The organism is Planococcus sp. SSTMD024 (genome assembly GCF_041320495.1).
Classification (GTDB): Bacteria; Bacillota; Bacilli; order Bacillales_A; family Planococcaceae; genus Planococcus.
On record NZ_JBGGNS010000021.1, the window covers coordinates 288,358 to 378,466 of the forward strand.

At 51.3% G+C, this 90,109-nt stretch carries 79 protein-coding genes, 1 tRNA gene, 1 rRNA gene and 3 riboswitches (1 of these 84 cut by a window edge); of the genes, 22 read left to right on the forward strand and 59 right to left on the reverse strand.

Translation table 11 applies throughout. The features are described 5' to 3' along the window. Positions 1 to 1,171, forward strand: the 3' portion of a protein-coding gene (locus AB9R92_RS08445) for an MFS transporter (RefSeq protein ID WP_370669020.1). The gene continues 14 nt to the left of window position 1, outside the view; 1,171 of the gene's 1,185 nt are visible here — the last part of the coding sequence; its start codon lies off the left edge, out of view; its stop codon occupies positions 1,169 to 1,171. A 260-nt stretch (positions 1,172 to 1,431) separates the two neighbouring features. On the opposite strand, the gene AB9R92_RS08450 is transcribed toward AB9R92_RS08445, so the two are convergent. Continuing rightward, positions 1,432 to 2,376: an Abi family protein gene (locus tag AB9R92_RS08450; protein WP_370669021.1), complete on the reverse strand. Its 945-nt coding sequence runs from the start codon at positions 2,374 to 2,376 to the stop codon at positions 1,432 to 1,434. A 16-nt stretch (positions 2,377 to 2,392) separates the two neighbouring features. Continuing rightward, positions 2,393 to 4,381: a penicillin-binding transpeptidase domain-containing protein gene (locus AB9R92_RS08455; RefSeq protein WP_370669022.1), complete on the reverse strand. Its 1,989-nt coding sequence runs from the start codon at positions 4,379 to 4,381 to the stop codon at positions 2,393 to 2,395. Positions 4,382 to 4,620: 239 nt separating this feature from the next. Here AB9R92_RS08455 and AB9R92_RS08460 point away from each other — a divergent pair, with 239 nt between their 5' ends. The 3 genes from AB9R92_RS08460 (at position 4,621) to AB9R92_RS08470 (ending at position 6,689) form a co-directional block, all read left to right on the forward strand. After that, a complete protein-coding gene (locus tag AB9R92_RS08460) occupies positions 4,621 to 5,475 on the forward strand; it encodes a CPBP family intramembrane glutamic endopeptidase (RefSeq protein WP_370669023.1) in 855 nt (284 codons plus the stop codon). 167 nt (positions 5,476 to 5,642) lie between these two features. After that, positions 5,643 to 6,032: a hypothetical protein gene (locus tag AB9R92_RS08465; RefSeq protein ID WP_370669102.1), complete on the forward strand. Its 390-nt coding sequence runs from the start codon at positions 5,643 to 5,645 to the stop codon at positions 6,030 to 6,032. Between the two features lie 99 nt (positions 6,033 to 6,131). Further along, positions 6,132 to 6,689 carry a hypothetical protein gene (locus AB9R92_RS08470; protein WP_370669024.1) on the forward strand — a complete coding sequence of 186 codons (558 nt, stop codon included), beginning with the start codon at positions 6,132 to 6,134 and terminating at the stop codon, positions 6,687 to 6,689. 728 nt (positions 6,690 to 7,417) lie between these two features. Here AB9R92_RS08470 and AB9R92_RS08475 read toward each other — a convergent pair. After that, positions 7,418 to 8,158 carry a nucleotidyltransferase domain-containing protein gene (locus AB9R92_RS08475; protein ID WP_370669025.1) on the reverse strand — a complete coding sequence of 247 codons (741 nt, stop codon included), beginning with the start codon at positions 8,156 to 8,158 and terminating at the stop codon, positions 7,418 to 7,420. 105 nt (positions 8,159 to 8,263) lie between these two features. Further along, positions 8,264 to 9,148 carry a TIGR01777 family oxidoreductase gene (locus tag AB9R92_RS08480; RefSeq protein ID WP_370669026.1) on the reverse strand — a complete coding sequence of 295 codons (885 nt, stop codon included), beginning with the start codon at positions 9,146 to 9,148 and terminating at the stop codon, positions 8,264 to 8,266. Positions 9,149 to 9,318: 170 nt separating this feature from the next. Between AB9R92_RS08480 and AB9R92_RS08485 the strand changes: the two genes are divergently transcribed. Continuing rightward, on the forward strand, positions 9,319 to 10,587 hold the full coding sequence (locus tag AB9R92_RS08485) for a dicarboxylate/amino acid:cation symporter (protein ID WP_370669027.1): 1,269 nt from the start codon (positions 9,319 to 9,321) through the stop codon (positions 10,585 to 10,587). Positions 10,588 to 11,087: 500 nt separating this feature from the next. Here the strand turns inward: AB9R92_RS08485 and AB9R92_RS08490 are convergent, their stop codons facing one another. From AB9R92_RS08490 to AB9R92_RS08525, 8 genes are all read right to left on the reverse strand, one after another. Beyond that, positions 11,088 to 11,852, reverse strand: coding sequence for an SDR family NAD(P)-dependent oxidoreductase (locus AB9R92_RS08490; protein WP_370669028.1), 765 nt, complete (start codon positions 11,850 to 11,852; stop codon positions 11,088 to 11,090). Position 11,853: 1 nt separating this feature from the next. After that, a complete protein-coding gene (locus AB9R92_RS08495) occupies positions 11,854 to 12,792 on the reverse strand; it encodes a 3-hydroxyacyl-CoA dehydrogenase family protein (protein ID WP_370669029.1) in 939 nt (312 codons plus the stop codon). 82 nt (positions 12,793 to 12,874) lie between these two features. After that, positions 12,875 to 14,191, reverse strand: a complete 1,317-nt coding sequence (locus AB9R92_RS08500; RefSeq protein ID WP_370669030.1) for a GntP family permease — start codon at positions 14,189 to 14,191, stop codon at positions 12,875 to 12,877. Between the two features lie 31 nt (positions 14,192 to 14,222). Further along, complete coding sequence (gene hisD, locus AB9R92_RS08505; RefSeq protein ID WP_370669031.1) at positions 14,223 to 15,503, reverse strand: histidinol dehydrogenase; 1,281 nt, start codon at positions 15,501 to 15,503, stop codon at positions 14,223 to 14,225. A 129-nt stretch (positions 15,504 to 15,632) separates the two neighbouring features. After that, entirely contained in the window at positions 15,633 to 16,619 is a 987-nt protein-coding gene (locus AB9R92_RS08510) for a LacI family DNA-binding transcriptional regulator (protein WP_370669032.1), read from the reverse strand. Positions 16,620 to 17,611: 992 nt separating this feature from the next. Beyond that, entirely contained in the window at positions 17,612 to 17,971 is a 360-nt protein-coding gene (locus tag AB9R92_RS08515) for a hypothetical protein (protein ID WP_370669033.1), read from the reverse strand. A gap of 70 nt (positions 17,972 to 18,041) precedes the next feature. Further along, positions 18,042 to 18,488, reverse strand: coding sequence for a DUF4385 domain-containing protein (locus AB9R92_RS08520; RefSeq protein ID WP_370669034.1), 447 nt, complete (start codon positions 18,486 to 18,488; stop codon positions 18,042 to 18,044). An 85-nt stretch (positions 18,489 to 18,573) separates the two neighbouring features. Then, positions 18,574 to 19,239 carry an alpha/beta family hydrolase gene (locus AB9R92_RS08525; protein ID WP_370669035.1) on the reverse strand — a complete coding sequence of 222 codons (666 nt, stop codon included), beginning with the start codon at positions 19,237 to 19,239 and terminating at the stop codon, positions 18,574 to 18,576. A gap of 138 nt (positions 19,240 to 19,377) precedes the next feature. Here AB9R92_RS08525 and AB9R92_RS08530 point away from each other — a divergent pair, with 138 nt between their 5' ends. From AB9R92_RS08530 to AB9R92_RS08545, 4 genes are all read left to right on the forward strand, one after another. Next, positions 19,378 to 19,632, forward strand: a complete 255-nt coding sequence (locus tag AB9R92_RS08530; protein ID WP_370669036.1) for a hypothetical protein — start codon at positions 19,378 to 19,380, stop codon at positions 19,630 to 19,632. 24 nt (positions 19,633 to 19,656) lie between these two features. Further along, positions 19,657 to 20,211 (forward strand): maltose acetyltransferase domain-containing protein, encoded by a 555-nt coding sequence (locus tag AB9R92_RS08535; RefSeq protein WP_370669037.1) that lies wholly within the window; start codon positions 19,657 to 19,659, stop codon positions 20,209 to 20,211. Positions 20,212 to 20,287: 76 nt separating this feature from the next. Then, on the forward strand, positions 20,288 to 21,370 hold the full coding sequence (locus AB9R92_RS08540; RefSeq protein WP_370669038.1) for an AI-2E family transporter: 1,083 nt from the start codon (positions 20,288 to 20,290) through the stop codon (positions 21,368 to 21,370). Positions 21,371 to 21,811: 441 nt separating this feature from the next. Next, on the forward strand, positions 21,812 to 24,208 hold the full coding sequence (locus AB9R92_RS08545) for a sensor domain-containing protein (RefSeq protein ID WP_370669039.1): 2,397 nt from the start codon (positions 21,812 to 21,814) through the stop codon (positions 24,206 to 24,208). A 132-nt stretch (positions 24,209 to 24,340) separates the two neighbouring features. On the opposite strand, the gene AB9R92_RS08550 is transcribed toward AB9R92_RS08545, so the two are convergent. Continuing rightward, positions 24,341 to 24,940, reverse strand: a complete 600-nt coding sequence (locus AB9R92_RS08550) for a DUF2812 domain-containing protein (protein ID WP_370669040.1) — start codon at positions 24,938 to 24,940, stop codon at positions 24,341 to 24,343. Further along, complete coding sequence (locus AB9R92_RS08555; protein ID WP_370669041.1) at positions 24,927 to 25,250, reverse strand: PadR family transcriptional regulator; 324 nt, start codon at positions 25,248 to 25,250, stop codon at positions 24,927 to 24,929. The genes AB9R92_RS08550 and AB9R92_RS08555 overlap by 14 nt, the downstream gene beginning before the upstream one ends. A gap of 222 nt (positions 25,251 to 25,472) precedes the next feature. On the opposite strand from AB9R92_RS08555, the gene AB9R92_RS08560 reads away from it, so the two are divergent. Next, the gene (locus AB9R92_RS08560; RefSeq protein ID WP_370669042.1) at positions 25,473 to 26,324 is read left to right on the forward strand and encodes an SDR family oxidoreductase; all 852 of its coding nucleotides are present in this window, start codon (positions 25,473 to 25,475) and stop codon (positions 26,322 to 26,324) included. Between the two features lie 133 nt (positions 26,325 to 26,457). Here the strand turns inward: AB9R92_RS08560 and AB9R92_RS08565 are convergent, their stop codons facing one another. Next, a complete protein-coding gene (locus AB9R92_RS08565) occupies positions 26,458 to 27,474 on the reverse strand; it encodes a hypothetical protein (protein ID WP_370669043.1) in 1,017 nt (338 codons plus the stop codon). A 403-nt stretch (positions 27,475 to 27,877) separates the two neighbouring features. On the opposite strand from AB9R92_RS08565, the gene AB9R92_RS08570 reads away from it, so the two are divergent. Beyond that, on the forward strand, positions 27,878 to 28,234 hold the full coding sequence (locus AB9R92_RS08570) for a hypothetical protein (protein ID WP_370669044.1): 357 nt from the start codon (positions 27,878 to 27,880) through the stop codon (positions 28,232 to 28,234). Positions 28,235 to 28,395: 161 nt separating this feature from the next. Here the strand turns inward: AB9R92_RS08570 and AB9R92_RS08575 are convergent, their stop codons facing one another. Both AB9R92_RS08575 and AB9R92_RS08580 read right to left on the reverse strand, forming a co-directional pair. Continuing rightward, positions 28,396 to 29,379 (reverse strand): ornithine cyclodeaminase family protein, encoded by a 984-nt coding sequence (locus AB9R92_RS08575; protein WP_370669045.1) that lies wholly within the window; start codon positions 29,377 to 29,379, stop codon positions 28,396 to 28,398. 26 nt (positions 29,380 to 29,405) lie between these two features. Then, the gene (locus tag AB9R92_RS08580; RefSeq protein WP_370669046.1) at positions 29,406 to 30,716 is read right to left on the reverse strand and encodes an MFS transporter; all 1,311 of its coding nucleotides are present in this window, start codon (positions 30,714 to 30,716) and stop codon (positions 29,406 to 29,408) included. Positions 30,717 to 30,898: 182 nt separating this feature from the next. On the opposite strand from AB9R92_RS08580, the gene AB9R92_RS08585 reads away from it, so the two are divergent. The 3 genes from AB9R92_RS08585 (at position 30,899) to AB9R92_RS08595 (ending at position 33,387) form a co-directional block, all read left to right on the forward strand. Beyond that, entirely contained in the window at positions 30,899 to 31,414 is a 516-nt protein-coding gene (locus tag AB9R92_RS08585) for a helix-turn-helix domain-containing protein (protein ID WP_370669047.1), read from the forward strand. A 90-nt stretch (positions 31,415 to 31,504) separates the two neighbouring features. Beyond that, positions 31,505 to 32,635, forward strand: a complete 1,131-nt coding sequence (locus AB9R92_RS08590; RefSeq protein WP_370669048.1) for a YibE/F family protein — start codon at positions 31,505 to 31,507, stop codon at positions 32,633 to 32,635. After that, positions 32,632 to 33,387: a YibE/F family protein gene (locus AB9R92_RS08595; RefSeq protein ID WP_370669049.1), complete on the forward strand. Its 756-nt coding sequence runs from the start codon at positions 32,632 to 32,634 to the stop codon at positions 33,385 to 33,387. The genes AB9R92_RS08590 and AB9R92_RS08595 overlap by 4 nt, the downstream gene beginning before the upstream one ends. Positions 33,388 to 33,455: 68 nt before the next feature. Here the strand turns inward: AB9R92_RS08595 and AB9R92_RS08600 are convergent, their stop codons facing one another. The 4 genes from AB9R92_RS08600 to AB9R92_RS08615 all read right to left on the reverse strand — a co-directional run bounded on the left by AB9R92_RS08600 (position 33,456) and on the right by AB9R92_RS08615 (position 36,132). Next, complete coding sequence (locus AB9R92_RS08600) at positions 33,456 to 33,953, reverse strand: GerW family sporulation protein (protein ID WP_370669050.1); 498 nt, start codon at positions 33,951 to 33,953, stop codon at positions 33,456 to 33,458. Positions 33,954 to 34,149: 196 nt separating this feature from the next. After that, entirely contained in the window at positions 34,150 to 34,908 is a 759-nt protein-coding gene (locus AB9R92_RS08605; RefSeq protein WP_370669051.1) for a class I SAM-dependent methyltransferase, read from the reverse strand. A gap of 18 nt (positions 34,909 to 34,926) precedes the next feature. Next, positions 34,927 to 35,217 (reverse strand): DUF5316 family protein, encoded by a 291-nt coding sequence (locus AB9R92_RS08610; protein WP_370669052.1) that lies wholly within the window; start codon positions 35,215 to 35,217, stop codon positions 34,927 to 34,929. A 360-nt stretch (positions 35,218 to 35,577) separates the two neighbouring features. Continuing rightward, positions 35,578 to 36,132 carry a GNAT family N-acetyltransferase gene (locus AB9R92_RS08615; protein ID WP_370669053.1) on the reverse strand — a complete coding sequence of 185 codons (555 nt, stop codon included), beginning with the start codon at positions 36,130 to 36,132 and terminating at the stop codon, positions 35,578 to 35,580. Between the two features lie 143 nt (positions 36,133 to 36,275). Between AB9R92_RS08615 and AB9R92_RS08620 the strand changes: the two genes are divergently transcribed. The 3 genes from AB9R92_RS08620 to AB9R92_RS08630 all read left to right on the forward strand — a co-directional run bounded on the left by AB9R92_RS08620 (position 36,276) and on the right by AB9R92_RS08630 (position 38,456). After that, on the forward strand, positions 36,276 to 36,497 hold the full coding sequence (locus AB9R92_RS08620) for an SHOCT domain-containing protein (protein ID WP_370669054.1): 222 nt from the start codon (positions 36,276 to 36,278) through the stop codon (positions 36,495 to 36,497). Between the two features lie 88 nt (positions 36,498 to 36,585). Beyond that, positions 36,586 to 36,915, forward strand: coding sequence for a four-helix bundle copper-binding protein (locus AB9R92_RS08625; protein ID WP_370669055.1), 330 nt, complete (start codon positions 36,586 to 36,588; stop codon positions 36,913 to 36,915). A 59-nt stretch (positions 36,916 to 36,974) separates the two neighbouring features. Further along, positions 36,975 to 38,456, forward strand: coding sequence for a phytoene desaturase family protein (locus tag AB9R92_RS08630; protein ID WP_370669056.1), 1,482 nt, complete (start codon positions 36,975 to 36,977; stop codon positions 38,454 to 38,456). Between the two features lie 78 nt (positions 38,457 to 38,534). Here the strand turns inward: AB9R92_RS08630 and AB9R92_RS08635 are convergent, their stop codons facing one another. Next, entirely contained in the window at positions 38,535 to 39,518 is a 984-nt protein-coding gene (locus tag AB9R92_RS08635; protein WP_370669057.1) for a F510_1955 family glycosylhydrolase, read from the reverse strand. 163 nt (positions 39,519 to 39,681) lie between these two features. On the opposite strand from AB9R92_RS08635, the gene AB9R92_RS08640 reads away from it, so the two are divergent. Further along, positions 39,682 to 40,308 carry a YdhK family protein gene (locus AB9R92_RS08640; protein ID WP_370669058.1) on the forward strand — a complete coding sequence of 209 codons (627 nt, stop codon included), beginning with the start codon at positions 39,682 to 39,684 and terminating at the stop codon, positions 40,306 to 40,308. A 35-nt stretch (positions 40,309 to 40,343) separates the two neighbouring features. Here AB9R92_RS08640 and nagA read toward each other — a convergent pair whose 3' ends face one another. From nagA to AB9R92_RS08745, 21 genes are all read right to left on the reverse strand, one after another. Further along, entirely contained in the window at positions 40,344 to 41,483 is a 1,140-nt protein-coding gene (gene nagA / locus AB9R92_RS08645; RefSeq protein ID WP_370669059.1) for an N-acetylglucosamine-6-phosphate deacetylase, read from the reverse strand. 832 nt (positions 41,484 to 42,315) lie between these two features. After that, a complete protein-coding gene (locus tag AB9R92_RS08650) occupies positions 42,316 to 44,370 on the reverse strand; it encodes a TRAP transporter permease (RefSeq protein WP_370669060.1) in 2,055 nt (684 codons plus the stop codon). After that, complete coding sequence (locus AB9R92_RS08655) at positions 44,340 to 44,765, reverse strand: DUF1850 domain-containing protein (RefSeq protein ID WP_370669061.1); 426 nt, start codon at positions 44,763 to 44,765, stop codon at positions 44,340 to 44,342. The genes AB9R92_RS08650 and AB9R92_RS08655 overlap by 31 nt, the downstream gene beginning before the upstream one ends. 31 nt (positions 44,766 to 44,796) lie before the next feature. Next, complete coding sequence (locus tag AB9R92_RS08660) at positions 44,797 to 45,777, reverse strand: TAXI family TRAP transporter solute-binding subunit (protein WP_370669062.1); 981 nt, start codon at positions 45,775 to 45,777, stop codon at positions 44,797 to 44,799. Positions 45,778 to 45,950: 173 nt separating this feature from the next. After that, positions 45,951 to 46,952, reverse strand: coding sequence for an LLM class flavin-dependent oxidoreductase (locus AB9R92_RS08665; protein WP_370669063.1), 1,002 nt, complete (start codon positions 46,950 to 46,952; stop codon positions 45,951 to 45,953). A 432-nt stretch (positions 46,953 to 47,384) separates the two neighbouring features. After that, on the reverse strand, positions 47,385 to 50,822 hold the full coding sequence (metH, locus tag AB9R92_RS08670; protein ID WP_370669064.1) for a methionine synthase: 3,438 nt from the start codon (positions 50,820 to 50,822) through the stop codon (positions 47,385 to 47,387). Further along, entirely contained in the window at positions 50,815 to 52,662 is a 1,848-nt protein-coding gene (locus tag AB9R92_RS08675; protein WP_370669103.1) for a bifunctional homocysteine S-methyltransferase/methylenetetrahydrofolate reductase, read from the reverse strand. The genes metH and AB9R92_RS08675 overlap by 8 nt, the downstream gene beginning before the upstream one ends. A gap of 104 nt (positions 52,663 to 52,766) precedes the next feature. Continuing rightward, positions 52,767 to 52,869: riboswitch (SAM riboswitch) on the reverse strand. A gap of 104 nt (positions 52,870 to 52,973) precedes the next feature. Beyond that, positions 52,974 to 53,807, reverse strand: coding sequence for a DUF6920 family protein (locus AB9R92_RS08680; protein WP_370669065.1), 834 nt, complete (start codon positions 53,805 to 53,807; stop codon positions 52,974 to 52,976). Positions 53,808 to 53,957: 150 nt separating this feature from the next. Next, positions 53,958 to 55,946, reverse strand: coding sequence for an acyltransferase family protein (locus AB9R92_RS08685; RefSeq protein WP_370669066.1), 1,989 nt, complete (start codon positions 55,944 to 55,946; stop codon positions 53,958 to 53,960). A 224-nt stretch (positions 55,947 to 56,170) separates the two neighbouring features. Continuing rightward, complete coding sequence (locus AB9R92_RS08690; RefSeq protein WP_370669067.1) at positions 56,171 to 57,232, reverse strand: copper resistance D family protein; 1,062 nt, start codon at positions 57,230 to 57,232, stop codon at positions 56,171 to 56,173. After that, positions 57,229 to 57,792 (reverse strand): copper resistance protein CopC, encoded by a 564-nt coding sequence (locus AB9R92_RS08695; protein ID WP_370669068.1) that lies wholly within the window; start codon positions 57,790 to 57,792, stop codon positions 57,229 to 57,231. The genes AB9R92_RS08690 and AB9R92_RS08695 overlap by 4 nt, the downstream gene beginning before the upstream one ends. A 167-nt stretch (positions 57,793 to 57,959) precedes the next feature. Further along, on the reverse strand, positions 57,960 to 59,474 hold the full coding sequence (locus AB9R92_RS08700; protein ID WP_370669069.1) for a sodium:solute symporter family transporter: 1,515 nt from the start codon (positions 59,472 to 59,474) through the stop codon (positions 57,960 to 57,962). A 117-nt stretch (positions 59,475 to 59,591) separates the two neighbouring features. After that, positions 59,592 to 60,983 carry an LLM class flavin-dependent oxidoreductase gene (locus AB9R92_RS08705; RefSeq protein WP_370669070.1) on the reverse strand — a complete coding sequence of 464 codons (1,392 nt, stop codon included), beginning with the start codon at positions 60,981 to 60,983 and terminating at the stop codon, positions 59,592 to 59,594. A 114-nt stretch (positions 60,984 to 61,097) separates the two neighbouring features. Continuing rightward, positions 61,098 to 61,206, reverse strand: a riboswitch (SAM riboswitch). Between the two features lie 244 nt (positions 61,207 to 61,450). Continuing rightward, a complete protein-coding gene (gene xylF / locus AB9R92_RS08710; protein WP_370669071.1) occupies positions 61,451 to 62,479 on the reverse strand; it encodes a D-xylose ABC transporter substrate-binding protein in 1,029 nt (342 codons plus the stop codon). A 26-nt stretch (positions 62,480 to 62,505) separates the two neighbouring features. Continuing rightward, entirely contained in the window at positions 62,506 to 64,059 is a 1,554-nt protein-coding gene (locus AB9R92_RS08715) for a response regulator transcription factor (RefSeq protein WP_370669072.1), read from the reverse strand. Then, positions 64,052 to 65,500, reverse strand: coding sequence for a sensor histidine kinase (locus tag AB9R92_RS08720; protein WP_370669073.1), 1,449 nt, complete (start codon positions 65,498 to 65,500; stop codon positions 64,052 to 64,054). The genes AB9R92_RS08715 and AB9R92_RS08720 overlap by 8 nt, the downstream gene beginning before the upstream one ends. Further along, a complete protein-coding gene (locus AB9R92_RS08725; protein ID WP_370669074.1) occupies positions 65,497 to 66,477 on the reverse strand; it encodes a sugar ABC transporter substrate-binding protein in 981 nt (326 codons plus the stop codon). Before AB9R92_RS08725 ends, AB9R92_RS08720 begins: the two co-directional genes overlap by 4 nt. Before the next feature lie 367 nt (positions 66,478 to 66,844). Next, entirely contained in the window at positions 66,845 to 68,020 is a 1,176-nt protein-coding gene (locus AB9R92_RS08730; protein WP_370669075.1) for a sugar ABC transporter permease, read from the reverse strand. 13 nt (positions 68,021 to 68,033) lie between these two features. Further along, a complete protein-coding gene (locus tag AB9R92_RS08735; RefSeq protein WP_370669076.1) occupies positions 68,034 to 69,554 on the reverse strand; it encodes an ATP-binding cassette domain-containing protein in 1,521 nt (506 codons plus the stop codon). Positions 69,555 to 69,636: 82 nt separating this feature from the next. Further along, the gene (locus AB9R92_RS08740; protein WP_370669077.1) at positions 69,637 to 70,767 is read right to left on the reverse strand and encodes a sugar ABC transporter substrate-binding protein; all 1,131 of its coding nucleotides are present in this window, start codon (positions 70,765 to 70,767) and stop codon (positions 69,637 to 69,639) included. A gap of 212 nt (positions 70,768 to 70,979) precedes the next feature. Further along, positions 70,980 to 71,201: a hypothetical protein gene (locus AB9R92_RS08745; protein WP_058381746.1), complete on the reverse strand. Its 222-nt coding sequence runs from the start codon at positions 71,199 to 71,201 to the stop codon at positions 70,980 to 70,982. A gap of 248 nt (positions 71,202 to 71,449) precedes the next feature. On the opposite strand from AB9R92_RS08745, the gene AB9R92_RS08750 reads away from it, so the two are divergent. Then, positions 71,450 to 72,244 (forward strand): hypothetical protein, encoded by a 795-nt coding sequence (locus AB9R92_RS08750; protein ID WP_370669078.1) that lies wholly within the window; start codon positions 71,450 to 71,452, stop codon positions 72,242 to 72,244. Between the two features lie 43 nt (positions 72,245 to 72,287). On the opposite strand, the gene AB9R92_RS08755 is transcribed toward AB9R92_RS08750, so the two are convergent. The 5 genes from AB9R92_RS08755 to AB9R92_RS08775 form a co-directional block, all read right to left on the reverse strand. Further along, positions 72,288 to 73,277: a tRNA dihydrouridine synthase gene (locus AB9R92_RS08755; RefSeq protein WP_370669079.1), complete on the reverse strand. Its 990-nt coding sequence runs from the start codon at positions 73,275 to 73,277 to the stop codon at positions 72,288 to 72,290. A 212-nt stretch (positions 73,278 to 73,489) separates the two neighbouring features. Next, on the reverse strand, positions 73,490 to 74,437 hold the full coding sequence (locus AB9R92_RS08760; protein WP_370669080.1) for a sensor domain-containing diguanylate cyclase: 948 nt from the start codon (positions 74,435 to 74,437) through the stop codon (positions 73,490 to 73,492). A gap of 207 nt (positions 74,438 to 74,644) precedes the next feature. After that, positions 74,645 to 75,490: a DegV family protein gene (locus tag AB9R92_RS08765; RefSeq protein WP_370669081.1), complete on the reverse strand. Its 846-nt coding sequence runs from the start codon at positions 75,488 to 75,490 to the stop codon at positions 74,645 to 74,647. Between the two features lie 210 nt (positions 75,491 to 75,700). After that, positions 75,701 to 76,873, reverse strand: coding sequence for an acyl-CoA dehydrogenase family protein (locus AB9R92_RS08770; RefSeq protein ID WP_370669104.1), 1,173 nt, complete (start codon positions 76,871 to 76,873; stop codon positions 75,701 to 75,703). Positions 76,874 to 76,893: 20 nt separating this feature from the next. Further along, positions 76,894 to 77,724, reverse strand: a complete 831-nt coding sequence (locus AB9R92_RS08775; RefSeq protein WP_370669082.1) for a MetQ/NlpA family ABC transporter substrate-binding protein — start codon at positions 77,722 to 77,724, stop codon at positions 76,894 to 76,896. A gap of 109 nt (positions 77,725 to 77,833) precedes the next feature. Next, positions 77,834 to 77,952: riboswitch (SAM riboswitch) on the reverse strand. A gap of 688 nt (positions 77,953 to 78,640) precedes the next feature. Here AB9R92_RS08775 and AB9R92_RS08780 point away from each other — a divergent pair. Beyond that, entirely contained in the window at positions 78,641 to 79,396 is a 756-nt protein-coding gene (locus AB9R92_RS08780; protein ID WP_370669083.1) for an SDR family NAD(P)-dependent oxidoreductase, read from the forward strand. Positions 79,397 to 79,474: 78 nt separating this feature from the next. Here AB9R92_RS08780 and groL read toward each other — a convergent pair whose 3' ends face one another. Next, on the reverse strand, positions 79,475 to 81,106 hold the full coding sequence (groL, locus tag AB9R92_RS08785) for a chaperonin GroEL (protein ID WP_370669084.1): 1,632 nt from the start codon (positions 81,104 to 81,106) through the stop codon (positions 79,475 to 79,477). A 37-nt stretch (positions 81,107 to 81,143) separates the two neighbouring features. Then, a complete protein-coding gene (gene groES / locus AB9R92_RS08790; RefSeq protein ID WP_058381756.1) occupies positions 81,144 to 81,428 on the reverse strand; it encodes a co-chaperone GroES in 285 nt (94 codons plus the stop codon). A gap of 196 nt (positions 81,429 to 81,624) precedes the next feature. Here groES and AB9R92_RS08795 point away from each other — a divergent pair, with 196 nt between their 5' ends. Continuing rightward, positions 81,625 to 82,395 carry a CPBP family intramembrane glutamic endopeptidase gene (locus AB9R92_RS08795; RefSeq protein WP_370669085.1) on the forward strand — a complete coding sequence of 257 codons (771 nt, stop codon included), beginning with the start codon at positions 81,625 to 81,627 and terminating at the stop codon, positions 82,393 to 82,395. Between the two features lie 532 nt (positions 82,396 to 82,927). On the opposite strand, the gene tatC is transcribed toward AB9R92_RS08795, so the two are convergent. The 3 genes from tatC to AB9R92_RS08810 all read right to left on the reverse strand — a co-directional run bounded on the left by tatC (position 82,928) and on the right by AB9R92_RS08810 (position 84,645). Beyond that, positions 82,928 to 83,701, reverse strand: coding sequence for a twin-arginine translocase subunit TatC (gene tatC / locus AB9R92_RS08800; RefSeq protein WP_370669086.1), 774 nt, complete (start codon positions 83,699 to 83,701; stop codon positions 82,928 to 82,930). Between the two features lie 20 nt (positions 83,702 to 83,721). Next, the gene (locus AB9R92_RS08805) at positions 83,722 to 83,922 is read right to left on the reverse strand and encodes a twin-arginine translocase TatA/TatE family subunit (RefSeq protein ID WP_274842345.1); all 201 of its coding nucleotides are present in this window, start codon (positions 83,920 to 83,922) and stop codon (positions 83,722 to 83,724) included. A gap of 90 nt (positions 83,923 to 84,012) precedes the next feature. Next, a complete protein-coding gene (locus AB9R92_RS08810; protein WP_370669087.1) occupies positions 84,013 to 84,645 on the reverse strand; it encodes a redox-sensing transcriptional repressor Rex in 633 nt (210 codons plus the stop codon). A gap of 130 nt (positions 84,646 to 84,775) precedes the next feature. Between AB9R92_RS08810 and AB9R92_RS08815 the strand changes: the two genes are divergently transcribed. Further along, positions 84,776 to 86,719: an ABC-F family ATP-binding cassette domain-containing protein gene (locus tag AB9R92_RS08815; protein ID WP_370669088.1), complete on the forward strand. Its 1,944-nt coding sequence runs from the start codon at positions 84,776 to 84,778 to the stop codon at positions 86,717 to 86,719. A 363-nt stretch (positions 86,720 to 87,082) separates the two neighbouring features. Here the strand turns inward: AB9R92_RS08815 and tsaD are convergent, their stop codons facing one another. The 6 genes from tsaD to rrf form a co-directional block, all read right to left on the reverse strand. Beyond that, positions 87,083 to 88,102 carry a tRNA (adenosine(37)-N6)-threonylcarbamoyltransferase complex transferase subunit TsaD gene (gene tsaD / locus AB9R92_RS08820; protein WP_370669089.1) on the reverse strand — a complete coding sequence of 340 codons (1,020 nt, stop codon included), beginning with the start codon at positions 88,100 to 88,102 and terminating at the stop codon, positions 87,083 to 87,085. After that, on the reverse strand, positions 88,095 to 88,550 hold the full coding sequence (gene rimI, locus AB9R92_RS08825; RefSeq protein WP_370669090.1) for a ribosomal protein S18-alanine N-acetyltransferase: 456 nt from the start codon (positions 88,548 to 88,550) through the stop codon (positions 88,095 to 88,097). Before rimI ends, tsaD begins: the two co-directional genes overlap by 8 nt. Further along, on the reverse strand, positions 88,547 to 89,239 hold the full coding sequence (gene tsaB / locus AB9R92_RS08830) for a tRNA (adenosine(37)-N6)-threonylcarbamoyltransferase complex dimerization subunit type 1 TsaB (protein WP_370669091.1): 693 nt from the start codon (positions 89,237 to 89,239) through the stop codon (positions 88,547 to 88,549). The genes rimI and tsaB overlap by 4 nt, the downstream gene beginning before the upstream one ends. Next, positions 89,236 to 89,688: a tRNA (adenosine(37)-N6)-threonylcarbamoyltransferase complex ATPase subunit type 1 TsaE gene (gene tsaE, locus AB9R92_RS08835; RefSeq protein WP_370669092.1), complete on the reverse strand. Its 453-nt coding sequence runs from the start codon at positions 89,686 to 89,688 to the stop codon at positions 89,236 to 89,238. Before tsaE ends, tsaB begins: the two co-directional genes overlap by 4 nt. Positions 89,689 to 89,807: 119 nt before the next feature. Beyond that, positions 89,808 to 89,880: transfer RNA gene (locus AB9R92_RS08840), tRNA-Asp, on the reverse strand. Positions 89,881 to 89,889: 9 nt separating this feature from the next. Then, positions 89,890 to 90,005, reverse strand: a 5S ribosomal RNA gene (rrf, locus tag AB9R92_RS08845). Positions 90,006 to 90,109: the final 104 nt, after the last annotated feature.

A 90,109-nucleotide genomic window follows, 5' to 3' on the forward strand; every position in this document is an offset into this window, starting at 1 on the left:
TTATATTTTAGCCTTGGCCACGGTGGCGGTCGGGCTTGTCGAACTGATCGTCGGCGGCATCTTGCCGACCATTGCCGAAGAGTTTGATGTATCGGTGAGCGCTGCCGGCCAATTGATCACCTTGTTCGCCTTGATTTACGCCGTCGCCGGTCCGGTGCTATTGATTGCAACGAGCCGCTTCGAGCGCAAGAAAGTGTATTTGATTTCCATGTTCATCTTTTTCCTTGGAAACATCATGACTTTCTTCAGCCCGGACTTCACGTGGATGGTCATCGCGCGCGTCATCACCGCGGCGAGTACGGCGCTCATCGTCGTCTTGTCCCTCACGATTGCCGCGAAAATCGTTGAGCCGCCTTACCGCGCGAAAGCGATCGGCCTGATCTTCATGGGGATCAGCTCGTCGCTCGTGCTCGGCGTTCCGCTTGGCATCTTGATTGCCGATGCGTTCGGCTGGCGTGTCATTTTCCTTGCGATCGCTGCCCTGTCGCTCGGTTCGATGGCGTTGATCGCGCTTTACATCCAGCCAATTCCTGGAGGCACGGCGATTCCGCTCAAGCAGCAATTAAAAGCGGTCGCAAGTGCGAAAATCGGCACCGCCCACCTTGCGACGCTGTTCATGCTCGCCGGGCATTACACGGTGTATGCGTACTTCACGCCGTTTTTGGAAACGACGATGCAACTCAGCCCGTTCTGGGTCAGCGCCTGTTATTTGATTTTCGGCATCGCGGCAGTGAGCGGCGGCGCAATCGGCGGCACCTTGTCCGATTCGATCGGCTCGAAAAAGAGCATCCTGATCGTCATCTCGGCGTTCGCCGTCAGCTTGTTTGTGCTTCCGTTCACGACGTTCTCGCTGGTCATCTTCTTGCCGGTGATGGTCATTTGGGCTGCGCTCAGCTGGGCGCTTGCCCCGCCGCAGCAAAGCTATTTGATCGAAACCGACCCGGCCACATCCGACATCCAGCAGAGCTTCAATAACTCGGCGCTGCAAGTCGGCATCGCGCTCGGATCTGCAGTCGGCGGACTTACTTTGACGCAAACCGGCTCAGTCACGAGCACCGCGTGGGTCGGCGCCGTGATCGTCCTGGTGGCGCTTGGCTGTGCAGTATTCTCGATTACACGTCCAGCGATTGAACGCAGTATACGTAGCTACCAAAAATCGCAAAGCCTATAAACTAAAATATAGATCTGCCACGATATCTATTAAAGATACATGTAACTTTTAAAAATCCATTTCCCACCAGTTGCTGGGAATGTAAGCGGCGACTCCGGGAGGATTAGCGAGACAATTGAGACCCTGCAGGAGCGCTAGCGACGAAGCGGCTCAATGCGAGCCCTCCGGAAAGCGTCCGCTGAAATGTACAGCAACACAACTGATATAAATGCCAAAAGACTGTCCCTATAAGTCATCACGATGACTTGGGGACAGTCTTTTTATTCCCGGAATCCCGCCTCTTTCATAATCCACACATACGGCCTTTCCGGCAAAGCTTCTTCCAACTCACGGATCAACTCTAACAGTTCCCGCGTGAACACTTCATACTCATCCGGCGGCGACACCACTTTCAATAACTTAATCAGCGAAGCCGTCGTGCCGCGTGTGATATAGCCTTTTTCCTGGTGCAGCTGCGCTTCGAGCTGTGTGAGTTCAAGCGGAGACCTTAACCGGAAAGAATACAGCACTTCTTCGTGCGCCGCCTTATTGCGGAACGGGAACGCGATTGACAGAATTTCGTCGAGTTCCACTGCGCTCAGCTGGATGCCCTGGTCTCCTGCGTCGTCTATGAAATCCTGCGCAATGCGCGTGCGCAAACTTTGGTCGATGACCGTATAGAAATTGGTGATTTGGCCGAGCGACAGGAAATTGACGAGAACCCAAAGCGGCAAGTTCTTATGCTTTTCGTAAAACTCGCGGAGCTCCGGATAGCGCACGCGGTGGCGTTTCCGGTGGCTTTCGATCAGGTTATTGAGTGTCGCCGTGATGCGGTCGCGTTCATGGAAATGGATATCGTCCGGGCTGTAATTCGCGCTGTCGAGAAAGCTGTCGACTTCGGGAAAGCGTTCGGAAAACCGGTACGCGATCTTGGATTTGATGCTGCGCTCGAACTTCAATAATTCCCCGAGCAGCAACATGCGCAGCTTGCGGTCGAACTGATACAGCGCCAGGACGTGATTGAACGTCGTGCCGGCTTCGTACATTTCCTCGCCGTATGGGTTTTTCGTTTCATCGCGCTCAAGGAACGGTTCTTTGTAGCCGTCGATGAGCGCGTAATAATTATCGCGCGACAGCACGCGTCTTGCGGCCGCTTCGTCTTCAACCACGAGTCCGCGGCTTTTCAAGATCGCGAGCTGTTCGTCGTGCGTCGCAAAGCTTTTCATGTCCACCTCTCCCTGTTTAGTCATCGCTGAACAACGCGCCAGCGATAGCCGCTGCGTCTTCCTCATCTTCCATCATGACCGCGGCTGATAGATTGCCGACGTTCGGGTCGTAGCCGGCGAACCAGCCCATATCGCCGTCGTCGGTTTTGATGACAGCGGCCTTGCCGGCAAGGCCGTGGCCATCTTCGTCACCGGCTTGGGCGAGCGCCGCACGGACCAATTCCGCTTGCTCGGCACTGAGGAGCTCTTGCTGCAGGCTTTCTTCTCCTGCGTCTCCTAAAAGAATCGGCTTTTTCATTTCGCCGTCTGCTAAAAATGTGCCATACATGAGCGCCGCATGGAGAATGTTGACGCGCACTTGGCTCTCGCCGGATGCGGAACTCGCGAGTTGGCCTTCTGAGCCGAATGTTCCGTTTTCCGAGATTTGCGAGGCCGCAAGCGGCACCGGATAATCGAACGCCTGGCCGAAGCCGAATTCATTCAAGCCCTCCAGGAAGCTGTCGTCCGGCATATTGCCCGCCTGAATCGCGAAATAAATGCTGTCCGAATGAACGAGCGCTTTTTCCAGATCAATCGGGTTCGAAACGCCCGGATTCGGACGGGTGATGCGGAAATCATTCCAGGACGGGAATTTCTGCCACGTCTCCCCGTCGATCTCAATGCCTTCCGCCGGATCCAGTGCGCCTTGCTTCATGGCAACGGCCGCAGTGACCGGCTGCATCACATAAGACGGTGGGTACGATGCGGCTGCCCGGTTAAAGAAGGGCTGGTCCGGATCGTTGGTGAGCTGGCGGAAGCGGGTTTCCTTAATTCCAGGAATGAAATCATTCGGGTCATAAGCCGGCGAACTGACCAGTACATGCGTCTCGCCGGTATACGGGTCGACCGCAGCGGCCGTGCCCGGTTGCCCGCCCATTTCTTTGTAGACTTCCTGCTGCAATTCGGCGTCGATCGTCAGTGTGATCGTCTCGCCGGCTGCTGAGGAATTGTCGACGGCGGTGATCGTTTCGTTTTGTGCGGTCTTTTCAATCAAGATCTTGCCGCCGCGTTTTCCGCGCAGTTCGGTTTCGAAAATTTCTTCCAAGCCTTCACGGCCGACGATATCGCCTTGGCCATACCCTTGCCCGCTGCGCTCTTCCAGCTGTTCAGCGGTGATCGGCGCAATGTAGCCGGTCAAATGTGCCATCGATTTGCCGTACGGATAATGGCGCATCGTCACTTTCGTGCGTTTCGTGCCGGGAACCGCAAACAGCCGGTTCAATTTCTCCCGGTCCGGCCCGACAGTTCCAAGCGGCACGTAATGATGCGGCTCGACCCACGGCTTTTCGAGTTCTGCGTCAATGTCTTCGACGGACAAATCCAAAAGCCCGGCGAGCCGCTCCGTGTAATCGTCGCGGTCAAAATTCCCCGGCACGACGCCGATTTCGTACGCATCCGTATTGCCGGCGATAACCTTGCCGTTGCGGTCGACGATTTCGCCGCGCTCGGTATCGCTGATCTGCACCGAGACATTATCGCCTTCAGACAGGTTCGGCAAAATGAAAGATGGATCCCATTCTGCGTACCACTCACCTTCTGCGTGTTCTTCCATCTCCTCATACACAAAGCTCAGCGTCTTGTTGAATTCAATCTCGCCAATGACGCTGTCCATTGAAATCGTCAACGGGAGATCTGCAGGCTCGTTTTTCAGCCACGGCTCTTCGCCCAATTCCCAATCGATTTCGCGCTCCGATAAGGACAATTGCTCCTCGAGTTCCACTTGCCACTCAATGAAGGTTTCCTCGCCGAATGCTTCTTTGGCACGCTCCGTCAAAAATTCTTCGTACAGCGTTTCGTATTCGCCCGCTTGCCACAATTCCACGAATTGCTCTGCCCGCGGCTCCGGCGATGCGACCGTCTCCGGTTCCGCCTCTTCCGGCGCCGGCGCTTCCGCTTCCTCGTCCGAACACGCCGCAAGCACAAGCGCCGCGCCAACTCCGATTATCCACAGCTTCCCTTTCCCCATTGCTACCCCTCCGTCTCCTTAGCCTTTTCTACCATCTTACCCTGAAAACGCTCGCTTCAATACGGAAATTTTTGGATGAGGAGTTTGAAAGTTCGAAATTTCTCCAGGCGGACGCTTTCCGTTGTTTCAACTATTTTTATAAAAACATTGAGAAATCCGCTTAAAAACGAAGAATCTCATTCATTATGAAACAAACCGCCCCATCTTCCGTATAATTAAGGAAGAAAAGGAGGCCATTTATGTTCGCTGAAATGAAATCGCGTTATTTGATTCTCTTCACCATCCTCGGCGTCCTCGCGACTTTAATCATCTTCATGCTGATTGGCGCGGATCCCGTCACAACCGAAGTCGCGGTGCAAATTGCCTTTTATATTGTCGTCCCGTACTTTTTCTTTCATTATTATTGGGGCAAGAACCCCGATTGGTCGTTCGGTGAAGTGTTGACCACCAAAGGCATTAAGCCATGGCTTCCTGTCATTACCGGCATGGTGTTTGTGTCGATTGCGTTCTCGCTGACGATGTTCTGGCTGCAGCTCGCGATTCTCTACCCGGCGTTTCCGTGGCTGGCGGAATTATTGCTGGCGCCGGTCGAGATGCCGGGCGGTATTGGGTATGAATATTTCATGCTGGTAACGCTCGTGATCTTGGCACCGATCGTCGAGGAATTCGTCTTTCGCGGCGTGTTCTTGACACGGATTGCGGCAAAAACTTCGATGTGGGGCGGCATCTTGATTTCGAGTTTGATGTTCGGCGTGCTGCATCTCGACTTTATCGGCTCGTTCTTGTTCGGCATCATCGCGTCGCTCCTGTATTTGCGCACCGGCAATTTATTGCTGCCGATCCTGTTCCACATGCTCAACAATGCACTGGCGGCTTTATCGATGTATGTGCCGATCGACGAATTTTTCGCAATCGATTGGTTTATCGTCACAACGGCCGCGGATATCGAAGCGAAAGCACTCGCGAATATCATCATCATGATCATCAGCACGCTGCTCACCGCTTGGATCATCTACCGCCTCGCAAAAGGCTTGAAGGACACAACTGCTGCACGCGAAATCGCTGAACCGTTGGCGAAAAATGAAGCACCGTAGAGAAAAATTGTCGATGATCTGTCACGCCCCGTTCATATAGCGTTTATATTCGTGCGGTATGATACAGTCATACGAACTCAGGGACATGCAGCGACCCATTTGCCGCTGTGCCCAAAAGCTATAGGAGGATTTTCATGAACAACACAGCTACACCGCGCAACAATACGTTGGAGAAAAAATGGAGCTTGCGCTTGATCCAATTCTCGGCTATCTTCGGATTTATCGGGACCTATCTCGGGTCGCATATGGCGGGACAGATGGATTACGCGCTGCGCCCAATCCACGCCCACATCCTGCTCGTCGGCTGGCTCTCGGTTTTTGCCTGGGGCGTGTTCTACCGCTTGTATACGGTCAAATACAAAAAGCTCGTCACGATCCATGGATTCCTGGCGATGATCGGCGCAGTCGGACTAACCGCCGGCATGTGGTTTTATAATTTAAACCCGTTCAATATGAACGATACGTTTGTCTTGATCTTCTTCATCGCAGGCGGCACAATCCTGCTGCTCGCGTTCTTATTGTTTGCGGTCATCACGTTCTTGACGGAGAAAGACTGACGAAAACGCCCGGATGAGTCTGGGCGTTTTTTTCATTTCCCTCTGGTCCGTGAAATACCGTATAATGGAAGCATCGTGAAACGGAAGGGGAAATTATGGATGACCCTGAACAATTTGATCCAAAAACGCATGCTCGTGCTGATCGGCCTCGTGCTCGCCGCAGCGCTGATCATTGCGCTCGTGTGGAGTTCGGATACGGCCGATACAGCAGAACAGGCGGTGCGCGACGGCGACGATGATCTCGTCTTGACGCCCGTCTACGAATTGAACGGCCGCGCCCTGTTTTTCTTCATCCGCGGCGATGACAGTTTCGGGGCGGCGACGGCGACGGAATCCTGGTTCGGCTGGCGGCTTGAGACGCGAAGCGAAGGCACCATCCCCTCACTCGACGACCCGGACCGCATCGACAGCTATATGAGCAGCGACGGCTTGCTCTTCGGACTCTTTGACCCGGCAGACGGGCGCCATGTGCAGATCGGCGAAATGCCGGCCGATCAACTCTTGCTGGGCGAACGCTTCCCGATCGAATTATTGGAAAACACAGGCCTTGCCGGAAAAGCGGTCTGGTTTATCGAAAACGCACCAGAAGAGCGCCCCATCCCGCTCCAACTGCTCGATGCAGACGGACAGGAACTGCAGCGTCTGGAAATGTATTAAAAAAACCGCCCAGATCCGTCTGGGCGGTTTTGTTGTGTATTAGTGTTTCTACTATTTGAATAAAGTAGATGGTGAGGGGTTTAGAGTGGAAATTTTTTGATGTTCAATTTTTCTTCTTAATAGTATTCACTGCCCGGCTTTGGGTTGGCCTTTAGCCGCAAGCCAATGAAATGGCGAAAGGAAGTTGAGCCATTTCATTTGCGACGCATCTGCGTAGCAGATGTGGGAGCAAGGTGTTTGATGTGATGCTTGAATAAAATTTGTATCTTCGGCGTCGGCTCACCCTTGGCGCTGGGCAGCTGAGAGACTTCATTGATTCAGGTGCGTTTAATCAAATCTGCTTCTTTAATCAATTGCCGGCTAGTGGGGGAATCGCTTCCCGAAACTAGTATCAAGTACATCAGTGATTGAATCAAAAAGCTTGGAAGTGGACCTGAACTTTTCAACTCCTATGCTATAGCCAAGATGACTGATGCTAAAATGCCTGATGCATTTCTACTTCCCCCGTCGAGTGGATAGTAGAAACGATATACCCCTCTTAAAATAAAGACGGAGTGGAAGGGGCCGACTCCGGGAGGATCAGCGAGACAATTGAGACCCTGCAGGAGCGCAGCGACGAAGCGGCTCAATGCGAGCCCTCCGGAAAGCGTGCCCCTGCAACGCAGTCGAAAAGCGGAAGCTTTTCCTCTCACTTCTTACATGATCCATCTACTTTCAAACTCACAACTTCAAAGCTTTTCCTTCTTCCTCTCAGCTTCCGCTTTGCCGATCGAAAATCCGTCGAATAAGCGGCCGCCATAAGGTTCGAGGACGCTTTCGACGAATTCGATGATGTGTGACGTTTCATCGGTCCGGTAAAAATGCTCGAACGCTTCGACAAAACGGACCGCCAGTTCGTGATTATGCGCTTCGAGTGAACGAATCACCCACTTGGACGAGCCGATCCATTTTTGCTCCGTGCGCAAAATGAATTCGCTCACCAAATCCGAAAGCGTATTGACGCAAAACAGCCGTTCTTTCCGGTCGTCGCTGCCCCGGAGGTCGTCCAGCACATCGGTGATGAAATAGCGTTTCGTGCGGATCGTGTCCGTGCTCCACGCTTCCGGGCCTGCATCCAGCAAGGCTTTTGCTTCTTGCTGGATGACTTCCATGATGCCCGAATCCTTCAGGATGATGCCTTCGCTGACCATGCGCGGCATGCTCGGCTTCGCGGCTTTTCGGTCTTTTTCAAAAAACTCCTTGTACGAACTTAAATTATAAACAAACACTTCGATCGGCCAGCCATAAAAAATCATTGATTCACGGTATGAACTCATCAAAGTTTCATCGAACACGACGATGTCCAGATCCGACGTCGCTGTCTCTTGCCCGCGCACCACACTTCCTGCCAGCAGCGCCCCGCGGCAATGGCGGAAATTCGTTTCGACAAATACTTTGGCTGTGTGAATCGGTTCCCAACGTTGTCTCATTACTTTCCCCCACACTCTCTTTTATTGATCTTTCCCTAGCATACCCTACCTGGTGCAATTGTGCGCATAAAAATACAGACATTCTTTTGAATGCCTGCAAGTCTGTCACTTATTCAAATCAGCCAATGCGCTTCCGACACCCGGGTAGCGGAAGCGAAAGCCCTCGCGCACGAGCCGCTCCGGTACGACCCAGCGGCTTTTCAAAATCAATTCGGTTTCAGTCCGAAGCGTGGCGGCCCCGGTTTCAAGCATCCATTTCGATGCTGGAATCCCGGCACGGCGGTTCAAAGATTGCCGCAATGCTTTCATCCATTCTTTATTCGTCACGGGATTCGGGGCGGAAGCGTTAAAGACGCCCGAAAGTTCATCGCGGTGCTGCATGAAACGGACGGTCCGGTACAAGTCTTCGATATGGATCCAGCTGAACATCTGACGGCCATTGCCTTGTTTTCCGCCGAGGCCGTATTTCACGAGCTTGCGGTACGGTTCCATGACGCCGCCTTCACCGAGCACAATGGCGATGCGCAATGCGACTTGGCGCGTTTTTGGCAGTTGGAATGAAAAGAAGCTGTCTTCCCAGGCTTTTGCGACTTCGACGGAAAAGCCGTGCCCGATCTCACCGCCGCCTTCCGTCATCGGGCGGTCTTCGGCATGGCGGTAAATCGTTGCAGTGCTGGCATTGACCCATAGTTCCGGGGGCGTGCTGCACGCTTCGATCACTCGTCCAAGCGCTTCGGTCGTTTCGGTGCGGGAGTTGAAAATCTCGCGTTTATTCTCTTCGGTGTAGCGGCAATTGACGGATTTCCCTGCCAGGTTGATCACCAGTTTCGCCCCGTCGAGCGCATTTTTCATGCCCTGTGCGTCGTCCCACTGGATATGCTCCGATTGCCTTGAAATGATGTAAACGCGGTAGCCGAGACGTTCGTATTTTTCTTTCAAATACGTTCCGATAAACCCCGTTCCTCCTGCGATGACTGCTTTCTTGACCATATTTTTACCTCTTTTCGCCGTAATTCTATCATGTTAGACGACGGACCTATGGTAATAGTTGCAGTTTTTTAGGGAATCCCTTCCCAAGCTATAAGGTCTGTTGAAACTGTTGCTTTTGTTCCGCTTCGGTTACACTTGTTTTTATGCGTTTCCTTATATGAAGAAAGTTGGTGGATGAATTGAAGAAAAAGAGAGGCTTAACTTTTAAAGTCATCAGTGCTTTGATCTTAGGTGCGATCACGGGACTGCTTTTAAATCTTTTTGCGCCGGAAGTTTTCGCAATACTCAATCCTTACGTCTTCGTGCCGGTCGGGCAGATTTTTCTCGCCCTCATCAGCATGCTCGTCGTGCCGCTCGTGTTCTTGTCGATCGTTCTCGGAACTGCGGGGCTTGGCGATCCGGCGAAGCTTGGCCGCATCGGCATCAAGACGATTTCTTATTTCCTGGTGACGACGACCATCGCCATCACCATCGGACTTGGTTTGTCTGCACTTGTCCAGCCAGGTGCTGCAGGTGATTTCGATATCGACGCGGCGACTTACAGCCCGGACGATGCCCCATCGATCGCCGACACGCTGCTGAATATCATTCCGAAAAACCCGCTTGAAGCCATGACCGAAGGCAATATGCTGCAGATCATCGTCTTCGCGGTCTTTGTCGGTCTTGCCCTGACGGCACTTGGCGACAAGACGAAAGGCATCTTGAATCTTGTCGAACAAGGCAATGACGTGATGATGTACTTGGTCGGCATCGTCATGCGCTTCGCTCCCTACGGCACATTCGGCCTGATCGCTACAGCCATCGGATCGCAAGGCCTCGCCGCGATCCAGGCAATGGGCTCCTATATGCTCGTCGTCATCGGCGCGCTGTTGATCCACGCTGCCTTTACTTACGGCGGCACAGTCTATTTCCTGGCGAAGAAAAGCCCGATCTGGTTCTTCAAAACCTTTATGCCGGCCATGACGGTCGCTTTCAGTACTTCCAGCAGCACAGGCACGCTTCCGGTTTCGATGGAAGTGGCGCAGCGTGACTTGAAGATTCCGAAGTCGGTCAGTTCCTTCGTCCAGCCGCTCGGCGCGACAATCAATATGGACGGCACCGCGATCATGCAAGGGGCCGCGACGATGTTCATCGCACAAGCCTTCATGGTCGACTTGACGCTCGGCCAATTATTGACGGTCGTCTTGACCGCGGTACTTGCGAGTATCGGGACCGCCGGCGTTCCTGGCGTAGGGCTGATCATGCTCGCGATGGTACTGTCGAGCGTCGGGCTTCCAGTCGAAGGCATCGGCCTCGTGCTCGGAATCGACCGCTTGCTTGATATGTCCCGCACAGCAATCAATATCTCCGGTGACGCAGCTTGCGCATTGATGGTTGCTGAATCCGAGAAAAAGCACGGCGTGGAAACAGAAGAAGTCCTGAACCCACAAGAAGCATAATCACCAAAAGCCTCCCGGCGATGTCGGGAGGCTTTTCTGTGGAGAAATGATTGATGCGATACGCATAGAAACGTGAAAGGAGGTGATAGGAAAAGTTTCCGCTTTTCGACTACGTTGCAGGGGGCTGCTTGGGGCTCGCAGGATGCGAGTCATGCAGCTTAGCTGAAAATAAAAGCAAATTAGTTCTAATCCACCATCCAATTTTCAAGGTCGAGTGCAGACGCCACATAACAGGAAGCGATTCCCCCACTAGCCGGCAACACGTATAGAAGCAGATCTGATTAAACGCACTCAACTCAAAGAAATCTCACAGCCGCCGAGCGCCAAGGGTGAAGCGAAGCAGTAAGACAAGTGTTCTTCTTGGCTTACTGTGGGAGCTCAACCCAAAGCAAGGCAGCGACTACCATCATAATCCTCAATTAGCACATCGTAATTTCTCAACACCCAAACCCTCGCTACCTTCATCTACATGCCACCCAAGAAGCATAAAACCACTCTTCTTAAATCGCTGTCCAGCCGCCGTCGACTTTGATCGTCTCGCCGGTGACGAAGTTCGATAAGTGGGACGCCAGATACAACACTGCGCCCGATGTGTCTTTCGGCTGCGACAGGCCGTCCAGCAAAATGCGGCTGTTGACGTCTTCTTTGAACGCCTCGTCTTCAAACATCTTCTCCGTAAACTCGGTCTCGACGAATGTCGGCGCCACAGCGTTGACGCGGATGCCTTGCTTTGCCCATTCGACCGCGAGCGCTTTTGTCATCTGCACCATGCCGCCTTTACTCGAGCAATACGCCGCCCGCTTAATATAGCCGACAAAGGCCATTTGCGACGCGATGTTGATGATGCGTCCGCTGTTTTGCGCGAGCATGTATTTCGCTGCCGCTTGGCTCGCGAAAAAGGCCGATTTTAAGTTCAGATCGAGCACCGTATCCCAATCTTCTTCCGTCACCTCCATTGCCGGCTTCGCGATATTGACGCCGGCGTTATTGACGAGCACGTCGATTGTGCCGAACTCCTCCGCAGCGGTGTCGATCAACTTTTTCACTTCCTGAATATCGCTCAAATCCCCGGCGACCGCGATGCAGTCAGGGTTATGGCTGCGCAGTTCTTCGAGCGCGGCTCCGAGCGCTTCCTCGTTTCTTCCGGAAATCGCGACGTTTGCGCCGAGTTCAGCGAATGTCAGCGCAATGTCTTTGCCGATGCCTTTGCTGCCGCCGGTGACGACGACGGCTTGGCCTTTCAATTCCGAGAAATAGTTCTTCATTTTAGCCCTCCTGTTCCAAATCGTTTTTCAAAAACTGGATCAAGGTCTGTTCTCGTTTGCGGTTAATCCCTTCGGACACTTCGGGCTCCCAATTGTAGAAGCCTTCGCCGGTTTTATCGCCGAGCTTTTGCTGCTCGACCAACTCCGATAAAATTTTGCCGGAGCGCTGATTGTCCGATAACTCTTCGAATAAATAATTCGAAATGGCCGAGAACACGTCGAGACCGCCCATGTCCGCTGTCATCAACGGCCCCGTCACCGGAAGCCGCCGCCCGATGCTGTAAGTGACCGCTGCATCAATGTCTTCCTTGCTGGCAGCGCCTGCATCCAATAAAGCTTGCGCTTCACGAAACAGCGCGTATTGCAGGCGGTTGCCGATGAATCCCGGCAGTTCCTTGTTCAATAAGATCGGCTTTTTATTCATCAATGTCAATAACGCCATCGTACGCTCGGTCGTCTTCGCTTCGGTCCGTTCCCCGTTAACGACTTCGACAAGCGGGATCAAATGTCCTGGATTCCAGAAATGGGCGACGATGAAGCGGCCTGGATGCGCCATCTCCTCAGCGAGCAGCGAAGGCTTGAAACCGGATGTGTTGCTTGCGATGATGACCGACGGATCGACGTGGCTTTCCAATTGCTTGTATAAGTCTCTTTTCAACTGCAGTTTTTCAGGGACGACTTCCAAAATGAATGTCGCCTCTCCTACCGCTTCTTCGAGCGATGTCGTAAAGCGGATTCTCCCGCGGATTTCCTGCGCTTCATTTTCATCAAACAGCCCGTTGTCGGCCATGACGGCGAGTTTTTGCGCCAAGCCTTTGTCGGCATTCGCCAAATCTTGCTCGTTGATGCCGTAAACGATCGGCGTTTGGCCGGACCAGGCGGCGGACAGGGCAATCGAATGCCCCATCGTCCCAGCTCCAAGAATTGTCAGTTTCTCCATATGAATGCACCTCTTCTTTAGATTGGATGATACAAGGAAACCCAACAACTTCCGGATCGGACAGCTGTTGGGCACATAAATCTTATAGACCGATTGAGAACAACACGACAGCGAGTACCGCACCGAGAAGCGGCACGACAACGGACAATGCGCCGAATGCCGGGTAGGCGTCGCGGTGGGTTTCCCCTGCGATCGAGCGGATCGTCGTTACGACGTAACCGCCTTGCGGCAAGGAATCAAGCGAACCGGACGAAATGGCAACTGTCCGGTGCAAGGCTTCCGGATCGACGCCCATATCGAGATAATGCGGTGCTAATAGCGGAAGCGCAATCGCCTGGCCACCGGAAGACGATCCGGTGAGTCCGGCGATGACCGCAACGGCCAGTGCCCCGCCGATCAACGGGCTGCCCGGGATGCCGGTCATGACATCGACGGCTGCTTCAAAGGATGGTGTCGCTTTGACGACGCCTCCGAAACCGACGACCGCAGCGGTGTTGGCAATCGCGATGACCGCCCCCATCGCCCCGTCGCCGAGCGCTTTGCTTAAGTTGCGGATGAATTTAATATTGATCAGGCAAGTCGAGATGATCCCGCCGGTCAAGGCGATGATCAATGCAGACGTGCCGAGTGAATCATGGAAAATATACGAGAAGCCGAGAACGATCAGAAGCGGAACCATGCTGAGGAGCGGGTTCGGCAAGTCCTTGCGCGATTCGTTGTCCGGGTCGGTCGGGCGTGACTCGAACTCTTCGCCTTTCGCTTTCGCTTTGTTGATCATTTTCGTCAGCCACCAGTACCCAAAGACCATCATGAAGACCGCGACGATTGCGCTGACTTCCCAGCCGGCGTACGGTGAGGTGCCAAGAAATTCAATCGGGATCCAGTTCTGGATTTCCGGGGATCCGGCAGACGTCATCGTGAATGTCGTCGACCCGAAAGCAAGTGCCGCCGGAATGAAGCGGCGCGGCAAATTCGCTTGCTTAAAGAGGCTGAGCGCCATCGGGTAGACGGAGAAGGCGACGACGAACAAGCTGACGCCGCCGTATGTAAGAACGGCACAGGCGAGAACAACTGCAAGTGCTGCGCGTTTCATGCCCATCTTGCCGACAATCCAACGCGAGACGCTATCGGCAGCACCCGTGTCTTCCATCACTTTACCAAAGATGGCCCCGGTCAGGAACATCAAATACCAGGACGCGATAAAGCCGGTGAAGCCGTCCATGTAATTCGTCAAATAATTGGCCGCGCCTTCTCCCGCTAGCTGCGGGAATAAAGGCAAGCCGTTCAATACTGCCACAAACAATGCCGTCAGCGGCGCTGCAATCAATAAGTTCATGCCGCGCATCGTCAGGACAATGAGTAAAATCAATCCACCAAACATGCCGATCAAACCGAGCATACGTTATTCCTCCCATACCACCTAAATAGAATTAGTTCTTGCCGTATCTTCTGACGCGGAGGAGTGCCTGCTCGGCATGCCCTGCGAAATTCTCAAGCTGGCATAAGCGCGCCGCATATTCCCCAATATAGGCGCTCGCTTCCGGTGTCGTCACTTTCTGGTACGTAACGGTCTTGATGAACTTCCCGACCCACAGTCCGCCAGTGTAGCGGGCGGCGCCTTTTGTCGGCAAGGTATGGTTCGTGCCGATGACTTTGTCGCCGTATGCGACATTCGTTTCCGGCCCGAGGAACAAGCAGCCGTAATTGGTCATGTGCTCAAGGAAGTAGTCTGGATCTTCCGTCAGGATCTCGACGTGCTCAAATGCCAAACGGTCCGCTTCAATTCGTGCTTCTTCGATCGAATCGACAAGCAGGATCTGGCCGTAATCGTCCCATGAGACGCGCGCGACGTCTGCGGTCGGCAAGATTTCCAATTGGCGTTCGATTTCTTTGACGGTTTCATTCGCTAATTCTTCAGAAGTCGTGATCAATGCACCGGGTGAAGTCGGCCCGTGTTCGCCTTGCCCGAGGATATCCGTTGCGACCATTTCCGCATCTGCCGTGTGATCGGCGACGACCAATGTTTCGGTCGGCCCTGCGAACAAGTCGATGCCGACGCGTCCGTAAAGCTGGCGTTTCGCTTCAGCGACGAACGCATTGCCCGGCCCGACGATCATATCGACCGCTTCGATCGTTTCTGTACCGATCGCCATCGCACCCATTGCCTGGATGCCGCCGAGCAGGTAAATTTCATCCGCCCCGGCAAGGGACATCGCCGCGATTGTCGCATGCGGAATCTCGCCGTTGATCGGCGGCGTGCACGCGATGACGCGTTTAACGCCCGCCACTTTTGCCGTCAAGACGCTCATATGGGCGGAAGCGACCATCGGGTAGCGCCCTCCTGGGATATAGCAGCCGACGCTGTTGACCGGGATATTTTTATGCCCCAGGATCACGCCTGGGATTTGTTCCACTTCCACATCATTCAAGGAATCCAGCTGCGCTTCGGCAAATGCCTTGATGTTCTTTTGTGCGAACTTGATGTCTTCGATGACGCTGTCCGGCACTTTGGAAACGATTTCATTTATTTCCGCATCCGACAAGCGGAACGATTCTGGCGCCCATTTATCGAATTTCTCGGACAGTTCGCGAACCGCCGCATCGCCGCGTGTTTCCACATCTTTCAACGCATCCGCAACAATCTGCGAGACTTTCGAGTCGTTTGCGCTCACTTCTTCTTGTGATTTCCCTGCTTTCAATACTTTGGCCATTATGAAAACCTCCATCTATGATTTATTGCATACGTATTCAAAATGAAATGAAGCGCTTACTTGAATACGTATGCAAACATGTTGTTAAGAACAAGAATATTTTAATTATTGCAGAAAGTCAACCACTGTTTACGTGGTTTTCCTTTCCACAAGGCTGCCTTCCACTTCGACAACCCGCGCCTGGCCTGTGTATTCACCGATTTCCCCGAGCAAATAATTGACCGTTTCATCGACCATCTTTTCGATCGGCTGCTCCCACGTTGTCAGTTCATACGCCGGCCAAGAAGCCATGTCGATATTGTCGAACCCGATCACTTTCACTTGTTCCGGAATCTTGACGCCCTGCTTGCGAAACGCATCCATGACACCGAGTGCCATGATGTCGTTCGCCGCAAATACGGCAGACGGGATTTCGCCTTCTGACAGGATTTTCTGTGCGGTTTCGTAGCCTCCGGTATAGCTGAAATCCGAACTGTATTTTTTGTATGCGATGCCCCGATGCGCCAACACTTCCGCAAATCCCTGTTCGCGCTCGCGGCTCGTCGAGGTGTCTTCGTTTCCGGAAATATATACCATCGGCCCCGCGACGCTGTCCGCCAAGTATTCTGCGATTTTGCGGCTGGCGTTCAAGTTATTGCAGCACACCGAATGGAATTGGCTGCTCGTCAGTTTGCGGTTGAAAAAGACGAGCGGGATGTGGTTCGCCTGGAACGCTTCTGCGACGTTCATCGACATCGACGCATCGGTGATGATGACTCCCGCCACGTTGTAATTGAGCAAGGTGTCGATGTCATCACTTTGGATTTCGTCGTTATTCGTATGGACAAACAACACGCTGTAGCCGTGTTGTTTGAATGACGTGGTGAATTGCTTGAGGACTTGTGGGTAGAAGGGGTTCTGGACGCCTTTCATGACCAGCCCGATGATTTTCGAGCTGTTGGTGATCAGGCTTCTGGCGTATTCGTTCGGGCGGTAACCGAGCTCTTTGGCCGCGGCCAGCACTTTTTGCCGGGTTTTTTCTGTGACTTTCGCCCCGTCGAAAAACACTCTGGACACAGAAGACTGGGAGACCCCTGCGAGCTTTGCGACATCCTTGGCATTGACAGTCGATTTCATATACGTTCATCCTTTTCCGTTGATCTGCTTGGCTTTCAGATTACACCATCCCCATCGATTTTGCATCTGTTTGTTGGGAAATGAAGTGATGAGAAAAGCTTCTACTTTTCGACTACGTTGCAGGGAGCTGCTTGTGGCCCCCAGGATGCGGGTCATGCAGCTGATGCGACAGGACGCCGCGCTTTCAGCTGCCCGTGGATGAGGCGGGTGCCCGGCCAATGTGCCAAAGAGCGCGTCACGTCTGTCTCGCCAGCCCGCGCGGTCCCACAGGCGTCAGCCCCCTTCCACTCCGTCTCTAATTTTGGAGGGGAAGGGTATTTCTTCTGTCCACTCGATAGAAATTGTGGAAATGCGTCATGTTTTGTAGCTCACGTCGAATTTATTGTGAATGGAAGTTAATTAGTTCTGATCCATCAACCAAATTTCTGGTCCAAGCACCAACGTGCCGGGAAGCGATTCCCCCACTAGCCGGCAACTGTGTAAAGAAGCAGATCCAGCGAATCGCACTTCTCACAACGCAATCTTTCAGCCACCGAGCGCCCAGGGTGAGCCGATGCCGAGGATAAAAAGTTAATCCGAGCATCACATCAAGCACTTTGCTCCCACATCTGCTATGCAGATGCGTCGCAAATGAAATGACTCAACTTCCTTTCGCCATTTCATTGGCTTATGGCAAGAGGCCAACCCAAAGCACGGCGGCGAATAGTAAGACGAAACCACAATTGAATGTCGAAACAGTTCAACACACAAACTCTCAATACCTATTCGAAACTTGTCTCGGAAAGCGACTTCTCCACTATCCTCATCTACACACCCCCGAGAAAGCAGAGGCAGCGAATATGCAATCGATAAAATATCACATTATCTTAGTTCCACAAATAAATCGCTCCATTCTACAAACAAACTTCTTCATTCCACAAACAAACCTCTTCATTCCACAAACAACCCTCTCAATTCCACAAAAAAACCGCACCCGATTGGATGCAGCTTCGTTATTCTTGCTCGACACTTTTCCTGAACACGTCCCAGCTGCCGTCTTGCCGTTTGGCGAGGAGCACGTCGGGATCTTCGTTGCTTCTATAAATTTCAGCGCCTTCGGCAAGGAAATTGGAAGAAAAATCTGCGCTCGGCATGACTTCCGGTGCCGTCGATTGGGTGATGGCACCGAGCCTGGTGGACTCGCTGTATTCGCTGCCTTCCAGTTCGCCTTCCCACAAATATTCTTGTCCTCCTACCATGAGGATGCCGGCATAGGAACCGGATTCTTCGCCGTTCGTGAAAGTCTGTTCGCCGCAAGCCCCGAGAAACAGGAGTGCGGCGATCAAGGCGATGGCTTTCCACAACCGATTCATTGGCGTGCTCCCCCTTCCGTCTCCTCTATTCGACGTTTGATGAGCGCCGCCGTTTCACGCCTGGACCGTCTCAGCCGTATTTTTTCTGGTGTTCTTTTTTTCGGCGCAAATAATCTTCGTCTTCGCGGATCTCGTCCCAGCGTTTTTTGAAGATCGCGGCGGATTCAGCTTTTTCATCATCGATTTCGCGGTCTTTGATCGAGCCGTCTTCGTTGTATTTGCGGCCGCCTTTGTAATTCGTATAGCGCCGTGCGCGGGTATAGCCCATTTGGATGAATTTGCGGGCCATGTCCATGCCGACGAAATCATCCTTTTCGCGGTATTCTTCAAACAGCTCGGAAATCTTGTCGCACGATTCCTGGGCGATGTCCGGCGTCTTGAATCGCCAATGGGGAAGGATTTCGCTTTTATACGGTTCCACCATCAACACGCCCTGCTCGCCTTTGCCGACGCGGTACAGTTCGGGGTTTTTCCGCAAGTCCAAATTTTTATAGTCCAGATCGTAATCGAATGCCATGCTGCACCCTCCTTCTGCAGAACCTATACCCCTTCGCACCGCTTGAAAAACAGCACGAAAAAACCGCCTCGCGGGCGGCAGTTCATTACGCGTGTTCGCTGCTTTTTTTCGAGAAGGCCTGGACGTCCGTGATGATGTCTTTCAGGATATCGATCGATTTCAGCGGGTCGCCGATGAAATCCATGCCGTGGTTGACGTCTTTCAATACGTGCGAATCCAGCTGGCTGTTGGCTTGGAGCTCTTCCATCCGGCTTTTGTCGTAATAATGGTCTTTGTCGCCGATAAAGCTGAGCGCCGGATTCGGGCATTGCTTCATGGCCTGGAACACGTCTTCATGTTTGATGAGCGGCGTCAGCCAGACGGTTTTCGCGCCCTTGAATTTCTTGCGCTCGAGTTCGGTGGCAAGAGCGACGGTGCCGAGCGATTTCGCGACGAGGAAGAATTCTTCATAGAGACTCCCCTTCAGCACATGGTCGATCACTTGTTTGACGTCATTTTTCACCGCTTCGTCGATTTCCGCCATCGTGTACTCGTCGTAAAAGGGATTTGTGTAATCGTAGTTGATGCGCAGGATGTCGTATTCCTGTTCCGCGAGCAGCCGCTCCGTGTAATGAAATAACGGGCTTTTCGCTGTATAGCCGATGCCCGGCAGGAAAATCGCGAGTTTTCTCGTTTGGTCTTGGTTCAGGACGAGGCTGTAGTTGATCGCTTGGCCTTTATCCGTTTTGATGGTTCGGTTGATCGTTTTCATTGGTTCCACTCCTTTCCTATATTATAAAGTCTTTCCTGTTAATTGCATGTAAAATTTTCAAAGAATTCGAAAACTTCATGACGGCTCGTTTTTCTATTCTGTTATAATATCCATATCATGAACAATGGAGGCGGTTCTATGTGGAAAGGCATCCGCTGGACTGCGTTTTCGGTCCTGTTGGCCATCAGCATCCTGTTTGCCGTCAAAGGCGTACAAGTGTGGTTGATGCGCCATGCCACGGAACCGGTCGCGATCCAGTTTTATTTCTTTGAACTTGGCGAAGCGGTGGTGCCGGGCAATCTCGTGTCCTATGCCGTGGCATTTTTTGTGGCGGCGTTCATTACCGCGGTCGCGGCATTCGCGTTTATCGCGAGGCGGCTATTCGGATTTTAACTTGATCGGGAAAGAGGGATTTTGATGCATACAGAAAAAGACAAAATGCTCGCCGGGGCACTTTACCGGGCGGACGATCCATTGCTCGTGCGCGAACGCGTCAATGCCAAGCGGCTGTTGCGCTTGTTCAATAAATCGATGGAGACCGACAGCCAGGAGCGCAAGCGCTTCATGAGCCAATTGCTTGGCTCGAACGGCGACCATTTGTATATCGAGCCGAATTTCCGCTGCGATTACGGCTACAACATCCACGTTGGGCATAATTTCTTCGCCAATTTCGACTGCGTCTTCCTCGACGTCTGCGACATCCGCATCGGCGATAATTGCCTGGTGGGGCCTGGCGTCCATATCTATACGGCGACCCATCCTCTCGATATCGAACAGCGGCTTGCCGGCTACGAATATGGCAAAGGGGTGCGCATTGGCCACAACGTCTGGATCGGCGGGCGCGCCGTCATCAATCCAGGCGTCACGATCGGCGACAATGCCGTCATCGCCTCGGGTTCAGTCGTCATCAAAGATGTTCCCGCGAACACCGTCGTCGGCGGCAACCCAGCGGAAGTCATCAAACAGCTCTAAAAGTTTTAAGTTTACTTAATGAACAATGAAGATTATGGGCTGTATGCGAAACAGCCGGAAGCTGGAGGGACCGCTTATGCCGAAGACCAGATGGTTTTTATTTCTTTACAGCGTCGTGCTGATCCTGATCATCATGTACTTGGCCGCCCGGATGCCGTTTCTCCTCTACCCTTTTCGCGTCATTTTCTCGACGGTCGCACCGACCATCATCGTCGGCGGGATCCTCTACTACATCTTCCGCCCGCTTGTCCGCCTGCTGGAGAAACGGACCGGCCGCATCACGGCTATCCTGTCGATTTTCGCTATTTTCACGATCATCCTCTTCTTCCTCGGCAGCTGGCTCGGGCCATTGCTTGCAAACCAGATCATGACCTTGGTCAATAATTTCCCGACCATCGTAGAACGTGTCCAGAACTGGATCGATATGGCACTTGAAAGCGAGTGGTGGCAATACATCGAAGACCAGGACGTCATGCCGTCACTTCAGCCGTCCACCTTGATGGATGATTTCTTCAGTGCTTCGGCTGGATTCGGCACGGGTCTTATGGCGTTTCTCGGCAGTTTGGTGAGCTTCGTCTCCAAACTGGTCATCGTGCCGTTTGTGCTGTTTTTCCTTTTGAAAGACGGCGAGCGCTTGCCCGATAGTTTCCTGAAGATCTTGCCGCAGGATTCACGCGAGGAAGGACGAAAAATCCTGCAGGACATGGACGATAATTTGAGCGCGTATATCCAAGGCCAGGCCATCGTCAGCCTGTTCGTCGGTGTGCTCAGCTTAATCGCCTACATGGTGCTCGGCCTGCAATATGCCGTCATCTTGGCGCTCGTCTCCTTGTTCACCAATTTGATCCCGTTCCTTGGGCCATTCATAGGCGCTGTCCCGGTACTGGTCGTGGCGTTTTTCCAGGAACCGGTCCTCGCGTTCTGGACAGCGATTGCCATCATCATCATCCAGCAATTGGAGAGCAACCTCATCTCGCCGAATGTCATGGGCCATAAACTCGAGGTCCATCCCGTGACCATCATCTTCCTGCTCTATATCGGGGCAAGCTTTGCCGGAATCATCGGCATGATCTTGGTCATCCCGGTATACGCTGTCGGCAAGGCCGTCGTGCAGAATGTCTACCGGCTCGCCCGGCTGAAGTTCCCCGCGCTGCGCTGAATAATCCATTCTTTTGAAAAACCGCCTTCCACAGCGGTTTTTTTTGTTGCCTTCGATCGTTTTGAAATGCTTTTTGGTACGTTCTTTAAGATGCCATTGAGTTTTTTTTTTTTTTGAAAACCATGTTAACTCAAAATATAAAGAATCAAAAAGCTCCAGGAACTTTCCTTTGCAGTATTTGTACAGATGGGACTTTTCATGGCTGCTTCTTGCATTTTTTTGGGATCAAGATTATTAAGATCAAAAAAGTTAATTTATAGTATTAATATGTAATAAAATTCCTATTATTTTATACAAATGTAACAATTCGACTATCTTACTTTGTTTAATTAAAGTAAAATAATGGTACATAGAGATTACTATCGTTTTAAATGAACTTCTTCCATGACAGGCAGTGTGGATGGAAAGCTTATCTTTCTTTATCAAAGGAGCTTGGTTGTGATGACGTACTTTTCTCGAAAAATGGGACAGGACATAATGGGTTCGACAGCTCTTTTCGACTTGGTCCAAGACCCGGTCTTTTTGTTCGAAGACGATCGGGGTTCATTTCGGACTATATACGCCAATCCCCCGGCGCTGGCTTTGCTGCCTGGCCAAGAACTGATCGGCAGCCGGATTGAAGAATTGCTATTGCCGGAGCAAAGCCGCAAAGCTCTCCAATATCTCCATTCGGCGCAATCGAGCCAACACTCCTTAGCGTTTATCGATACGCTAAAGCTCCCGGCCGGGGAATACACGGGAGAAACGACCTTGCAGCCGCTAGTGACTGAAGACGGGCAATGCCATTATGTTTTAGCGACCGTCAAAGAGATGACGTCAAATTCCAGCGAACTCTTTCCCGCGAACATGGAACTCCATAAGCTTGATTCCTTGTTCAGCCATAACGCCGATGCACTGTTTGAAGTGGACATGCAACAAGTGATTGTCCGAGCTAACAAAGCGGCTAGTCGCGTGACGCAACAATCAGAAGCGCAACTGCTCGGGCATTCGTTCTTGTCGTTGGTGGATGGACGCTTTCGCGAACAAGCCCAATCCCATATCGATCAAGTGCTCAGTGGAAGGGCCGTTGAGTTTGAGATGGCCATCGAGAGCGGCGAAGAGCCCGTTGTTGTGCTGACGAACTTGACGCCTATCGTGATCGATCATAGCGTGACGGGCTTCTATGCCCTTGCCAAAATCATCGCCGAACAGAAACAAACGGAGCAGCGCCTGCAACATGATGTGCAGCGCTATAAGTCGCTGTTCGACAACCACCCTCACGGCTTGTTCACTTTCGACCAGACAGGAAAACTGGAAAGCATCACTGCCGCAACAGAAACCATTACCGGCTACACGCTCCAGGAATTGCAGGATGCAGCATTAGAACAACTCGTCCTCCCTGCTGATACCGAAAAAGTACGGCGCCATTTCTATAAAACGATCCATCACCAAAAATCCAAGCGCTTCGAATTGGTGTTCCGCCATAAAGATGGGCAGCTGATCGATCTCCAAGCCATCAATATTCCCATTATCGTGGACGGGAAGCTAACAGGCATACACAGCATCATCACGGATGTGACAGAAGCCAATTGCGCGCAGAAAACCTTGAACGAGACGATTGAAATGCTTGAAATCTTCTGGGAAAACTCGATTGACCCCATTTTTTCCATTGACGCCAAGGGAGATATTTTAAAAGTGAACCCCGCGTTCGAAAAGACGTTCGGCTTTACGGAAGAAGAAATGGTTACCGGAAAAGGGACGATCATTCCGCCCGATATGAGATTCGACCAAAACCAAATTGTGGAGAGGATCTTGAATGGAGAAACGGTCAATTCCCACGATACGCTGCGCATCACCAAATCAGGTGAGCCTTTGAACATCATCTCCTCTTATTCGCTGGTAAGGGATGCGAACAAGCAAATCATCGGCTCGAACATCATCTACAAAAACGTGACGGACCTGAAAAAGGCGGAGCGCGAACTGCAGAAAAGCCAAGAGAAATACAGGCTCATCACGGAAAGTACGTTCGACATCATTACCTTGATCGATCTGTCCGGCTCGATCGAATACGTCTCGCCCGCACACGAAAAGATCCTCGGCTATTCCGGAGACGTTCATATAGGCGGTTCGTATACGGAAAATGTTCATCCTGACGACGCCATCCGGTTGATCGACAGCGTCACCTCATTGATAAATGGCAAAGAACCTGTCACTGTCGAAGTCCGTTTTGTCCATCAGGACGGCCGTTATGTGTGGATGGAAGTTTCGCCTACTCCTGTTATCGCGGGTGACGAAGTCGTCCAATTGTTCACGATTGCCAGAGACATCACAGAGCGCCGGAAGCTGCAGAGCGAAATTGCGAGAATGGCTTTCTATGATCATTTATCGGGCATTCCGAACCGCCGGACGTTTGATGACAAATTAGAGCAAGCAATCCGGCAAGCCGATGCCTCCCAAAAGAAAGTGGGTGTGTTGATGCTCGACGGGCGCAAATTCAAAAAAATCAATGACCAGTTCGGCCACGACGCAGGGGATGCTGTCATCAAGGAAATGGCGCAGCGGCTCGCATCCTGCGTCCGCCCGGTCGATACCCCGGCCCGTCTAGGCGGCGACGAGCTGGGTGTCGTGTTCCCTGAACTCGATTCCATCGAGCTTGCTGAAGAGGCGGCAAAGCGGATTTTGGAAGCGTTTGAAACGCCACTCCTGTTCAATGGCTTTGAAATCCCCATTGGCATCGGAATCGGGCTCGCGATCTATCCCGATCACGCCGATACCGAGAAGCAATTGATCAAATGCGCCGACATGGCGCTGTATAAAGCGAAAGAATCCAATCGCAACGAATATCTGATTTATCGTTGATATACGCAGACCATGATGAAAAACCTGAAAGAGCACCGGCAAGTGGTGTCCTTTCAGGTTTTTATTTATATGCTTCTCACAGCAGCCATATCCCTCAAGAGCAATGTTCCGGTCTTGGGTTTTACGATAGTTCTACCCCGGTTCTTGCCCTTCTTTTATTTTCTTGTGAAATTTCAAATACATCATGACAAAAGCGATGCCAAAGACGAAAAACAGCCATGGCATCCCGAAACGCATCAAGGCAAAAGGCGTCTCGAAAAGAAAAACGAAGACAAAATCACTGCCCTCTTTATCCCATAAGCCGGGTGTGAAATAGGCTTGCTTCAAGCTGGTGTATTGAGCGGAATTGTTAAACAACAAGAATGTCATAAACACCATCGAAAAGCCTAAAGTGCCGTAATACGACAGCAAGCGCTTAAGATAAGCTTTCTCAGAAGAACGGTCTGAAAATAGTTCGTCCATCCCGTCGGCCGGCTTGAGCCAATAATGCAAGTAACTGCCGCCTAAATACTTCCAGCCATAATCTTCATACAACTCGATATAGCGCTCTTTCGCTTCTTTTGACTTGAAGCTTTGGTAATCGATGCGGATGACGTGATCTGATTCTGCTCTTTTTTCAAAATGATAATAGCCGAGAGAACTGACCCGTGTGCACAACCAGCCTTTTTCCGCCATGGCGTTCAACCAGTTCTCTTCTTTTTCGATATCCATGAACACCCTAAACTTCCTCATGATCCCCGCTCCCTTCGTAAAGTGAAAGAATATGCTGAAGCCTTTGTTGTTCCGCTTCTAAAATCTGCAAACCTTCCTCGGTAATCCGGTACACCTTTCTCCGCGGATCTTCCGATGGCAGCAACGCAATCCATCCTGCCTTCAACAAGTTTTCAATTGCCCCGTACAAGGTTCCGGCCGCAATTCTCACTTGCCCATCGCTCATTCGTTCCACCTTCTGCATAATGGCGTATCCATGCAAAGGCTCTCTCACTGCCAATAAGATATAATGCATCGTTTCGGTTAAGGGCAGCAGCTTGTGTCTTTTCATCCAGTCATCTCCTATACAGTTGAACTATATAGTCTTATTATATACAGCTAAACTGTATAGTTTAACTGTACATCAAGATATTCACTAAGCAATTTCGAGAAACTATAGACCTTTCAGTACCGGGCAACACCATTCATACTCGTTTAAGAAAGTGGAGCCCGGGTATGCTATGGAAGTATAAGTAAAAACGACTGCAACAAACAACCTGAGGAGGAATTTAGAATGGCAAACGAAAAAATACTAATTACCGGCGCTGGCACCGGATTCGGCAAAAACATTGCGTTCAGCTTGGCGGAACAGGGCAAATCCGTCATCGCGGGTGTTGAAATCATTTCACAGGTTTCTGCTTTGGAGCAGGAAGCGAAAGAACGCGGCGTATCGATGCAAATCGAGAAATTGGACGTCACGAACCCGAAAGACCGCGAAAAAGCGTGGGGCTGGGACATTGATGTCTTGGTGAACAATGCGGCAGTGTCTGAAGGCGGGTCGCTTGTCGACATCCCGGAAGAAAACCTGCGCCACCAATTCGAGGTCAATGTATTCGGCCCGATCCTCTTGACGAAAGGGTTTGCGCGCCAAATGGTCGAAAAACGCTCCGGCCGCATCGTCTTCGTCTCTTCTGTATCCGGACTCATGGCAGATCCGTTGATGGGGCCTTATTGCGGCACAAAACACGCGACGGAAGCCTTCGCGGATTCCTTGAGCAAAGAGCTGCAGGAATTCAATGTGGAAGTAGCGACCATCAACCCGGGGCCGTATTTGACCGGCTTCAACGACCGCGAGTTTGAAACGTGGAAAAACTGGCAGTCCGATTCGGAAAACACGGTCTTCGACTACGAGAAAGCCGCTTTCCCTTACGAACAATTCGATCCGAAAGAAGTCACCGAACCGTCGGTAAAAGTGATTCTCGGCGAAACGGATCAATACCGCAACGTCATCCCCGAAAAAATGATTCCGCAAGTGAAAGAACGCATGGAAGCCATGTGGAGCAAAACGACCACTGAAGGACTGGGCGAGCGCAACGAAACCGTCCAGAAATCGTACGAGATCGAACCAGGCACTCCAGCTGAATAAAATGAAAAAGCCCAGAGGCATGATCTCTGGGCTTTTTTCCTGGCTGAATGACTTCAAAGTGCCTTCGTCTTTGTTTTTGTAAGAGCGAACAAGAAGCAGGGATTCCTCCAAGCCTTTTCATCTCTATTCATCTTTACTTCACGGCAAACGGGTAGGTGGTGCTTTCTTCTAAAGTTTCGTTTATTAAACGGAGTTCCTCTACGCCAAAGTCAAGGGCTGCCAGTTGCAAGGCTTTTTCAAAGACGATCAGGTCGGGGTCTGTGACTATTTCTTCATCTGAAGTGAAGCGAACTGTGGCCGTATCGTTTTCAAGTGAAGCGTCAACCACGTCCAATCCCTCCACAATGGCTGATGAGTATGTGGCTCCTTCCTGATCGGCTGCCTTCATCGCATTTATCGTATCAGCGAAGGACAACGGCTCCCCGTTCTCATCCGCCACTTGCTCTTCGACTTCTACGCCTGCTAAGAAGTTCGTCTGTTCCAACTCTTTATCGTAGATGGTGTAGTAGCCGCGCGATATCCCTCTTTCTTCTTCAACAATCATGGGCTCGTCCACTAAACGCTGGGCTACGGTGACATTCTCTTCGCCCTCGGGGTTGGTAAACACAATTTCTTCAATGCCATATAGATCACTGATCCCAAACAATGAGCTATAGAAAAAGTTCGTTTGCGCAGAAGTTGTCGACAATGCACTTCCCTCTTCCGTAAATTTCACATCAAGCTTTTGGTTATCCACAGTCAGCTCAGCGAAAGAACCCAGAATCTCTTGTGTGGAAGGGTCATTTTCAATCAGGGACTGCGTTAAGATTTCTTCAAATGTGCCTTCCTCATTTTCATCGCGTTCAATGTTGAACGCTGTAAGATAGCCGGTTTCTGTGACATAGGCATGGGTCTCGATAGAATAGGATGGGCTCGCCTGAGTTTCTTCAAAATCATCTGAAGCATCGTCATCTGCCTGATCGACCGGTTCATCGGACGCTTCTTCATCCTCATTGTCCTGGCTATCTTCGTTATTTTCCTTTGCTTCTACCGTTTCTTCCTCATCCGGTGTAGTTTCACTTGGAGAATCTGTATCCTCTGTGCTCGGTGGTTGATCTTCAGTTTCTTGGCAGCTTGCGAGCAGAAGTGCGGCAAAAGTCATTCCAGCCATTTTGTTTAGATTCCTCACTCATAACGCCTCTTTGTTATTCACGTACCCCCTCTCCCAAGTCCTAAAAGCTTTTAAGTGTATATTTTTCCAGAAAATATATAAAAATGAATATATATGGATACATAACATTTAAAATCTAGTCTCACTAATCTTTTTCGAAAATCATGTGTGTTGTTCAAAGTCAGACAAGTGCTCAGTTTAAAGTATGCCTAAAAACCCCTTTCTTTGTCCTTCCACTTTTCATATGAAATAGCAGGAATTCCCAAATCGCCATCGAAATGATTATACACTCGATCATTTTAAAGGAGGGCTCATCATCTCAACCGAACGTTTATTCACTCCCATCAAACTGGCAATCGTTTCTCTGGCGCTATTGCTGATATGCGCTGGATTTTCGGGCTTCTTGATGTTCTCGCTTGATGACAGCCAAATCGCCCAAAACCGATTAACAGAGCTGTTCCAGAATGACCCGAAAGTACAGCGGGAAATGACGCGTACGGAAGCACAGCTGAATTCGGAAATATTCGCCGCCGATGTAGTGGAAGGCGCAAAACAATTGCTCTTTTATCCCTTCTATTTGCTCGTCGCATCCGCGTTATTGAGTGTTGGCGGTTTAATGACCATCAAGCTGAACCGCTTCGTGCCCGCTGTGCTGTTCTCGCTTGCAGGTGTGCTGTCCTTATTCACCTTGCTGCCTCCAGTCCTGTTGTTTTTCGCCTCGAACCGGCTTTTCACTACGGTTCCTGCAACCAAAGCATAATGGATGACAAAAGATTCCAGACTGCCACCACAAGAAAGTTATCAATCCGTGCGTTTGGGCTGTTCCGTGTTTCAAATGAGCAGGTGCTATGAAATTCCTTAATCAATGCGATTCAAAAAACTGCCCAGAGGCTTGGCCTCTGGGCAGTTTTGTGTCTGAATTTAAAGCTCAACATCGGTGCCAAGCTGGTCGTGCTGCGCTTTCCGGTAGACGCCTTTTGCGACGGCGAGGTCGAAATACGCCGCACCGACGCATTTGAAGAACGTGATCTCCTCTTCCGTCTCGCGTCCTGCATGTTGTCCCGATGAGAGTTCGGTCAGTTCTGCATGGAGCCGGTCGAACGACCAATGGCCGGAATTCGCGGCATGGATCAGCTCGCCTGCCTCTTCCCGGACACCGGCAAGATCGTCTGCGACAATTTTATCCGCCCGCGCAATGGTCGTTTCGTCCATCTCGCGCATATGCGGCAAATAGGAGCCGACGCCGTTGATATGTGTGCCTGGTTTCAAGTCATTGCCGTCAAATACCGGTTCGGTCGAGCGCGTCGCACAGGCGATGATGTCCGCTGCTTCGACGGCTTGTTTGGCGCTCGCTGCGATTTCGATTCCAGCCAGGACGCCGAACGCTTCCAATTGTTCTTTAAAGCGCACGGCTTTTTCTTCTGTGCGGTTAAACAATACAATCGTTTCGATGTCCCGCACTTCCAGCACGCCGAGCACTTGCTCGAACGCCATGGCGCCGGTCCCGATGACTGCGAGCACGCGGCTATTCGTACGTGCGAGATGATCGGTCGCGATGGCACTGAGCGCACCCGTGCGCAGCCGCGTCAAATACGAGGCCGTCATCATCGCGACGTGCTCGCCGTTTGTCGCATCGGACAATAAAATCACCCCTTGCGTCGTCGGCTTGCCTTGTTTCGGGTTGTCCGGGAAAATGGTCACCACTTTGACGCCCGCGAGTTCTTCATGTGTATCGGCACTCGGCATATACAAAGCGGACGCTTGCCGCTCCGGAAAATCGATGACGGTGCGGTGCGGATTGTCGATTTTTCCTTGCTGCTTGGCGTGAAGCAATGCGCTGACGTCTTGGATAGCGTCGTTCATTAGATAGCTGTGTTGGATTTGCTGTTCGTTGATGATTTTCATGAGGACCTCCTAAAAAAAAGAGCCGCTTACGCGCGGCTCTCTTTTGCTATGGTGGCGGCTGGATGCGCCGCTTGTTGTTGTTTCAAGTCTTTGACTGCCCAGATGGAGACGAGTGAAATCAAAGCGGTGAAAATGATGTAGATGGCCACCGGCACATACGAATTGTCGAAGCGCGCCAGAAGCGCCGTCGCAACTAGAGGTGCCGTACCGCCTGCAAGCGCTGCACCGATTTGGTAGCCGAGCGTGACGCCCGTATAGCGCACTTTGGCATCGAAGATTTCAGAGAACATCGTGCCAAGAACGGCGGTGATCGGTGCCCAAATGACGCCGAGGCCGATGATCGTTGCCAGCACAAGCATAAAGACGGAGCCTTGGTGGATCATCCAGAAATACGGGAACGCGAACAGAGCCATCGCTGATGCTCCCGCAATATACAATTTTTTGCGGCCGACTCGGTCAGATAGCGAGCCCATCACCGGAATCAGGATGGTCGTAATGACTGTTGCGACCATGACCGCGCCGAGTGTTGCCGTGCGGGAAAAACCGAGATTGGTCGTGGCGTAGGAAACGATGAACGTTCCGAAAATATAGAACGGTGCCGTTTCGACGACTTTTGCCCCGATGGCGATCAACACTTCACGCCAATGGTATTTCAAGGTTTCGACGATCGGCACTTTCGGGATCTCCCCGGATGCCTGGACCGCTTTGAATTCCGGCGTTTCGTCCACGCCTTTGCGGATCCACAAGCCGAACACGACGAGCAAGGCGCTCAAGATGAACGGCACGCGCCAGCCCCATGTCATGAAGGCGTCGTTTGGAAGCAAAGTCATGACCCACAAAGCGAGTGTCCCGAGAACGAGCCCGATGGTGACGCCCATTTGCGGGATGCTTCCGAACAAGCCGCGTTTTTCAGGCGGTGCGTATTCCGTCGCAAGCAACAGCGCGCCGCCCCATTCGCCGCCGATTCCAAGCCCCTGGACGAGGCGCAGTGTGATCAACAGGATCGGCGCCCAGATGCCGATTGCCTGGTAGGTCGGCAATAAGCCCATGCCGAACGTGGCGATGCCCATTAAGCTGAGCGTGATGACCAATGTTTTCTTGCGGCCGATGCGGTCGCCGATATGGCTGAAGATGATGCCGCCGAACGGGCGGATGAAGAATGCTAACGCAAATGAAGCATACGCCAGCATCAAGCCGACGGTCGGATCATCATTGACGAAAAATAATTGGTTAAAGACGAGTGCAGCCATCGTCCCGTACAGGAAATAATCGAACCATTCGATCGAGCTCCCCACAAGACTCGCCGTCAGGACACGGCGTGTTGTTTTCTTATCCAAACTGATTTCCCCCTTTGAATTTTACAAATTGAAGTGACACTTTAATTTCTCCCTGGGAATAGTTTAGATAACTATCAATTTTCTGTCAATAAGATATTGAAATTAATTGCGGCGGCATTTGCCCCTGTTCTCCAGCCTCCTGTATGATAAAAGGAGCATGTTGAAAAAGTGAGGAATCTGTTATGGCTGATCCATCCATCGGCACGACCTTGAAAAAGCTGCGCAAAGAACGCAAGCTGACATTGAAACAATTGGCGCAAGAGACCGGCGTCTCGATCAGTTTCCTATCCCAAGTGGAGCGCGGCAAATCGAGCGTTACACTGGAATCGCTGCGGAAAATCGCCGATGCGCTCCACGTCGACCCAAGCATCTTTTTTGCTGAACAAGAGGACAGTGACTGGACATCGCGCCTGGAGCGCTTTTATTACAAAGACTTGACGCATGGCGTAAAAGAAGCGAATTTCGTCCCCGTGCTCGTCACTTTGCACCCTGGCGACAGCGAAGGCAATCCCTTCGCCCATAGCGGCTATGAATTCCTGTTCGTCGTCGAAGGGGAATTGACCGTCGAAGTCGCGGGCGAACGCTCGACGCTCGCACCTGGCGACTCGACGATGTTCAATGCCAGCCAAAAGCATTATTGGTTCAATTTGACCGACAGGGAAGTGAAATTTTTGCTGGTCTCATCGAAAACAAGCTGAGCCAAATGCCTGGGAAATTTTCTGTTACAATCAGTGGTAAAAGAGCTCAATCGCCATGAAGGACAGATGGCCGGACGGGAGAATCGCTGCATGAAGCAATTATTCAAAAATACATCTACTATACGGTTTTCCATGTATGCCGTGTTGCTGATCAGTTTTATCGGCTCCCTCTTTTTCGTCAACCATAATCACGCATTCTACAGCCAGCCCATCGCCACCATCACCGAAGCGGTTGTCGAGGACACCGAGGAACTTTCCGATATGTATGGGAATGAAGACGTCTTGTCTTCGCAACAGCTGCTCGGTGTAATCCAGAACGGCGAGTACAAGGGGCGGGCAATCGAACTCGATAATGAATATTCCTTGTCCGGCGCCAACGACCATGAGTACCGGACCGGGCAAGACCTGTTCGTCTTTATCGACGGGGCGGGCGAAAATGATGCGGCGTTGTCCGGGACAATCGATAATGTGAAGCGGGATCATTATGTGCTGGCGATTACGTGGGTTTTCATTTTTGTGCTGCTTGTCATCGGAAGAAAGCAGGGCTTCTACTCGATTGTCAGCCTGGCGCTCAACGCTGCAATCTTGTCCTTCGCTTTGGACATCTACATCCGCACGGAAAATGCCGGCTTGCTGATGATTGCCGGTATCAGCGTCTTATTGTTCACAGTGACGTCTTTGCTGCTCGTCAACGGCTTCAACGAAAAAACTTATGCAGCGATCCTGTCCACGGTTGCCGGCGTTTTCGCCGCGCTGCTGCTCGCTTCCTTTGCGATTTGGACTTCGGGCGGAAACGGCTTGAACTATGAGGAAATGCAGTTCCTGTCACGGCCTTACGAAGTGGTGTTCATGGCCGGCCTGTTCATCGGCTCGCTCGGTGCGGTAATGGATGTCGGCATCACGATGTCTGCTTCAATTTTTACCTTGTATGAAAAAAACCCGGACATTTCCATCGAAGCGATGAAAACCTCCGGCATCGAAATCGGCAAAGACATCATGGGCACGATGGCGAATATTTTATTTTTCGTCTATATTAGCGGATCGATTCCGATGCTGCTGTTGTATTTATCGAATGGCGCCGCTTGGCCGTTTGCGTTCTCGATCACTTTGTCGCTGGAAATCGCCCGTGCGCTTGCAGGCGGTCTTGGCATTGTGCTGACCATCCCGATCGGCATCTACACGTCCATTTTCTTCATTAAGATAAAGAGGGCTGCCCAATGAATGTACTGATACTGTTAGCTTTCATGCTGTGCATGGCCATGGTGATGATCGGCGGGAAAAAAGGGGCGGTCTCATTTCTCAGCTTGTTCGCCAATTTCCTCGTGCTGCTGTTTACCGTCTATATGATGAACGACCCTGGCAACGACCCGATTCTCTGGGTGATCATCGCTTGCGTCCTCATCAGCTGCATCAATTTATTCTTCATCAACGGCATCAACACCACAACCATCGCCGCCTTCCTGTCGACGGTCGCCACGATGATTGTGCTGTTGGTGTTCATCCTGTTCATGACCGACCTGACGATGATCAATGGATTCGGCGAAGAGGAAATCGACGAGCTCAGCTTGCTCTCGCTTTACATCGGTATCAGTTTTGTCGAACTCGCGGCAGCGGTCATCATCATCAGCACGATCGGGGCGATCACCGACATTTCCATTTCGATCAGCTCGCCGATGCGCGAAGTCCACCTGCACAATCCCGGCCTCAGCCGAAGCGAACTGGTCCATGCCGGATTCGCCATCGGCCGAGACCTTCTCGGCACGAGCACCAACACCTTGTTTTTCGCCTTTTTCGGCAGTTACCTGGCGTTATTGATCTGGTTCAAGGACCTGTCCTATTCGCTCGGCGATATCATCAACTCGAAAATCTTCGCCGCCGAAATGATCACCATCCTGTGCGCCGGCATCGGGATTGCGCTCGTCATCCCGATTGCCTCCTGGATCACGGCCTATTTGCTGACGCGGAAAACATGAACTCCATCCACACCACTTTTAAAACTCCCTTGGCCATCATCCGATGCCCAAGGGAGTCTTGTGCTTGTTTAGCCGCTGTATCCCACACCTTTCATCTTCTTGCCCTTTCCTTTCTTATCGCAGCGTTTTCCGGCATGCATGCGGTTTTTCTGTTTGATCCTTTTGCCCTTGTCTTGGCTCGCAGCCATCAGAAACCCGAGACCGGTCATCATAAGCGGCAGCATGACGAGCAGCTCAATCGGGACAATCGGCCGGTAGACGGTTTTTTCCGCGGTCACGTCGTAGATGCCGACGGGTTTGACCGAGAACGAACCGCCTGCCCCTTCCCCGTGGCCGCCTTCGAATTCCTCGAAGCCCGGCGATTCTGCATCTTTGTCTTCACGCTCATAGCCGCCGCCAGCACCCGCTCCGACGCTGTACCGGATTCTTGCGACGGGAATGATGGTCCTGCCCTGCATTTCGATCGGGTCGCCATAGACGAGCGACACATCGCGCGCGGTCGAAAACTTTTCGAAAATCGGTCGTACTGGGGACGATTGGAACGGGATTACTTCTTTTTCATCCATGTTCTACACTCCTTTTTTGACGATGAATTCTCATGGCCAAGGCAGCAGCAATAACAAGCGGCGTTGATCCGCCCGGTGGATTGTTAGTATATACATTCGCCCCGTCCGGCACTAACCCTCTAATTATTTTGTGGATGAACTATATTTGAATGAACACAAAAAACGCCTGGAATGTTCTCCAGGCGTCTGTCTGCATTCAAATATGTGCGATTGCTTCAAAGGTGATGGCATGCTGAGCATTTTTCGGGTACTGCCCGTAGTCATAATTGGACGACACGATGATGTCCTCGAAACCTTGGCTGCCGAGCAGAAGCTTGAATTCCTCGACGCCGTACCAGCGCATCGGGAAACGTTCGAGTTCGGTCTGGATCAACTTGCCGTCTTGCCATTTCTCGTAGCGGTTATGCGAAACGGAACATTGCCTGATCCAATCGACTTCGACGGTCTTGCTCTCGAGGGTGATCACCGCGCCGGCTTTCGTCTGCCAGGTCCGTGTTCTCGGCCGGTCGATCTCGAAGCCTTGCGGAACGTACAGATCGACGAGCAAACGGCCGCCCGGCGCCAAGTGCTTGCGGAAATTCTTCAAGGCTTTGATCGCCTGTTCGCGCCCCGCCAGCAGCTGGAACGTCCCCGCCGGTAAAATGATGGCATCGTATTCGACCTCGATGCGGAAAGTTTCCATATCCGCTTCGAATAGTTTCGGATGCAAGCCGCGTTCTTTGCAATGGGCGCGGCAAATATCGAGCATTTCCGGCGAACTGTCGAAGCCGTCGATGTGCAGGCCATCTTCCAGGAGCGGCACGAGCAAGCGCCCGGTCCCTGTGGCGGGCTCTAAAATACGCCCTTCATTGCCGGCTAGCCGCTCCCTGTAGAACTCGACATCGCCAAACGATTTGCCGATCGGCTTATCGAGGTCATACACTTCTGCGGACAAGGAACTATAATAACTAAGCATGACATCCCCCTCTTTCGTTTAAGAAAGTATGAACAATCCGTAGAGCGCCAACACCAGGTTCGGCAAGGCGAACAGCACCAGGTTTTTCACTTTGGCGTTGCGCGCCTGCTGTGCCCGGCGGCGCTCTGAGCTCGTGTTGAATGAAGATTTCACTTGCTTGCCTGCCGTGATGGACGAAATGACCGCCCAGACAAGCGCGATGACAGCGACTGCGCCCGCGATCGGGAACAATAGCGACCAGTCATCCGCCAGGAAAGCGATAAGTGCGATAAGGCCTGACACGAGAAGGCCGAGTAGAAAGTGCTTCATAATAGTATTCCTCCTGTATTTCTAGTTTCCTTCTTATTTTACTAAATGAGGAAGGCTGTGGGAAACATTGCACAAAAAAAGATGTGTACACTTCATGTGGTTTTTTTGTGTTGTAGAGAAAGTCATAAGCCGTATTTTCCGAAGCTTATCGCACGACTCCGTGGGCTCGCACCCAAGCTTCCTCGCTCACTACGTTCACTGTGGGGTCTCGGTCGTCTCGCTAGTCCACTGGAGTCGAGCAAACGCTTCTCCAAATACTCAGATACAATATTGTTTTTTAAATACAGAAAAGGTGATTCCCTTTTTGATTCATAGCGGATCACAGTCTTCTTCAACACTCTGAAAAAGGAAGCATGAACTTCATTCGCCTTTTTCAGATGGCCATTCCGATTTCAGCATGCCGTAGACGACACTGTCGACGAAATGATCGTATAGCCATTCTCCTTGGCGGATTATGCCTTCTTCTGTAAAGCCGAGGCGGATCGGGATGTTGCGGCTTTTCTCGTTGCCGGCCGCTGCACGGATTTCGACTTTATTGAGCCCGCGTTCGGTTAGCGCATAATCCGTCAGTGCTCCCGCCACCCTGGTCATGATGCCGTTCCCCTGGTATTCGGTGTCGAGCCAATAGCCGATATAGGCGGTTTGCTTCGCTTCATTGATTTCGTTGAAGCCGGCGATTCCTGCCAGTTCGCCGCGGTAGACGATCGCGCAGTTCAAGCTTTTGCCGAGCGCGAAACTTTCAGCGCCCGACTGGATAAAACTTTTCGTATCCTCCACGGTTTTCGTGTGATCGAGCCATGGCAGCCATTCCCTCAAGGCCGCACGGGAATGGTCGGTCAATTCAAAAATCCGCTCTGCGTCTTGCGCCTCGACCAATTTCAACGCCAAGTCCTTATCAATCTTATGTACAAACATCCCGCTTCCCCCTTTTCTGAATTATCCATAAGCGTAGCATATCCTGCACCTGACGCGGATATGTTTTTTACGAATTAAATAGACGCAATTTTCAGTCTAATGGCGTAAACTAAAAGAAAAGAAAGCGAACGGAGTGAACGCTTATGTTCTGGCTCTTTTTTGTTCTCATCGCGTTGGTGGTCGTCCTCCTCATTCTGTGCCTCGTATTGTTTTTCATTCGCCATAAGCCGCATCAACTGCCAGCCCCCCACCACGAAGCGCAGTTATTGAAAGAACGTTTTTCACGCGGGGAGCTGTCGGAAGACGAATTTTGCAAGCGCATAAAGGAGCTTGAACAAAAATCAACACTGCGCAAAAACGGATAGCACCCGCCGCTATTTGTTTACTTTCCTGCCAGTCGGGAAATCCAAGGAATAAGCGAATGACCATAATTCTAATAGGAGGTTTTATGGAATGGTAGAACATGCAAAACACGCAGAACTTTCCCAGACGCTTCATGACTGCATGGTGGCGTGCAACCATTGTTTCGATGCTTGCCTGAAGGAAGACGATGTAAAAATGATGGCCGAGTGCATCCGGCTCGACCGCGAATGCGCCGATATGTGCAGCTATCTCGCACAAGCGATCGAACGCAACTCGCCGTTTGTGTCACAGCTCGCAAAAGTATGCGCGGAGATTTGTGAAGCATGCGGAAACGAATGCAAACAACATGACCATGACCATTGCCAAAAATGCGCGGAAGCGTGCATGAAATGCGCAGAAGCATGCAGACAAGTGGCATAAGAGACATGCGTCCGGCTGATTTGCCGGGCGTTTTTTCATGGGAGAAATGAGGAGATGAAATGACGAAGCGCATATTGGTCGTCGGCGCCGGCATCGGCGGATTGACGGCCGGATCCTTGCTGGCGAAAGAAGGTTATCAGGTGACCGTGCTCGAAGCCGCTGCAGAACTCGGCGGCTGCGCCGGAAAATTCAAACGCCACCGGTATTTATTTCCGGTCGGCGCGACACTCGGCATGGGACTCGAGCCCGGCGGCATTCACGAACGGGTCTTCCGCCACCTCGAAAAGCCGATGGAACTCAAACCGCTGGAGCGCGTGATGGAAATGGTCCACCCGGCAGGCACCTTCGTTTTCCATAAAGGCCGCAGCACGCATGTCCGCGAACTCGCGGCCCATTTTCCGGAGCACAAAACCGCGATTCTGTCGTTCTATGCGGAATTGTACCGGACGGCGCGCATCACCCGCACCTTGATGGGGCCGCTGCCAGCGCTGCCGCCTGCCAACACGCAGGAATGGTCGGCATTAATGAAAGCCTTGCGCCCGGTTCATTTGCGGCTGCTGCCGAAATTCCAGCTGACGCTCGGGCAAGTATTGAAAAAACATGGCCTCCACGAACTCGATGCGTTCCGCCATGTGCTCGATGGGCTGTTGATCGACAGCATGCAGACGACGACGGAAGATGTCTCGTATCTGCTCGCGGCAGTGGCGCTCGATATTTACCACGAAGGTGCGTATTACGTGCCGGGCGGCTTGTATCGTTTCGCGGAATTGATGGCGGACAGCATCAAGGAAAACGGCGGCCAAGTGAAAAAACCGCGCACCGTCCAGACGCTCGAACACAAAGACGGCACCTGGCACGCTGTCGACCAGCGCGGCAATCAATACGAAGCGGATGCGGTCGTCTTCAATGCGCCGATCCAGTTATTGACGGAACTCTTGCCGGCTGATCATCACCGCAGGTTGAAGCGCCCGCTGCAAGAAGGCATCGAAACCGAAACCTGGACGACTTTGACTTTGTACTTGGCAATCGACGCCGACAAACTCACAGAGCCGCTTCCCGAGTTCCGCCAGCTCTCGAGCGGCGCGGCCATGGACGAAGGGCATCATTTCTTCATGTCGGCATCACGCATGGATGACCAGCTGCGCGCGCCCGAAGGCTTCCAGACGGTGACCATTTCGACACACTCGAAGCCCGGCTATTGGCAGACGCAGGAAGAGTATGAAGCGACGCGTACAGAACTCACGGAGCGCATGCTCGGCTTGATCGAACAGCACATCCCCGGCTTCCGCTCGGCGATCGTTCATTTCGAAAGCGGCGCCCCGCTCGCCTGGCAGCATTATACCGGACGGCCGAACGGCTATGTGGGCGGCTTCGCGCAGACTTTGGACGCAGCATTGTTCAAGTCCATCTCGCACCATAGCGGGTTGCCGGGGCTGTATTTGACAGGCGACCACATCTTCCCGGGCGGCGGCACGATCGGCGTTGCAGCGAGCGGCATCCACTGTGCGCGTTCGATTTCCGGAAAAGCCTTGCTCTCGTAAAAAACACCCGCCCTCAGGTTTGAGGGCGGGTGTTTGTCATTTACGATATGCTCTGCGGTGACATCACTAAATCGCCGTTTACTGTACTTGTCCCGCATTCAAGATCTGTGTCCAGTTTTCACCAGCATCCTGCGTCTGCCATGCATGCCCTTTGGCGGTATAAATGGCCAGCTGCTCCGGATTCCCTGGATGCTGCGCAATGTAGACAACACCATCTTCCGTCATCTCCGGCAAGGAAACTTCCTGCTCCTCACCCGACAGACCGCGTTTCACCAGTTTGGCGTCTTCGCTGTACGTGCCGTAATAAAGCGCGTCTTCACTGAAGAATGCAGCGGTTCCGAGTTCGCCTTCTGTGATGCGAGTAAAGCTCTCGCCGCCGTCTTCTGACAAGAAGATGCCCTGGTTCGATGCCGCTGCAATCATCATCGAATCGTCTGGGTGCATCGCAAGATAGGTCACTTTCCCGTCCAGCCCCTCTGCTGCCGTTTGCTGCCAGCTTTCCCCGGCATCGTCGCTCCGGTGGAAGCCGGTGTCCATTTCGGAATTCGGCTGCGGATTAAAGACGAACAGGTTGTTAGTATTGTAGCCGACTGCCATTTCATGGAAATCCGTTTCCCCTTCAAATCCGAGGTCTTCGAATGTTTCTCCTCCGTCATCGCTGCGTTTGATGCCGATTGGGTTTTGCATGCCGGATTGCATATCAGGATGCCCTGAGGACACAAAACCGGTCGCTGTCGCGTTAAAGCCCATGAAATCATGGTACTGGTCTTCTATTTCTGTCCATGCTCCGTTGCGTTGCACTTTCAAGCCGTGATGCGAAGCGAAATACAAGCCGCCATTTTCTTCAATATACCCCATGCCGTGGACGTGATCCATCACGCCGTCAAACGGCACTTCGAGCTCCATCGCCGCACTGTCCACAGCCGAAGCTGTTTCTGTTTCTTCCGCTGATTCAGGTGCGGTTTCCTCTGTCTCGTCAGTTTCCTGTTGGCCCGTTTCTGCGCCGCAAGCTGAAATGAATAGCCCAGCTGCCATCACCGGCCATAACCAGTTCTTTTTCATCGCCCGATCTTCCTCTCTCTTGTGCTGTTTCTATAGTTTCATGGACCGAATGAAAGGTCAACTAATTGCTCAAAATGATGCATCTTTGTCACAAAATACATACTCCGCCGCGTATCGGGTATGTGGCAAGTAGAACCAGATTTTCAGGAAATGAGGGAATTGCATGATCAGGAAAAAACTCATGATGGGCAGCGCATCGCTCGCAGCAGCTCTGACCCTTGCTGCTTGCGGAGGCGAGGAAACGGACAATTCAACCGCCCCCGAAGAGCAATCCGAAACGACGAATGAAGCGGGCGAAGTGCTCGAAGAGATCGACGACCCGGAAGAACGCGAGGATAGCGAGGCCCACGGGGGCATGGACCACTCGAGCGATGGCGAAGTGCCGGATGATTTGATGGAAGCCGATAATCCGACTTATGCCGTCGGGGATACGGCGACGATTCAAGCAGACCACATGCCTGGGATGGATGGTGCAACAGCAACCATCGCCGGCGCTTATGATACCGTTGCCTATAGCGTCAGCTACACGCCGACAGACGGCGGGGCAGCTGTCGAGAACCATAAATGGGTCATTCATGAAGAACTTGAGGATGCACCAGAAACCCCTTACGCTGAAGGCGATGCCGTGACCCTCGACGCTGACCATATGGAAGGCATGGAAGGCGCAAGCGCAGCAGTCGACGCCGCTGAAGAAACGACCGTCTACATGATCGACTTCGAAAATACCGAAACTGGCGAAGAAGTCGTCAACCATAAATGGGTTACGGAAAGCGAATTAACAGCCGAGTAACCAAAAAAACGCCTGGATTTTTCATCCAGGCGTTTTTAGTATGCCGAAAAAGCGATGTTTCCCCGGCATAAAGTCAATTCCACTTCCAACTCATCCGTCAGCAGCACGAGATCGGCATCCATCCCAGGTGCAATCCTGCCTTTCCGCGACAGGCCGAGCGCGGTTGCGGCATTGGCCGAACTCATCCGCACCAGTTCCGGCAAGCTGCATTTGGCCAATTCCCGAACATTGCGGATGGCGCGATCCATCGTCAGCACACTGCCGGCAAGCCGGCCATTTTGAATCCGTGCGCCCGTTTCATCGACCACAACGGCCTGGCCGCCGAGATCATACTTTCCATAACCGAGGCCTTTGGCGCGCATCGCATCAGTAATCAAGATCAAGCGCCCCGCACCGATCTGCCGGTACGCCAGCTCTACCGCCGCTGGATGGCTATGGATCAAATCCGCAATCAATTCAACGTAGAATCGCGCATCGAGCATGGCCGCACCCACCACACCCGGTTCGCGGTGATGAAACGCCGACATTTGATTGAAAAGATGGGTCATGTGATTCGCTTTCGACGCAATCGTTTGTTCATAAGTCGCGGCCGAATGCCCAATGGAGGCAATGCACCCCGATTCAACGAGCGCTTCGATAAATTCTTCCGCTCCTTCAAGCTCCGGCGCCACAGTCACGATGCGGATATTGCCGCCGCTCAATGCTTGCCACTGTTCGAATAAAGCAAGATCGGGCTTCCGGAAATATTCAGGATTTTGCGCCCCGGCTTGTTCCGGAGATAGAAATGGCCCTTCGAGATGAATCCCGAGCAATTGCGCTTCCCCGCTCGCGCTTCTATACTTCCCGGCCGTTTCGACAGCACGGGCGATTTGGTTCTCGGTTTGCGTCATCGTCGTCGCAACAAATGCCGTCACGCCTTCTTTCGGCAAAGCATGCGCCATCCCGGAAAGTGCTGAAGCATCGGCGTCCATCACGTCGAACCCGTTCGCTCCGTGTATATGGATATCGATAAATCCAGGCATCAAGATTTTTCCGCGACCGTCAATTTTTCTGGTGCCCGTTTCGATCGATGCACCCACCTGTTGGATACGCCCGTCCGCGACCAGCACATCCGCCCGCTCTGCACCATCCACATTGACTACTAACACATCCTTGAATACTAACTCTTTGCCCACTTCAAGACCTCCTTCTACGAAAATGATCCTCATCTTTGTTTTCTGCTCCCACATATTACTTGCTGTCTTTATGGCTATTATACAGGATGGCGCTAGTTGTCTTGTCTATTGATGAATGAACCGAATGCGGCTTGTGGAAATATTGGAGATAGCGAGGGTTTTCGTGTCGTATTGTTTCGGGGTTTCAATGGAGCGACATCTTTGTATTCGCCGTCCTGCTTGGGGTTGGCCTCTCGCCATAAGCCTGTCTTACGGCATCGGCTCACCCTTGGCGCTGGACGGCTTGGAGATTTCGTTGTATGCAGCTTGTTTAAATGGATCTGCTTCTTTATGCAGGGCTAGAGGGGTAATCGCTTCCAGGAGGACAGCGTCTGACAAATAGGTGCTTGAACCGAGAAGTTTGCTGGAAGATTAGGAATTAAAGTCGCATTCTCTTCGAACCACATGTATGAGCTACATAACATGACGCATTTCCACATTTCATATTGAACGGATTGAAGAAACTATTCACCACTCTAAAACTAAAGACGGAGTGGAAGGGGGCGACGCCTGGGGGACCGAGCGAGCTGGCGAGACAAAGGTGGCGCTTTTTGCCACCTTGGCTCAACACCCCTCCCCATACCCGGGCAGCTGAAAACGCGACGTCCTGTCGCATCAGCTGCATGACCCGCATCCTGCGGGCCCCAAGCAGCCCCTGTAACGTAGTTGAATAGCGAAAGCTATTCAACTTACTTATTTTTTTAAAAGCTTTGATAACCCTTCGTAAAACATACGATTAAAGCACAAAAAACCGCCAGGAAAATTCCTGGCGGTTTCGGCTTCATTTCATTCTTCAGGCCGTTTTTGGCGACTGATTTTTCTTGCGTGCATTCATGTAATTGAGGGCGAAGATTCCGAGCACGATGATTAAGCCGATCGTATCCGTCAAGGTTTCCGGGAAGATCGTCATCAATGCCCCGGCGCCGAGAAGAATTCTTGTCACGATATTCATGCGTGTCTGGAAATAGCCTTCTGCTGCAGCACTGAGTGCGATGATGCCGATGATCGCCGTCACCGTGATCATGAGTATTTCAAGTATTGGCGGCAATGCGAATTCCGTCGCGTTGACAGCCACATCGGTCGTATCGATCATCAGCATCGCTGGGTTATAGACAAACAGGTACGGAATGATGAACCCGGCGATCGCGAGCTTCAAAGCATTGAAGCCGGTGCGCATCGGATCCCCTCCCGACACCCCGGCCCCCGCAAAGGCGGCCAGTGCAACAGGAGGCGTGATGTTCGCGAAAATCCCGAAGTAGAACACAAACAAATGCGCGACAAGAACCGGGATGCCGAATTCAGCAAGCGCCGGTGCTGTCATCGTCGCTGTAATGATATACGCCGGGATGGACGGCAAGCCCATGCCAAGCACGATCGATGCGAGCATGGTCAGGAACAAGGTCCAGAACAGGGAGCCTGCACCGAACGCCGTGATGGCAGACGTCATGACCGTTCCGAAGCTCGTCAGGCTGACGACGCCGATGATGATCCCGACGACCGCACAGGCGATCATGACGGAAAGCGATTGGCGCGCGCCGTTTTCGAGCGCTTCGAGGATATCGCGAACGCCCATGCGCGTCGATTTGCGGAACGCCGCGACGACAACGGTCAGGACAATCGTATAGAACGCAGCATAAGCGATCGGCATGCCGGTATAGAGCATGAACACAAGCCCCACGATTGGCAACAGCAGATGCCCTTTTTCTTTCAATACTTCTTTGGTGCGCGGCAAGTCGGCTTTCGGGATGCCGCGCAAGCTGTCTTTGCCGGCGCGGAAATGGACTTGCATGATGACCCCGAGGAAATACAGGACCGCCGGCAAGAGTGCAGCGAGTGCAATCGTGCCGTAGGCGATGCCTGTCGTTTCCGCCATGATGAAGGCACTTGCCCCCATGATCGGCGGCAGGATCTGCCCGCCGACTGAGGCACTTGCTTCAACGGCGCCTGCAAAGTTTTTATTGTAGCCGATTTTTTTCATTAACGGGATCGTAAAAGCGCCGGTTCCGACGACGTTTGCAATCGCGGAGCCGTTGATGCTTCCCATGAAGCCGGACGAGATGACCGCGACTTTCGCCGGTCCGCCTTGCTTGGATCCGGCAAGTGCCATCGCCAAGTCATTGAACAATTGGCCCATCCCTGATTTCGCGAGGAACGCGCCAAACAAGATGAACAGGAAGATGAATTGCAAGGAGGCGGAAATCGCCGTCGAGTACAAACCTTCCGTCTTTAAATACAATTGGCCGAAAATATCGCCGAGGTCAAACGGGCGTGTCATGAGCATATCCGGCATCCACAGATTGTGGCTGATGAACGGATAGACGAGGAACACGAGCGCAAGGATCGGCAGGATGATTCCCGTCACGCGGCGCGCCGCCTCAAGTACCAGGACGACGGTCGCGATGGCCATGATGATGTCGAGCGTATTCGGAATCCCGCCGCGCGTCGTCATGATGGCGTCGTATTCGTAAATCAAATACCCAGCGGTCGCCAAGCTGAATAAGAATAAAATCCAGTCATAGAACGGGATGCGCGTCTTGTCCTGCTTTTTGAATGCAGGATAGACCAGGAACACAAGCCCCATCCCGACGGCGACGTGAATCGAGCGCGCCTGGAGTGCAGGCAATGGATTGAATGTCACCCATAGGTGATAAAGGGAATAAGCGATGGCAATCGCCGCGATGGCGAAGACGATATTGCGGCTGCGCAATTTGCGGACTTTGGCGTCCACATCGTATTTCTCCAGCACTTCCTGGTTGACGGATTTGTCGTCGGGATGCGCTGACACGCTCTCGATATCCAAATCCCGGTTGTCTTTGTTCATAATGTCTTCCCTCCTACATAATTCCATAAATGAATATACTCGACCGAAATGCGGAATGTTTCGTAATCATCGGCTAAGGCATGCAGCGGGATTTCCCGGCCGCCTGCACGGATCAATGTCTGGGCATTTTCCGAAACGGTCAAATTCAGTTCTTCGAATTCCCGGTCGATCTGCATATGGACGAATCCGTCATCCGACGGCAAAATCGTGCCATCTGACGGCACCCCTGCCCCGAATGTCTTGAAATGGGTTTCCGTCAACAACAGCGTCTGCCCGTTGCGTTCGTAGTATTCGCGCCATTCTTCTTTTTCAACCGAATGGACCCACGACAATTCGAACGCCTCTTCCTTCAAATAAAACCGCTCGCCATCCGTTTCAAAGGCAATGACCGGCAGTTTTATCAGCAGGAAAAAAAGGAGCACCGCAATGAATGCCCCTCCCCCCAAAAGCTTTTTATTGTTCACTATAGTAGCGTTCAGCGCCTGGGTGCAATGGCGCCACTAGGCCTTCTTGCGCTTCTTCAAGCGTAATGTCGGTTGCTGCCTGGTGGGAATTCCCGAGTGTTTCCAGGTTGTCGAAGAAGGTCTGCGTCAATTTGTAAACATCGTCTTCGCTCATATCCGAACGGACGACCAAGGCGTTCATGATCGCTGCAGTCGGAACCGCTTCTTCGTTTCCATACGTATCTGCAGGGATATCAAGCGCGATGAAATAACTCTTATCCTGTGCAATTTCCTCTACATCGGCAGGGTCGATCGACACCATGCGAATATCGAGCGTTTCAGAAAGCTCAAGAAGTGATGCGTTCGGCAAGCCGCTCGTCAGGAATGCTGCGTCCAATTGGCCTGCACGCAAACCGTCAGCCGCTTCTGCATAGCCGAGGTAATCGACTTGGATATCGTCATATGTGATGCCATGTCCTTCGAGAAGTGTGCGGGCATTGACTTCGACGCCGGAGTTCTGGTCACCGACGGCAATGCGTTTGCCCACAAGGTCATCGAAAGTTTCGATGCCGGAATCCGCTGTTGTCACGACCTGCACGTAGTTCGGATACAATGCCGCGATCTGGCTGATTTTGTCTGTCGGCTCCGTGAAGCTTTCTTCTCCTTCAACGGCCTGGCTGACCACATCGCTCATCGTGAACGCCATTTCGATTTTATCTTCCTTCATTAAGTTAACGTTTTCAACCGATGCGCCGGTCGTCTGGGTCCGGGAGTTGACGCCGTACTCGTTGCTGTACACATCTGCAAGTGTGGAGCCGATGATATTGTAAGGGCCGGATGCGCCGCCCGTTGCAATCGTCACGATGTTCGAGTCAAGGCCTTCTCCTCCGCCCTCGCCGCCGGATCCTTCTTCTTCACCGCCGCCGCATGCAGCAAGCGTCATCGCGCCAGCGACTACAGCCGTGAAAGCGCTTAATTTATATTTGTTCATATGTTCTCCTCCTAATAGCTTTTTCACTATTATAAAGGACAATTTCCTTAAATAAAAGGCAATATTGCATATTCTCAGTTTTTATAAAGTTTTCTGAATACTTATTCACCTAAACTATCCCATTATCAGTAAATACTAAGAAATCCTGACTTATATTGGATTTCTTAAGACATTCACTGCATATTAAATGCTTCAGCCAATAGACGAACGGTGGCCAGGCGGGCTTGATGGCCGGCGATATTCGGAATGATGGTGATCTCGTCGGCCCCGAATTGGCCGGCGATGTCTTCGATTTGCCGCTTGACTTGATCAGCCGTGCCAACAAGCATGCGGCTCCGGTTGCGTTCGACACGTTCTTGTTCCGCTGTGCTGAGGCGCCGCTTTTCAGCGGTCTCGACCGACGGGTAATACGGCGGCTGGAAATCGGATTCGACAAACAACAGCCATAAATCGAATGCCTTGGCGAGTTGTTCGGCTTGTTGTTCCGTCTCGCCGACAATGGCGAAAACGGCGATGGCGACATGCGGCTGTTCACGCAATCCGGACGGGGCGAACGTTTCCCGGTAGCGTCCAATCGCATCGATTCCTGCTTTTTCAGGGCGGGCAAAATGTGCGTAAGCATAAGCCATGCCCCGTTCAGCCGCGAGTTTTGCCGAGCCTTCGCCGGTACCGAGCAGCCACAGTTCCGGCGCTGTCTCTGTGATCGGCGTCGCTTTCAATTTCTGGAAGCGGTGTTCACTGTCCACATCATCGCTGAAATATTTCTCCAGGTCAATGAGCTGCTGGGCATAAGAAACGCGCTTGCCTTTTGATTCATTGAGCGCTTGGTTGACGAGCCGAAAGCTTGGCGACCGCCCGATGCCGAGATCGATTCGGTTGGGGTGCAGCGCTTCAAGCAAACGGAAATTCTCCGCCACTTTATAGGCGCTGTAATGCGGCAGCATGACGCCGCCAGAACCGATACGCAGGCGTTGGGTCAGTGTCGCGAGGTGCATCATGAGCATTTCCGGTGAACTGCCCGCGACCGAAAACACTTGATGGTGTTCCGCGACCCAGTAGCGCTTGTAGCCCAAATGGTCCGCAAGCTGTGCCAGTTCCGCTGTCGAACGAAGCGCAGAAGCCGCCGTTTCGCCTTCATCAATCGGCGAGTAATCCAAAATATTCAAGACGGTCATACGTCCGCACCTCCTTTAACTCTCTACTCTTCATCATACCACTCGAGCTCATAGAAAAAACGAACCGGGCCTTCCTGGTTCGTTTTCATCTTGTCGAGAAAGTGAAGAAGCCGTATTTTCCGAAGCTTATCACTCGCTTTCCGCGGGCGGGAATCGAGCCTCCTCGTCACTAACAACGTTGCTCAACTCTCACTGCGTTTGAGCATCGCAAATGAATGTGCTCAGCGATGCTTCGCTCATTCATTGCCTGCGGGGTCTCTCAAACCCGTCGCTTCGCTGCTCCCGCAGGAGTCGAGTGAACGCTTCTCCAAATACTGAGATAGATTATCGATTTTTAAATCTGGTAACACTAACTGCTCTTATCATAAGTTGCAATAGTTATTACTTCTTTAATAATTTTAAAACGGACCAGGCTTCCCCGGTCCGTTGCCTTTATTCTACGTTGAAATAGCGCGCATCCGGGTGGGCGAAGACAATCGCCGATACCGATGCTTCCGGGTCCATCATGAATTCTTCCGTCAAGTGGACGCCGATGTCTTCCGGTTTGATGAGGCCGAACAGTTTCGACTGGTCCTCCAGATTTGGGCAGGCCGGGTAGCCAAACGAGAAGCGCTGGCCTTGGTATTTTGCCGCGAACCGGTCGCGCATCGAGAAATCCGTCGCGTCCGGGAAGCCCCATTGGTCGCGGATTTCCTGGTGCATGCGTTCCGCGAAACCTTCTGCCAGTTCCAAAGCGGTCGCCTGCAGCGCATGGCTCTCGAGGAAACGCCCCGCTTCTTTCAAGCGCGTCGCTTCCGCACGGACGCCGTGCCCTGCCGTCACTTGCATGAACGCGACATAATCCATCTCGCCGCTTGCCGTTGATTTCAAATAATCGGCCAGGCACAGGAACGGCGCTTTTTGTTGACGCGGGAAGGTGAAGCGTTCGATTTCCTTTTGAGCGTCTTTCGGGTCGTAGATGACGACATCGTCGCCGTCCGATTGCGCCGGGAAGAATTGATACATCCCCGCCGGCTTCAACAAGCCCGATTGAAGAAACTTCGTCGCGAGTTCGTGCAGTTCCACCGCCCTTGCATCGCCTTGCTGCAACAGTTTGTCGCTGTAACCGCGGAGCCCCAAGTGATGGCCGATCAATGTGCGCATATTGACGTATGGATACAGATGCGCCACTGAATACTCTTTCGAGACATGCCGGCGCAAATCGTTCGGTACGTAAACAGGCGCATCTTCGCGCACGGTCTTGACCGGTTTTTCCAAAATGGCGACGGCGCTTTTTTCAGCGCGTGCCGCTTCCTGCGCCTGGCGTTTTTCCTGCTGGGCATCCAGTTCATCCAGCAAGACCGCTTTTCCCGCCCCGCTTTGCAGGCGGTTCGCAAGGTCCAGCCCTTGCATCGCATCTTTTGCGTAAATGACCGGACCGTCGTATTCCGCAGCGATTTTCGTTTCGGTGAAGCGCCGGGACAGGGCCGCGCCGCCAACCAAGATCGGCACATCGATATCCGCTTCGCGGAAATCCTGCGCCGTCAGCACCATCTGCTTGGCGGATTTCACGAGCAGCCCCGACAAGCCGACGATATCCGGCTGTTCTTTGCGGATCACTTCGATCAGTTCCGCCGGCGTCACTTTGATGCCGATGTCGATCACTTTAAAGCCGTTGTTCGACAAGATGATATCGACCAAATTTTTGCCGATGTCGTGGACGTCGCCTTTGACGGTCGCAAGCACCACTTTGCCTTTTCCGCTATCGTCTTCTTTTTTCTCCATGAAGCCTTCGAGATACGACACGGCCGCTTTCATGACGCCTGCTGATTGCAGCACTTCCGCGACGATCAGCTGGTTGTCGTTGAATAAGCGCCCGACTTCGGCCATCCCTTCCATAAGCGGGCCGTTGATGATCTCGAGCGGGTCTTCGTACAGCTCCCGCGCTTTTTCAAGATCGGGAATGAGCCCTTCTTTTGTGCCTTCGAGAATATAATAGGCGAGGCGCTCCGGCACGGTGTCCGGAATATCGTCCTCCGTTTTTTCCTTTTTCTTGTCGCGGTAGAAATCCGTGAAGTCCGCCAGGTTCTGGTCGGTCGTCTCGAACAATAATTCTTCCGCCATCTTCACTTCTTCTTTCGGAATCGACGCAAAACGTTCGAGCTTCTCGGTGTTGACGATCGCATAATCAAGCCCGGCTTGCGTGCAGTGGTACAGATAAACGGCATTGAGCACTTCGCGGCCGACCGGCGGCAAGCCGAACGACACGTTCGAGACGCCGAGAATCGTCAAGGCGCGCGGCAATTTCTCCTTGATGAGGCGGATGCCTTCGACCGTTTCAACCGCCGAGCCGATGTATTGCTCATCACCCGTTCCGACAGGGAACACGAGCGGGTCGAAAATGATGTCTTCGGGGGCGATCCCCCATTTTTCCGTCAGCAATTCGTATGAGCGTTCCGCAATTTCAAGTTTGCGCTCGCGTGTGACCGCCATGCCGATTTCGTCGATCGTGCCGACGACAACCGATGCACCGTATTTTTTTACGAGCGGCATGACCGCATCGAAACGTTCTTCGCCGTCTTCCAAATTGATCGAGTTGATGATCGCTTTGCCTTGGGAGAATTTCAGCGACGCTTCGATGACGTCTTCGTCCGTGGAGTCGATGACGAGTGGCACTTTCACTTTTTTGACGACTTCCTGCATGAATGCCGCCATGTCCTCGAGTTCGTCGCGGTCCGGGTTCGCCAGGCAAATATCGATGACATGCGCCCCGTTCTTCACTTGGGCGCGGGCGATTTCCGCCGCTTCCTCGAATTTTCCTTCAATGATCAGCCGCTTGAATTTGCGCGAGCCGATGACATTCGTGCGTTCGCCGACAAATAACGGGCGCATCGACTCGTCATATTCGAGCACTTCGATGCCGGATACCGCATGGCCATGGCTCGTTTCATTGCGCTCGCGCGGGGCCAGCCCGTCAACCGCTTCGCGCACCGCCGCGATATGCGCTGGCGTCGTGCCGCAACAGCCGCCGACGACGTTAAGCCAGCCTTTTTCAGCGAAGCCGCGCAGTTTTTTTGACAAAGATTCCGGCGTCTCATGGTAATGCCCTTCCTCATCCGGCAGCCCGGCGTTCGGGTAGCAGCTGACATAGCCTGATGACAATTCAGACAATGAACGCAAATGATCGGTCATGAATTCCGGCCCCGTCGCGCAGTTCAAGCCGACCGATAGCGGCTTGATGTGTTCGATCGACACATAAAACGCTTCGATCGTCTGTCCGGCGAGCGTCGTGCCCATCGGTTCAATCGTCCCCGAAATCATCACCGGCAATTCCACGCCGGTTTCTTCGAAGGCGTCGCGTATTGCGATCGTCGCCGCTTTGACGTTGAGCATATCCTGGCTCGTCTCAAGGAGCAATAGATCCGCGCCGCCTTCAATCAAGGCTTTCGCCTGGACCTGGAAGTCAGCTTTCAATTCATCGAATGTGATGCCGCCGGTTACCGACAAAGTTTTCGTCGTCGGCCCGAGAGCACCCGCCACAAAGCGCGGCCATTCCGGGGTCGAATATTTCGCCTGGCTCTTTTTGGCGATTTCGACTGCTTTTTGATTGATTTCCGCGGCGCGATGGCCGAGCCCGTATTCATCGAGGACGACTGGCGTGCCGCCGAAAGTGTTCGTGCAGATGATGTCAGCGCCCGCTTCGAGATAGGCGTCGTGCACTCCTTCGAGCACATCGGGTCGGACAATATTCAAGTATTCGTTGCAGCCGTCGTACTCCTCGCCGCCGAAATCCTCCGCAGACAAGTCCGCGTTTTGGATCATCGTCCCCATCGCGCCGTCAATGATGAGGATGCGTTTTTCGAGCTGCTGTTCAATTAGATGTTTAGGCATAGGCACGATCGCTCGCTTTCTTTAAATCTAGTTGTCGGATGTGGCGGATCAATTCCACCGTCATGTCGTAGCGCACAAATGGCGTGATCAAATAAATGCCGTTGAACAATTCCGCTGCCGTGTCGATCAGCTCTTTGGCAATTTGGATGCCTTCAGCCGTCGCTTTTTCCTTGTCTTCGCCGCAAGCCCGCATGCGGTCAAGTGCCTCTTCGGACAATTTGATGCCCGGCACTTCGTTGTGCAGGAAGTCGGCGCTGCGGATGCTCGTCAGCGGCATGACCCCAAGGAAAATCGGCGTGTCCAGATGCTTCGTTGCTTCGTGGATTTCGATGATTTTCTCTTTTGTATAGACCGGCTGTGAAATGAAGTAATCCGCCCCGGCTTCGATTTTCTTCTCGAGCCGTTGAACCGCCCGTTCCACGACGCGGACGTTCGGGTTGAACGCGGCAGCGACCGAGAAGTTCGCTTTTTTCCGCAGCGGTTTTCCGGAAAATGAAATGCCTTCATTGAGCTTTTTGATGAGCTGGATCAATTCCATGCTCGAGACATCATAGACGCTGGTGGCGCCCGGGAAATCACCGACTTTGGTCGGGTCGCCCGTGACGGCGAGTATGTCGTGGATGCCAAGTGCGTCAAGCCCCATAATATGTGATTGCAGGCCAATCAAATTGCGGTCGCGGCACGTAATATGCGCAAGAGGTCTGACATCCTGCTTATGCTTGATGATCGAACCCATCGCCATATTGCTGATACGCGGCGAGGCGAGTGAATTATCGGCCATCGTGATGGCGTCGATGCCTTCTGCGTCCAATGCTTTTGAACCTTCGAGGAATTTCTCGATATCCAAATGGCGCGGCGTATCCAGTTCGACGATGATCGTCCGCTCGGTTTTTGCTTTTTCGTGCAGCGGCTTGTCTTTTAACGCCTCCGCCTCGCGGATGACGATCGGCTTTTTCTCTTCGACTTTCTTTTCGGTGATCGGCTGCAAATGGCCGATGCGTTTTTTCACCGCTTCGATATGCTTCGGCGTCGTGCCGCAACAACCGCCAATGAGGCGCACGCCTTCTTCGCGCAGCAATAGTGCCGCACGGCCGAAATAATCGGCTTCCGATTCGTAGACGATGCGCCCGTCTTCGATATCCAATAGCGAAGCGTTCGGGTACGCCGACAAAAAGGCTTTTTCCGACAGTTCAACGCCTTCGAATGCCTGGATCGTGTGGTGCGGGCCAAGGCGGCAGTTGACGCCGACAATTTCCGCGCCGAGCGCATCGAGCCGTTTCAGCCCTTCGTTCAAGCTCATGCCGTTTTGCAGGATGCCGGGTTCGTGCATCGACAATTGGGCGATAAGCGGGGCGTCCGTCAGTTTCTTCAAATGCGTGACAGTCGCCGCCAGTTCCTCGAAATCGTAATACGTCTCGAGCAACAAGCCGTCCGGGTCGCCGGACAATAGATGCCGGGCTTGCTGGTCGACCATGGCGACGATCTCATCCAAAGTCGCATCACTTTTGCGGATGCCGCGGATGCCGCCGATTGTGCCGACAACAAACTGCCCGCCATCTTTTGCCGCTTTATTGGCGATGGCGATCGCTGCTTTATTGATCGCTTCGGTCTGTTCTTCGAGCCCGTAGCGCGCCAGTTTATGGGCATTCGCCCCGTAGGTGTTTGTTTGGATGATGTCCGCTCCGGCCGCGATATAGTCGCGGTGGATCTTTTCGATCACTTCCGGGCGCTGGATGTTCAATTCCTCGTTGCAGTATTCGATGCCGTAGGAGTACAACAATGTCCCCATGGCACCGTCCGCCGTCAGCATCCGTTTGTTCAGTTCATCTAATAACATGATTCGTCCTCCTCCGTCTGATTTTGCCGTGCAGCTGCGGACGCATCGATATGAAACAAAAAAAGCCTTCCATGAAAAAGAAGGCTTTACGATATCGGACTCGTTCCTTTTCATCTGCCAGGCGTGTGCCTGCTGGAATTAGCACCTGACCGCAAGCGGCTGGTTGCTGAAGCGTCATCGGGCCAGTCCCTCGACTTCTCTAGATAAGAATTCACTATGCAGTTTTCAGTATTCCCACATGATACCCCCTGCGGTGATTCGGGTCAAGCTGATTTATCAAAAAACAACGAACTTTCTGTTACATTCCTGATCTCTCACCAGGCATCCGGGACGCGCGGATTGAATTTGGCGGCTTCGACGGTGAATTTATACCAAGTGAAGGCTTGGCCGTCGATCATCCAGGTGATGTCGATGCGCCGCGGGATTTCGATGCCTTCGATGTTCTGCCATTCGTGCACTTCCGCAATGCACGGCAAGCGCTTGGCATCTTCCCCGATGTCCTTATAGCGCATCGCACGCGCCCGTTTCATGCGCCCTTTTTCGTCGAACTCGAAGGTCACATTGGCGGTCGATCCGTTATAGGTCATTTCCGCTTCCACGGAGTGATCCGTGCTGTTCAAGAAGCGCACGTACGGGCTGAACACGAGCCCCGGCAGCCACGCCATTTCCATTAAAAAGCGCTGCAAGGTGGATTCATCGAGCTTGCCATCCGGCATCGACCGGTTGATCGGCACCAGCCCCGCGAAACGGATGCGCATACCGGCGCGGCCGTCCCGGAAACTGTCGGACCCCGTCACGAACAGCCCATCCACTTTCATGCGTGCTTTCCAATAAAACGAGGGCGGTTCGACAAAGCTGTATTGCTCAGCGGTCGATTCGCTCCATTCTTCCTGTTCAGGCTTCATTTTCATCCAGCCCACTTGCTTAACATAAACGCCCATCACTTGTTCGCGCCCGATCGCGCCGCTTGCTTCCAGCCATTTGGCGATCGGTTTCGGGAGATTGTCCGTCCTCGCCTTCTCCACTTCCCCGGCATGGCGGACTTCCGGCCACGTCGGTTTGACGAGCCGCGTCATGTCTTTGTATTTTCGGTAAGCTCCGTATGCCCCAAGCGTCGTCAATGCTAAAACCGGCCATATGCGTTTCATGCCTCAGACCCCTTTCCGATTATGCTGCGCTGTTACGTTCAAGCTATCTCCTTGTGTATCTCTTTCGACACGGCAGCTGTTTTCCCTGCCTAGCTCGGCCAATAGAAAACGCCTCCGGAAGAGGGCCATTCCGGAGGCGTTTAAAATTCATCAGTTTAGATTTTCAAGAGCCGGTTCAAGATGTTCTTTCAATGCCGGCCCCATCGTTTGCGAATAAAGCGTCGTCAAATGATGTTCATCGCGGTAGACAAGGACATTGCCAACGACAGGTGGGCACGTATCATCCGTGCAGAAATACTCGGACAAATCGGCGAACGTCACATTGTCCGGAATGCCTTCTGTATTTTCCCACGGCACGACATCAGACAATGCTTTTTCCCTCGGCATGGAACAGTTCGCCTGGCTTAAGTTTTCCAAACACTTTGTCGGATCGACTTTCATGCGCGGATTGTCGCGTACGGCAAAAACAGCAGAGACCCCTTCAAAACGCTGCCATTTGTCGATATATCCGATAGGTACAGTATCCCCTTTTCCGACTGTTGCGGTCGTAAAGATCGTGTCCGGCGGATCTTCCAGCAAATGCTGTTCCAAATTATCGTTCCACTCCATACACGATTCGGTCAGCAATTCGCCGAAATCATCCGCGGTAAAACGGCACGCATCTTTAATATAGACATCGATGCGCATATTCAATTCTTCCGCGATTTCCTCGAGTGCCGGGAACCAATGCCCTGAATGCGAACCGCCGACCAGCGCCACCACATGATCTGGGTTTTCCGTCACGCCGAACGAACACTCTTTAATATCGGTGCTTTTGCCGCCCTTGGTCGTGCAATCATCCTCGCCGTAAAAAGTTGGCAAGTCTTCTTTCGCCGTCAGGAAATCGGGCTGTACATCAGCGCCTTTTGTCGGCTGGATGCCCTGTGAAACGGCGCGTGCGCCTGGATTATCTTCTGTTGTAAAACTGCCGCCTGTGCTTGCCTGTACCAAAACGCTCCATGACAAGCCAACGACTAGCGCCGGCATCATCATCGCTACCAGCACTTTCGACAACCGCCTTTTCGACTGTTTGACCGGCAATTTGCGCACCGGCGCCTCAACGAGACGGATCGTAATGACCGACAACGCAAAAGTCAGCGCCAAGATGCCCAAACCGCCAAATGCGGTAACCGTTTCCGTATTGAAATACGCATAATAGAACACCAGCAACGGCCAATGCCATAAATAAAAGCCGTAGGAAATGCTGCCGAAATATTGGAACGGCTTCGAGCCGAGCAATTTCTGCACGCCGAATGCCTGGCCGTTTTCAGCAGCGATGATGACCAGGATCACCCCGCCGGTCGGCAGCAATGCCGCAAATCCCGGGAACACGGTCGACACCGGCAGCACCATTCCAGTGAACGCGATGATCGCAAGCCCGGCCCAGCCCATGACGAGATGCGCACGGTCCGAAAACCTCAGATACGGCAGCAAGAGCGCAAGCATCCCGCCGAGGCTGAATTCCCAGACGCGCGCGAATGTATCAAAATACGCCCATGGCTGATTGACCGCGGTAATGTACACCGAATAGCTGAGTGAAGCGACGAAAATGACCGACAACACCGCAAGCAAAGTTTTGCGCACCGGCGTCTTCAATAGTTTCGTCGCCAGCAAATAAACAAGCGTGATGAGGACCGGCCATGTCACATAAAACTGGCCTTGAATCGACAGCGCCCAGAAATGCTGGAACGGGCTGGCTTCGTTATTTTGCCCTAAATAATCAACAGCGCTTTTGGCCAACTGCCAATTTTGGAAATAGAACATCGACGCGAACAATTCCGCAATCGTCTGGCGCCACACACTGAGCGGCAATAGAACAATCGACAGAATCGCAGAGACGACCATTACCGTAAACGCCAGTGGAAACAGCCTCTTCGCGAGCCCCAACAGATTTTCCAAATAATTGATGCGGCCATCGCGCACCATCCGTGACAAGAGAGATGTCGTGATCAAATACCCCGAGACGATGAAGAAGACATCGACCCCGCCGGATACCGATCCGACCCAAATATGATAGACTGCCACCAAAAGCGCTGCAACTGCCCGGATTCCTTCTAACTCCGGGCGGAAACGCTTATGAGGCACTCGTAAATCCGTCATTTGTTGTACCTCGCCATTCTTTAATTTTGCGGAAAAGGAATAACCAAAAACTAAAGATCATAAAATCTTTAAGGTTAATATTGAACTGGAAATTTTCGAATTATCAAAACCCATTCCTTGCCATTTGCAAGTGTAACGCAAGCATTTGGCAGTCTCAATAGCTTAGCCGATAGTCGAAATATTCTTTGCAAGAAAAAAACCCGCCATTTCAGGCAAGGTTTTCATTAGAATAAGAAACTGAACATCAATCCGGTGTAAGTCGCCGCAACAAACCCGAGGCCGAACGTAAACGACAGCCATTCGGGCAGCTGTTTGCGATAGCCCAGCCATTGCAAACCGAGGAAGATCAGGCCGATCGCCAGCATCAAGAACGCGTCAATATTCGGTGTCCATACCGCATGCACCGGCAGATACTGCGGCCCGGCGAACCATTCGACAAAAGGCGCGCCGCCTTCCATGCGGAACGTTTCGTTGATATTATGCGGCGGGGCGAGCTTGCTCATGAAGGCGGTGATTAATAACACCAACAGCAACAGCCAGCTCTCGACTTTAAGCCATGCGCGGTTCGGGGCATCGCTTCTGGATAAGACGGCATTGATGAACGCTGCGAGCAACAGCGGCACGATGCTCAAATGCTTCAAGAGCAAGAGCTGCCCGTAAGGCAAAATCCACGAGCTCGCGTAATCTTCCGGCGCCACAAAAAACAACATGAGCCAAATGCCGCTGCCGATCAATAGGATCATCATGGCAACAGAAAACGGCGTAAACCATTTGAGAAATGCGCGCCAATTGCGCCCATCGCCCAAAAACCAGGCAATGTGGATCAATACGCCCGCCCATAATACGAGCGCCAGAAAATGAAGCGCGTGCCCAATAAAGCCTTGCCAGTCCGCAATCGATGCAGCATGGCTCGCATACGCCACATTGAGCACGCTGAGCACGAGCCAAAACGCGCGGAACGCCCACGATCCGTCGCGCCACACCACGATCACCCATGCCACTGCCATCAAGACGCCGAATACGTAGCTTTGGCCGGCGCGAAATTCTGTTGCGACATCCATCAATGCCTGACCCGGCCCAAAACTTTCCGAAAGCAATAAAACCAGCTGGATGACAGGCGGGGCAAGCAATAGCGGAATAAGCGCAAGCGCCATCAAGAGCAGTTTTTTCGGAACCTCAACAAGCGGCTTTTTCTCCGATTTGACGCAGCGCAAGACAACATCCCCTGCCAGAAACACCAACACCACATAAAGAAAAAAATCCGACAGTGCGATCAACCAACTCATCGTTTTCTACGCATTAACACAACGGCAGCGACCAACAGGATAATGGCGAGGCCCGCGATGATCAAGGTCATGCTGGAACCGCCTTCTTCTGAAGGAACTTCCGAACCGCTCGCGGCTGCCTCTTCCATCTCTGCTGCTTCCGTTGTTTCCGTTTCATCAGCTTCCGGTTCAACCGTTTCTTCTTCAGCCGGCTCTTCTTGCGCCGCTTCTTCCTCGCCTGCCTGCAATTCAAAAGCAAGTGACCCTTGGATTGGGTGGCCATCTTCGCTCAGCACGTCATATTCCACGACATACGAACCGTCTTCCAGTTCCTGCGCCGGCGTCCCGACCAATTGGTCTTCCATTACAGCCACTTCACTGAAATCCACAGCGGTACCGTCCATCGTCATCGTCATGCCACTGCCCTGTTCGATGCCGGCGCTGAAATCGAGCACCACTTGTTCAATCGGCTCAGCCACAACCGCGCCTTCTGCCGGAGTGGACGATTCAAGCACCGAATGCGCATGCGCTGTCATCGGCAAAACCAGTAATGCACTTAATAAAACCAAAGTCTTCTTCATAGGTAAGATTCCTTCTTTCTTGTTAGGTCAACTCAATTATTGCAACAACTCTTTTCAGCCTATTTCATTTGCACGCAAGAAACAAGAGCGGCGCATTTGGATTTATGAATTTTCTCTGAAGATTGGCAGCATAGGAAAAAGCCCCGAATGATTTCGAGGCTTTCTCTTTACAATCCACGAACTGCTTCCTGCGAAGTCTTTTCGCGCTTTCTCAAAGTTTCGGCAAGCAGGCTCACCGTGATCATCGACGTGAAGCCGAGGATCGAACTGAAGAACATCGCCTGGAAAACGTGCTCGATGACACCGGTGCCGGTCAAGATCATATAGCAGCCGGCACCGCTGACGACGGAAGCGATGGCGCCGGATTTATTGGCGTGCTTCCAGAAGTAGCCGAGGCTGATCGGGGCTGCAATGCCGCTGATGATCGCGGAGGTCCCGAAGTTCGTCAAAAGCGCCAAGGATTCCGGCCGGTTGATCGACATATAAAGCGACACGAGGCCGATAAAGACCAGCGACACTTTCGACGCTTTCAGCACTTTGGCATCAAGTTCCTGCTCCGTCAAATTCTTGTTTTTATAGAGAACCGGCACTGCCAGCACTTTGAACAAATCGTTGCCGATGCTGTTGGTGATGCCAAGGTACAGGCTGTCGGTCGTTGACAGGATCGCGGAAATCAAGCCCATGACGAGCAGCGCAACGATGACCACCGGGAAAGCTTCCATGATATACGCCGGAATGGCGCTATCAGCCGACGCGAGCCCCGGCAAGATGATGCGCGCGGCGAGTCCGGCGAACACCGAGAAGATCGATAAGGTGAACAAGGAGACGCCGGCGGATAAAGTGAAGGTTCGCAAGTCTTGTTCTTTTTCGACCGTCAGCACTTTATTCATCAAATGAGGCAATAGCACGAATGAAAACAGCAGCCACTGGATGCTCAAGATCGCGAAACCGCTATAGAACGGCCCGCCAGTCGACAGCGGCGAAACAAGTGCCGGGTCGATCGCGCGAAGTTCCGATTGCAGCGTGCCGAACACATTCCATCCGCCGCCGATCGTCCATAATAATGAGATGAATAACAATAGCGACACGACCGCCATCGTTGCCCCTTGGATGCCGTCGCTGACAATTTGCGCGAACGCGCCGCCGAGGCTCACGTAGACGACGGTGATGACGACGCCGATTGCGATGCCCCATAAATACGGAATGCCGATGACCGTCTCGAACATCGTCGCGAGTCCGACGTTCTGCCCGACAATGTAATAAATATTGAACAGCACCAATAAGGCGACGAGGACGCGCAAGGCTTTGCTGTTGTAGCGGTTGCCGAGCCACTGCGGGATCGTCAGGCTGCCGCCATTTTTCTGCCCGTAGCGCCAGAAAGCTTTCGTGAACAACAACAGCCCGAGCCATGTGACCCCAAAGCAGCCGATCGTATACCACAAAGTCGACAAGCCGTATGTATACGCCCAGCCCGGCACGCCGAGAAACAGGTTGGCACTGGCGTAAGAGGCGCCGAAACTCATGCCAACAACCGCCGGATTGACTTTGCCTTTCGCGATCGCAAAGCCTTTCATCGATCCGCTGTGGGCTTTGCCTTTTTTCCCGAGCCATGTCGTCAAGGCGAAATAGCCGACGAGCATCAAAGCAATCAGCGGCAATAGCCAAGTTGTATCATCCCCCATTCTGTTCGCCTCCTTTTGGTTTCGGTTTTGGATAGAGTTTGTTCCATAAAGTCAGCCCCGCGATCCAAAAGACGGCGACGGCGATCCAGTAAGCTGTCAGCATCCTCATTCCCCCTTCTAGTTGTTAACTGTTTCGTGCAATTGCTTGAACGTTCTGCCCGGATGATTGTCTTTCAAGTGCGCTTGGCCTTTGCCGTAGACTTTCTCACGGTATGTGCCGTCTGCGTATTCTTTCTGCACGAGCCCGCGTTCCTGCAAGACCGGAACGACCAGTTCGACAAAGTCTTCGAAGCTTCCGGGTGCGAGCGTATACGCCAAGTTAAAGCCGTCGACTCCGGTTTCATCTCTCCAGCGCTCCACTTCGTCCGCCACTTGCTCCGGCGTGCCGACTGCGACCGGCCCTCTTCCGCCGATGCCGACAAATGTCGCGAGTTCGCCGATCGTCCATTTTCGATCCGGATCGGCGCGCGTGAACACTTCCACCGCCGATTGCATCGCGTTGCTTTGGATGTATTCGAGCGTATCTTCCGGCTCGTATCCGGAAAAGTCGATGCCGGTCCAGCCGCTGAGCAGCGCGAGTGCGCCTTCGTAGCTGACATGGCTTTTCAAGGTTTCGTATTTCTCTTGCGCTTCTTCTTCGGTCTTGCCGACAATCGCGGTGAAGGTTGTGTACACCAACACATCTTCCGGGTTTCGGCCATTCGCTTTGATGCGTTCACGGAGTGCGTCGACGCCTTTTTTCACCACCGGAATCGTTGGCCCTGCCGTAAACACCGATTCGGCGTGCTTCGAGGCGAACTCACGGCCGCGCGGCGAAGCGCCTGCCTGGAACAATACCGGCGTGCGCTGCGGCGACGGTTCGGATAAATGCGCGCCCGGCACTTTGAAGTATTTGCCTTCGTGGCGGATGTCATGGACTTTCGCCGGGTCGGTATAGACTTTCGATTTTTGATCACGGACGACCGCGCCGTCTTCCCAGCTGCCTTCCCATAACTTGTAGCAGACGTCCAAATACTCGGCCGCGAATTCATAGCGTTCGTCGTGGCTCATTTGGTCATCGAGCCCGATATTCACTGCAGCACTTTTCAAATAGGAAGTGACAACGTTCCAGCCGATGCGCCCTTTTGTCAGATGGTCGAGTGTCGACATGCGCCGTGCGAAGGTGTACGGATGTTCGTGGCTGACAGAAGCCGTGACCCCGAAACTCAAATGCTCCGTCACTGATGACATGAGCGGCACGACCAGTAGCGGATCATTGACCGGCGTCTGCACCGCATTGCGTAATGCGGCATCGCGCGTGCCGCCGTAGACATCGTAGGTTCCGAGCACATCGGCCAAAAACACCGCGTCAAATCTGCCTTTTTCCAATAGTTTCGCAAGTTCGATCCAATATTCGCTGTCCTTATACGTATGCGACCGGTCGTCCTCATGCAGCCACAACCCCGGCGACTGGTGCCCGCCTGCGCACACCATCTCAAAAGCGTTCAAATAAATCCGTTTCTTCGTCATCGTCAAATTCCTCCTTTTGAAATCGCAATTTCCGCAGCCCTCTGTAGAAAATAAAAATAGCCCTCTTTTCTCTGAAAACGAGAAAAGAGGGCTATTTGAATGGTCGGGTCCGCTCTCTTATCTCCCAAGGAATCTCTCCTTGCTGGAAGTAGCACCTTCCTGATTGATATCAGGGGTTGCTGAAGCGTCATCGGGCCAGTCCCTCGGCTTCTCTGGATAAGATTATTAAATTAATCCCTATCTTAATACTAGGAAATAGAGAAGTCAACCGAATATTTAAAATTCTTTTTAGATTTTTTCGATCGTCCGGCTTTCGCCACCGAAAAATGCCGCTTCCCATTCAACCGGGTAGCGGCATTTACGCTTGCTCTTACAGATTCAAACAGCTGGTGTCATTCCAGCCCGTCCAGTTCTTCTGCAGAATGAAAATTATCCGCCAAGACGCTGCTGGCAGGCAGTTCCAGTTTTCAGTCTTTGCGGTAAACGTCTTCTGCACGATGAAACCCGTCCGCAATGAGCGTATCTTGAATATTATCGTCGTTGACGGCAACTGGTTCAAGCAACACAGACGGCACTTCGCTTTTTCCGTTGTTGATGCTGACGGTCGGTCCGATTTCGTTCCCTTCCGCCAATTCGACAGCAAGCGCTGCGACACGTTCGGACAATTGCTGGATCGGTTTATAGACGGTCATCGATTGTGTGCCGTCGACAATCCGCTGCACAGCTGCCAGTTCGGCATCCTGCCCTGCGACCGGGACGGACCCGGCAAGCCCTTGTTGCGCAAGCGCCTCGACCGCCCCGCCGGCGGTCGCGTCATTTGCCGCGATAACCGCATCTATTTGGTTGCCGTTGATGTCGAGCGCCTGCGACATATGCGCAAAAGCTTGTTCCGGCGCCCAATCTTCAGTCCACTCATCATAAATGATGTTGATGTCGCCGCGTTCGATTGCCGGCTGCAGCACATCAAACACGCCTTTTTTCAAAAGATGGGCGTTATTGTCTGTCGGGGCGCCGCCGATGTAGACGTAATTGCCTTCTGGAACCAATTCCAGCATTTTCTCGGCTTGCAGCTCCCCCACCTTTTCATTGTCAAAGGAGACGTATAAATCGATTTCCGCATTTTTCACGAGCCGGTCGTAAGCGATGACTTTGATGCCTGCCCCGTGCGCTTTATGGACAATCGCTGCGGTCGCTTCTGCGTTATGCGGCACGATGACGAGTAAGTCGATGCCTTGTTGGATCATCTCTTCGGCTTGGGCGATCTGCAGCGCGTCGTCCCCATTCGCTGCGGCAATCTCCACTTCCAATCCGCGCGATTCAATCGCTTGTTCGAACAATTCTCGGTCTTTCAGCCAGCGCTCTTCTTTCAAGGTGTCCATTGCAAAGCCGATTTTCAGCGGTTCCTCGTCTTGTGCCTTGTCGTCTTCCTTGAACACACTTTTTTCGGGCAGCTTAGCGTCTTCCTGGCACGCTGCCAGCCAAACGCCCGTACTCATCAGCAACAATCCCCTTAGCAACCGCTTCATGTGCTGATTCCTTGCGTGCGGCCTGAATTCAGCAGGTTCAAACGGTATTCAGTCGGGGACTGCTCGTGCATTTTCTTAAACACTTTGCTGAAATAATTGGGTTCGTGGTAACCGACTTCCAGGGCAATCGTTTTCAAGCTGATTTCCGGGTCGGCGAGCAGTTTCTTGGCTTTTCCCATCCGGCATTCCGTCAAAAAGTCGATGTAATTGATGCCGAGTTTTTCTTTGAACAATTTGCTGATATAGATGGGGCTCAAATCCACTTTCTTCGCCAGCACTTCGAGTGAAATGTCTTCATGGGAATGCTCCATGATGAATTGCTTGATTTTATGGATCTTGTCGAATTCCACACGGCTGAAATGCATGGTGTAATGCTGCTTCAAAGCCTTTATCAAATCCGAGGTTTCTAACATCAATTGGCGATAGTCTTGTGCCGGGATCGCATAATAAGGCGCTTCCGTCTCGATTCCGGATTCCTCCATGATCCGGCTGGAAAGCCATAATAATTCAAGCGAACGCTGCTGGGTTCTGAGGACATTTTCGCCTGTCTGCTCCGATTGCCGGATCAATCCGTTTACGATATCTTCGACCGCTTCCCAATCGCCAGTCCGGACACAATCAGCCATTCTCTTTTCCTGCTGCTTGATGAGCGCGGGGTCATGTGTGCGGATAGGTTCTAAGTCTGCCGAATAAAAACGGTAGCGCGAAGGAACCGCTAAATCCATCATGGCGATCAATGATTTCTGGTAGGAATCCCGCACCTGCTCCAAAGAATCGCACACCGGCCCAATCCCGACAAAGCATTGCTCCCGCTTGCCGGATGCTGCCAAAATCCGATTCGCAAGCGTGATCGCCTGGGAGCGGTATGAATGAGCAGGATCGCGGAAGACGATGAGCGGCAATTGCCAGTCATAACAAGGGCCCGCCCAAATATGAGAAGTTTCGCTGATGTCCCGTTTAATATCGCGGCATAGTTGCTCCACGCCTTTTGGGACGGCGATCGTCATGACGAATTTCTCGTTGGATGGCTCGGTTCCTTTCATGTCTACCAGCAAATCGATGTGCATGTCCTGGACTTGATCGAACAATAATTGCGTAACGATATCCATCTCCACGATGGCCATCGCTTTTTGCAAGGCGCTTTGTTGCTGCTCGCGTTGCGCTGATTGCTGTGCTTTCTTTTTCAAATGACTGAACAACTTCTCCGCGATGGCCACGATTTCTGCCGCTTTGCTTGGTTTCAGCAAATAATCTTTCACGCCCAATTTGATCGCTCGCTGGGCGTAGCCAAAAGTATCGAATGCTGTCATCATGACAAATTCGACTTCCGGGTCGGTCCCGCGAATTTGTTCGATCGCCTCCAAGCCCGTCATGACCGGCATCATGATGTCCATGAAGATAATATCCGGCTGCCAGTCAGCTGCAATTTCCACTGCCTGTTTGCCATTTTTCGCTTGCTTGATCTCTATTTCCTCGAATGACCGCTCCAGGATCGCTTTCATCCCTTCACGTTCCATCGGTTCATCGTCTACGAGCAGGAGCTTAAACATAGCTTTCAACCTCCGTTACTTTCGGCAATTTCAAAACGATTTTCGTTCCACACTGCGGCATGCTTTCGATTTTGATGACATCGTCGCTGCCGTAGAACAGCTGCAGCCTTTTCGCGACATTGGCAAAGCCGATGCCCGTTGCATGCCCTTCTTGTGGGTCGATGCCGCCTGTTAATAGCTGTTCGATTTTATGTTCGTCCATGCCTTGGCCGTTGTCTTCAATTTCCACCCGTATGTGCTGGTCTTCTTCTTTGATGCGGAACCAGATTTCGCCGTCGTCTTCTTTCGGCTCAATCCCATGGATTACGGCATTTTCGATGAGCGGCTGAAGCGTCAGGCTCGGCATTTGATATACCAAGGCCGCTGGATCCAAGTCGATGTGAAAGGTCAACCGGTCGCTGAAACGGGCTTTTTGGATGTCCATATATTGCGTCAACACATGCGCTTCTTCTTCAAGTGTCACGGTATGGTCGAGGCGCTTCAGATTATAGCGCAGCAAACCGGCCACGCTGACCAATAAATCACTGGTGTCTTCGGCGCCGTCCAGATAGGCTTTTTTCGATAAGGTGTTCAAGGTGTTGAACAGGAAATGCGGATTGATCTGGCTTTGGAGATGGCGCATCTGGCTTTGCTGCAGCAGCAATTGGCTCTCCTGCAATTCACTCTCCACTTGGGCTTTTTGCTGAATTTCCATGATCAGTTTATTGATGTTCACGCGCATATGGTCAAAGGTTTTCGCCAAAAAGGAAATTTCGTCATTGGAATTCACGCGGATTGGCTGGTCAAAGCGCCCTTTGGCCAATTCGTTGGCCGCTTTCGTCAATTGATGGACCGGCTTGGTGATGCTTAAGGAAAACAAATAGGTAAACAATAACAACAACACGCTTGTCAGGGATAACAGCAAAATGCCCATCGTGTTCAGTTCCTGTGATTGCCGGATAATGTCCCGGTAAAAGCGTTCGTACGTCCTGAGTTCGGAATTGAAAATCGATAAGGTCATTTCGGAGATATAGACGGACATGCGATTCGCTTCCGTGAATTCGCTCGCCGCGATGTCATTCTCGCCTTGTTCGCTGAAAGCAGCGGAACGTTCCACGGTTTCTATAAAACTTTCGATCATATTGCTGTAATTGGTCAAAGAAAATTCATTGTCCGCATTGCGCAATTCCAACAACGACGCCTGGGCGTCCTGCAGCCTTTTTTGGCTGGACGCGAGCGTCGTTGCTGAGCGGGCTGTCGGATTGGATAGATAGTCGTTCAAATTGGTCACCGTTTGCTGGCTGGAGGCGGTCACTTCGTTCATCTGCAAATAGCGCTGCAAGATGTCATTGTATTGGTCCTGCATTTTCTGGTTGTAAAAGGTCAATGCCAGCCAAATCGCGAACATCATGACGATGACGATTCCCGCGAGCATCCAAATCTTCTTTTGGATTGTATTCACGGCAATTCATCCTTTCCTTCCACAATGCGGATATCGGTCACATATCCTTTGGAATCAAGAGGCACGACTTCATTGCGTAACCACTTCATCATCATTTCGACGCTTTTCTCGCCCATCTCTTCCGGCGATTGTTCGATGATGGCATCGAGCTTGCCTTCCGTTAACAGCGCAGAAGCATCCGAACCGTCATCGAATGAATACAGGTAGAACGGCTCGAGTTCGGTGCGGCTGCTGATTTCCTGCATGACCACACGGGCTTGGCGGATATCGAGCAAGATGAACGCATCGACATTCGGATGCTCGTTCAACGCTTGCTGCGCGGCATCTGCCGCTTCTTCATCCGAAGAACCGCTTTCGATATAAGTGGAACGGATCTCCGGGTATCGTGCCAGGCTGTCTTCCATGCCATCCAAGCGCAGGCGTTCGCTGTATTCCAGTTCCGCGTCGCCAAGCAAGACCATTTCCCCCGATGTGCCCATATCGGCGACCAATTGCTCCACCAGCAATTCACCGGCTGCGTAATGGTCCGAGCCGATATAGGTTTTGCGCAAGCTTTTCTCGACCGGCACGTCATTTGCGACGGTGATGATCGGGATGCCATAGGAAGCGGCTTTGATGCGCGCCAATTGCTGGAACTCTTCGGTGTCATGGCCTTGCACGATGACTCCGTCCACTTTCGAATGAAGCGCAATTTCCACTTGTTTGAGGAAATCTTCCTGGTTTTTCCCATAGCTCCCCCATAGTTCAAACCCGACATCTTCCCGTTCCGCTTGTTCGGCAGCGCCTTGTCCCACCAGTTTCCAAAACGGCGTATCCAATTCTTGTGTGATGAGCACGATCCGCTGGCGCTCCTGGTCGCTGCTGACGGCTGAGGGCAGTTCCCATTCGGAGTTCAGGACTTTATTTACCGACAGCACGGTAAAAAAACCGAGCACGGCACATAATGAGCACAGCACAAAGATGACTTTTCTTCTCACGGTTCGTTCCCCTTTTCGCGATGAAACTGTTTTCATCTTACCACCTGTCGGAAAATTCGCAATACTGTCTATATAGAAACAAGCACCTTCGTCTTTGAAGGTGCTTGAAACTCGTATTTTCCGAAGTTTATTGCTCGCTTTCCGTGGGGCGGGAATCGAGCCTCCTCGTCACTTCGTTCCTGTGGGGTCTCTCAAACCCGCTAGTCCCACAGGAGTCGAGCAAACACTTCTCCAAACACTTAGACAGTTCATTGATTTTTGAATGCAGCGAAAAGCATTTCCATTCTAATTTGTAGCAGCTCCTAAGCTTTTTTAACACTCTGGAAACGCATTCCTTCGTCAGCGAAGGTGCTTGTTTGTGATGAAGTTACCCGCGCTGTTTGCGCGTCATGACATCGAAAATGACAGCTGCGGCCAAGACTCCGCCGCGAATCATGTACTGATAGGAAATGCCGACACCGAGCAAGTTCATGCCGCTCGACAAGGACGCCATAACAATCGCACCGATGATCGCACCGGTGACTTTGCCGACGCCGCCGGCTGAAGAAACCCCGCCGACATACGCTGCGGCGATGGCATCGAGCTCAAACAAGGTTCCCGCTGTCGTCGTTGCCGATTGCAGGCGCGCCGTGAACAGGATACCGGACAAGGCGGCGAGCATGCCCATTGAGCCGAAGACGATCATGGTGATTTTCGTGACATTGATGCCGCTCAAATGCGCCGCTTCCGGGTTGCTGCCGACTGCGTAAATATTGCGCCCGAGAACCGTTTTCGTCGATAGGAAATGATAAATCACAACGACGAGCAGCATGATGACGACCGTCCACGAGAATCCGTTGTATCCAGCCAGTACCCACGTAATATAGCCGATGATGAACGACACAAAAACCAGCTTCAAGGTGAAGATCGGCAGTGAAATCACATCGAAACCGTATTTCACTTTATTGCGGCGTGTGGAGATTTCACTGTAAATATAAAGAGCGATGCCAATCACCCCAACGAGCACCGACAGCAAGTGAAGGCCGTTCACTTCCACAAGCGACGGGATGAAGCCATTGCCCAGTGCATTGAACAAATCATCGTTGACGATGATGGTGCCTGTCGATTCCGTGACATTGAGCAAAGCTCCGCGGAAAATGAGCATGCCGGCCAGTGTCGCGACAAACGACGGGATGCCGATTTTCGCGACCAAAAAGCCGTTGAATAAGCCGATGATGATGCCGAACGCCAAGACGATCGGAATGACGAGCCATACGGACATGCCCATCTGCGTCAGGAAAATCGCCGCCACGGCGCCGAGGAATCCGGCGACAAAGCCGACCGATAAATCGATGTGGCGGATGACGATGATGAGCGTCATGCCGACTGCGAGCACCGCGATATAGCCCGCTGAATCGAGCAAGTTGCTGATGTTTCGCGATGACATGAACAAACCGTCTGTCAAAACGGAAAAGGTCAGCATGATGACGAACAATGCGATGTACATGCCGTAATCGCGGATATTGGTTTTGATCAGAAAGCGCGCTTCATTGAAAAAAGTCATGGATACCTACCCCCTATTGCGTTGCCAATTCCATAATGGCTTCTTGTGTCGTGTTTTCTCTCGACAATTCTCCGGTGATCGCGCCTTCTGCCATCACGTAGATGCGGTCGCTCATGCCGATGATTTCGTTCAGTTCCGAAGAAATCATGATGATGCTCATGCCTTGCTTGATCAATTCGTTCATGATCGTGTAGATCTCGAATTTCGCCCCGACGTCAATGCCGCGCGTCGGTTCATCGAGGATCAGGATTTTCGGTCCCGTGAACAGCCATTTGCCGAGCGATACTTTTTGCTGGTTGCCGCCGCTCAGTTTGCCGACTGCCAATTCGAGCGAGCTCGTTTTGATGTGCATCGATTTTCTGTACTCAGAGCCCACTTTCACTTCCTCGTTCAAATTCAGCACGCCGCTTTGCGAGATTCCCTTTAAATGAGCCGCCGTGATATTGTTCTTGATGTCATTGATCAAGAACAAGCCATTGCCTTTGCGGTCTTCGGTCACATAAGCAATTCCCGCCTTGATGGCGTCGCTAGTATGTTTGAATTGCACTTTCCGGCCATTGACCTGCATATCGCCTTCCACTTTGTATTTTTTCGGGTTGCCAAAAATGCTGAGCGCAAGTTCCGTACGCCCCGAGCCCATCAGCCCGGCAATGCCGACGATTTCACCTTGCTTCACTTGGATATTCGCTTTTTTCACGACGTGGCGGCCAAGCTGCGTATCGTATGCCGACCAATCATTCAATTCGAGCACCGTCTCGCCGAATTGATGATCGAGGCGTTTCGGGTAGATGTCGGCGATTTCGCGGCCCACCATGTTTTTGATGATGACGCTCTCCGATATTTCCCCTTTATGGGCATCCAAAGTGACGATCGTTTTGCCGTCCCGTAAAATCGTCGCTTTATCGGCAATCGAAATGACTTCTTTTAATTTATGGGAAATCATGATGCAGGTGATTCCTTGCGACCGCAATTCTTTCAATAGCTCCAATAAATTCTCGCTGTCGTTTTCATTCAAGGCAGCTGTCGGTTCGTCGAGGATCAACAGCTTGACGTCCTTACTCAAGGTCTTGGCGATTTCCACCAATTGCTGCTTGCCGACCCCGAGATCTTTGATTAGAGTTTCCGGATCGACATTCAACTTGACCTTTTTCAGCATCTTAGCCGACTGGACAATCGTTTCGTTCCAATCGACGAACGGGCCTTTGCGGATTTCGTTTCCGGCAAAAATATTTTCGTAAACCGTCAGATCCGGAAACAGCGCCAGCTCCTGATAGATGATGGCGATTCCGGCTTTGACGCTATCGTTGATTTCATTGAAGCGTTGGATTTCCCCTTCGAAGACGATGTCCCCTTCATATGTACCATAGGGATATACGCCACTTAGCACTTTCATGAGAGTGGACTTCCCTGCCCCGTTTTCGCCGATCAAGCAATGGATTTCCCCGCGCTCCACTTTGAAATTGACGTCATCCAGCGCTTTGATTCCGGTAAACTCTTTGGTAATTCCGTTCATTTCCAAAATATAATCTCTCATTTCTCCGCCTCCCTTACAAAAACCTCAAGGAATGGAGAAATAGTGATAGACGGCGCTACCACTATTCCTGTGTCCTATTGTTTTACTCGATGCCTGTAAACTCGCTTGCTTCGTAATATTCCGTATCGATCAATTCGGCTTTTACGTTTTCTTTATCGACTACGATGACGTCTGTCTGCTTCGCTTTCACTTCGCCTGCTCCGTTATCATAAGAACCTGTTGTTTCCGGTTCGTTGCCATCCAACACTTCAACGGCCATGCCCATTGCATCCTGCACCAATGTGCGGACATCTTTGAAGACCGTCATCGATTGTTTCTCGTCGATGATGTACTGGATTGACGCTTTCTCAGCATCCTGGCCAGTGATCGTGTAATCCGTCACAGCGGAATCCGATCCGAACACATCTGCAATCGAGCGGGCAGTGCCATCGTTCGGCGCCAAAATCGCTACATTGCCTTTCATGTCTTCACTTACCGAAGTCAAATGCGTCTGTGCTTTGTTCTTGGATTCGTTTGGATCCCAGTTTGTGGTGACCTGGCCGATGATTTTGCTCAACTGGTCGCGGTCCAATTCTTTCGTATCGGACAAAGCTTCCGCTTCGCTGGAGTTGGCGATCTTGAATGTGCCGTCAGCGATTTTCGGCTGAAGCACTTCCCATGCGCCTTGGAAGAACAAGAAGGCGTTGTTATCTGAAGAAGCTCCTGCGTACAAGTACAACGGGATATCCGAGCCTTCTGCGTTATCGATCAAGTACTGGGCTTGTGCTGCCCCTACTGCCAATGAATCGAATGTCACGTAGTAATCAACTGCATCCGTATCGGTGATCAAACGGTCATATGCAATAACCGTCACGTCATCCGCTTTTGCAGCTTCCACAGCAGCCGCGGCCGCAGCCCCGTCATGCGGCGTGATGATCAAGACTTTGATGCCTTTGTTCAATAACGCTTCGACGTTCTCTTTTTCTTTAGCTGAAGACCCTTGGCTGAAGAGAATTTCTGTCGAGTAGTCTGAATCTGCCAATGCATCTTTGAAGCGCTGCTCATCCTGTACCCAACGCGGCTCATCTTTTGTCGGCAAGACGATTCCGACATCCACCCCAGAGCCAGAACCCGAACCAGAACCTGCTTCCCCTTCGCTATTGCATGCAGCGGCCATTAACGCGAACAACACCAAAATCATCAGCAACAGCAAGCCTTTACCATTCTTTTTCATATTCTTTCCCCTCTCCCTTTGTCAATATAAGTAATTACTTCTTAAGTATAAATTCTGAAAACTTAAATGATAGCGCTTTCACTAGCACTCTTTTAACATCATCTGTACTTTTTTAACTTTTCGCTTCAAAGCTTGTATCATCTCTTCATCCGTCCCTAGTTTCCAGACAATAAAAAAACGCCAATCCTCTATAAATAGGGATTGGCGTTTTCTTATTGTTCCTGCCCGCGTGGTGCTTTAGGTGGTTGGCATGTATCGCATTTGCGCTGGTTGTTCTTGTTGAACTTCGTGAAAGTCTTCTCGAAGTTATTGCCGCATGCGCATTTGAACAAGAGCTTTTGGGAGAATCCGTGGTATTCCGTCGACAATAATTTGCTGTCTGAATTGTTGTTGACGAATGTCCGGATTTTATCGATCGTCCATCGTTTATTCATTCTGTTACACCTCAATTTAGGATTGGCTGGAGGTTTTTGGGCATCCATTGCCTTGGGACAACGCATAGTTGTCTTAAGTCATCTATTATAACACGCTTCGGGCCATTCTGTAGCATTGTTCAAGCCGGACGAAGAAAATGGCTCTTTAGCAAAAGGGTTACTTGTAAAAAAATTGAATCTTTTTTATCTATTCCCACGTATAATTTAAACGATAGCAATATATAATTCTCTATGAAAGGCATGATTCCATGGGCATTGTCACATTGGTCATTTTGATTTTCTTTTTTCCTTACGGATGGTTTCTCTGGACCAGCATCAGCAACAAAACCGGCATGGTGGAGACTTACCGCTGGAAAAAACCGCTGGCTGCCCTCCTGCTCCTCATTCTCATCAGCGCAGTGCTGAATTATTTCTATTCCGACGCATACAATCTCGCATTCTTCCAGAACGGGTTCGAGTTGACGGTTGGATTGATCGTGGCCGGTGCCTTCCTGGTGATTTTCTCGATCATCAATATCATTGTCAGCATCGTCTATAAAGGCGCCCCGAAATCGTTTCATAACCCGAAAGTTGTGTGGGCATTTACGGGTGTCCTCTGCACGACGATCCTGTTTTTCATCGTCTGGGTCTACCCTTTGGCGGAAAAAGCATCCTATATTGTCCGGCTCGATTCAGCAATTGCAGCCGCGAATGAAAAGCAAGACGGCGAGGAAATTACGGTCGTGTTCATGAGTTCCGAAAAAAAATGCGTCCGCCGCCGCACCGAGAATTGCAACTCGAGCGATTACCAAAACGCTTTTTTTGTCCAAAATAATTTGGACGAGACAAAGCAAGTGCAAGTGCAAATACGCGCACTCGATCGCCAACAAAACGAACTGAAATTGGTGGAGTCCAATATCATGACGCTTCAAGCAGGCGAATTGAAATTGGTCGAGACGGAAGAAACCTCTAATAATACGAGTATCTGGAGCAGGTCGACATTTGAAACCGAAGTCCAAACCCGCTTTTACCAGTCAATCTACCGTTACCGAGACGCCAACTAAAAAAATCCCTTCCCGCTTGTATCGCGGGAAGGGATTTTTGATTTTACGCTTCCGAATGTGTGCTGCCTGCAGCAATCAGCTGGAATGCATCCAGCAAAGCGCGCACTTCATCGGTCGTCTCGGTGTGCATCAAATCGTTACGGAGTTCACCGGCACCACGTACGCCACGCACATAAATCTTGAAGAAACGGCGCAGCGGCTTGAAGGCAATCGGCTCGGTTTCTGTCGAGTATTTATCATGGAGGTCCAGGTGCAGACGCAACAAGTCGAACAATTCCTGCGTGCTGTGCTCACGAGGCTCCTCCTCGAATGCGAACGGGTTATGGAAAATCCCGCGCCCGATCATGACGCCGTCAATGCCGTATTTATCCGCCAGTTCCTGGCCGGTCTTGCGGTCCGGGATGTCGCCGTTAATGGTGATCAAAGTATCCGGTGCGATCTCATCGCGCAAAGCCTTGATCTCGGGGATCAATTCCCAATGCGCGGGCACGGCACTCATTTCTTTTTTCGTCCGCAAATGGATCGACAGGTTGGCGATGTCCTGCTCTAAAACATGCGTCAGCCAGCCTTTCCATTCGTCGACACTTGTATAGCCGAGGCGCGTCTTGACGCTGACAGGCAATCCGCCCATTTTCGCGGCCTGGATGATTTCCGCTGCGTTATCGGGATAGTTGATCAAGCCGCTGCCTTTTCCTTTGGCCGCAACGTTTGGCACCGGACAGCCCATATTGATGTCGACGCCTTTAAAGCCCTGCGCCGCCATGCCGATGCTCATCTCGCGGAAATGCTCCGGCTTGTTGCCCCAGATATGGGCGACGATCGGCTGCTCGTCTTCCGTGAATGTCAAACGCCCGCGTACGCTGTGGATGCCTTCCGGATGGCAATAGCTTTCCGTATTCGTAAACTCCGTGAAATATACATCAGGGCTCGCCGCTGCTGCTACGACATGGCGAAACACCACATTCGTTACGTCTTCCATCGGCGCCAATACAAAAAATGGCTTCGGCAATTCACGCCAAAAATTCTCTTTCATAACTCAATTCCAATCCTTTCCTTACGGGATGAAGCACTCCTTCATCCAAAAATTCACTGTCATCTATAATGAAAATCCAAAATGTCCAACTTCACAATGCGCTTATCTTTTCTTAACCTTATATAGTTTACACGATTCACGCAGCTGTGGAAAGTGAGCTGTTTTTAACGCGCATAAAAACGCCGCCCATTAATCGGACGGCGCTCTATTGATCAGGATCCGAAAAAATGATGCCGGTTCTTGCCGGCTTTCTTCGCACAATACAAAGCTTCATCTGCCTGTTTCAGTAAAGTGTTCAACTCGCAATCGGCCCCGTTCACGTAAGACGCAATGCCGATGCTGGTGGAAAGCGCATAATCTGCATCCCACGTGCTCAGACTCTCGAGCAATTGCCCGGCAAGCCTGTCCATTTCCACTTTGCTTAACGGGACGGCGAAATGCACAAAAAACTCATCACCGCCAAGGCGGAATGCCAACGCATCTTTTCGCTGTGCGGTAAACCGCTCAAGCCTTAATGCCACTTCCTTCAACACCAAATCGCCTGCATCATGACCATGCACATCGTTGACTTTCTTGAAGCCGTCCAGGTCCAGAAAAAATGCCGCTCCTCCTGATTCCGGATGCTTATCGAAAAATCGCGCCAGAAAATGCCGATTGTACAGCTTCGTCAGCGAATCCCTGTACGCAAAACGCTCAAGTTCCAAGTAATAGGAAAACATCCGGACAATACGCTGCAATAAAGTGATGCTTTTCGGATCGAACTCGCTTTTCACATCGTTCACTGCGCATAAAGTGCCAAACCGCTCCCCATTGACCAAGGAAATTGGAATTCCCATATACGCGCGCACATTGGCCGCTTCGAGCTTTTCTTCAAACATTCCCAGTGCATGCCCATCTTTGACATCTTCGTAGACCAATGGCTGCTTGTGCTTGAAATCGATACGGCTGCACAGCGAATCCTCCAGGTTGATAACCATGCCTTCTTCGACAGGGATGGTAGTGTCGTTTGGCGAAAGTCTAAGAATCATTTGCTGGTCGTCGCTAATCGAGCTCAAGTAAACCAATTGATCCGGCAAAATTTCTTTCGCCAAACCAATCACATCTTCCGCCAACTCATCGAAATTCTTATACATTTCCAATTCCCGAAATGTCACCATCATTAAGCACCTCAATTATTGTCAGATTGTTATTTTTATTTTTTGGAAAATTAAACCAATATATATACCCAATTTTTAACTATATTTATTAAAGTTTAACATATAATACCTGCCCGTACAGTCATCTTCAATCCCATAAAATTGGAAAAACCTCAGATCGCAGCGCACGACACGCTAGCAATCCAAGGTTTTTGGTGGTTCTCTAATTTTTCAATAGCTGACCCAGCTCAAGCCGGTCGTGCCTTCTCCGGCATGGACACCCACACAAACGCTCAATGGGATGACTTCCACTTTCAGCCCGGAAAACTCCTTCATCAATTCGTTTTTCCATACTTCGGCGCCTGCTTCGTTATTGCAATGAATAACCGCCACTTCCGGCACCATGCCACTCTCCATATCCGCACGCAAGGCCGAATTGACGCTTTCCTTGGCGCGTTTGTTCGAACGCACTTTCTCTTTCATGACCGTGATGCCGTCCACGAAAGTGATGACCACTTTGATGTTCAGTATATTGCTGAGGAATGCCTGCGTCCCAGACACCCGCCCGCTTTTATGCAATTGGTTCAAACTCGACGGAATGAACGATAAATGCGATTTGGCGGTCAATTGATTGATCGTCTCCACCACTTCTTCCGGTTCTTTGCCGGCTGCGAACAATTCATTGCCGATTTCGATCATTTTCCCCATCGGGAACGAACCGATTTTCGAATCGACCGGGTACACCTTGAAATCCGCCATCTCGGCAGCTGATAGCGCGCTGTTATAAGTACCGGACAATCCGCTCGACAAATGAAGCGCCACGGCCAAATCATAACCTTCGGACTGCAATTTCTCGTATAAGGCTGTCATCTCTCCGATGGCCGGCTGTGAAGTTTTCGGCGATACTTTCGCCGCACGTAATTTATCGTAAAATTCTCCTTGTGTCAGGTCGATCGACTCGCGGTACGACCCATCGTCAAATACGACACTAAGGGGCAATACATAGACATTATGCCGTTGAATGAATGCATCATCCAATTGCGCTGCTGTATCCGTGATCCATGCGATTTTTTTCATTCTAAAAATTCCCCTCTAGATGCGAATTCCATATCGGAAGCAGTTGTCTGCTGTAGTTAACGTACAGGAGGCGCGGCCCCAGCGGCTAGTGACAGATGTCACATAAGGAAAAATTAATGTAAGCGCCGACATAATTTGCACTTATATTCGTTATATCTTTCCAATTATAAAAAGGAAAAGCCGCCGATCCCTAAAGATCAGCGGCCTTCCTTATTTAACCGGCTGTTTCGCTTTCTGCTTGCCGATCGCAAAGTCAGCAAGTGCGGGAATAAGCATATCTTCCATCGGCGGGTTGTGAAGCCCTGCCCGCACATCGCGGTAATAGCGCTGCAAAGGCGATTTTTCTGACAGGCTGTGCGCACCCGCGACCCGCATCGCGAGATCCACAATGTCGACCGCCGAATTCGTCACTGCGACTTTCACGGCCCCGAGTTCCGCAGCCATCTGCGCGCGCTGTTCGGCGTCCGAGTCGTCCCATTGTTTCGCGACGGAATAAAGGAAATGCCGCGCCCGCTGCAATTCCAATTCGATTTGGCCGATCTTTTGTTTGACGTTCGGCAACTCAATGATCGGGCCGTTCAAGCTATTCGGCGAATAGTCTCGCGCAAAGCGAATCGCGTAGTCCTGCGCGGCCTGCGCGATTCCGAGGTAGCACGCCGGAATATGGAGCAGCCATCCCGCCGGCTGTTTTTTCCCGGGCACGCTGATTTCGACCAAGGCTTTTTCCTCCACGTGGACATTCGTCAGCACCAAATCATGGCTCCCGGTGCCGGTCATCGCCACGCTATCCCAAGTCTCGTCGATCGCTACGCCAGCCGACGTCCGCGGCACAAGGAAATAGCCGACTTCTCCGGTTTCTTCGATAGATGCGGTCACATTAAAATAATCCAAAACCGGTGCCATTGACGTAAACGACTTGCGCCCATCAATGACCCACGAACCGTCAACTTTTCTCGCTGTGGTCGATGGTTTCCCGCCTCTCGTCGGACTTCCCGTCTGCTTTTCGGTCGCGCAATTATTGATCAACGCACCGCGCGCTTGGATGTCGTCGAATAAAGCCTCGAGCACCGATTCGTCCCATTTACCGGTCTCGCCCAAATCTTGAACGATGCCCATATGCCAGCCGATCGACAACCCGGTCGACCCGTCCGCGCGGCTGATCGCTTCCTGGTAGCGCAGCAGCTCCGACAAGGAAATACCCGCTCCGCCGTATTCTTTCGGAATCGTCAATGCCGGGTAATTGATCGCCTTCAGCTCAATGAAATTCTCAAACGGAAATTTCCGCTCCGAGTCGTTACGCGCAGCCCGTTCTGTAAATGGCGCCACCGTTTCATTCAATATGTCCATGCGTTCTTCAAATGTCTTTGCTTTCGTGATATCCATCATTCTTCACCTTTCTTTAGCTATTGCGCCCATTCCTCTGTCAAAATGAAGCCGTCGTACTGCTCATTCGACTCGATGTATTCCTGGAATTCCTCGGATTCGTAAGCGTCTTTCAAATCTTTCGCCCACTCAGTATCCGCGTTTTCTTCCTCGATCGTCACGACGATCCGGTGCTGCTCCGGCGTGTTCTCAATCTTCAAGGCATCGGTAATCTTGCGGTCCGGCGCATTGGCAATATAATTGCCGTTGACGACGCCAAAGTCAATGTCTTGCAGCGACACCAGGATTTGTGCCGGGTCCAATACTTTCAAGTCCAAGTCGTAATCGGCGCTTTCCACTGTGTTCAAATTAAAGTCCGTCACGCCTGCCTCATCTGACACCGTCACCCACCCGAGCTCCTCCAAGATGCGCACTGCGCGTTCCTGGTTGACCGGATCGTTCGGCAAGCCGATAGTCGAGCCGTCCTTCACTTCATCCAAGGATTGATGATGCTCGGAATACAAGCCTTGAGGCGCGCTCGGCACAAACGCGATGCCTGTCATCTCCATGCCGAGTTCCTCGTTGATTCCTTCCATATACGCCGTGCTCTGGAAAATGCTCGCATCGATCGAGCCTTCTTGCATCGCCGGGTTCAACTGCATGTTCTGGGAAAACGTTGTCGTATCCACTTTATACCCTTTCTCCTCTAAAATAGGCAAGATCCCTTCCTTGAATTGCTGCTCATATGTCCCGACGCCAAAACCGACACGCACTTCTTTCTTGTCTTCCCCGGAAGCTTCCCCGCTATCGCCGCATCCCGCAAGCAACAGCGCACCCGAAATCCCGAGCACTCCAACCCAACGCTTGTTCATCTGCCATCTCTCCTCGTTCTCCATTTTTTTGAATGAAACACTATCAACTCGCGGCTCAATAGAAAAAGCCCCTCTTCATAAAAAAGAAGAGAGGCGCACCGTCCGGCTCTTCTCATCTCTCAAATGCTCACGCACCTGCTGGATTTGGCACAGTTTCAAATTGGACATCCAATCTGTTCCGCTGCCGAAGCTTCAAAGGGCCAGTCCCTCCACTTCTCTGGATAAGAAATTATGTACTCGAAGTTAATGCCGAGTAATTTGATATGATTAATACAATAGCAGAGCTTTGATTTTATGGCAATAGGTCGTTTGGGGATTGCTCCATAAAAACACTCCTTCCCACTAAATCGGCAAGGAGTTTTAGACTGTCGAGAAAGTCAATAAGTCGTATTTTCCGAAGCTTATCGCACGACTCCGTGGGCTCGCGCCCAAGCCTCCTCAGTCGCTTCGAAACCCTTGTGCTCCCACATCTGCATAGCAGATGCGTCGCAAATGAATGCACTCAGCTAAGCTTCGCTCATTCATTCCTTGCGGGGTCTCGGTCGTCTCGCTAATCCAAAGGAGTCGAGCGAACGCTTCTCCAAATACTAAAATACTTCATTGATTTTTGATCGTAGAAAAGGTGATCACCTTTTCGATTTATAGTGGATCACAGAATTCATCCGCCTTTGTAGCATGCCAAATTTGAGGAGTTTCTATCAAATATATAAGTTTTATAAACACTTCGTACACCTGTGCTAGTAAGAGAATAGTGTATAATCTTCATCTAAGAACTCTCATAATTCCAAACACTCTAATATTGAATTTTCCAGTTTATAAAATGCTGTTTCTTTCTCTTCAGGAGCCAGCACATTTTTATGAGAGTTTCATTGTTTCTGTACATTTGCTATCTATTCATTTCAATGGAGGGATTCACATGAAATACACGGTTATCACAGGCGCCAGCTCAGGAATCGGATACGAAGCGGCCATGGCTTTCGCGACACGCGGCAAAAACTTGATTCTTGTCGCAAGAAGGGAAGCCGAGCTCAATAAGCTTAAAGAGAACATTCAAGACATGAACGGGAATCTCGAAGTCGTCATCAAACCCACAGACCTATCCGAAAGCGGGCAAGTCCACGCGCTGTACGAAGCCCTGAAGGAATACGACATCGAAACCTTCGTGAACAACGCCGGCTTCGGAAACAGCGCAACCGTCGCTGAACAGGATGTACATAAAACAGAAAAGATGTTGCGCGTAAATGTAGAAGCACTCACCACGCTTTCCACTCTTTATGCACATGATTATGCTGACCAAGAAGGCGCGCAGCTCATCAACATATCCTCTGACCTAGGTTACCGAATCGTGCCAAATGCCGTGACATACGCTGCAACCAAATTTTACGTGAGTGCATTTACAGAAGGCCTTGCCCAGGAACTGCAGGACAACGGCGCTCGGTTGAAAGTTAAAATACTCGCGCCATCCATGACCGAAACCGAATTCGTGAAAACGGCGCGGGAGCTTGACGATTTCAGCTATGGCGACAATGTGCAAAAGTTCCATACCGCAAAAGAGATGGCACAGTTTATGCTGGAGCTTTATGATAGCGAGCAAGTTCTTGGGAAGGTCAATAGTGAAAGCTATGAGTTTGAGTTGATGGATCCGGTTTTTCAGTATACTTCGAGGAAGTAGGAGCCCCTATAGTTCCAATATTTAAAAAATCCCCTCTCACATGATGTGAGAGAGGATTTTTCTAAATGGGCTGATGACTTACATCATGCCGCCCATGCCGCCCATATCAGGCATGCCGCCGCCAGCTGGTGCTGGTTCCGGGATGTCTGCTACGACTGCTTCAGTTGTCAGGAACATAGCTGCAACAGATGCTGCGTTTTGAAGTGCTGAACGCGTCACTTTCGTTGGGTCTACGATGCCTTGTTCAAGCATGTTGACCCATTCGCCTGTTGCCGCGTTGTAGCCGATGCCGACTTCTTCCGTTTTCAGGCGGTGAACGATGATCGAGCCTTCAAGGCCAGCGTTCGTTGCGATTTGGCGAACCGGCTCTTCAAGTGCACGGAGCACGATGTTGATGCCAGTCGCGACGTCGCCTTCTTGCTCTGTCGCAATTTGCGCCACTTGGTTGTAGACATTGATAAGCGCTGTACCGCCGCCTGCCACGATGCCTTCTTCAACCGCTGCGCGTGTTGCGTTCAATGCGTCTTCGATGCGCAGTTTACGCTCTTTCAGTTCTGTTTCAGTTGCTGCGCCGACTTTGATGACTGCTACGCCGCCAGCAAGTTTCGCGAGGCGCTCCTGCAGTTTTTCGCGGTCGAATTCAGAAGTCGTTTCTTCCAATTGGCTGCGGATTTGCGCCACGCGGGCGATGATTTTTTCGGAATCGCCGTTGCCTTCAACGATCGTCGTGTTGTCTTTAGAGACGACGACTTTCGCTGCGCGTCCAAGTTGTGCGATGTTTGTGGATTTCAGGTCAAGACCGAGGTCTTCTGTGATCACTTCAGCGCCAGTGAGTGCAGCAATGTCTTCGAGCATTGCTTTTCTGCGATCGCCGAAGCCAGGAGCTTTCACAGCCACTGCGTTGAATGTGCCGCGCAATTTGTTCACGACAAGTGTTGCCAACGCTTCGCCTTCCACATCTTCAGAGATGATGAGGAGCGGTTTGCTTTGCTGAACGACTTGCTCCAGCACTGGAAGGATTTCCTGGATGTTGCCGATTTTCTTGTCCGTGACAAGGATGAACGGATTTTCAAGAACCGCTTCCATTTTATCGGAATCCGTCACCATGTAAGGAGACTGGTAGCCGCGGTCGAATTGCATCCCTTCCACCACGTCAAGTTCCGTCGTGAAGCCGCGTGATTCTTCCAATGTGATGACGCCATCGTTGCCGACGCGCTCCATTGCTTCTGCGATCAATTTGCCGACTTCCTCGTCGCCAGAAGAAATCGCCGCTACTTGCGCGATCGATTCTTTGCCTTCGATTTGCTGGGAAATGGATTGCAAGCCAGTGACCGCGCTTTCCACAGCAAGTTCGATGCCGCGGCGTATTCCTACAGGGTTTGCGCCAGCTGTGACATTCTTCAAGCCTTCGCGGATCATCGCTTGTGCAAGAACTGTCGCAGTTGTCGTACCGTCACCTGCGATATCGTTTGTTTTGGAAGCCACTTCCGCCACAAGTTTTGCACCCATGTTTTCAAACGCGTTTTCAAGTTCGATTTCTTTGGCGATCGTTACGCCGTCGTTCGTAATAAGCGGCGTGCCGAATTTCTTCTCAAGCACAACGTTGCGCCCTTTTGGCCCAAGCGTCACTTTGACTGCGTCCGCTAATTTATCTACACCTTGCAGCATCAAGCTGCGTGCATCTTCACTGAACTTAATTTCTTTTGCCATGATTCGGTTCCTCCTATTAAATAGAATTTATGCTTATTTAGCCGACAATCGCAAGGATGTCGTTTTCACGTAAGATTAAGTATTCTTTGCCTTCGTATTTCAATTCTGTTCCCGCATATTTCGAAAAGACGACGCGGTCTCCTTCAGTTACGTCCAGCTCTGTACGCTGTCCGTTTTCACGGATAAGTCCATTCCCTACCGCAATCACTTTGCCTTCCTGCGGCTTTTCCTGCGCCGTTCCTGGCAAGACGATTCCGCTAGATGTCTTTTCTTCCACTTCGACGAGCTCAATGATGACACGATCTCCTAATGGTCTTAACAATTGAAACACCCTCCTCAAATTAAATAGCTTCTAGTCGTTTAGCACTCTCAGACCTCGAGTGCTAACCCATAGATAAGTTTAATAAAATCTTCAGTTAATTGCAAGCAGAAACCTTAGGGCGTTTTGAATTCTTTGCGCCTTTTTCCGTTAAGCCCTACAATAAAAGGAGCACGCGAAAAGAAAGGAATTTGACTACATGACCACAACCGATAAAACCGCCTCTTCTTCGAAAGCGAAAGGGTATAAGCGCAAAAACATGCGCACGCCGCTCCTGGTCCTGCTCGTCTTTGTCGCCGTCCAGCTCATGCCGATCCTCTTTATCGGCCCGACGCTCGGCTATTTCCGCGACCAAGGGCTTGACGATGCCACCGCCCGCGCTTCGACGTCCGGCTGGCTGATTTTCCTGACAATGGGCATCGGCTTCCTCGTGACGATGGCTCTCATCATGCGTGACCGCAACTTCTTCAATATTTGGAAAGGCAAAAAATCGAGCATCCCTGCTGCAATCGGCTGGGGCGTCCTCGGCTTTCTCTTGCTCATCATCGGCCAATCGATCGCTGCCATGATCGAAATGGCAATCGGCATCGACCCGGGGTCCGCCAATACCCAGACGCTCGTCCGAATCGCTGAAGTCGTTCCGTACGCGATCATCGCGGTCGTCCTGTTCGGCCCGATCCTTGAAGAACTCGTCTTCCGCAGAGTCGTCTTCGGTTCCTTGAACCAGACGATGAACTTCTGGATCGCAACAGCCATCTCGGCGCTCGTCTTCGCACTCGTCCATCTCGAGTTCACGCACCTCTTGCTCTACTTTACGACTGGTTTGATCCTCGCAGCCCTCTATCAGCGGACCAAGCGCATCCTCACCCCGATCATCGCGCACATCCTGCTGAACGGCTACGTCATGCTCATCCAGCTCAATATGGACAAAATCGAAACCTTCATCAAACAAATGGAAAACCTGCAATAACTCAAAAACCGCCACTCCCTTGTTGGAGTAGCGGTTTTTTCCATCTCTGTTAAGTCATAGCTGAGTTGAAATATTTGATTGACGAAAGTTCCACATCCATAATCCAGCCACAAAATTCCTTAAGATTGGTTTAAAGATATTTCCCGCTTCGAAATTCTAGTGAAGGGACTTCTTTTCAATCTCAACTTAGAGACGGAGCAAAAGGGGCCGACTCCGGGAGGAGCAGCGTAGCGACGAGACAATTGAGACCCTGCAAGCGAATATGCGAAAAGCATTGAGTATATTCGTTTGCGAAGCTCGAACATCGTGAGAGTTGAGCAGGCGTGGTTTTGCGTAGCGACGAAGCGGCTCAATGAATGAATGAGCGAGGTGAACCGAGTCCATTCATTTGCGACGCATCTGCTTGCAGATGTGGGAGCACAAGGGTTTAGCCCTCCGGAAAGCGTGCCCCTGGAGCGCAGTCATCTATATCCAATACTTTTCATTCTAAAACTCTTTATACGTTTCATTCCAAACAAAAAACCTCCCGCCATCATTTCGGCGGAAGGTCTTCTGTCTGTTCTGCAATTGCCTGCTGCTGTTCTGCCCGCAGGAACTTGCGATAGCCGATGCGCGCAATGACCAAACTGAATTCATACAATAAAATCAGCGGCAATGTCACGATCATATGGGAAATGATATCCGGCGGCGTAATGAATGCGGCAACCGTCACCAGTGCCAAATACGCATACTTCCGGTACTTCGTCATCATCATCGGCGTTAAAATGCCAAGACGCGTCAAAAACAGCATCAATACCGGCAGCTGGAAGATAAAACCGAACGGCAAGGTAATCTGGAACAAAAACTGGAAATACTCATTGATGCCAATCGTTTCCTGGATATCCAAGTTCTCGGATATATTGAGCATGAACCCGATGACATATGGGAACAGCACCAAATACGAAAACGCGATGCCTCCGATGAACAAAGATAAGGAAAATGGAATATACCCGAGCGTCACTTTTCGTTCCCGTTCAGAGAGTCCAGGGCTGATGAATGCCCAAAATTGGTACATGATCAATGGCGACGTGATAATCAATGCCAAGATCATCATGACTTGCATATATATCTTAATCGGATCGGTAATCTTGAACGCGTTGAGTGTCAGATTCCGCGCCTCTTCACTGAATTGCAAATAGCGGATCAGCGGCTCAGCTAGAAAGAATCCCGCAATGAGCGCGAACAGAAAGAAAACGACTATCAAGGTCAGCCGTTTTCTAAGTTCACCTATATGTTCAACTACTGTCATTTCATTTTGTTGGTTCATCGGACAAACATCCTATCGTGTTACTTGTGCTCGTCTTTCTTGTCTAGATCATTTTTGACTTTCTTATCGTCTTCATCGTCGTCAGCCAATCCTTTTGTCGCGTTTTTGAATTCGCGCAGGGAAGAACCGAATGCTTTGCCTAGTTCCGGCAACTTTTTCGGACCGAAAATCAGCAACGCGACAATCCCGATGATGATTAAACTTAGTGGACCTGGAGCCATATCAGACACCTCCTGTAGTATGCTTCTAGTGTACATGAAACACGGCCCTTTGGCTATTTCCAAAGGCCGTTTAAATGTGAAGGTTTTATGTTAATCGTGTTTGATCTGGTAGATCAATGTTTGCAGCTCGACTGATAAATCGATCGTTTGGACACGGATGTGTTCCGGCACGGAAATGCGCACCGGCGTGAAATTGAGAATGCCTTTAATGTCTGTCTGGGCGAGCCGGTCGGTAACTTCCTGGGCCGACCGCGACGGCACCGTCAAAATGACCACTTCCACGCCGTACTCCTTAATCTTCTCTTCGATCAAGTCCGGATGATACGTATCGATGCCGCTGATTTTTGTCCCTTCATGCGGGCTGTTCGTATCAAAGGCGAGGATGATTTTCGTGTTGTGGTTGCGGTGGAAATTGTATTTTAAAAACGCACTGCCAAGGCTGCCGACACCAATCAAGGCGACATTGGTCGCTTCGTCCTGGTCAAGCGTCTTGCGGAAAAACGCCAAGAGTTCCTGCACGTCATAGCCATAGCCTTTTTTGCCGAGTGCCCCGAGGTGGGAAAAATCGCGGCGAATGGTCGCCGAATCGATTTTCATCGCTTCGCTCAACTCCTGCGAGGAGATACGCTTTTGCCCGGCATTGGCAAAATTCTGGAGAAACCGGTAATACAAGGGCAGCCGCTTCGTTGTAGCTTGCGGGATTTTATGGGATTCGTCAAGCATGGGATCGCTTCCTTCTGAACTGTTGTCAAATCGTATCAATCTTACATGACAGGCCTTGATATGTAAAGGCTTGCGCAATTGCGAAGCGCACGCCCATCAGCTACACTTAAGAAGAATAGAGGTGACCCTAATGATCGTATTGCAAGTCAATCAAATCCATAAATCATTCGGTGCCGAGGAAATCATCTCAGGCGCCAAACTCGAAGTGCAGCACCGCGACCGGGTTGCACTCGTCGGCCGCAACGGTGCCGGAAAATCCACATTATTAAAAATCATCGCCGGGGAAATGTCCTACGACAGCGGCGATTTGATTATGCCGAAAGATTTGACGATCGGCTATTTGGAACAGCAAACCGACTTGAATTCAGACGCTACCGTGTGGGAGGAAATGATGAAGATCTTCGTCCATTTCCGCGAGCAAGAAGCAAAACTCCGCCAGCTTGAAGCTGCGATGGCTGATCCCGATGTCTACACTGACACAGAACGCAACGCCAAAGTCATGCAGGAGTATGACTTACTGCAAACCAACTTCAAAGATGCCGGCGGTTACCAGTTCGAAGCCGATACGCGCGCTGTCCTGCACGGTATGAAGTTCTATCCGGAAGACTACGAAAAGAAAATCACTTCCCTGTCAGGCGGCCAGAAAACCCGCCTCATGCTCGCGAAGCTCCTGCTCGCCAAGCCGCAGCTCTTGATTCTCGATGAGCCGACTAACCACTTGGACATCGAAACCTTGAGCTGGCTCGAAAACTACTTGAAGAATTACCCGGGCGCATTGCTCATCGTCTCCCATGACCGCTATTTCCTCGACCAAGTCGTCACGCTCGTCTACGAAGTGTCGCGCAAGAAGGTCCGCAAATACACCGGCAACTACAGCCGCTATTTGAGCGAAAAAGCGAAGCAATATGAACTCGACCGTAAACATTACGAGAAAGAGCAAAGTGAAAAAGCCAAGCTCGAAGACTACGTCGCCCGCAACCTGGTCCGTGCATCCACCACCAAAATGGCGCAAAGCAGACGCCGTGTGCTCGAGAAGACCGACTGGATGGAAGCACCGGAAGGCGATGAAAAATCAGCACGTTTTGGCTTCGACATCCACAAGCAAAGCGGCAACGACGTATTGAACGTCCAAGCGTTGTCTGTCGGCTATGGCGACCATCCGGTGTCCAACAACATCTCGCTGAAACTTTACCGCAGCGACAGCCTTGCACTTGTCGGGCCAAATGGTGTCGGCAAATCCACGCTGCTTAAGACCATCATGAAGGAACTACCGGCACTCGCCGGCGACATCCATTACGGCACCGGCATCCAATTCGGCTATTACGACCAGGAACAAGCCAACTTAAAGGGCAATAAACTCGTCCTCAACGAATTATGGGACGACTACCCGCACGTGAACGAAAAGGACATCCGGGGCATTCTCGGCCGTTTCCTATTCACCGGGGACGACGTCTTGAAGCCGGTCTCGACTTTATCGGGCGGCGAAAAAGCCCGTGTCGCACTCGCCAAACTCATGATGCAAAAAGCCAATGTCCTGCTGCTTGATGAGCCGACCAACCACTTGGACCTCGACAGCAAAGAAGTGCTCGAAAACGCCTTGATCGACTATCCTGGCACATTGTTATTCGTTTCCCACGACCGTTATTTCATGAACCGGATCACCACGAAAGTGGTTGAACTGTCCCGTGACGGCACAACTGAGTACTTAGGCGATTACGATTATTACGTAGAGAAAAAGACTGAAACCGAAGAACTCGCAGCACTTGATGCACTTGAAGCAAAAGCGAAACAGCCGGATACTCAAATGTCCGCCTCCACTTCTCAAATCGACAAGGAAGCCAAAAAACTCGAACGCCAATTAGTAAGGAAAAATACCGAAATCGAACAAGCGATGGAATCGCTCGATGAAGAAATCGCGGCGATTGAAGAGCAATTATGCGAACCGGACATTTTCCAGGACCACGAACGCGTCATGCCTTTGCAATCACGTCTTGAAAAGCTTAGGCAATCACACGAAGAAACCATGGCCGAATGGCTCGAACTGCAGGAACAACTTGAAGAAATGAACTCCTGACCGCATACGCCGTATGCGGTTTTTCTTTTTCTATATATAGGTCAATACCATTTAGCGAAATAAATATTTCCACAGATTTGTACACAACAGAAGAGTTGTAAAATCAACTATCAACAGAGTTACAAACATTATCCACAGGCTATTTTTCTTTTATCCACATAGTTTTCCACTTTCGCCTTCACAATATATAGGAAATCCACTATTTATTGATAGTTTGTTAACAGCTTATTCACAAATTGTGCATAAGTACAAATGTTCTCTATTGACAGAAAACACATTTCTATGTCCTTGTAAGATTTGGATATTATTCATAAAAAAAGAAGCATTACCGCAATTCTCAATACATTGCAGTAATGCTTTCAGTTAAATCCATGAATTCAAAGGCATGCCTGGGCGCCCGTTCATGGCCATATCTCCTGTTAATCCTTTTTCGTACATCACCGTTCCAGCCGCTGCAATCATCGCTGCATTATCGGTACAAAGCGGCAGTGGCGGAATAAAGAATGGAATGCCCTCTTTTTCAAAAGTCTCAGTCAGCGATTGGCGGAGTCCTTTATTGGCTGCTACACCGCCCGCGGCAATCACTTGCTTAACGCCAAATTCTCTTGCTGCGCGCAAAGTCTTTGCCGTTACAACTTCCACGACGCTGTTTTGGAATCCTGCGGCAACAGCTCCGGGCACAGGTGTTTCCCCCCGTTGTTTCATATTATGCATATAATTCAGCACTGACGATTTCAATCCACTGAAACTGAAGTCATATGATCCTTCTTCCAGCCAAACCCGCGGAAAATCGACTGCTTCCATGCCTTCATGCGCCAACCGGTCGATATGTGGCCCTCCAGGATATGGCAAGTTCAATGTTCGCGCCACTTTGTCGTAAGCTTCCCCTGCAGCATCGTCCCTGGTTTCGCCGATGACTGTAAAATCACCATGCTCTTTCATGAGGATCAACTCTGTATGCCCTCCTGAAATGACCAACGACAAGAGTGGAAACTCCATTTCTTGCTCTAGCCGATTGGCATATATATGTCCCGCGATATGATGCACGCCCACCAGCGGCAAGCTATGTGCAAAGGCAAACGCCTTTGCTGCATTGACACCAACCAGCAAAGCCCCAACTAGCCCCGGTCCTTCTGTTACCGCCACAGCAGATAATTCAGTTGGCGCCAAATCCGCCTGTTGCAGAGCTTCTTCAATCACAATCGTAATTTGCTCGACATGATGCCTCGAGGCAATTTCCGGCACAACACCCCCAAAGCGCTTGTGGCTCTCAATTTGCGATGCCACCACATTGGAGATGATTTCTGTCCCATTTTTCACGACCGAAGCCGCCGTTTCATCACAACTTGTTTCTATTCCCAACACGAAAATATCTTTACTCATCGAAATTCACCCACATAACTATGGCATCTTCCTGGTTATCCGTATAATACCCTTTTCGAATGCCACCATTTTGAAATCCTAGTTTCTTATATAAATTAAGTGCCGCTATATTACTGACACGCGCTTCCAATGTCATCAATTTCGCACCTTGCGCTTTTGCAGTTTCTATTGCCTCTCTCATCAATGCTTCCCCGAACTTCTTGCCTCGTTCTTTAGGTGAAATGGCGATATTCGTAATATGTGCCTCGTCCATAACCAGCCACATCCCACAGTAACCGACGATTCCTTCTTCCGTTTCAGCCAGCACGTAATAAGCGAATTCATTTTTCAACATCTCTTGCTCAAAGGCCTCTTTTGTCCATGCAAGCGCAAACGATTGCTTTTCAATCTCATACACTGCATTCACATCATGAATGGTCATTTTTCGGAATTTCACTGATACGCTCATTGGCTTTTCCCTATGTCCGTTTTTGAAAGATTTGCTTCTGCCTCAGTAATCCGGCGATATTCAGGAACTGTATGGTGCACTTCTTTCGCTTCTTCAGCCGCTCCCAGTGCAATCAAATTCGATGCTCTTGGCAGCCTGTTTTGGAACGACGTAAAATGAGCCAAATCCCCAAGTATTTCCTCGATCACTGAACGGTGGATTTCAAGGTCAATTCCTGTAAACAAAACTGGTTGTCCATGGGTATGGACTTGTTCCAAGAACATCTTGAAATCACTATGCCGATCTGAAAGGACTGTGGCCAGATCAATACCGTCATAAAGTGCAGTAAAAGCGGTACCGCGCCTCGCATCCATGACAGGGCAAACCAGGCCGTTAAATCCCTGCCCGTTCGCTGCAAGAACTTTCAAACTCGATACCGTGGTCAGTGGAATTTTCAACGACCATGCGAGAGTTTTTGCGATTGTCAGGCCAATTCGAACGCCTGTATAAGATCCAGGCCCTTCCGCAACAACAATTTGCGTTAAATCACCTGGAGCAATTTTTGCTTTTTTCATCAAGTCCTCTACTGCAGGCATAGCAGTTAAGGAATGATTGATCTTTAGATTTTGAGTTTCTTCTATTAATACTGTATCGTCTTTCACCAAAGCGATAGCTAGCGGCGAATTCGACGTATCGATTCCTAAAATCATTGCATTAGCTCCCTGCATAAGTTTTCATAACGGACACCGTGAGGATGAAACTCCACTTCACGCTCCTCTTCAGACAAGCGGCGAATCACAATATCTAAGCGTTCTTCCGGCAAATATTCCTCGATGAACTGAGCCCATTCAATCACCGACACAGCATCTTCTGCAAATAATTCATCAAAGCCGATATCTTCATCACTGTTTTCCAAGCGGTATACATCAAAATGATTCAGATTTAATCGGCCTTCATATTGCTTAAGAATAGTGAACGTCGGGCTGTTGACCGTTCGTTTGATGCCTAGTCCTTTGGCCAATCCTTTAGTAAAAGTCGTCTTGCCTGCCCCTAAGTCACCTTCCAGTGTTAGAAGATCTTGTGGCTGTAAAAGCGAAGCCAGTCGAATGGCAAGTTTCTCTGTCTGTTCCGGTGATTGCACTGTAATTGTAAAGCTCATGTCTCTTCACCTCGTTTGAGTCTTTTCATAGTTTAGCGGAGATACCCCCGCAAATCAAAATATATTGTTTCCACAGAAAAAGAGCACAGCGGGTTCGCTGTGCTCACTTTTGGGAATGACGGTCCCGACCGGGATCGAACCGGCGATCTCCTGCGTGACAGGCAGGCATGTTAACCGCTACACCACGGGACCAAAATTATAGACCAGCGACGTCCTACTCTCACAGGGGGAAACCCCCAACTACCATCGGCGCAAAAGAGCTTAACTTCCGTGTTCGGGATGGGAACGGGTGTGGCCTCTTTGCCATCATCACTGGACTCGTTGAGCTTGTTCGCTCAAAACCGGATAAATCGACATTGGAAACGCATGTTCAGTTTGTTGGTTAAGTCCTCGATCGATTAGTATTCGTCAGCTGCACGTG

Excerpts from the sequence above, each read along its gene's own strand:
- AB9R92_RS08515 (WP_370669033.1), bottom strand. The coding sequence starts at position 17,971 with ATGAATCGGTTGTGGAAAGCCATCGCCTTGATCGCCGCACTCCTGTTT.
- AB9R92_RS08520 (WP_370669034.1), bottom strand. The coding sequence starts at position 18,488 with ATGGCATTCGATTACGATCTGGACTATAAAAATTTGGACTTGCGGAAA.
- AB9R92_RS08550 (WP_370669040.1), bottom strand. The coding sequence starts at position 24,940 with ATGAGGAAGTTTAGGGTGTTCATGGATATCGAAAAAGAAGAGAACTGG.
- AB9R92_RS08750 (WP_370669078.1), top strand. The coding sequence starts at position 71,450 with ATGGGCATTGTCACATTGGTCATTTTGATTTTCTTTTTTCCTTACGGA.
- AB9R92_RS08585 (WP_370669047.1), top strand. The coding sequence starts at position 30,899 with ATGGCTGATCCATCCATCGGCACGACCTTGAAAAAGCTGCGCAAAGAA.
- tsaE (WP_370669092.1), bottom strand. The coding sequence starts at position 89,688 with ATGAGCTTTACAATTACAGTGCAATCACCGGAACAGACAGAGAAACTT.
- AB9R92_RS08805 (WP_274842345.1), bottom strand. The coding sequence starts at position 83,922 with ATGGCTCCAGGTCCACTAAGTTTAATCATCATCGGGATTGTCGCGTTG.
- AB9R92_RS08575 (WP_370669045.1), bottom strand. The coding sequence starts at position 29,379 with ATGAAAATCATCAACGAACAGCAAATCCAACACAGCTATCTAATGAAC.
- AB9R92_RS08450 (WP_370669021.1), bottom strand. The coding sequence starts at position 2,376 with ATGAAAAGCTTTGCGACGCACGACGAACAGCTCGCGATCTTGAAAAGC.
- AB9R92_RS08590 (WP_370669048.1), top strand. The coding sequence starts at position 31,505 with ATGAAGCAATTATTCAAAAATACATCTACTATACGGTTTTCCATGTAT.
- AB9R92_RS08495 (WP_370669029.1), bottom strand. The coding sequence starts at position 12,792 with ATGGAGAAACTGACAATTCTTGGAGCTGGGACGATGGGGCATTCGATT.
- xylF (WP_370669071.1), bottom strand. The coding sequence starts at position 62,479 with ATGAGTACGGGCGTTTGGCTGGCAGCGTGCCAGGAAGACGCTAAGCTG.
- AB9R92_RS08545 (WP_370669039.1), top strand. The coding sequence starts at position 21,812 with ATGACGTACTTTTCTCGAAAAATGGGACAGGACATAATGGGTTCGACA.
- metH (WP_370669064.1), bottom strand. The coding sequence starts at position 50,822 with ATGCCTAAACATCTAATTGAACAGCAGCTCGAAAAACGCATCCTCATC.
- hisD (WP_370669031.1), bottom strand. The coding sequence starts at position 15,503 with ATGGCCAAAGTATTGAAAGCAGGGAAATCACAAGAAGAAGTGAGCGCA.
- AB9R92_RS08760 (WP_370669080.1), bottom strand. The coding sequence starts at position 74,437 with ATGATGGTGACATTTCGGGAATTGGAAATGTATAAGAATTTCGATGAG.
- AB9R92_RS08480 (WP_370669026.1), bottom strand. The coding sequence starts at position 9,148 with ATGGTCAAGAAAGCAGTCATCGCAGGAGGAACGGGGTTTATCGGAACG.
- AB9R92_RS08730 (WP_370669075.1), bottom strand. The coding sequence starts at position 68,020 with ATGACTTTTTTCAATGAAGCGCGCTTTCTGATCAAAACCAATATCCGC.
- tatC (WP_370669086.1), bottom strand. The coding sequence starts at position 83,701 with ATGAACCAACAAAATGAAATGACAGTAGTTGAACATATAGGTGAACTT.
- AB9R92_RS08765 (WP_370669081.1), bottom strand. The coding sequence starts at position 75,490 with ATGAAAAAAATCGCATGGATCACGGATACAGCAGCGCAATTGGATGAT.
- AB9R92_RS08745 (WP_058381746.1), bottom strand. The coding sequence starts at position 71,201 with ATGAATAAACGATGGACGATCGATAAAATCCGGACATTCGTCAACAAC.
- AB9R92_RS08740 (WP_370669077.1), bottom strand. The coding sequence starts at position 70,767 with ATGAAAAAGAATGGTAAAGGCTTGCTGTTGCTGATGATTTTGGTGTTG.
- AB9R92_RS08635 (WP_370669057.1), bottom strand. The coding sequence starts at position 39,518 with ATGAAAAAGAACTGGTTATGGCCGGTGATGGCAGCTGGGCTATTCATT.
- AB9R92_RS08600 (WP_370669050.1), bottom strand. The coding sequence starts at position 33,953 with ATGGATGAAAAAGAAGTAATCCCGTTCCAATCGTCCCCAGTACGACCG.
- AB9R92_RS08620 (WP_370669054.1), top strand. The coding sequence starts at position 36,276 with ATGTTCTGGCTCTTTTTTGTTCTCATCGCGTTGGTGGTCGTCCTCCTC.
- AB9R92_RS08810 (WP_370669087.1), bottom strand. The coding sequence starts at position 84,645 with ATGCTTGACGAATCCCATAAAATCCCGCAAGCTACAACGAAGCGGCTG.
- AB9R92_RS08560 (WP_370669042.1), top strand. The coding sequence starts at position 25,473 with ATGGCAAACGAAAAAATACTAATTACCGGCGCTGGCACCGGATTCGGC.
- AB9R92_RS08595 (WP_370669049.1), top strand. The coding sequence starts at position 32,632 with ATGAATGTACTGATACTGTTAGCTTTCATGCTGTGCATGGCCATGGTG.
- AB9R92_RS08500 (WP_370669030.1), bottom strand. The coding sequence starts at position 14,191 with ATGCTCGGTTTGATCGGCATGTTTGGTGGATTGATTTTACTCATTGTC.
- AB9R92_RS08470 (WP_370669024.1), top strand. The coding sequence starts at position 6,132 with ATGACCCTGAACAATTTGATCCAAAAACGCATGCTCGTGCTGATCGGC.
- rimI (WP_370669090.1), bottom strand. The coding sequence starts at position 88,550 with ATGAGCGTATCAGTGAAATTCCGAAAAATGACCATTCATGATGTGAAT.
- AB9R92_RS08630 (WP_370669056.1), top strand. The coding sequence starts at position 36,975 with ATGACGAAGCGCATATTGGTCGTCGGCGCCGGCATCGGCGGATTGACG.
- AB9R92_RS08690 (WP_370669067.1), bottom strand. The coding sequence starts at position 57,232 with ATGAGTTGGTTGATCGCACTGTCGGATTTTTTTCTTTATGTGGTGTTG.
- AB9R92_RS08615 (WP_370669053.1), bottom strand. The coding sequence starts at position 36,132 with ATGTTTGTACATAAGATTGATAAGGACTTGGCGTTGAAATTGGTCGAG.
- AB9R92_RS08625 (WP_370669055.1), top strand. The coding sequence starts at position 36,586 with ATGGTAGAACATGCAAAACACGCAGAACTTTCCCAGACGCTTCATGAC.
- AB9R92_RS08755 (WP_370669079.1), bottom strand. The coding sequence starts at position 73,277 with ATGAAAGAGAATTTTTGGCGTGAATTGCCGAAGCCATTTTTTGTATTG.
- AB9R92_RS08530 (WP_370669036.1), top strand. The coding sequence starts at position 19,378 with ATGTGGAAAGGCATCCGCTGGACTGCGTTTTCGGTCCTGTTGGCCATC.
- AB9R92_RS08490 (WP_370669028.1), bottom strand. The coding sequence starts at position 11,852 with ATGAAGAACTATTTCTCGGAATTGAAAGGCCAAGCCGTCGTCGTCACC.
- AB9R92_RS08685 (WP_370669066.1), bottom strand. The coding sequence starts at position 55,946 with ATGACGGATTTACGAGTGCCTCATAAGCGTTTCCGCCCGGAGTTAGAA.
- AB9R92_RS08780 (WP_370669083.1), top strand. The coding sequence starts at position 78,641 with ATGAAATACACGGTTATCACAGGCGCCAGCTCAGGAATCGGATACGAA.
- AB9R92_RS08700 (WP_370669069.1), bottom strand. The coding sequence starts at position 59,474 with ATGGGGGATGATACAACTTGGCTATTGCCGCTGATTGCTTTGATGCTC.
- AB9R92_RS08660 (WP_370669062.1), bottom strand. The coding sequence starts at position 45,777 with ATGAACAAATATAAATTAAGCGCTTTCACGGCTGTAGTCGCTGGCGCG.
- AB9R92_RS08775 (WP_370669082.1), bottom strand. The coding sequence starts at position 77,724 with ATGAACAAGCGTTGGGTTGGAGTGCTCGGGATTTCGGGTGCGCTGTTG.
- AB9R92_RS08705 (WP_370669070.1), bottom strand. The coding sequence starts at position 60,983 with ATGACGAAGAAACGGATTTATTTGAACGCTTTTGAGATGGTGTGCGCA.
- AB9R92_RS08565 (WP_370669043.1), bottom strand. The coding sequence starts at position 27,474 with ATGGCTGGAATGACTTTTGCCGCACTTCTGCTCGCAAGCTGCCAAGAA.
- AB9R92_RS08605 (WP_370669051.1), bottom strand. The coding sequence starts at position 34,908 with ATGCTTAGTTATTATAGTTCCTTGTCCGCAGAAGTGTATGACCTCGAT.
- AB9R92_RS08460 (WP_370669023.1), top strand. The coding sequence starts at position 4,621 with ATGTTCGCTGAAATGAAATCGCGTTATTTGATTCTCTTCACCATCCTC.
- AB9R92_RS08735 (WP_370669076.1), bottom strand. The coding sequence starts at position 69,554 with ATGAGAGATTATATTTTGGAAATGAACGGAATTACCAAAGAGTTTACC.
- AB9R92_RS08540 (WP_370669038.1), top strand. The coding sequence starts at position 20,288 with ATGCCGAAGACCAGATGGTTTTTATTTCTTTACAGCGTCGTGCTGATC.
- AB9R92_RS08795 (WP_370669085.1), top strand. The coding sequence starts at position 81,625 with ATGACCACAACCGATAAAACCGCCTCTTCTTCGAAAGCGAAAGGGTAT.
- AB9R92_RS08665 (WP_370669063.1), bottom strand. The coding sequence starts at position 46,952 with ATGACCGTCTTGAATATTTTGGATTACTCGCCGATTGATGAAGGCGAA.
- AB9R92_RS08650 (WP_370669060.1), bottom strand. The coding sequence starts at position 44,370 with ATGGAATTATGTAGGAGGGAAGACATTATGAACAAAGACAACCGGGAT.
- AB9R92_RS08455 (WP_370669022.1), bottom strand. The coding sequence starts at position 4,381 with ATGGGGAAAGGGAAGCTGTGGATAATCGGAGTTGGCGCGGCGCTTGTG.
- AB9R92_RS08555 (WP_370669041.1), bottom strand. The coding sequence starts at position 25,250 with ATGAAAAGACACAAGCTGCTGCCCTTAACCGAAACGATGCATTATATC.
- AB9R92_RS08610 (WP_370669052.1), bottom strand. The coding sequence starts at position 35,217 with ATGAAGCACTTTCTACTCGGCCTTCTCGTGTCAGGCCTTATCGCACTT.
- AB9R92_RS08770 (WP_370669104.1), bottom strand. The coding sequence starts at position 76,873 with ATGGATATCACGAAAGCAAAGACATTTGAAGAACGCATGGACATATTG.
- groL (WP_370669084.1), bottom strand. The coding sequence starts at position 81,106 with ATGGCAAAAGAAATTAAGTTCAGTGAAGATGCACGCAGCTTGATGCTG.
- AB9R92_RS08680 (WP_370669065.1), bottom strand. The coding sequence starts at position 53,807 with ATGAAACGCATATGGCCGGTTTTAGCATTGACGACGCTTGGGGCATAC.
- AB9R92_RS08815 (WP_370669088.1), top strand. The coding sequence starts at position 84,776 with ATGATCGTATTGCAAGTCAATCAAATCCATAAATCATTCGGTGCCGAG.
- AB9R92_RS08640 (WP_370669058.1), top strand. The coding sequence starts at position 39,682 with ATGATCAGGAAAAAACTCATGATGGGCAGCGCATCGCTCGCAGCAGCT.
- AB9R92_RS08475 (WP_370669025.1), bottom strand. The coding sequence starts at position 8,158 with ATGAGACAACGTTGGGAACCGATTCACACAGCCAAAGTATTTGTCGAA.
- AB9R92_RS08525 (WP_370669035.1), bottom strand. The coding sequence starts at position 19,239 with ATGAAAACGATCAACCGAACCATCAAAACGGATAAAGGCCAAGCGATC.
- AB9R92_RS08695 (WP_370669068.1), bottom strand. The coding sequence starts at position 57,792 with ATGAAGAAGACTTTGGTTTTATTAAGTGCATTACTGGTTTTGCCGATG.
- AB9R92_RS08535 (WP_370669037.1), top strand. The coding sequence starts at position 19,657 with ATGCATACAGAAAAAGACAAAATGCTCGCCGGGGCACTTTACCGGGCG.
- AB9R92_RS08715 (WP_370669072.1), bottom strand. The coding sequence starts at position 64,059 with ATGTTTAAGCTCCTGCTCGTAGACGATGAACCGATGGAACGTGAAGGG.
- AB9R92_RS08510 (WP_370669032.1), bottom strand. The coding sequence starts at position 16,619 with ATGAAATCGACTGTCAATGCCAAGGATGTCGCAAAGCTCGCAGGGGTC.
- tsaB (WP_370669091.1), bottom strand. The coding sequence starts at position 89,239 with ATGATTTTAGGAATCGATACGTCGAATTCGCCGCTAGCTATCGCTTTG.
- tsaD (WP_370669089.1), bottom strand. The coding sequence starts at position 88,102 with ATGAGTAAAGATATTTTCGTGTTGGGAATAGAAACAAGTTGTGATGAA.